The organism is Ruegeria sp. YTSC192 (assembly GCF_059609705.1).
On sequence record NZ_JBXWMG010000004.1, the window covers coordinates 228,726 to 328,006 of the forward strand.

The 99,281-nt window shown below is 59.6% G+C and carries 80 protein-coding genes, 3 pseudogenes and 1 riboswitch; of the genes and pseudogenes, 40 read left to right on the top strand and 43 right to left on the bottom strand.

Going from position 1 to position 99,281, the window contains the following annotated elements:
- Positions 1-36: 36 nt before the first annotated feature.
- The 3 genes from AC2FD8_RS08220 to nqrM all read left to right on the top strand — a co-directional run bounded on the left by AC2FD8_RS08220 (position 37) and on the right by nqrM (position 1,566).
- Entirely contained in the window at positions 37-222 is a 186-nt protein-coding gene (locus AC2FD8_RS08220; protein WP_496855032.1) for a hypothetical protein, read from the top strand.
- 66 nt (positions 223-288) lie between these two features.
- Positions 289-1,314, top strand: a complete 1,026-nt coding sequence (locus tag AC2FD8_RS08225; RefSeq protein WP_496855030.1) for an FAD:protein FMN transferase — start codon at positions 289-291, stop codon at positions 1,312-1,314.
- Positions 1,315-1,329: 15 nt separating this feature from the next.
- The gene (gene nqrM / locus AC2FD8_RS08230; RefSeq protein ID WP_170377292.1) at positions 1,330-1,566 is read left to right on the top strand and encodes a (Na+)-NQR maturation NqrM; all 237 of its coding nucleotides are present in this window, start codon (positions 1,330-1,332) and stop codon (positions 1,564-1,566) included.
- 440 nt (positions 1,567-2,006) lie between these two features.
- Here nqrM and AC2FD8_RS08235 read toward each other — a convergent pair whose 3' ends face one another.
- Positions 2,007-3,428: a pyridoxal phosphate-dependent decarboxylase family protein gene (locus tag AC2FD8_RS08235; RefSeq protein WP_496855028.1), complete on the bottom strand. Its 1,422-nt coding sequence runs from the start codon at positions 3,426-3,428 to the stop codon at positions 2,007-2,009.
- Positions 3,429-3,431: 3 nt separating this feature from the next.
- Complete coding sequence (locus AC2FD8_RS08240; protein WP_496855026.1) at positions 3,432-4,565, bottom strand: DUF819 family protein; 1,134 nt, start codon at positions 4,563-4,565, stop codon at positions 3,432-3,434.
- Between the two features lie 315 nt (positions 4,566-4,880).
- On the opposite strand from AC2FD8_RS08240, the gene gpmI reads away from it, so the two are divergent.
- Genes gpmI through AC2FD8_RS08255 form a run of 3 tightly spaced genes read left to right on the top strand, consistent with a single transcriptional unit; the run spans position 4,881 to position 8,866 of the window.
- A complete protein-coding gene (gpmI, locus tag AC2FD8_RS08245) occupies positions 4,881-6,395 on the top strand; it encodes a 2,3-bisphosphoglycerate-independent phosphoglycerate mutase (protein ID WP_496855024.1) in 1,515 nt (504 codons plus the stop codon).
- Entirely contained in the window at positions 6,392-7,522 is a 1,131-nt protein-coding gene (locus AC2FD8_RS08250) for a murein hydrolase activator EnvC family protein (protein ID WP_496855022.1), read from the top strand. Before gpmI ends, AC2FD8_RS08250 begins: the two co-directional genes overlap by 4 nt.
- A 6-nt stretch (positions 7,523-7,528) precedes the next feature.
- On the top strand, positions 7,529-8,866 hold the full coding sequence (locus tag AC2FD8_RS08255; RefSeq protein ID WP_496855020.1) for a S41 family peptidase: 1,338 nt from the start codon (positions 7,529-7,531) through the stop codon (positions 8,864-8,866).
- A gap of 47 nt (positions 8,867-8,913) precedes the next feature.
- On the opposite strand, the gene AC2FD8_RS08260 is transcribed toward AC2FD8_RS08255, so the two are convergent.
- The 3 genes from AC2FD8_RS08260 to AC2FD8_RS08270 all read right to left on the bottom strand — a co-directional run bounded on the left by AC2FD8_RS08260 (position 8,914) and on the right by AC2FD8_RS08270 (position 11,650).
- Positions 8,914-10,440 carry an MFS transporter gene (locus AC2FD8_RS08260; protein ID WP_496855018.1) on the bottom strand — a complete coding sequence of 509 codons (1,527 nt, stop codon included), beginning with the start codon at positions 10,438-10,440 and terminating at the stop codon, positions 8,914-8,916.
- Between the two features lie 77 nt (positions 10,441-10,517).
- The gene (locus AC2FD8_RS08265; protein WP_496855016.1) at positions 10,518-10,877 is read right to left on the bottom strand and encodes a hypothetical protein; all 360 of its coding nucleotides are present in this window, start codon (positions 10,875-10,877) and stop codon (positions 10,518-10,520) included.
- 11 nt (positions 10,878-10,888) lie between these two features.
- A complete protein-coding gene (locus tag AC2FD8_RS08270; protein WP_496855014.1) occupies positions 10,889-11,650 on the bottom strand; it encodes a DUF6478 family protein in 762 nt (253 codons plus the stop codon).
- A gap of 204 nt (positions 11,651-11,854) precedes the next feature.
- On the opposite strand from AC2FD8_RS08270, the gene AC2FD8_RS08275 reads away from it, so the two are divergent.
- From AC2FD8_RS08275 to AC2FD8_RS08290, 4 genes are read left to right on the top strand one after another with little or no spacing between them, the layout of a single operon-like run.
- A complete protein-coding gene (locus AC2FD8_RS08275; protein ID WP_496855012.1) occupies positions 11,855-14,962 on the top strand; it encodes an ABC transporter transmembrane domain-containing protein in 3,108 nt (1,035 codons plus the stop codon).
- On the top strand, positions 14,955-15,845 hold the full coding sequence (locus AC2FD8_RS08280) for a CPBP family intramembrane glutamic endopeptidase (protein ID WP_496855010.1): 891 nt from the start codon (positions 14,955-14,957) through the stop codon (positions 15,843-15,845). The genes AC2FD8_RS08275 and AC2FD8_RS08280 overlap by 8 nt, the downstream gene beginning before the upstream one ends.
- Before the next feature lie 60 nt (positions 15,846-15,905).
- Complete coding sequence (accD, locus tag AC2FD8_RS08285) at positions 15,906-16,829, top strand: acetyl-CoA carboxylase, carboxyltransferase subunit beta (protein ID WP_496855008.1); 924 nt, start codon at positions 15,906-15,908, stop codon at positions 16,827-16,829.
- Positions 16,829-18,103 (top strand): bifunctional folylpolyglutamate synthase/dihydrofolate synthase, encoded by a 1,275-nt coding sequence (locus AC2FD8_RS08290; RefSeq protein ID WP_496855006.1) that lies wholly within the window; start codon positions 16,829-16,831, stop codon positions 18,101-18,103. The genes accD and AC2FD8_RS08290 overlap by 1 nt, the downstream gene beginning before the upstream one ends.
- Before the next feature lie 75 nt (positions 18,104-18,178).
- On the opposite strand, the gene zapE is transcribed toward AC2FD8_RS08290, so the two are convergent.
- Entirely contained in the window at positions 18,179-19,237 is a 1,059-nt protein-coding gene (zapE, locus tag AC2FD8_RS08295; RefSeq protein ID WP_496855004.1) for a cell division protein ZapE, read from the bottom strand.
- A gap of 149 nt (positions 19,238-19,386) precedes the next feature.
- Here zapE and AC2FD8_RS08300 point away from each other — a divergent pair, with 149 nt between their 5' ends.
- Entirely contained in the window at positions 19,387-20,628 is a 1,242-nt protein-coding gene (locus AC2FD8_RS08300; protein WP_496855002.1) for an MFS transporter, read from the top strand.
- An 84-nt stretch (positions 20,629-20,712) separates the two neighbouring features.
- On the opposite strand, the gene AC2FD8_RS08305 is transcribed toward AC2FD8_RS08300, so the two are convergent.
- The 4 genes from AC2FD8_RS08305 to AC2FD8_RS08320 all read right to left on the bottom strand — a co-directional run bounded on the left by AC2FD8_RS08305 (position 20,713) and on the right by AC2FD8_RS08320 (position 24,492).
- Positions 20,713-21,168 (bottom strand): YaiI/YqxD family protein, encoded by a 456-nt coding sequence (locus AC2FD8_RS08305; RefSeq protein WP_496855001.1) that lies wholly within the window; start codon positions 21,166-21,168, stop codon positions 20,713-20,715.
- Entirely contained in the window at positions 21,165-22,622 is a 1,458-nt protein-coding gene (gene sthA / locus AC2FD8_RS08310; protein ID WP_496854999.1) for a Si-specific NAD(P)(+) transhydrogenase, read from the bottom strand. Before sthA ends, AC2FD8_RS08305 begins: the two co-directional genes overlap by 4 nt.
- Positions 22,623-22,625: 3 nt before the next feature.
- A complete protein-coding gene (fghA, locus tag AC2FD8_RS08315) occupies positions 22,626-23,459 on the bottom strand; it encodes an S-formylglutathione hydrolase (RefSeq protein ID WP_496854997.1) in 834 nt (277 codons plus the stop codon).
- A gap of 103 nt (positions 23,460-23,562) precedes the next feature.
- Positions 23,563-24,492, bottom strand: a complete 930-nt coding sequence (locus AC2FD8_RS08320; protein WP_496854995.1) for an AEC family transporter — start codon at positions 24,490-24,492, stop codon at positions 23,563-23,565.
- Positions 24,493-24,639: 147 nt separating this feature from the next.
- Between AC2FD8_RS08320 and AC2FD8_RS08325 the strand changes: the two genes are divergently transcribed.
- A complete protein-coding gene (locus AC2FD8_RS08325) occupies positions 24,640-25,257 on the top strand; it encodes a TetR/AcrR family transcriptional regulator (protein WP_496854994.1) in 618 nt (205 codons plus the stop codon).
- An 80-nt stretch (positions 25,258-25,337) separates the two neighbouring features.
- On the opposite strand, the gene AC2FD8_RS08330 is transcribed toward AC2FD8_RS08325, so the two are convergent.
- The 3 genes from AC2FD8_RS08330 to AC2FD8_RS08340 are packed head-to-tail and all read right to left on the bottom strand — an operon-like array spanning position 25,338 to position 32,254.
- Entirely contained in the window at positions 25,338-26,708 is a 1,371-nt protein-coding gene (locus tag AC2FD8_RS08330) for an HlyD family type I secretion periplasmic adaptor subunit (RefSeq protein ID WP_496854992.1), read from the bottom strand.
- Complete coding sequence (locus AC2FD8_RS08335; RefSeq protein ID WP_496854991.1) at positions 26,705-28,516, bottom strand: type I secretion system permease/ATPase; 1,812 nt, start codon at positions 28,514-28,516, stop codon at positions 26,705-26,707. The genes AC2FD8_RS08330 and AC2FD8_RS08335 overlap by 4 nt, the downstream gene beginning before the upstream one ends.
- Positions 28,517-32,254, bottom strand: a complete 3,738-nt coding sequence (locus AC2FD8_RS08340) for a beta strand repeat-containing protein (RefSeq protein WP_496854989.1) — start codon at positions 32,252-32,254, stop codon at positions 28,517-28,519.
- A 373-nt stretch (positions 32,255-32,627) separates the two neighbouring features.
- On the opposite strand from AC2FD8_RS08340, the gene AC2FD8_RS08345 reads away from it, so the two are divergent.
- Positions 32,628-33,569, top strand: coding sequence for a LysR family transcriptional regulator (locus AC2FD8_RS08345; RefSeq protein ID WP_496854987.1), 942 nt, complete (start codon positions 32,628-32,630; stop codon positions 33,567-33,569).
- 18 nt (positions 33,570-33,587) lie between these two features.
- Here the strand turns inward: AC2FD8_RS08345 and hutC are convergent, their stop codons facing one another.
- Both hutC and AC2FD8_RS08355 read right to left on the bottom strand, forming a co-directional pair.
- Positions 33,588-34,289 carry a histidine utilization transcriptional repressor HutC gene (hutC, locus tag AC2FD8_RS08350; protein WP_496854985.1) on the bottom strand — a complete coding sequence of 234 codons (702 nt, stop codon included), beginning with the start codon at positions 34,287-34,289 and terminating at the stop codon, positions 33,588-33,590.
- A gap of 78 nt (positions 34,290-34,367) precedes the next feature.
- On the bottom strand, positions 34,368-35,726 hold the full coding sequence (locus tag AC2FD8_RS08355) for a formimidoylglutamate deiminase (RefSeq protein ID WP_496854983.1): 1,359 nt from the start codon (positions 35,724-35,726) through the stop codon (positions 34,368-34,370).
- Between the two features lie 82 nt (positions 35,727-35,808).
- On the opposite strand from AC2FD8_RS08355, the gene hutI reads away from it, so the two are divergent.
- From hutI to AC2FD8_RS08420, 13 genes are all read left to right on the top strand, one after another.
- Positions 35,809-37,017, top strand: a complete 1,209-nt coding sequence (gene hutI / locus AC2FD8_RS08360) for an imidazolonepropionase (RefSeq protein ID WP_496854981.1) — start codon at positions 35,809-35,811, stop codon at positions 37,015-37,017.
- Positions 37,014-38,552, top strand: a complete 1,539-nt coding sequence (gene hutH, locus AC2FD8_RS08365) for a histidine ammonia-lyase (protein WP_496854979.1) — start codon at positions 37,014-37,016, stop codon at positions 38,550-38,552. The genes hutI and hutH overlap by 4 nt, the downstream gene beginning before the upstream one ends.
- Positions 38,552-39,343: an N-formylglutamate deformylase gene (gene hutG / locus AC2FD8_RS08370; protein WP_496855373.1), complete on the top strand. Its 792-nt coding sequence runs from the start codon at positions 38,552-38,554 to the stop codon at positions 39,341-39,343. The genes hutH and hutG overlap by 1 nt, the downstream gene beginning before the upstream one ends.
- Positions 39,340-41,022 carry a urocanate hydratase gene (gene hutU / locus AC2FD8_RS08375; protein ID WP_496854977.1) on the top strand — a complete coding sequence of 561 codons (1,683 nt, stop codon included), beginning with the start codon at positions 39,340-39,342 and terminating at the stop codon, positions 41,020-41,022. Before hutG ends, hutU begins: the two co-directional genes overlap by 4 nt.
- Positions 41,023-41,149: 127 nt before the next feature.
- Positions 41,150-42,130, top strand: a complete 981-nt coding sequence (gene bioB, locus AC2FD8_RS08380) for a biotin synthase BioB (RefSeq protein WP_496854975.1) — start codon at positions 41,150-41,152, stop codon at positions 42,128-42,130.
- Positions 42,127-43,260 carry an 8-amino-7-oxononanoate synthase gene (locus AC2FD8_RS08385; protein ID WP_496854973.1) on the top strand — a complete coding sequence of 378 codons (1,134 nt, stop codon included), beginning with the start codon at positions 42,127-42,129 and terminating at the stop codon, positions 43,258-43,260. Before bioB ends, AC2FD8_RS08385 begins: the two co-directional genes overlap by 4 nt.
- Complete coding sequence (gene bioD, locus AC2FD8_RS08390) at positions 43,257-43,877, top strand: dethiobiotin synthase (protein WP_496854971.1); 621 nt, start codon at positions 43,257-43,259, stop codon at positions 43,875-43,877. Before AC2FD8_RS08385 ends, bioD begins: the two co-directional genes overlap by 4 nt.
- Entirely contained in the window at positions 43,874-45,160 is a 1,287-nt protein-coding gene (bioA, locus tag AC2FD8_RS08395) for an adenosylmethionine--8-amino-7-oxononanoate transaminase (RefSeq protein WP_496854969.1), read from the top strand. Before bioD ends, bioA begins: the two co-directional genes overlap by 4 nt.
- Positions 45,157-45,777 (top strand): pimeloyl-ACP methyl esterase BioG family protein, encoded by a 621-nt coding sequence (locus AC2FD8_RS08400; RefSeq protein WP_496854968.1) that lies wholly within the window; start codon positions 45,157-45,159, stop codon positions 45,775-45,777. The genes bioA and AC2FD8_RS08400 overlap by 4 nt, the downstream gene beginning before the upstream one ends.
- On the top strand, positions 45,774-46,535 hold the full coding sequence (locus AC2FD8_RS08405) for a methyltransferase domain-containing protein (RefSeq protein ID WP_496854966.1): 762 nt from the start codon (positions 45,774-45,776) through the stop codon (positions 46,533-46,535). The genes AC2FD8_RS08400 and AC2FD8_RS08405 overlap by 4 nt, the downstream gene beginning before the upstream one ends.
- A gap of 186 nt (positions 46,536-46,721) precedes the next feature.
- Positions 46,722-48,083 (top strand): glutamine synthetase family protein, encoded by a 1,362-nt coding sequence (locus AC2FD8_RS08410; protein ID WP_496854964.1) that lies wholly within the window; start codon positions 46,722-46,724, stop codon positions 48,081-48,083.
- Between the two features lie 94 nt (positions 48,084-48,177).
- The gene (locus tag AC2FD8_RS08415) at positions 48,178-49,560 is read left to right on the top strand and encodes an aldehyde dehydrogenase family protein (RefSeq protein WP_496854962.1); all 1,383 of its coding nucleotides are present in this window, start codon (positions 48,178-48,180) and stop codon (positions 49,558-49,560) included.
- Positions 49,557-50,702, top strand: a complete 1,146-nt coding sequence (locus tag AC2FD8_RS08420) for an iron-containing alcohol dehydrogenase (RefSeq protein WP_496854960.1) — start codon at positions 49,557-49,559, stop codon at positions 50,700-50,702. The genes AC2FD8_RS08415 and AC2FD8_RS08420 overlap by 4 nt, the downstream gene beginning before the upstream one ends.
- 38 nt (positions 50,703-50,740) lie before the next feature.
- On the opposite strand, the gene AC2FD8_RS08425 is transcribed toward AC2FD8_RS08420, so the two are convergent.
- Together AC2FD8_RS08425 and AC2FD8_RS08430 are read right to left on the bottom strand one after the other, a co-directional pair.
- A complete protein-coding gene (locus AC2FD8_RS08425) occupies positions 50,741-53,146 on the bottom strand; it encodes a YbcC family protein (protein ID WP_496854958.1) in 2,406 nt (801 codons plus the stop codon).
- A 15-nt stretch (positions 53,147-53,161) separates the two neighbouring features.
- Complete coding sequence (locus AC2FD8_RS08430; protein WP_496854956.1) at positions 53,162-54,712, bottom strand: proton-conducting transporter transmembrane domain-containing protein; 1,551 nt, start codon at positions 54,710-54,712, stop codon at positions 53,162-53,164.
- A 116-nt stretch (positions 54,713-54,828) separates the two neighbouring features.
- Here AC2FD8_RS08430 and AC2FD8_RS08435 point away from each other — a divergent pair, with 116 nt between their 5' ends.
- Entirely contained in the window at positions 54,829-55,707 is an 879-nt protein-coding gene (locus tag AC2FD8_RS08435) for a LysR family transcriptional regulator (protein ID WP_496854954.1), read from the top strand.
- Here AC2FD8_RS08435 and AC2FD8_RS08440 read toward each other — a convergent pair.
- Positions 55,701-57,434: a thiamine pyrophosphate-binding protein gene (locus AC2FD8_RS08440; RefSeq protein ID WP_496854952.1), complete on the bottom strand. Its 1,734-nt coding sequence runs from the start codon at positions 57,432-57,434 to the stop codon at positions 55,701-55,703. The genes AC2FD8_RS08435 and AC2FD8_RS08440 overlap by 7 nt on opposite strands.
- 71 nt (positions 57,435-57,505) lie before the next feature.
- The gene (locus AC2FD8_RS08445; protein WP_496854951.1) at positions 57,506-57,727 is read right to left on the bottom strand and encodes a hypothetical protein; all 222 of its coding nucleotides are present in this window, start codon (positions 57,725-57,727) and stop codon (positions 57,506-57,508) included.
- A gap of 134 nt (positions 57,728-57,861) precedes the next feature.
- On the opposite strand from AC2FD8_RS08445, the gene AC2FD8_RS08450 reads away from it, so the two are divergent.
- On the top strand, positions 57,862-58,158 hold the full coding sequence (locus tag AC2FD8_RS08450) for a hypothetical protein (protein WP_496854949.1): 297 nt from the start codon (positions 57,862-57,864) through the stop codon (positions 58,156-58,158).
- Between the two features lie 20 nt (positions 58,159-58,178).
- Here the strand turns inward: AC2FD8_RS08450 and AC2FD8_RS08455 are convergent, their stop codons facing one another.
- From AC2FD8_RS08455 to AC2FD8_RS08500, 10 genes and pseudogenes are all read right to left on the bottom strand, one after another.
- Complete coding sequence (locus AC2FD8_RS08455; RefSeq protein WP_496854947.1) at positions 58,179-59,189, bottom strand: FecCD family ABC transporter permease; 1,011 nt, start codon at positions 59,187-59,189, stop codon at positions 58,179-58,181.
- A 1-nt stretch (position 59,190) separates the two neighbouring features.
- On the bottom strand, positions 59,191-60,141 hold the full coding sequence (locus tag AC2FD8_RS08460; RefSeq protein WP_496854945.1) for an ABC transporter substrate-binding protein: 951 nt from the start codon (positions 60,139-60,141) through the stop codon (positions 59,191-59,193).
- A 12-nt stretch (positions 60,142-60,153) separates the two neighbouring features.
- On the bottom strand, positions 60,154-60,930 hold the full coding sequence (locus AC2FD8_RS08465) for an ABC transporter ATP-binding protein (RefSeq protein ID WP_496854943.1): 777 nt from the start codon (positions 60,928-60,930) through the stop codon (positions 60,154-60,156).
- Positions 60,927-61,274 (bottom strand): DUF1636 family protein, encoded by a 348-nt coding sequence (locus AC2FD8_RS08470; protein WP_496854941.1) that lies wholly within the window; start codon positions 61,272-61,274, stop codon positions 60,927-60,929. Before AC2FD8_RS08470 ends, AC2FD8_RS08465 begins: the two co-directional genes overlap by 4 nt.
- Positions 61,275-61,380: 106 nt before the next feature.
- Positions 61,381-61,585: riboswitch (cobalamin riboswitch) on the bottom strand.
- A 34-nt stretch (positions 61,586-61,619) separates the two neighbouring features.
- Positions 61,620-62,108, bottom strand: a complete 489-nt coding sequence (locus AC2FD8_RS08475; RefSeq protein WP_496854939.1) for a hypothetical protein — start codon at positions 62,106-62,108, stop codon at positions 61,620-61,622.
- A complete protein-coding gene (locus AC2FD8_RS08480) occupies positions 62,105-62,326 on the bottom strand; it encodes a hypothetical protein (protein ID WP_496854937.1) in 222 nt (73 codons plus the stop codon). Before AC2FD8_RS08480 ends, AC2FD8_RS08475 begins: the two co-directional genes overlap by 4 nt.
- Positions 62,327-62,487: 161 nt before the next feature.
- Positions 62,488-63,414: a carbohydrate kinase family protein gene (locus AC2FD8_RS08485; protein ID WP_496854936.1), complete on the bottom strand. Its 927-nt coding sequence runs from the start codon at positions 63,412-63,414 to the stop codon at positions 62,488-62,490.
- Positions 63,415-63,442: 28 nt separating this feature from the next.
- On the bottom strand, positions 63,443-64,486 hold the full coding sequence (locus tag AC2FD8_RS08490) for a glucokinase (protein WP_496874300.1): 1,044 nt from the start codon (positions 64,484-64,486) through the stop codon (positions 63,443-63,445).
- Positions 64,469-65,770: pseudogene (locus AC2FD8_RS08495) on the bottom strand (GH1 family beta-glucosidase); the annotation flags it as partial. The gene AC2FD8_RS08490 and the pseudogene AC2FD8_RS08495, both read right to left, overlap by 18 nt.
- The gene (locus AC2FD8_RS08500; RefSeq protein ID WP_496854934.1) at positions 65,767-66,804 is read right to left on the bottom strand and encodes a LacI family DNA-binding transcriptional regulator; all 1,038 of its coding nucleotides are present in this window, start codon (positions 66,802-66,804) and stop codon (positions 65,767-65,769) included. The gene AC2FD8_RS08500 and the pseudogene AC2FD8_RS08495, both read right to left, overlap by 4 nt.
- 217 nt (positions 66,805-67,021) lie before the next feature.
- Here AC2FD8_RS08500 and AC2FD8_RS08505 point away from each other — a divergent pair.
- From AC2FD8_RS08505 to AC2FD8_RS08535, 7 genes and pseudogenes are all read left to right on the top strand, one after another.
- Positions 67,022-68,269: pseudogene (locus AC2FD8_RS08505) on the top strand (ABC transporter substrate-binding protein); the annotation flags it as partial.
- Positions 68,263-69,234 (top strand): annotated as a pseudogene (locus AC2FD8_RS08510) (ABC transporter ATP-binding protein); the annotation flags it as partial. The pseudogenes AC2FD8_RS08505 and AC2FD8_RS08510, both read left to right, overlap by 7 nt.
- A gap of 78 nt (positions 69,235-69,312) precedes the next feature.
- Entirely contained in the window at positions 69,313-70,059 is a 747-nt protein-coding gene (locus AC2FD8_RS08515) for a sugar phosphate isomerase/epimerase family protein (RefSeq protein WP_496854932.1), read from the top strand.
- Positions 70,060-71,100, top strand: a complete 1,041-nt coding sequence (locus AC2FD8_RS08520; protein WP_496854930.1) for a LacI family transcriptional regulator — start codon at positions 70,060-70,062, stop codon at positions 71,098-71,100.
- Positions 71,101-71,127: 27 nt separating this feature from the next.
- The gene (locus AC2FD8_RS08525) at positions 71,128-71,877 is read left to right on the top strand and encodes a basic amino acid ABC transporter substrate-binding protein (RefSeq protein WP_496854928.1); all 750 of its coding nucleotides are present in this window, start codon (positions 71,128-71,130) and stop codon (positions 71,875-71,877) included.
- Positions 71,878-71,942: 65 nt separating this feature from the next.
- On the top strand, positions 71,943-73,589 hold the full coding sequence (locus AC2FD8_RS08530) for an amino acid ABC transporter permease (RefSeq protein WP_496854926.1): 1,647 nt from the start codon (positions 71,943-71,945) through the stop codon (positions 73,587-73,589).
- The gene (locus AC2FD8_RS08535) at positions 73,586-75,547 is read left to right on the top strand and encodes a beta-galactosidase (RefSeq protein WP_496854924.1); all 1,962 of its coding nucleotides are present in this window, start codon (positions 73,586-73,588) and stop codon (positions 75,545-75,547) included. The genes AC2FD8_RS08530 and AC2FD8_RS08535 overlap by 4 nt, the downstream gene beginning before the upstream one ends.
- Before the next feature lie 10 nt (positions 75,548-75,557).
- Here the strand turns inward: AC2FD8_RS08535 and AC2FD8_RS08540 are convergent, their stop codons facing one another.
- The 10 genes from AC2FD8_RS08540 to AC2FD8_RS08585 all read right to left on the bottom strand — a co-directional run bounded on the left by AC2FD8_RS08540 (position 75,558) and on the right by AC2FD8_RS08585 (position 86,846).
- Positions 75,558-77,474, bottom strand: coding sequence for a beta-galactosidase (locus AC2FD8_RS08540; RefSeq protein WP_496854922.1), 1,917 nt, complete (start codon positions 77,472-77,474; stop codon positions 75,558-75,560).
- The gene (locus AC2FD8_RS08545; RefSeq protein WP_496854920.1) at positions 77,471-78,331 is read right to left on the bottom strand and encodes an SMP-30/gluconolactonase/LRE family protein; all 861 of its coding nucleotides are present in this window, start codon (positions 78,329-78,331) and stop codon (positions 77,471-77,473) included. The genes AC2FD8_RS08540 and AC2FD8_RS08545 overlap by 4 nt, the downstream gene beginning before the upstream one ends.
- Positions 78,328-78,933, bottom strand: coding sequence for a 2-dehydro-3-deoxy-6-phosphogalactonate aldolase (locus AC2FD8_RS08550; protein WP_496854918.1), 606 nt, complete (start codon positions 78,931-78,933; stop codon positions 78,328-78,330). The genes AC2FD8_RS08545 and AC2FD8_RS08550 overlap by 4 nt, the downstream gene beginning before the upstream one ends.
- Positions 78,930-79,823: a 2-dehydro-3-deoxygalactonokinase gene (locus tag AC2FD8_RS08555; RefSeq protein ID WP_496854916.1), complete on the bottom strand. Its 894-nt coding sequence runs from the start codon at positions 79,821-79,823 to the stop codon at positions 78,930-78,932. Before AC2FD8_RS08555 ends, AC2FD8_RS08550 begins: the two co-directional genes overlap by 4 nt.
- 4 nt (positions 79,824-79,827) lie before the next feature.
- Positions 79,828-80,592, bottom strand: coding sequence for an SDR family NAD(P)-dependent oxidoreductase (locus AC2FD8_RS08560; RefSeq protein WP_496854914.1), 765 nt, complete (start codon positions 80,590-80,592; stop codon positions 79,828-79,830).
- Positions 80,592-82,301, bottom strand: coding sequence for an IlvD/Edd family dehydratase (locus tag AC2FD8_RS08565; protein ID WP_496854912.1), 1,710 nt, complete (start codon positions 82,299-82,301; stop codon positions 80,592-80,594). The genes AC2FD8_RS08560 and AC2FD8_RS08565 overlap by 1 nt, the downstream gene beginning before the upstream one ends.
- Before the next feature lie 56 nt (positions 82,302-82,357).
- A complete protein-coding gene (locus AC2FD8_RS08570) occupies positions 82,358-83,698 on the bottom strand; it encodes an alpha-glucosidase/alpha-galactosidase (RefSeq protein ID WP_496854910.1) in 1,341 nt (446 codons plus the stop codon).
- A gap of 21 nt (positions 83,699-83,719) precedes the next feature.
- A complete protein-coding gene (locus AC2FD8_RS08575; protein ID WP_496854908.1) occupies positions 83,720-84,568 on the bottom strand; it encodes a carbohydrate ABC transporter permease in 849 nt (282 codons plus the stop codon).
- A gap of 1 nt (position 84,569) precedes the next feature.
- A complete protein-coding gene (locus AC2FD8_RS08580; RefSeq protein WP_496854906.1) occupies positions 84,570-85,493 on the bottom strand; it encodes a carbohydrate ABC transporter permease in 924 nt (307 codons plus the stop codon).
- 93 nt (positions 85,494-85,586) lie between these two features.
- A complete protein-coding gene (locus AC2FD8_RS08585; protein WP_480724708.1) occupies positions 85,587-86,846 on the bottom strand; it encodes an ABC transporter substrate-binding protein in 1,260 nt (419 codons plus the stop codon).
- A gap of 138 nt (positions 86,847-86,984) precedes the next feature.
- On the opposite strand from AC2FD8_RS08585, the gene AC2FD8_RS08590 reads away from it, so the two are divergent.
- The 4 genes from AC2FD8_RS08590 to AC2FD8_RS08605 all read left to right on the top strand — a co-directional run bounded on the left by AC2FD8_RS08590 (position 86,985) and on the right by AC2FD8_RS08605 (position 92,436).
- The gene (locus AC2FD8_RS08590) at positions 86,985-87,791 is read left to right on the top strand and encodes an IclR family transcriptional regulator (protein ID WP_496854904.1); all 807 of its coding nucleotides are present in this window, start codon (positions 86,985-86,987) and stop codon (positions 87,789-87,791) included.
- A complete protein-coding gene (locus AC2FD8_RS08595; RefSeq protein ID WP_496854902.1) occupies positions 87,788-88,846 on the top strand; it encodes an ABC transporter ATP-binding protein in 1,059 nt (352 codons plus the stop codon). Before AC2FD8_RS08590 ends, AC2FD8_RS08595 begins: the two co-directional genes overlap by 4 nt.
- Before the next feature lie 122 nt (positions 88,847-88,968).
- Positions 88,969-90,000, top strand: a complete 1,032-nt coding sequence (locus AC2FD8_RS08600; protein WP_496854900.1) for a trans-3-hydroxy-L-proline dehydratase — start codon at positions 88,969-88,971, stop codon at positions 89,998-90,000.
- A 222-nt stretch (positions 90,001-90,222) separates the two neighbouring features.
- Positions 90,223-92,436, top strand: coding sequence for an NADP-dependent isocitrate dehydrogenase (locus AC2FD8_RS08605; protein ID WP_496854898.1), 2,214 nt, complete (start codon positions 90,223-90,225; stop codon positions 92,434-92,436).
- Positions 92,437-92,807: 371 nt separating this feature from the next.
- Here the strand turns inward: AC2FD8_RS08605 and AC2FD8_RS08610 are convergent, their stop codons facing one another.
- The 4 genes from AC2FD8_RS08610 to AC2FD8_RS08625 form a co-directional block, all read right to left on the bottom strand.
- Positions 92,808-95,228 (bottom strand): GcvT family protein, encoded by a 2,421-nt coding sequence (locus AC2FD8_RS08610; protein WP_496854896.1) that lies wholly within the window; start codon positions 95,226-95,228, stop codon positions 92,808-92,810.
- Between the two features lie 193 nt (positions 95,229-95,421).
- Entirely contained in the window at positions 95,422-95,661 is a 240-nt protein-coding gene (locus AC2FD8_RS08615) for a hypothetical protein (RefSeq protein ID WP_496855370.1), read from the bottom strand.
- Between the two features lie 113 nt (positions 95,662-95,774).
- Positions 95,775-96,932: an aromatic ring-hydroxylating oxygenase subunit alpha gene (locus tag AC2FD8_RS08620; RefSeq protein WP_496854894.1), complete on the bottom strand. Its 1,158-nt coding sequence runs from the start codon at positions 96,930-96,932 to the stop codon at positions 95,775-95,777.
- A gap of 104 nt (positions 96,933-97,036) precedes the next feature.
- Positions 97,037-97,942 carry a LysR substrate-binding domain-containing protein gene (locus tag AC2FD8_RS08625; protein ID WP_496854892.1) on the bottom strand — a complete coding sequence of 302 codons (906 nt, stop codon included), beginning with the start codon at positions 97,940-97,942 and terminating at the stop codon, positions 97,037-97,039.
- A gap of 255 nt (positions 97,943-98,197) precedes the next feature.
- On the opposite strand from AC2FD8_RS08625, the gene AC2FD8_RS08630 reads away from it, so the two are divergent.
- Positions 98,198-99,142, top strand: a complete 945-nt coding sequence (locus tag AC2FD8_RS08630) for a PDR/VanB family oxidoreductase (protein WP_496854890.1) — start codon at positions 98,198-98,200, stop codon at positions 99,140-99,142.
- Positions 99,143-99,281 lie beyond the last annotated feature (139 nt).

Consider the following 99,281-nt stretch of genomic DNA (forward strand, 5'->3'; position numbering starts at 1 on the left):
AATGCCCGGATTGGCGAAAACCCGGAGGCCAAACCTGTGAGTGACATCTATCTGACACCGCCAATTGCCGTGCTGATTTTCTTTGTCGTGGTGGTCTGCGGCCATAATTTCCGCATGCTGTGGAAACAGCAGCCGGATGGGTGGCAGAAGCGGGCGTGGCTGTTCGGGCTTCCGGCCGGGATCGGCCTTTTGATGTTGGGCTTTTTGCCGCTGAAAATGTGATGCCAGTTTGACTCTGACTGGGGTGGCTGGCATATGCCGGGCACTGCTTTTCCCGGAGACCGATCCATGCGTCTATTGCCTGCGCTGGCCCTTGCCACCCTTCTGACTGGCTGCCTGTTCGACAAGGAACCCGATGTGGTGCGTCTGTCGGGTGAGACGATGGGCACGACCTTCAATGTCACCGCCATTGGCGAGGATCTGGACGAAACCGCGCTGGCTGCATCGGTCGAAGAGACTCTGGCTGCGGTCAACGCAAAGATGTCCAACTGGGACCCGAACTCCGAGGTGTCGACCTTTTCGGCGTCCGCCAGCACCGATCCTGTTGCAATATCCGAAGAATTCACGCTGGTTCTGGCTGCCGCAAATGACGTTCACGACAAAACCGGCGGGGCCTTTGACGTCACCCTCGGCCCGTTGATCGAGCTGTGGGGCTTTGGCCCACGCAAGCCCGAAGACCCTGTGCCGTCGGATGCTGAGATCGAGGCCGCTTTGGCAGGCGTTGGGCAACAGCGGCTTTTGACGCTGGACGCTGCGGCGGGTACGTTGGCGAAATCCGAGCCCGGCGTAGGGATCAACCTGTCGGCCATCGCCAAAGGCTATGGCATTGACGCCGTCGCCGAGACCCTGCGGGACGCAGGCGTCGAAAACTATCTGGTCGAGATCGGCGGCGATCTGGTCTCGAAAGGCCAGAATGACAAGGGCGAGGCGTGGCAGATCGGGATCGAAAAACCTCAGGCCGGGTCGCAGAGCCTGCAGTTGATCGTGTCGCTGGACGATCGCGGCATGGCCAGCTCGGGCGACTACAAGAATTACTTCGAACAGGACGGCGTGCGCTATTCGCATATCATCGACCCCACAACCGGGCGTCCGATCACGCACCGGACGACCTCGGTCACGGTTCTGGCGGAAAATGCCATGATGGCGGATGCCTGGGCAACTGCCCTGCTGGCGTTGGGTCAGGAAGAGGGTATGAAGTTGGCTGAAGAGCATAAACTTGCCGTGTATTTCATCTCGCGGGATGTGACAGGCGGCGATGATGCCTATATAACCACGCACAGCAACGCGTTCAAAGACGCCCTGGGCACCAACTGATTGGTAGGAACCGAGATGAGCACCTTCATTCTGGCCTTTATTCTTCTGTCTCTGGTCATGGTCGGCATGTCGCTGGGCGTGATGTTGATGGGTAAGACCATCAAAGGCAGCTGTGGCGGTCTGAACGCGATCTCGGGCGCGGATAAATGCGTGGTCTGCCAAAAGGACATCGACCCCGACAGCCCTCTGCGGGATCAGCTGCAATGCAAACGCGCCAAGAAGATGCTGGAGCAGATGGAGCGTCAGGCCTAATTGGCATTTGCACCGCTTGCCGGGAATTGGCCAGATAGGATCTGGACCAGACCAAAGGCGCATGTGGCCAAAATCAGGAAAAATCCGTTTATCCTGTTCGACCACCTGCGCGACAAAGACTATGAGAGCGACAGCCCCCGGCATGACGTCGCAGTTTCCGGGATGGGTGCCGATGGCAATGTTCTGTCTGGATGGTTCCTGAAGCGCTCCTCCGACGCTGTAAATATCGCTACCGCAAAGCCAAACCATGCCTGCGCTATCTGTAGGGCCAACGCAGTTCCGGCTTTGCCCGCATCATCGGGCGATGCCGATCTTGCTATAGCTTTTCGGGTGAAAGCTGTGACACGAATACCCTGCCACGCTTTCAGCGTTCTCGGGACATTCGTGTCACTTGGCGATTCAGGTAGAACCCGAAACGCTTTAGTCGAATTGCAAAAGCGCTAGCTGCGCCGGGCTTTCCATTGCACATATCGGGCCATGCCGCGTTCCAGCAGGTTTGGCGCTTTGCCATCTTCCAGATGTAAATCACCGCCACCGGCCCGGTACATCTCGGCAAACACATCCAATACCTTGGATTTCACCAGGCCGCGTAGCGGGACATGGGCCATCATGCCATAGGTCGCTGCCCCTCCGGTTTTGGCGAGGTCGGGGTTGGCGCGAACGGTCGCAACGGCCTGCGCGAGATCGGCCAGGTATTCATCGGTGACATGCCGGTGTTTGGCAGTGACCATGCAATGGATGCCGTCGGGATTCTGAACGCGGTTGATGCTCCAACCGGCGCGCTCTAGCTGATCTGCCACGGCATAAATGTTCAGCGTCGGATCGGTTGAGCCATAGGCCAGCAAGGGCCCCTGCGGTTTCCCCAGAATGCGCAGCCCGTCTATCGCCGCTATTCCAGCCTTCAACGTCTCAACCGCTTCGGTCGTGTCTTTCGCCAACCGGCAGTAACCGTCCTCGCCCAGTTTCTGCATCACAGCCCAGGCGGCGGCATAGGCCCCGCCCGGTCTTGTGCCCAGCAAGGCAGGTGAGGCAAAGACCCCTCCGGGCCAGTCCTGGCAGACGAACATCTGGTGCTTCAACAGGTCCAGATTGCGATAGAGGATGGTCGATGCCCCCTTGGCCGCATAGCCGTATTTGTGCAAATCGGCCGAGATGGACGTTACCCCCGGTACCCGGAAATCCCAATCGGGCAGGTCAACGCCGTTCCGCTCCATGAAGGGCAGGATCAGCCCGCCGACGCAGGCGTCGATATGCAAGGGGATGCCTTTGGACTGCGCGACTGCACCCATCTCGGCGATCGGATCAATGGTTCCATGCGGATATTCCGGCGCAGACCCGAGGATCATCACCGTGCCCGCGTCAATCATCCTTCCAAGCTTGGAGATATCGGTGGCATAGTCCGGGGTCATCGGCAATAGGCGCGCCTTGACGCCGAAATATTCTGCCGCCTTGAACCAGGCGACATGCGCGGTCTTGGGCAGGATCATGTTCGGACGTGTCACCTTGCGCTGTTTGCGCGCCATGTCCCGGTAGGTCTTGACCGCCATCAGGCAGCTCTCGGTGCCGCCCGCCGTGACCACGCCGCAGGTCTCCGGCCCGCCTTTAAGTAGCCCGGCCATGGTTGAGATGATCTGCGTCTCCATCCGTTTGAGGCTTTGGAACGCGGCCGGGTTCAACCCGTTGGCCGAAGAGAACGCGCCATAGGCCTTGGCTGTGAACGCGTCGTGGTCGTCGTCCAGATGATACACAAGGCTCCACGTCCGGCCCTCGCGGTAATTCGGGTCGTTTTCGGCAAAGGATTTTAACTGGTCCAGGATGTCGCCCTCGGGGCGGCCTGTCTCTGGCAATTTCTGATGATCCATATCCTATCCCTTCCCGGCCAGAAGCAGCGCCAGTGAAATGCCCAGATAGTTCCCGATGGCAAAGCCAAGAATGCCGGTTGCCATACCCGACATCAAGATCGCAGGGTTGCGCAAGCTGCGCGCGACCATGGGAACAAAGGCAGGCGACATTACCGCTGCGACCGAGGTGATCAGGAACGTATCCCGGTCGACCCCGGCGGCGCGAGCCAGCAAGGCATGCAGGCCGAAGCTGCCGAAGGTTGCGATCAGCACAAAGCCCAGAACGGACAGATCCAAATCGCGCAACGCGGCCAGATCCATCGACGCCGCAACGCTGAACGAAAACACATAGAGCAGGTACATGCCCATATGAGGGGCGGCCCGGTTCTTGCGCAAAGATGGCGTGACCGAGCCTAGCAGACCCAGCGATGTCAAAAGCACAACTGTCATGACCTGAGGTGGTGCAAAGTTGAATGCCGGGGTCAGAAGCACTGCCGCGGCCACACAAAATGTGCCAACCAAAAAGGCCACTATCCCTTGGTGGAGCATGTTCGGTGTGTTGGCCACAGCAGGGTCGGGCACCTGCCTGTCGCGTTCTTCCGAAAACGGCTTCAGAAAGCGGGCAAAAACCAACGGGGCCAGTGTCAGAACAAACAGCAGGTAGCCCGCACCAACAACCGTGTCGACGGTAGCAAAAAGCAAATATCGGTTTTCCGGGATATCCAGCGCCAGTTTGATCGCGCCCATATTCGCGAGGCCGCCCGTATACATGCCCACAGCCATGCCGGACAGCTGCTCGGTCTGCGCGGTGCCGCCGGACTGGAACGCAAAGAACAGGCCCGTCGCAACAAACGTGACCGAGATAACGGCCAACGCCATCGACAACAGCGCCGAACCCGCGATGCGCCGCCACGCCCCAAGATCGACGCCAAACAGCAGCAAAGGCAGGGCCAGTCCCAAACTGGCCTCCATGACTCCGTCGCGGACCTGACCCGCCACGTCGGGTTGCAGGCCGGACAGCCCAAGCGCCAACCCGGCCATGTAGCACAGCACAATTGGCCCAAGCCGCTCGGCCCAAGTCGAATGCCGCGCCAGCAGCATCATCACGGCAGGCGCCAAAAGGTAGATCAGTGCAAAGACTGCGATCTCTGGCTGCATAGGTTCCCTCTCCCGTTAAAGGTGAGACTAGGCGGCCCGTCGCGGTCGGCACAAGGTGGTTTGACGTAGGGTTCACGCCTCGTTGGGGTAAGGAAATCCGGGTGTCGGGGCCGGTTTTAGAAACGATTAGATCGCTTTGCGTTTGACTTGAATCGAAATACGCTGCCTCTCCCTGCGGTCGAACGCGCATTTCGATAGCTTTGCCTCTGATAAATCGCAAAACGCTTTAAATCTGCGCCGATGGGCGCAAAGGCGGTTCACCCCAAAGCGGTCAGGCGGTAGAAGGTTCGCCAAGAGCAGTAACCGGAGACCAAAATGGCCACGCCCAAACCCGTAGTCCTGTGCATTCTTGATGGTTGGGGATTGTCCGAAGACACTCAGGCCAACGCGCCGTATCTGGCCAATACACCGACCTTCGACGCGGTCATGCAGGGCCCGCATGCCACGCTGATTACGCATGGCCCGGATGTGGGTTTGCCCAGTGGGCAGATGGGCAATTCCGAGGTTGGGCACACCAATATCGGTGCAGGACGCGTGGTGGCGATGGATCTGGGCCAGATTGATCTGGCGATCGAGGATGGCTCGTTCTTTGAAAACGACGCGCTGCAGGCGTTCATTGCTAAGGTGAAAGCCACGGGCGGAACGGCGCATCTGATGGGGCTGGCCTCGGATGGCGGTGTCCATGGGCATGTGAACCACATCGTTGCGGCGGCCAAAGCGATCACGGATGCGGGCGTTCCGGTTGCTCTGCACGCAGTGACCGATGGGCGCGATGTCGCTCCGAAATCGGCTTTCACCTACATCTCCGAGCTTGAGAAACGTCTGCCCGAAGGCGCGCGTATCGTCACCGTTTGCGGGCGCTACTTTGCCATGGACCGCGACAACCGGTGGGAGCGTGTCAGCCAAGCCTACAACGCCATGATCAAAGGTCAGGGCCGTGCCGGTACCTCGGCGCATGGGGCGGTTGATCAAGCCTATACCCAATCCGAGACGGATGAGTTCATCGTGCCGACCGTGCTGGAAGGCTATGATGGCGTCAAAGATGGTGACGGGTTCCTCTGCCTGAATTTCCGCGCCGACCGTGCGCGGGAAATCCTGCGCGCGATTGCCGAGCCGGGCTTTGACGATTTCGACACCGGCGCGCGCCCGGTTCTATCCGCCTTGTTGGGCATGGTCGAATACTCCGACGGCCACAACGCCTATATGACGACGGTGTTCCCAAAACGGGCCATCGTGAACACTCTGGGCGAGTGGGTGGCCAAGCAGGGATTGCGCCAGTTCCGTCTGGCCGAAACCGAGAAATACCCCCATGTCACCTTCTTCCTGAACGGCGGCAAAGAGGTCCCCGAAGCTGGCGAAAATCGCTTCATGCCCAAATCGCCCAAGGTCGCTACCTATGATCTTCAGCCCGAGATGTCCTCGGCCGAGGTGACGGACAAATTCGTTGAGGCCATTGAGGCGGGCTATGATCTGATCGTAACCAACTATGCCAACCCCGATATGGTCGGCCATACCGGAGATCTGAGCGCCGCAATCAAAGCCTGCGAGGCCGTGGATCAAGGTCTGGCCCGCGTCGTTGCTGCGCTGGAAAAGGCCGGGGGTGCGATGATCGTCACCGCTGATCACGGCAATTGCGAAATGATGGTGGACCCGGAGACCGGAGGCCCACACACCGCACATACGCTGAATCCGGTGCCGGTGGCTTTGATTGGCGGGCCTGAGGGGGCGACGCTCCGCACCGGGCGACTGTCGGACCTTGCGCCCACTTTGCTGGCACTGATGAACCTGCCCAAACCGCCTGAAATGACTGGGGAAAGCCTGCTGTCATGAAGGGTCTGGCCGCAGCCTTGGCGGTGGTCCTGTGTGGCCCGGCGCTGGCGCAGAACACGCCGTCTCAGGCGGCGCTGGCGGCGGCCGAGATGTTGGAACAAGCGTCAATCTCGCTGTCGGAGGCTGAAAGCGCACGCGACCGGGTGCGCGCGCTGACCGAGACGATCCAAGCCTACGAGGCTGGGCTGTCCGCCATGCGGGACGGATTGCGCATGGCCGCCACGCGCGAGGCGCAGCTATCTGCCGAACTGCGCGCGCGCGAACAAGACGTAGCGCAGTTGCTCGGCGTATTGCAGACCATTGAAACAACCACGCCGCCGGTGCTGATGTTGCACCCTTCGGGCCCCTTGGGGGCTGCGCGGGCCGGGATGATGCTGTCCGAAGTGACACCGGGCCTGAATGCCAAAGCGCAGGCTTTGGCGCAGGACTTGCAAGAGGTTCAAACCCTGCGCTTGTTGCAGCAGGATGCAGCGGAAACCCTGACAGAAGGTCTGACCGGGGTGCAGTCCGCCCGCACCGGCCTGAGCGAGGCCATCGCGGATCGCACCGGGTTGCCGCAGCGCTTTGTCGAGGACCCGATCAAAACGGCGATCCTGATCTCTTCGACCGAAACACTGGATGGGTTTGCAACAGGCCTGTCCGAAATATCGGAAGGCGAGATCGCGCAAAGCGACGACTCTATTCAAAGCCGCAAGGGCGATGTGCCTCTGCCGGTACAGGGTGTCCTGCTGCACCGCGCCGGGGAAACAGACGCAGCGGGCGTAACGCGGCCGGGTTTGGTTCTGGGTGCGCGTCCGCGTGCCTTGGTGACAACGCCCACAGCGGCCACAATTCGCTATCGGGGGCCGCTTCTGGATCTGGGAAATTTGATCATTCTTGAGCCTCAGCCCGGCCTTCTATTTGTCTTTTCGGGCTTGCAGGAAGTCTACGGAGACATAGGTCAGGTGATACCCGAGGGCACTCCGGTCGGGTTAATGCCCGGTGAAACGCCGGAAATCGGCGCTATATTGTCAACTCGTGGTGATGGCACTGGAACTGATCGGTCAGAAACGCTCTATATAGAGGTAAGAGAAGATAACAGCCCCGTGGACCCCGAGTCGTGGTTTCGGACCAGCAAGGATGGATAAACGAGTATGAAGAAATTTGTGATGGCCGGACTGGCCGGAACGGTTGCAGGTATTATTGCGACCACTCAGATCGCAGGACCCCTGCTGGCGCAGGAGGCCGAGAGCAAGGCCGATGTCTACCAGCAACTTGATCTGTTCGGTGACATTTTCGAACGGATTCGCGCGCAATATGTCGAAGAGGTCGAGCCGGAAGAGCTGATCGAGGCTGCGATTGACGGCATGCTGACCTCGCTTGATCCGCATTCCAGCTATCTTTCGCCTGACGACGCCGAACAGATGCGTGTCCAGACCCGGGGTGAGTTTGGCGGGCTGGGCATCGAGGTCACGCAAGAGGAAGGCTTTGTCAAAGTCGTCTCTCCGATCGACGACACGCCCGCCGATGAGGCCGGGATCGAGGCCGGAGATTTCATCACCCATGTGGATGGCGAGAGCATTCTGGGCCTAACGCTGGATAAGGCGGTTGAACTGATGCGCGGCCCTGTCGGCTCGGAAATCGTGATCACAGTTGTGCGTGAGGGTGAGCCCGATCCGTTCGATGTCACCATCATTCGCGATACAATCAAACTGACCGCCGTACGCGCCCGGACCGAAGGCACCAGCGTTGTCATGCGTGTGACCACCTTCAACGATCAGACCTTCCCGAACCTGCAGGCCGGAATGGAAGAGCAGATCGAGGAAGCGGGCGGGATCGACAAGGTCAACGGCTTTGTGCTTGACCTGCGCAACAACCCCGGCGGCCTGCTGACACAGGCGATCAAGGTCTCGGACGCGTTCCTGAACGAAGGTGAGATCGTCTCGACCCGTGGACGTGACCCGCAGGACGGCGAGCGGTTCAACGCGACCTTGGGTGATCTGGCTGAAGGCAAGCCGATTGTGGTGCTGATCAATGGCGGTTCGGCCTCGGCCTCGGAAATCGTGGCCGGTGCACTGCAGGACCACCGTCGTGCGATTGTTGTCGGTACCAAGAGTTTTGGCAAGGGCTCGGTCCAGACGGTGATGCCGCTGCGTGGTGACGGGGCGATGCGTCTGACCACATCGCGTTACTACACGCCGTCTGGCCGCTCGATCCAGGCGTTGGGTGTCAGTCCGGACATCATCGTGGAACAACCGCGCCCGGCTCCAGCGACCGAAGAAGAGGATGATCGCCCGGCACGTTCTGAGGCGGATCTGCGCGGCAGTCTGAACAATGACAGCCTCAGCGAGGATGAAATCCGCCAAATCGAAGAAGATCGCGCCAAGGCCGAAGCCACGGCCGAGCTGCGGGAAGAGGATTATCAGCTGGCATATGCCATCGACATCCTAAAAGGTCTGTCGGCCTTCAATCCTGACGGCCCGTCTCAGTAAAATCGAGTCGCAATAAAATCCAAAGGGTCGCGCAAGTCGCGGCCCTTTCAACTTTCGATCTTGTGCAATTTGCTTTCGTCCAGCATCAGCGCCAGAAGAATACCCACAGAGACCGAGATCGTGGCAAAGATGAAGGCCATGCTCATGCCGCTGTCAAAGGCGGCCGTGAGGGCGGATTTGACCGCCTCGACCTGATCCGCGTTCAACTTTGCCATCACCGCATGCGCTGATTCCGTGTTGAGGGAGCCTCCGTTGATCGCCCGTTGCTCGGCGTCGGTCAGATTGATGCCAGCGGCGGCAAGCTTGTCCCGCAGGGTGGACAATGACACCGCATACATGATGGCCGTCGCGCAGGCGACCGAGATGGCCCCATAGACCAAATGCGTCATGAAGCTGAGGCCGCCCACCAGCCCGGCGCGTTCGGGTTTGACCGCGCAGACCGCAGCGGTTCCGGATGGCCCGACCGTCAGGGTCGCACCCAACCCGATCATCGCCATGCCCGGCAGGATGTGGAGATAGCCCAAACTGCTGGGCAGGATCACGATGCTGGCCGATCCGATAGTTGCCAGAACATAGCCCCAAAACAGCAGCCGCTTGGGTCCGAAATCATTGTAGAGTGTGCCAGAGACGACCGACCCCACTGCAAGCAGGATGGTCAGAGGGGCAAGCCCAAGCGCCGATTGGAAAGTCGACCAGCCCAGCACCTTTTGCATGTATTGCGGAAAGTACAACAACGCGACGAAGGCGGCTGAGACGTTGAACATATTCAGGCCAAGCGTGATCAGGAACTCTCGGTTCTGCATCAACTGCGGCAGCAGGAGCGGCTCTTTCACCCGCTTTTCAACGCGCGGAAACAGCAGGAACAGAACTGCGCTGACAAAGAACAGCAGCAAAAGCGGGATCGACGACCAGCCCCAATCAGCCCCCACATCCAGCCCATAGAGCAGAAGAAGAACGGCAAAGGACAAAATGCCCATTCCGGCAAAGTCGATATGTTCGCCCTTGTTGTGCTTGGTCTCCCGCTCCATCAAAATCAGCGCGGTCGCCATCGAGATGCAGGAGAACACGACGTTGGCAAGGAAAAAATACCGCCATTCGCCAAAACTGACGGCCAGCCCGCTGATCATGGGGCCAAACACATTGCCCGTGGTCACGCCCGCCAGGATCAACCCCATGACAAGTGCGCGGTGTTCCTGTTTCGAGACTTTGGTAGCCCCAAAGGCCAAGGTGCAGGGCCAGACGCATCCAGCGCCAATGCCTTGCAAAGCGCGCGCGCCGATCAGAAAATCCAGGCCTGGGGCGAAGAAGCACATCACCGAAGCGAACAGAAAGATCGACAAGCCGATGATCATCACCTTGCGGTGGCCGTACATGTCGCCCAAACGCCCTCCGGCGACCATGGTCATGGCGAAAAACAGCGCGTAAATGTTCAACACCCATTGGGTACTGGTGATATCGCTGTCAAAGCTGCTTTCGATGGACGGAACCAGCATCAGGGCCCCGGTAAAGTCGATGCCGATGCCAAAAGCGGTCACCATCAAGGCAATAACTTTGATGATACTATTGCGATCCATGGCGGCTTCCGGAATGTTGCGGCTGCCTCAATGATGCATGTAAATGGCGAAAAAGATAGGAAAACCCGGGTAGCGGCTCAGCTCGGGTCCTGGCAAATTCTGCGAAAAGCCCGCTTGAGCATGTCAAGCTCAGCGCGCAGCAACTCGACCTCGGTACGCAGATCATCGGCGGCAGGCTCGCCTGATATCACCGCGAAATCACCTAGTTTCCGGGTTGTTGTGCGCTCGGATATGACAAAGCTGTGGACCCCGTCCGACAGCGCCGCGATCGGCACCGGGATGGTCACGGTCCAACCGTCCCCGACATCCGAGAGGGTAACGCCATCGACGTCTTCGCCACGGTACAGCACCTGAATATCCGGCTGGGTTTGCGCGCGCAGATGCCCTTGCCAAATGCCGTTTTCAAACCGGGTCCGGGTCAATAGTGGCTCAGTCATTCCCTAGGACCTCACAAATCAGCGCGATGGTGGCGGCACAAGGTCAAATCACGCAGAGTGACGCAATTCATGCCGGGGTTTTCTAGGATCAGATCCAACCAGACCTTCTCGATCCGTTTTTCGTTCAGTGGTAGATGGGCCAGATCGAAATCGACGCTAGGCGACGGACCAGTCAGATCAAGCTTGCGCAATACCTGTTCGGTGTTTGGACCACTGAGGATGTTGAGCCGGGCAAAGAGGTCGATCTCCTGTTCGGTGTCAACCTGCGTGTCCAGACGGATAAGGTGCTGCAGGCTCAGGCCCTGAGAGGCGTCACTGGGCAGTTGGATCGACAGCGACAGAAAGCTGCCATCGAAGCCAAAAACCTCGACGCCCAAATTGAAAGGGGCCAAATCACTGGACAGCCGGTTGCGGTTCTGGCGCAGGGCGATCTCGGCCTGCGGGCAGTCGTGAAACACCTGCACCTGATCATTTAGGAACGCCTTGCGCGGGGGTGAGGCCAGACCGCGTGTCGCAAGAGGCCAGCGCCACAGATCGGGGCGCCAACTCCAATCGGTGCCGATCGGCTTGGGAAACTGGGTCGACCCGATCTGAGGATCACTCAGCCGCATATCCGCCGTATAGATCAGTTGCCTGAGCTGCGATTGCAGCGCGCGGGCGCTGTCGCGCTGGCGTCGCAGTTCGGCCTGAGGGGCATCAGCCGCCATCTGCGCGGCCCTGCGCCACCGGTCCAAAACCCTGCGGTGAAAATAGCGTTCGAGAATCCTGCCCATGGTCCCTTCGTCCGACGTAGGACCTCTTTAGTCAAGGACCGGGCGGGGGACAAACCCGGAATTTGGGTCTGTCGGTTTTCGATGGACCTGTGCACCGTCGGTTCTTGCATTACATCGGGTCTGTGCTTAGGGTCGGGCCTCTTGAAAAAGCGGGTCGCCAGCAACCACGCCACGCATCATTTTTTCTTTCGACAAGGCCCGGACATGGAACCCACCCTGTTTTCGTTCATCTGGAAACATTCAAAAAAACAACAGTTTGTGTTGTTGTTTCTGACGGTCCTTTCGTTTCCCTTCCTCTATATCTCGCTTGAGTTGCCCAAGCAGATCATCAACGACGCCATCGGTGCGCCCGCGGAAACGGTCACGATCTGGGGGATAACCGTCACGCAGATTCAGTATCTGTTGATCCTGTGTTTTGCCTTTCTGGCGACGGTGATCGCCAGCGGCCTGATGAAGATGCGTATCAATACGATGAAGGGCGTTTTGGCCGAGCGGATGCTGCGCCGCCTGCGGTTTACGCTGATCAACCGGTCGATGCGCTTTCCAAAATCGTATTTTGCCACCACCAGCCAGGGTGAGCTGGTATCGATGATCACCTCCGAGGCCGAGCCGATGGGCGGTCTGATGGGCGACGCCATTGCCCAGCCGGTGTTCCAGTTCGGTCAGATGATGACCATTGTCACCTTCCTGTTCATGCAGAGCGTCTGGTTCGGGCTGGCCAGTATCGCCCTGATCCCGTTGCAGGCGTGGCTGATCCCGAAACTGCAGCGCCAGATCAACCTGTTGAACAAAGACCGTATTCAAGAGGTTCGCCAGCTGAGCTCGGAAATCGGTGAAAGCGCTGCGGGGATCAGTGATCTGCGCACCAATGGCGGCTGGCGTTATCGGTTGGCGCAGTTCAGCTATCGTCTGGGGAATCTGTTCGAGATCCGTTTCAAGATCTACAACAAAAAGTTCTTCATGAAGTTCCTCAATAATCTGATCACTCAGATGACCCCGTTCCTGTTCTACTCGGTCGGCGGGTATCTGGCGATCACGGGTGAGGTGACGGTGGGCGCTCTGGTCGCCGCCTTGGGGGCGTACAAGGATCTCAGCGGCCCGTGGAAGGATTTGCTGACCTACTACAATCAGGTGCAGGACATGTCGCTGCGCTGGGAGATCGTGACCGAACGCTTTGCCCCGTCCAACATGATCCCCGAACATCTGTTCGAGGGCCGGCCCGAGGTCATCCCGCGCCTCAACGGCGATATCGAGCTGCGCAATGTCACCGTGCGCGATGATGACGGCAAGACCATTCTGGAAGATATCGACCTGAAAATTCCCAATGGCGCGCGGGTGGCGGTTCAATCGACCAACGCGGCCGAACGCACCGCTCTGGCGCAGCTTCTGACGCGCGAGGTGGTGCCTGTTCAGGGGGATGTTCTGCTGGCCGGGCACAATCTGAATGAACTGCATCAGGCCGTTATTGCTGCCCGGATCGGGTATGCGTATTCGCGGCCATATCTGTTTGACGGGACGCTGGGCGACAATTTGTTGATGCCACTACGGTCGTATCCCAAGCACGAAGATGAAGCCAGAAAGGTCCCGACCCGTCGTGAGATCGAGGCCGTCCGCTCTGGCAACCCGGTGGATTCGCTTGAGGTTGAATGGGTCGATCCGGGGTTGGCCGGACTGGACGATATCGACGATATCCGCGCCTGGTGGTTCCAGCTGGTCGAGGCGATGGGTATTGACGAATTCATGTTGAGGCGCACCCTGCGCACACAGTTCGATCCCAAACTGCATCCGGGTCTGGCGCAAGAGCTTGTCAAACTGCGCCAGACAGTGGCACGGAAATTGCAGGACAAGGGACTGGACCGCTATGTCTATCGGTTCGACCCTGATCAATTCAATCCGGCAGTGCCTTTGGGCGGCAATTTGCTGTTTGCGACGCCCGCGCGGGATATCACGCCCGAGTCGCTCGCCGGTGATCAGAGATTCCGCAACATGTTGCGCAGCAATGATCTGGCCGAAGAAGCAATGAACATGGCCAGCGCCGTGATCGAGACGCTGGACAGGGCCTTTGGACGCGATGGCACCGATCACCCGCTGTTCCTTCGACTTGGCATGTCCAAGGACATGTATCACCGGCTTTTGGACATCAAGGGTCGCCTGAAAACCAAAGGAGGCGATGCGGTTTCGGATTCAGATTGTGCGTTGATGCTGACGGTGCCGTTCCTGTTGACGGCCGAACAGATTGGTCCTGACTTCCCGGACGAATACAAAGACAAGATCCTTGCGATCCGAAAACAGCAATCCGTCCCCATGCATGAGGCGTTGGATGGGATGTTCGTTCCACTGTCGCCAGACGCCTATTTCCCGCGCCTGACCGTTATCGAGAACATCCTTTATGGGCGCGTTTCCCTCATGGCGGGTGCCCACGCCGAAGAGATCGAGGACCTGGTGGCGCAGGCTGTGAATGAGGCCGGGCTGCGTCGTCGGGCTGCGGCGACCATGTTCGACCTGCCCTCGGGCTTGGGGGGGAACAACCTGCCTACCGTGTTCCAGGAACGCGCGTCGTTCTCGCGCGCAGGGATCAAGCGGCCCGATATTCTGATCCTCGACAAGGCGCTGGCCAGCCACGATTCGGAAAGCCGCCTGCGCACCCGGCTGCGCCTGCGGGAATTGCTGCCCGAGTCGATCATGATCTTCATGGAAGATCACTTTGCCCATCCCGAAGCCTATGACCTGTTTGTCGAGATCAAGGATGGCCGCATCGACGGTGTTTCGCGCACACCTGTCCTGCATCAGGAGGGGGTCACCGCCGACCTCAGCAGAAAGCTCGAGATCATCTCGGCGACCGAGCTTTTCTCGGGTATCGACGCGCGGAACCAACGGCTGCTGGCGTTCTCGGCGCAATGGTATGAGGTTGCAGCGGGGCAGGTGATCTTTTCGCGGGGGCAGACGGCGGATGCGGCCTATCTGTGCATTCGCGGCCAGGCCCGGCTGGACTGGTCGGATGATGATGGCAACAAACGCTCCATTTCGATCGTCGAACCGGGCCGTCTGATCGGCGATCTGTCGATCATAACTGGTGATCGGCGGCAACTGGACCTTGTCGCCAAAACCGATTGCGCCTTTCTGCGCATCGGGGCTGAGGAATTGCGCGCCGTGATCGAAAGCGATGCCTCGGTTGCGACGCAATTGTTAAAGACTGTTGCGGGATACCTGAACACGGTTGCGACGCGGGTCAACACGGCGACCAACCCTGCAGATGTCTTTCCGGATGCGGTGCAGGAAACCGTTTCAGATGAGGCCCAGCGAGATGAATGAACCCGCGGCCTATTCCGCGCATGAACATCTTGTGCGCGACGCTCGGGCGCGCCCTGATCTGTGGCGGTTGCTGGTCGGGCTGGTGATCGTTTGCGCGCTCTACCTGGCTTTGAACTCCGTTCTTTTTGCGGTGATCGGAGCCTTCATCCCGCCCTCGCAAGCCGAAGGATTTTTGCGCGGCACGTCCGCCCTCGCAACGTTTGTCCTGCTGGCCAGCTTCGGATTTCTGACGATTGGCGTCGCTGTTGCGGCAAAACAGATGCAGAACAGATCGCTCGGGGCGGTAATCGGAGAGCGTCGTCTGGCGATCCGTCAATTCACGCGGGTGCTGGTGGCGCTGGTAATCCTTGGTCTGGCGCTCGCGGTCCTGCCGCCTTACGGCATGGGGGACCCGCTGACCCAAAATCTGGCGCTGTCGACGTGGATTGTGCTGTTGCCTTTTGCGGCGGGCGCGGTCCTGATTCAGACCAGTGCCGAAGAGATTCTGTTTCGTGGCTACCTGCAGCAATCTCTGGCTGCGCGGTTTCAATCGCCACTGATCTGGGTGGGGGTACCTTCGGCCTTGTTTGCGGCAGGCCACTATGCGCCGGGGATCGCTGGCGAGAACGCGCTGCTGGTGGCGGTCTGGTCCTGCGTGTTCGGCGTTCTGGCAGCTGACCTGACGGCCAGGTCCGGCACATTGGGCCCGGCTATCGCCTTGCATTTCTTCAATAATGTGATCTCTCTTCTGATTATCTCGCTGCCCGATACGCTTAGCGGGCTGGCCCTGTTTCTGCTGCCCTATGATATGTCGGACGGTGGAGTGCTGCGGCAGTGGCTGTGGGTGGATTTCGGCTCGATGATCATTTGCTGGCTGACAGCACGTCTTGCCATCAGGCGCTGATTGCATTTCTTTCCGTAGCGTCTTATTTGACGTCAACGCCGCACAATCCAAGGCTCTGATATGAACTGGATCACAAACTACGTCCGCCCCCGGATCAACTCGATCTTCTCGCGCCGAGAAGTGCCAGAAAATCTGTGGCATAAATGCGGTGAATGCGGGACGATGCTGTTCCATCGCGAATTGGCCGAAAACCAGAACGTCTGCACCCAGTGCGGTCACCACATGGCAATCACGCCGCGCGACCGGTTTGGCCACCTGTTCGATGGTGGGATTTTCACCGAAGTTGCTGTGCCCGCGCCAAAAGATGACCCGCTGCAGTTCCGCGATCAGAAGAAATACCCCGATCGCATGAAGGCGGCCCAGAAGAAAACCGGCGAGAAGGAAGCCATGCTGGTCGCCACCGGCGAAATCGGACGTACTCCGATCGTTGCGGCGGCGCAGGATTTCTCGTTCATGGGTGGGTCGATGGGCATGTATGTCGGCAACGCGATCATCGCAGCCGCGCAAGAGGCTGTGAAGCTGAAGCGTCCGCTGATCCTGTTCTCGGCCGCAGGCGGTGCCCGGATGCAGGAAGGCATCCTCAGTCTGATGCAGATGCCGCGCACGACCGTGGCCGTTGAGATGCTGAAAGAGGCAAACCTGCCTTATATCGTGGTTCTGACCCACCCGACCACCGGTGGCGTGACCGCGTCTTATGCGATGCTGGGCGATGTGCATATCTCGGAACCCAACGCGTTGATCTGCTTTGCAGGGCCGCGCGTGATCGAACAGACCATTCGTGAAAAACTGCCCGAAGGGTTCCAGCGCGCCGAATATCTGCTGGATCACGGTATGCTCGACCGTGTGACCAAACGGACCGAACTGCGTGAAGAGCTGATCACCATCACGCGCATGCTGATGAACCAGCCGCCGGCGATCAAGGGCGATTTGCCTGCGCCTGAACCCGAAGAGGCCGCGCCTGCTGAAGATGATACGGATCAGTAATGACCGCTCGGACATCTGACGCCATCCTCGACCGGATGATGGCGCTGCACCCCAAGATCATCGATCTGACCTTGGATCGCGTCTGGCGTTTGCTGGGTGCGTTGGACAACCCGCAAGACAAGCTGCCGCCAGTGATCCATATCGCTGGAACCAACGGCAAAGGCTCGACCCAAGCGATGATCCGAGCCGGGCTTGAGGGGGCAGGGCTGTTGGCCCACGCCTATACCTCACCGCATCTTGCCCGGTTCCATGAGCGCATCCGTCTGGCCGGAGAGTTGATCTCGGAACCCGACCTGACAGCCGTACTTGATGAGTGCTACGCAGCCAATGGCGGCGAGAACATCACCTATTTCGAGATCACGACCTGCGCGGCCCTGCTGGCCTTTGCACGGGCCAAAGCGGACTATACCCTGCTTGAGGTCGGACTCGGCGGGCGTCTGGACGCCACCAATGTGATCGAACAACCCGCCGTGACAGTGATCACCCCGATCTCGATCGACCATGAGCAGTTTCTGGGCAATACACTGGCCAAAATCGCCGGTGAAAAAGCCGGTATCATCAAACGCGGTGTGCCGTGCATCGTCGGCCCGCAATCTGATGAGGCGATGGAGGTGATTGAACAGACCGCCGCACGCCTCGGCGCGCCTCTCATTGCTTATGGCCAGCACTGGCACGTCACCAAAGAAAACGGCCGCCTGATCTATCAGGACGAAACCGGCCTGCGTGACCTGCCTCTGCCTAACCTCTTGGGTGCCCACCAAATCCAGAACGCAGGCGCGGCCCTGGCTGTTCTGCGCCACCTCAACCTTGGCGATGCCGCCTATGAGGCCGCCGTGACCAAGGCCGAATGGCCCGCACGGATGCAACGCCTCAAAACCGGCCCGCTTGTGCAAGCCGCAGGGCAGGCCGAGCTTTGGCTGGACGGAGGGCACAACGCCGCAGCCGGGATCGCTTTGGCCGAGGTGTTGTCAAATCTGCCAGAACGCCCGACCCACATGATCTGCGGTATGCTGAACACCAAAGACGTGACAGGCTACCTTGCGCCGCTTGCCAAGCAGGTCCAAAGCCTGACCGCCGTTTCCATCCCGGGCGAGGCCGCAACCCTCAGCGCCGAAGAAACAGCCGCTGCCGCTGCCAAGGTCAATCTGCCCGCATCAACCGCAAACAGCGTGGCCGAGGCGCTCGATACAATCGTCGCCAAAGACCCGCAGGCGCGCATCCTGATCTGCGGATCGCTCTACCTTGCGGGCAATATCCTGCGCGAAAATGGTTAAAATCCGCCCGCAGGGCTTCATCTGGCTAAAAATACCTCGGGGGAGCCGCGCAAAGCGCGGCGGGGGCAGAGCCCCCTATTTCCCCCAATCCTGATCCTGCATTTCCCGCAACCGAGACGCGGTGCGCTCAAACTCAAACGTGCCTTCGCCCTCGACATACAGCATCTCGGGCTCGGCCGCTGCAGAACAGATCAACCGAACTTTCGCCTCATACAGCGCGTCGATCAACGTCACGAAACGTTTGGCTTCATTGAAGTTGTTGCGTGACAGACGGGGAATATCCTCCAACACGAGAGCCTTGACCGTTTCGGCGATGGCCAGATAGTCCCCAGGCCCCAACATCCGTCCGCACAGATCATAGAACGAAGCCCGTGCAATCCCGTTGCGAAAGGCGGGCAGCTCAACAGCGCGGCCTTTGACCTGCAGGACCAATGGCTCGGCGCTGCCTCCGGACAAATCCTCCCACACGGCGCGTATCTTCTCTCGCGCTTCTGGCCCGATTGGCGAGAAATAGACGGGCGCGCCTTCAAGACGGTTTTGGCGGTGATCAGTCGGCGAGACCAGCTCCCACACCTGAAGCTGTTCTTTGATATGGGCGATGAAGGGTAAAAACAGCTGTCGGTTCAAACCGTCCTTGTACAGATCGTCCGGATGCCGGTTCGAGGTTGTGACAATGACCACGCCCCCCGCATGCAGCAAATCGAACAGGCGCCCGACGATCATGGCGTCGGTGATATCGGTGATCTGCATTTCGTCAAACGCCAGCAGCTTGACGGATTTCACCACCTCCTGCGCGACCGGGGCCAGCGCATCTTCGACGCCGTCCTTGCGTGCCTTGTGCATGCCTGCATGGATTTCCTGCATGAACGCGTGAAAATGCACCCGACGTGCGGGAATGTCCGCCAACGCATCCACGAACATATCCATCAGCATGGATTTCCCACGCCCAACGCCGCCCCACAGGTACAATCCCTTCGGCGGCGGAGGAGCCTTGCGGAACAAACCCCGCTTTACCGGTGCGCTCAGTTCAGCCCTGATGCGTTCGAAATGCGGCAGCACAGCTTCCTGCGCGTCATCCCGCGTCAGGGTTCCATCAAGGATACGTTCATTATACAGCGAAATCAGATCCGTCATGGGTTTGAGCCATAGCGCCCGCACTACGCGTTGAAAAGCGGACATTTTCAGGCATGCATCAATTTTCCTTATGTCGAACCGCAAATCTACTGAATTGACGGGCCGAAGAAAAACAGTAGCGTCGCAAAACTTGTTTGTTTGAGAGTCCCATGCCACACACCGCTCGTCTTCTGAATCCGATTTTGATCGTGGGCTGTATCATCATTACAGTCAGTTTCGCGGTGCGCGCTTCGTTCGGGGTGTTCCAGATCCCGATCGCAACCGAGTTCGGCTGGCTGAGAACGGATTTCTCACTGGCAATTGCGATCCAGAATCTGGCCTGGGGCATTGGTCAACCGATCTTTGCCGCCATCGCCGAGAAAGTCGGAGACCGCAAAGCAATCATTCTGGGCGCGTTGACCTACGCGGCGGGCATGGTGCTGTCCGCGTGGTCCGTCACGCCATTCGGCCACCAGATGTACGCCTGGCTGGTCGGTTTCGGCATCGCGGGCACTGGCTTCGGAGTGGTTCTGGCGGTGGTCGGGCGGGCCTCATCCGATAAAAACCGCTCAATGTCGCTGGCGATCGTTACGGCTGCGGGCAGCTTTGGTCAGGTGATCGGTGCCCCTACGGCGGAATGGTTGCTCAGCTTTCTGCCCTGGCAACAGGTTTTCGTTGTTTTCGCGGCTGCTGTCCTCGCGCTTGTGCTGACGCTGCCCTTCATGCGTGCGCCGCAACCGGTCAGCAAGGCCGAGTTGGAAGAGAGCATGAGCCAGATTCTCGGTCGCGCTTTCCGAGATCCGTCTTATGCGCTGATTTTCCTGGGCTTTTTCAGCTGCGGCTATCAGCTGGCCTTCATAACGGCCCATTTCCCGGCCTTCGTGACCGAGATGTGCGGTCCGATCCAACCCGGTGGTGTCCTGCATTCCCTCGGGATCACAACGACATCGGCCCTTGGTGCTGTGGCGATTTCGTTGGTTGGTCTGGCGAATATCGGTGGCACTCTGTTGGCTGGCTGGGCCGGGAACCACTTCCCCAAGAAATACCTGCTGGCCGCGATTTACACCGCGCGCACTGTGGCGGCTACGGTCTTCATCCTCATGCCGATCACACCTATGTCTGTTGTCGTCTTCTCGATTGTCATGGGGTCCCTTTGGCTGGCAACCGTTCCGCTGACCTCGGGCCTCGTCGCGCATCTCTATGGCCTGCGCTATATGGGTACGCTATATGGCTTCATCTTCCTCAGCCACCAGATCGGAGGGTTCCTCGGCGTTTGGCTGGGCGGTCGCATGTATGACATCTATGGCGACTATACGATGGTGTGGTGGATCGGGATCGCCGTGGGCGCGTTCAGCGCGATTGTCCACCTGCCCATTCGCGAGAACCGAAGCCCAACACCCGCCGCCGCATAGCAGAGCGCACCCGCAGCGCGGCACGCGCTGCCTGGCCCAACAGGCGAGGGCGCATCCTTGATGCGTCCTTAACTGGCGGGAGGGTCAGCCGCGTTGTGCCGCTCGCAATTCCCGTTCCAGCGCATCCAGAAACCGCGAGCGATCGGCCTTGCCAAACGGTTTGCCGCCACCTCCAGCACCCAGAGGGTTGGCCGCGCGCAAATCCGCCATCAGGTCGCGCATCGCCAGTTGCTGGCCGATATTGGCGGCTGTGAAAGACTCGCCATTGGGCCGCATTACGCGGGCACCGGCCTCGACACATTTGGCCGCCAGCGGGATGTCCGAGGTGACCACGACATCGCCGGAACCGCAGCGCTCGGCGATCCATTTGTCCGCCTCATCCGCACCCTCGGCCACAATGACGACCTGCACCAGAGGGTTTGCCGATGGCCGCAACCCGCCATTCGACACCAGCGCCATGGGCACTTTGTGTCGGGTCGCGACCCGCTCGGCCTCGGCTTTGACCGGGCAGGCGTCCCCATCGACATAGAGCGTTGTCACGCCTTCTTGGCCTCTTTCTTGGCGGGTTCAACGGGCTTTTTCTTGACCTTGAACTCCTCGGGGATCGGCATCCGGTTGAACGCATCAAGACCGGCGATCTTATAGGCCTCGGCCAGCGTCGGATAGTTGAACGTGTTCTGCACGAAATAGTCCACGGTGCCTTTCAGGTTCAGCACGGCCTGCGCGATATGGATCAGTTCCGTCGCGCCTTCGCCCACGATCTGCACACCAAGCACCCGGCGGGTTTTCAAGGAAAACAGCATTTTCAACATGCCATGTTCCAACCCCATGATATGCCCGCGCGAGGTTTCGCGGAATCGCGCCACGCCGACTTCATAGGGGATATCGCGCTCCTGCAATTCTTCCTCGGACATGCCGCAGGTCGAGATTTCGGGAACGGAATAGATGCCATACGGATACCAGGGGCTTTCCGGCAGGGTCGGGGTTTCAAGCGCATGACAAGCTGCCACGCGCCCCTGTTGCAGAGAGGTCGAGGCCAGCGAAGGGTGCCCGATCACGTCTCCCGTAGCGTAAACATGCGGCACTTCGGTCTGGTAGGTCTTGCGATCCACGCTGATCCGGTTGCGGTGATCGGTTTCCACGCCCACAGCCTTCAGATTCAGCGTCGAGGTCGCGCCCATCCGACCGGCGGCAAATAACAGCATCTCGGCCCGGACGTGACGGCCGTTCTCAAGGGTGACCTCGACGTGATCCCCCGCATCTTCGATCTTTTCGACCGCAGATCCCAACCGCAGGTCGACGCCGTTTTCGCGGATTTGATGGGTGAAATCGTGGATCAGGCGCTTGTCGATGAAATCCAGGAAGGTGTCGCGCGGCTCGATCAAGGTGACGCGGACATCCAAAGCCGAAAACATGGTGGCGTATTCAACACCGATCACCCCGGCACCGATGACGACCAAAGACCGAGGGATCTCGGCCATTTCAAGGAACTCGTCGCCATCCACAATGGTTTTGCCGTTGAAAGGCACATAGTCCGGGCGGTAGGTCTTGGTTCCGGTCGCAATCAGGAACTTCGCGGCCGTCAGGCGGGTTTTCTCACCGCTATCCGTCGCCACTTCGATCTCATGCGGGCCAGTGAACGAAGCCAGCCCGTTCAGAGTATCCACGTGATTTCGGTTGAACTGATGCTCCAGCACGTCAACTTCGTGGTCGAGTGTCATGTGCAGCCGGGCCTTCAGATCTTCGGCGCGGATCTGCTCCTTGACCCGGTAAGAGCGGCCGTAAAAGCTGCGCTCGCGCCAGCCCGAAAGGTTCAGCACGGTTTCACGCAGGGTTTTGGACGGGATCGTGCCGGTATGCACGGATACGCCTCCGAAACGATCGTGCCGGTCGATCACCAGCACCCGCCGCTTCAATTTGCCCGCCTGAATTGCCGCCGACCGGCCCGAGGGGCCAGACCCGATGATGATCAGGTCATAGTCATATTTGCTCATGCCTCAGTCCCCGTATAGTGCTTCGGCGTGGAAGGTGATGTGGTCTTCCATGAAGGTGGACACAAAGAAATAGGAATGGTCATAGCCCGGTTGCAAACGATAGGTCGCCTGCTGGCGGCGCGCGGCGATAGCTGATGCCAATGCTTCGGGGCGCAACAGGTCGATGAACTGGTCGCTGGCGCCGGTGTCGATCAGGACAGGGCCGTCAAACCCGACCTCTTTCATCAGCAGCGAGGCGTCATGCTTGGCCCAAACGGCCTCATCCTCGCCCAGATAGGCGCTCAGCTGTTTGCGTCCCCAATCTGCACCGGTCGGGTTCGAAATCGGTGCGAAGGCCGAGACCGAGCGATAGCGTCCCGACAGGTTCATCGCCAGTGTCAGCGCACCATGGCCGCCCATCGAATGGCCGGTGATGGCCTGACGGTCCATGTCGATGGCAAAATTCTCGGCGATCAGCGCGGGCAGTTCCTCGGCCACATAGTCCCACATGTTGAAATGTGGGGCCCAAGGGGTTTGCGTTGCGTTGACGTAGAAACCCGCGCCCTGACCCAGATCATAGTCGTCATGATCGGCGACACCTTCGCCGCGGGGCGACGTGTCGGGGAACACGATGGCGATGCCCTGTTCGGCGGCCCAGGCCTGCGCGCCGGCCTTGGTCATCGCGTTTTCATGGGTGCAGGTCAGGCCGGACAGGTACCACAAAACCGGAACGGGGCCGTCCTTGGCCTCTGCGGGCAGAAACAGGCCAAAGGTCATATCGCATTGGCAGGCGGTCGAGGCATGGCGGTAGACACCTTGCACACCACCGAAACAGGCATTTTCCGAAAGAGTTTCCATCTGGTTGGGTCCTTGATCTAGGGTTGCGATATGGCTAACGCCCCACGGGCGCGGCGTAAAGTGCGTGGTCACCAAGCGCCCGACTTTTTGGTGGGATTCACACTCAGAGCGCGGCAAGCCAGCCGATGATCAACGGAACCGTCAGAATGCTTGCGGCGGTGGAAAGCAGGATAGCAGCCGAGGCCCGATGCGGCGCGACCCCATAATGTGCCGCCAGCATGTAGACATTGCCCGCCACCGGTAGTGCGGCGGCGGCAATTGCAACAGTGGCCGAAAATGTATCGACAGGCACCAGCCACAACAGGGCGACGGCGACACAGGCGGGGTGGATGACCAACTTGCAAAAGCTCAGCCAGCCCGCGATTTCGATCCGCTCGGCTGATTTTCCGGCCAGCGAAGCACCGATGGCGAACAGTGCTCCGGGCGTTGCCGCTCCGCCCAGAATGGTCAGGAAGTCATTCATCGGACCGGGGACCGGGATCTGCAGCGCCGACCAGATCAATCCGGCCGAGATCGACACGATCATCGGGTTCCTGAGCAACCCAACCCCGATCAGGCGCAGCGTTTTGACCGTTAGCTTTCCGTCCCGGCCGCCATTGATCAGGATTACGATGAGCGAGGAAAACACCACCAGGTCCACCGCAAGGATCAGCATGACAGGCCCGATTGCAGCCTCGGACAGCAACAGGGCCAGCATGGGTAGACCAAGAAACCCGACATTGCCGATGGCGGCGCATTGGGCCTCAACCGCGGCGGTCGGGATGTCGAGGCCCCTTATCCACGCCACCAGCGACGCCAGAACATAGACCGCTAGAGTGCCGATCAGATAGCCAATGATCAGCCGCCCATTGAAGATCTCGGCAAAGGGCAGGGTGGCGGCAAAGCGGAACAACATGGCCGACAGGGCGAAGAAAAAGACGAATTTTGTCAGATAGGCGGTGGCTTCTTGTGTGAAGAACCGCGTGCGCCCGGCCCAGTAACCCAGGCCGATGATCACGAAAAAGGGGAGGGTGCGCAGAAAAATCTCGACCATGGGTACCCTCCTAACATGGATTGCGCGGCCTTCAAGCCACGGATCGAACGGTGTTTTGTTCAAAGGCCCGTCAGAAAACGCCGAGAATCCTTGTGTCTGAACAGATCGGTTTATAAATTCGGTCCATAACCCGACAAAGGAACCATCATGACCCAGTCCGCCACCATCCTGCGCACCGGCCGAAAATTCGACCAGGTTCTGCGCGGGGCCCGAGAAGTATTTCTCGCGGATGGGTTCGAAGGGGCCAGCGTGGACGACATCGCGCGGGCGGCGGGTGTCTCAAAAGCGACGCTGTACAGCTATTTCCCCGACAAGCGTCTTCTGTTTATCGAGGTCGCGCAGACCGAATGCAGCCGCATGGCCGAGCGTGTGATCTCGATGATCGACGAAACCAAACCCGTGCGCGAGGTTCTGACGATTACCGCGACGCAGTTGGTCAGCTTTTTCGTATCGGATTTCAACCGCCAGATTTTCCGTGTTTGCGTGGCTGAACGGGATCGGTTCCCGGAACTTGGACGGGTCTTTTACGAAGCCGGGCCTCAGAACGGTCAGCGCAAAATGGTCGAGTATCTGGAAAAGGCCGTCGCCAAGGGCGAATTGGTGATCGAGGACGTGACGATCGCAGCAGAACAATTCTCTGAGCTGTGCAAAGTGCGCCTATGGCTGCGCGCCGCCTTTGGCATCCAGGAAGAGTTCTCCCAGGCGGAGATAGACGAGGTTGCCCTGCAAGCTGTCGACATGTTCATGGCCCGCTACGGCGTTTGACAAAGTGAAATGGTCTGCAGCCACATCTGCAGACCATTCCCACTGGTTAAAATACAACTCGTTAACGGGTACCCACTCACTCACTCGATAAAGGTTTTGGCCAATCGGTCACTGATGGGTTGTGACAGATAGGCGATAACGGCCCGTTCGCCGGTATTGACGAACAGATCAGCTGGCATGCCCGGCACCAGATCCAACGCGGCCACCGCCTCGGGTTGCTGTGCGTCCAGTTTGACCCGCGCTTTGTAGTAGGGCTCGCCCGTGCGTTCGTCTTCCAGGGCGTCGGCCGAGATGTCGAAAATCTTGCCGCTGGCTTCGGGGACGTCTGCTTGTGCAAAAGCTGACAGACGGATGCGGGTGGACTGGCCGATGCGCAGCTTGTCGATGTCACCGGTCTTGACCCGCGCCTCGACGATCAGCGCCTGACCCGCCGGGACAATGTCCATGATGTGTTCACCCGGACGAATGACGCCGCCCGTGGTCGAGGCCGCCAGGTTGACCACCCGACCGCTGGTCGGGGCCAACAGTTCGATCCGCTTGCGGCGCTCGGCGGAGCCTGCATATTGCGGGCGCACCAGATCAAGCTGCGCTTCGACGACCGCCAGCTCGCCCGCGATTACCTCGTCGCGTAGTTTTTGCTGGCTGATCAGCGTCAGTTCCAGTTCTCTGACCTGATTTTCCGACTGCGCGATCTGCGTGCGCAACGCGGCATCGATGCCGTAGAGCCGCTGCAGCTCAATCTGGCGTGAGCTGACGCGGGTGGCCGCCACCAGCCCTTTTTCGAGCAGGGTTTGCAGATTGTCCAACTCGGTCAAAGTGATCTCGATCTGGTTTTGGGTTCTGACACGCTGTTCGGCCAGCCCCTGCGCCTCATCCTTCAGGCCCGAGATCCGTTGTTCGTTGATCCGGGTTTCTGTTTGGCGGGCGCGGGCTTCGGCGTCAAACAGCTGCTTCTGCGTCAGATAGGCTGACGCCCAGTGCAGCCGATTCATGCCTGTCTGGAAACCGGTCATGGCCGAGGCCTCATCAAACCGGTCCTGACCGCTCATCTGTGCCAGAAGGCGTGCGCGGCGTACCGAAAGCTCACCCAACTGACTGCCCAGCACGTTCAGGTCGACGTCGATGTCGGTGCTGTCCAGCCGGATCAGGGGCTGCCCGGCCTGAACAAAATCTCCGTCGGCAATCAGGATGTCGCGGATGATGCCGCCGTCCAGATGCTCGACCGTTTTGCGATCGCCTTCGACCACGAATGAGGCAGGGGCAACCACCGCCCCGTCCAGTTTCGAAGCGAAAGCCCAGTAGGCGCTGCCTCCGACAAAGGCCATCAGGGTGATCACGCCGACCCAGACATAGCGTCCGATACGGGGGGAGGCGTCCGAGATGTCGATGAACTCTGCCTCATTCAGCGACACCGCATTGCGAGAGGGGTTGTGCGGGACAATCTGTGTCATTGGGCTGCTCCTGTGATTTGCGTTTCCGGGACGGGCTGAGGGGTCGGGCGAGTGCCCTTGCCCGAGCTGTCCAGAACATTCCGGCGATTGACTTTCAGCACGTCATCCTTGTCGCCAAACTGGGTCTGGGATCCGTTGCGCATGACCATGACCTTGTTGGCGGCCTGCAAGGTTGCGGGGCGATGCGTCATGACAATGGCGATGGACCCACGAGCCTGAGTGGCCAGAATGGCATCGCGCAAGGCCTGTTCACCTTCGGCATCCAGATCCGAGTTCGGCTCATCCAGTACCAGCACAAACGGGTCACCATAGAGCGCGCGGGCCAGGGCCAGACGCTGCCGCTGACCGCCGGACAGAAAGAACCCCTGACCGATGCGCGTTTCATAGCCGTCGGGCAGGGCGCTGATCATCTCGTGAATGCCAGCCTCCTGCGCGACGCGGAACACCTCGGCGTCGTCGATGGCGACCGAGAAACGGGCGATGTTTTCGCGGATCGTGCCGTCGAACAGCTCGACATCCTGCGGCAGGTAGCCGATCTGTTTGCCCAGATCCTCGGCGTTCCATTTCGACATTGGGCTGCCGTCCAGCAAAACTTCGCCCCGTTGCGGGTGCCAGATCCCGGCCAGCATCTTGCCCAGCGTTGTCTTGCCGGAGCCGCTGTGGCCTATGACGGCCAGAACGTCGCCTGCGGCCAAATCGAAGTCGATACCCCGAATGGTAGCATTGATTGCGCGCGGCGGCCCGGCCTGAGCGATTTTGGCGTCCAGCGTCTTGAAGGCGCGTGGCAGGTGCAGATTGGGGGCGTCTTCGGCGAACTCGTCGGTCAGTGCCTTGATCTTGGCGTAGGAACCGCGCGCGGCCAGAAAGCCACGCCATTGACCGATGAGCTGATCAATTGGTGCCAGCGCGCGCGCCAACACGATGGTCGCGGCGATCATGACGCCTGCAGTGGATTCGCCGGTAATGGCAAGGGCGGCGCCCAGGCCCAGAATAGCCGATTGCAGGCCCATGCGGATGGTCTTGGACAGGACCGAAAAGCCAGCGATACGGTCGGCGGCGCGTGTTTTGTGCGCGTGTGCGTCGATTTGCAGGGCGGTCCAGCGGCGCACCAGGTCGGATTTCATGCCCAGCGCGTGGACAAGTTCGGCATTGCGATCCGAGGTCTTGAACAGCGCGTCCGAGCGCCCTCGGGCCTCGGCGGCGTTTCGCATCGGTTTCTGCGCACGGGCGTTGTTGATCAGCGCCATGACGGTCAGGGTGACGGCTCCGGCCAGTCCCAGCAGGCCCAACAACGGATGCAGGACATAGAGGACCAGCAGGTAAATTGGGATCCATGGTGCATCGAAAAAGGCGGTCAGGGTCGAGCCCGAGATGAACTCGCGAAACCCGTTGACATCGTCGACCAGATTCTCGGCGCTCTGCGCCTCGCCCTGAACTCGGCGGCGCATGGCGGCCCCCAGAACAGGCGCGCCGACGGACATCTCGAACCGGGCGGCCAGGCGGCCAAGGATACGCATCCGCATCAGGTCGAGACAGGCGATCACGACAAAGACGCCACCCAGCAGAAGGGTCAGCGCGATCAGCGTGTCGACATTCTGGCTGGTCAGGACCCGGTCATAGACCTGTAGCATGTAAAGCGGCCCGGCCAGCATCAGCAGGTTGAGAAACAGGCTGAAGAAAGCGACGGCAACAAACCCTTTGCGCAACGAGGCCCATGCGGTTTGTACGGGGTTGGATTTCTGAAACATCGTCTTGCCCTTTTCCGGTTTGGCAAACGGGGCAGCCTGAGCCGCCCCGTCCGTTTTCAATTAAGCGACGAAGTCGTCTTCGGTCAGGTCGGTGGTGTTTACGCCCGCCAGACGCACCGAGCCTTCGGTCCCGAACGAGATCACGGTGTCGTTGCCATCCTGAGCGACGTTGACTGCACCGCCGAAGTCGGGACCGAAATCGCCGAACTGGAGCTGGTCGAGGCCGACTTCGAAGTCCTGGATCACGTCGTTTCCGAAGTTCGCGCCGAAGGTGAAGGTGTCCGCACCTGCACCGCCGATCAGGATGTCATCGCCACCCTCACCCGAGATCAGGTCATCGCCGTCGCCACCGCTGATTTTGTTGTCCAGATCGCTGCCGATGAGGATGTCACCATCGTCGGACCCGATGACATTCTCGATCGACTGCAGAACATCGACCTCGATCTGGTTGTCGATGACGTCCTGACCGATGACACCCGTGCCGCTTGTGGCATTCACATCCAGCGTGGCACCCGCATCCACCAGCGTGTCCTGTACCACCGGACCATTTGCGCCAGCCGGCGCATTGTGCAGATGGATGGCCGAGACAACACCCGGGATCGGCGTGTTCAGGTCGGCCTCGTTCAGGCCCACAACGCTCAGTTCGCTGGAATAGGTCACCTCGCCCGTGTGCAGGTTCTGGGTGATGACCACAGTCGCGTCGCCAGTGGCTTCGCTGTCCGAGGTCGGCCCGGGTTCCTGCGCCGCGTCCAGACCGCCGCTCAGAGTGACGGTGCGGATGCCATGCTCGGTCTCGACACTGTCCACCAGCAGCTGCCCGCGGATTTCACCACCCGGGAAGTCTGATGTGTGGATGTTGTAGTACAGGTTGCCCTGAAGCGCCTGTTCCACAAAAGCCGCACCATTGGCGATGTTCGCTCCGAACTGACCGGGGGCAGAGACCACGGCGTCCTTGACCGAGACATTGAAGCCCGTATCGCGGGTTGCCGTACCATTGCCATTGGCGCCCAGTCGCACCTCGACCGCGACATCCAGATCCGAGAAGTCGGCCGTGTCGATGCCGTCGCCACCATCGATGAAGTCATTGCCCAGACCACCGGTCAGCACATTGTCTGCATCGCCAGCGATCAGAACGTCGTCACCGGCGCCACCATCGATATTGCCATTGGTGGTTCCCAGATCGACAAAGATGTCATCGCCAGCGCCCAGCAGGACATTGCCATTGATCACGCCTTCGTCGTCATTGACGATGGTCACGTCGCCCGCATCCGAGGCGTCAATCGCATTGACAGTTCCGCGGATCTCACCTTCGTTCAGGATCGCCCCCAGAAGGTTCAGGCCACCGTCCACGCGGATACCTGCGGCTGCGTCCGAGGTCTCGGACCCTGCGATCAGGCCCTCGTTGACGACCACTCCGGCAAATCCGGCCTCGGACTGGCTGGTGAACAAGCGCAAGCCATCGCCGACCTGATTGCCCTCAACCGCGTCGCCACGACCCTGCAGGGTGCCTTCGTTCAGAATCGCCGCCGACACGATATCGCCTTTGACATCACCGGTTTGCAGCGACACGGCCGAGCCGTTGTTGCCCAGACCCGCATCAACCAGACCGGTGTTGTTGAAGGTGTAGTTATCGGCAGTGCCATCGGCATAGACGGTGCCATTGCGCTGGTTGCCGGTGCCGAGGATTTCGCCTTCGTTGACGACCTCAAGCCCCTCGCCGTCGATATTCACCGCACGGCTATCCGACGTGACGGTTCCACGGTTCACAAACGAGCCACCGGTGTGATCGCCGGTCCCAAAGTAGACACCGTTTTGCACACCCGCAAATACGCCGTCTTCTTCGTTGACCAACTGGCCCTGGAAGTTGACGTTGTTCACCGCGCGGAACGCGCCGACGGTTCCGTTTGCACCTTCCGACAGGACGGTGCCTGTGTTGGTGATGGAGCCGCTGAACGTACCCGCGTTGCCGACATTGCCGATGCGGATTCCGTCGCCCGCGGCATTGGTGCCCGCCGCCGCGTTGCCGCGACCCTGGATCAGGCCGTCATTGTTCAGCGTGAACGCGTTCTCGCCCGCGATTTCGGCGCCAAAGCCCGAACCTTCGTTGCCTTCACCTGCATCGACGAGGCCGGTTTCCTTGTTGTTGAAGGTGAAGTCTTGCGCCGTACCATCAGCGTAGACAGTGCCGTTGCGCTGGCTGTCGGTGCCAACGATCTCACCGGCGTTGTTCACTTCCAACCCGATGCCGTCGATATTGAACGCGCGGCTGTCGGACAAGATCACCCCGCTTTCGAGGTTGTTGAACACACCGCCGGTGTGATCCGCACCCTCACCGGCGACCGGATTGCCGAAATAGACACCGTTTTGAACGCCCGAAATCTGGCCCGCGTTGTTGAACTCGCCCTGGAAGGACACACCGTTGACGAAACGCACACCCGCAACGGTGCCATTTGCGCCCTCGGAGTCGATAATGCCCGAGTTGTTGATGACCGCATCGGTGACGCCGATGTTGCCCACATTACCGACCCGGATACCGTCGCCTGCCGCGTTCGAGCCCGCCGCCGCATTGCCGCGACCCTGAATGGTGCCCGCATTGTCCAGCGTGAACGAGGATGCGCCATCCGCTGCCCCGCCGATTTCAACGCCAAAGCCCGACCCTTCATTGCCTTCGCCCGCGTCGATCGTGCCGGTGACCAGGTTATTGACGGCGAAATCATCCGCAGTGCCGTCGGCATAAACGGTGCCGTTGCGCTGGCTGTCCGTGCCAAGAATATCGCCGCCGTTCACAAGGTTCACACCTGTGCCGTCGATATTCACCGCGCGGCTGTCGGACTGGATCGTGCCGAAGTTCAGAACATCCAGATCATGCGCGCCCTGACCGATATAGAGGCCATTTGCAGCACCCTCGATCACCCCGGTCGAGGTGTTCAGGATCTCGCCCTCGGCGCTTGCACCGTCCGCAATGCGGATACCGGCTGCCGTGCCTTGCGTGCTTTCCGATGTGATCAGCCCGCTGTTGAGGATCTCGGTCTCGAGGATCGTGCCCTCGACACCGTTGTTGATCCGGATACCGTCACCGGCCAGACCGGTGTTCGACGCCGCCTGACCACGGCCCTGAATGGTGCCGCCAAAGCCGTTGAAGATATCGGTTTCCACACGGTCACCGACCTCATCCCCGACCTGAAGCGAGATACCGGCACCCTGATTGCCTTCACCGGCATCCACAGTTCCCCCCGTGAAGTTCGAGATCGAGATATCCTCGGCGGTGCTGTTGGTGTAGATCGTGCCGTTGCGCTGATCTGCGGTGCCAAGGATGTCGCCGAAGTTGCGCACATCGATGCCCTGGCCCTGAATATCCACGGCGCGGCTGTCGGATGAGATCACGCCACCCCGGAAATTGTCCAGGCCGCCCGAGCTGTCGGGTCCTGCAAATTGAACCCCGTTGAAGTCGCCCGATATTTCACCAAAATTGCGCACGGCGGCGCTGCCGGTGACTTGAACGCCGGTCGCCAGTGCATCGGGGCCGTTATTCGCCTCGATCACGCCCGAGCGGAAATTGAACACGTCGACATCCTCGCCCTGGGCCTGAACGGCGGCGACGGCGTTATTGGTGACGATCTCGCCAAAGTTCAGCAGGCGGGAAAAGTCATTGGCCAGAACAAAGGCGGGCGTGTCATCCACGATCGTGTTCTGGAAAAAGTTGTTGAAAAGGGTTTGGCCGTCACGTGTGGTCTCTTGCGCCAGTGTTGACGTGGTCAAGAGACGGGCGCGCAGGCTTTCTACGAATTGGGACAGCATGGGTCACTCCGTCTGGTTTGTTGCGTGGTGCAGGTGGCCCGTTCGATCGGGCAACCGACGCATCAAATCAGTAGGCCTGGCCCGAGGTCAGCGGAAATTCATGGTCCAAATCGGGGGTATAACCAGCGCGAATAGTCACGGATTTCGTGAAGTCTTCGCGGGCCGCAGCCTTGATTCAAACGGCGATGCGATGGGAAAACGCGGGTCGCTCACCTATTTGATGACGAAGTTTCACCTATTTGTGACGAATTGTGGGGGTCAAATTCACCTCAGATCGCTGTCCGGGCTTCTGAAACAAAGGGGCAGCGCGTAGTGTCACAGGTACCTTGACCTATTTGATTGTTTGAATTGCCTTGCCATGAACTTAAGAGACTTGGAATACGTCATTGCCATCGCGAAGCACGGCCAGTTCAGTCAGGCTGCCTCGGCCTGCAACGTGTCCCAGCCTGCGATGTCCAACCAGATCAAGAAGCTTGAACAGGAACTGGGGGCCGAACTGTTCCTGCGCCTGAACAATGAGGTCCGCCCAACCGCCTTCGGCACGCGGATCGTCGACATCGCAACCCGGATGTTGAATGACGCGCAAAAGATCCGCGACACCGCGACCGAGTTCCGCGACCCCGAGGCAGTGCCCTTCACCATTGGAATGACTCCCACGTTGGCCCCATATCTGACGCAGTATTTCTCAGAGCTGTTCAGCACTTTGTTCCCGCGCATGCGGGTGACGATGATCGAAGACCTACCGCAAAACATGTTGAAGATGGTCGAAGATCACACGCTGGATCTGGCGCTGGTGGCCAAGATCAACAACAGCGACGCGTTGGATTTCACCTCGATCTGGTCCGAGCCCCTGTTTCTGGCACTGCGCAAGGGGCATCCGCTGCATACTCTGCCCTCGATTTCTGCCGATGAGGTGCCGGTGCATGATTTCATCCGTTTGCCCCACAGTTTCGGCTATGCGCTGGAAGAACGTTTGCCAAAGCAGGATCCCTCCAGCCGGATGGGCAAGCGCTTTGATCTGACTGCTTTACGGTTCGAGACGATCTGCCGTCATATCTGCCACTCTGACGATTGCACGATTGTCTCCGCCTTGGCGGCTGAGCAATTCAAGCGGGACAACTGGCCGCTTTGCTTTATCCCGTTCGAGAGACCGGGCCATCTGCGCGATCTGGGGGCGGCGACGCGACCGAATTGTCCGCGCAAACCGATGTTGGCGCAGATCGGAGAATACATTCGCGAAAAACCCCCGATCGGAGTGATTCCGACTTACCAGCCCGAGCACGTTGATCCGCCGAAACAGCCTGCGACGGCCTGATTGTGTTCTGCCAAAGGGTTAGTAGGTCGTTCGCATTTGATAGCCCTGGTGGAAGGTCATTCTGACGAACGTGACCGGTTTGCCTTGGAACCATGTCGTGCGTTCCAGTTGGAACAGGGGCGTTCCCGGCGGCACTGACAGAAAATCCTGCAACTGCCCGGTGGCCGGAACCGCCGAGAAGGCGATCTCGGCATTTGAAAAGGGGACCTCGGACAGTAGCCATTCATTGGGGCCGGCGGTCAGAAAGCTCTCATTGACGACGTGGGGTACGGCATCGACGCAGATCCAGCGCTCTTCGAACTGAAAGGGGCGGTTGTCCGCGTGATGCATGCACTGCAAATGCAGGATTTGCGCGCCTTCCTGCAGGCTCAGCTTGGCTTGAAGCCACGCGGGGCAGTCGATCTGCGTGCGGCTGACAAGCGCATAGCGGTATTCGGCATTCATATCCTCAATCGTCTGGCGGACCACGGTGATCGGAAGTTTGGCCTGTTTGACCGGGGTCGTAACGACCCGGGTGCCGCCTTTTCGCTTGCGGGTGATGATGCCCTGTTCAGCCAGCTCTCGCAGAGCGCGGTTCACGGTGGCGCGGGCGCAGCCGAACTCGGCGGCCAGCTCCAGTTCGGTTGGAAGCAAACTGCCCTGAGGCCAGATGCGGCTTTGGATACGATTGATCACCTCGTCACGGATATCCTGAAAACCGATATTCTTTTGTTCCGCCACGGCCTGATCCTGTTTTTTTAATATACTTATTTATAATATGTATTGCACGCGCCGCTCACGTAAAGAAGGCGCGCAGCGTTACAGGTGAGGCAATATCTCAGCTATGGCTTTTCTGTACCGCGCCACGATCTGATCGTGTTCCACATGCTGCCTGTCTTTGACCCTGTGCCGCCCAGCCGACCAGAGGTCGGTCACCACCCGATCTTGTGCGGCAAACACAAGCCCGTCCAGCAACTGGTCAGGCTGTAGGGCGCACAGTGCTGGGTCGCTGCTGTCGATGGCAACAAGGTCCGCCAAAGCGCCCTCGGCGATCTGCCCCGCGTTTCGGTCCAGCGCTTGCGCTCCACCCGTCGCGGCGTCGCAATAGAGGGTTTGACCCACGGACCCTTCACCAACGACCAGCACATTGCGCGACAGATCGCGCAGACGTTGGGAATACTCTAGCGTCCGAAGCTCCTCGGTCAGTGAAATCCTCACGTTCGAATCCGATCCCACGCCGAACGCACCGCCTGCAGTTAGGAAAGTCGCACCGTTGAACGGGCCGTCCCCCAGATTGGCTTCGGTGATCGGGCAGAGGCCAGCGACGGCGCCTGACGCCGCAAATGCGCGCGTTTCTTCTTCCGTCATGTGGGTGGCGTGGATCAGACACCACTGCCTGTCCACCGGAGCGTTGTTCAGCAGCCATTCCACGGGACGCGCGCCGAGGCCAGCCTGCACCTGCGCAACCTCTTTGGGTTGTTCGGCTATATGGATATGGACCAAGCCGTGGTGATGGCGCAGCACTTCATCCAAATCAACGGGCGACGTCGCGCGCAGAGAATGCGGCGCAATTCCAACCCGGACATCATCGGGAAGTGCCGCGCTGGCCGCTTTGGCCTCGTCCACCAGTCGCATGAAACGGGTCACATCATTGCCGAACCGTTGTTGCCCGGGTTCCAACGGCACTTCTCCGACCCCTGCATAGGAATAGAGGACGGGCAGATGCGTCAGACCGATGCCCGTTTCGACAGCGGCGGCCATGATGCGGTCGGACAGCTCGGCCAGTCGATCATAGGGCGCGCCGCCGGGTTGATGGTGCAGATAGTGGAACTCTCCGACAGAGGCGAAACCGGCCTCCTGCATCTCCATATAGACAAGCGCGGCGATGGCCTGAATCTGATCGGGCGTTAGTTGTGCAGTGAAACGGTACATCACATCGCGCCACGTCCAGAAGCTGTCCCTCCCGGCGCGCCGGTATTCGGTCATCCCTGCCATGGCGCGTTGAAAGGCATGGCTGTGCAGGTTGGCGAGCGCAGGCAACAGGGTGTCGATTCTGGTATCCGTCTCCAGCGCCTGGGTGCCCGTGGTCACAGTGGCGATGTGCCCGTCTTTCAGATCCAGCCTGACATTTTCTGCCCAACCTGTTGGTAGCAATGCGCGGTTCGCAAAGATGGTCATCTGACTCTCCATTTTATGGATAGACATAAAACATATAGAAATGTACTAGAAAAGAGAGAATTGCATCCACTGCGAGAATCAAATGCCCACATCCCACATCCTGAAGGACCTGAGCGCCGCTACAATGACTGGGGCCGGTGCGCCTTATGGGATGATCGCTTCAGCGGCAATTGTGATCGAGGAGGGTAAAGTCGCCTGGGTTGGGCCGCAGGCCGCATTGCCCGAAAACTACGCCGGGTTGTCTGAGACGTCCTGCGCCGGGCGTCTGGTGACACCCGCTCTGATAGATTGCCACACACATGTCATCCATGGCGGCCACCGCGCGGTCGAGTTCGAGATGCGCTTGAATGGGGCGAGCTATGAAGAGGTCGCCCGCGCCGGAGGGGGGATCATCTCGACGGTAATGGCCACGCGTGCGGCCAGTCTGGATGACCTGATCGCTCAGGCGCTACCGCGTGTAGATGCGATGCTGGCCGAAGGTGTCTCGGTCATCGAAGTGAAATCCGGCTACGGTCTGGATCGCGAGACCGAATTGACCATGCTGCGCGCAGCGCGGGCTTTGCAAGACCACCGTCCGGTACGGGTCGCAACCAGTTTTTTGGGCGCCCATGCGGTGCCGGTAGAGTACAAGGACAATCCGGACGCTTATATAAGTGAAATTTGCATTCCAACTCTGCGGGCCGCCCATGCCGAGGGGCTGGTTGATGCAGTGGATGCCTTCTGTGAAGGGATTGCCTTTCTGCCCGACCAACTCGTGCCGTTGTTTGATGCGGCGCGTGAGCTTGGCTTGCCGATCAAACTGCACGCCGAACAGCTGTCCAGTCTCGGCGGTGCAAGGCTGGCGGCCAGCTATGGCGCACTGTCAGCGGATCATATCGAGTATCTTGACGATGACGGCGCAGCGGCGATGGCGCGCGCGGGCACGGTTGGTGTGATCTTGCCCGGTGCTTTCTATACCCTGCGCGAAACGCAATCTCCGCCCATTGACCTGTTGCGCAAGCACAATGTCCCGATGGCTTTGGCGACGGATTGTAATCCGGGTTCGGCCCCGATGACCTCTCTGCTTTTGGCGATGAACATGGGCTGCACCCTGTTCCGCATGACACCCGAAGAGGCGCTGAAAGGCGTGACCGTCAATGCGGCCCGCGCGTTGGGTCTGCGCGATTGCGGCCGGATTGCACCCGGCATGCGCGCTGATCTGGCGATCTGGAACGTCACTCACCCGGCCGAACTGCCCTATCGCATCGGCTTCAATCCGCTACACACTCGCATCGTCGGAGGCGCAGTTTGACCACCCTGACCCTTACACCCGGCGCTGTTTCTCTGGCGCAGTTGGAGCAGGTGTTCCGAGACGAATGTGCCGTGCAGCTGGACCCGGCCTGCCATCCCGGCATTCAGGCTGCCCACGCGCGCATCGCGGATGCCGCTGCGGGTGAGGTCGCAGTCTACGGCGTCAACACGGGCTTCGGCAAGCTTGCCAGTGTCAAGATCGCGGCCGAGGATACGGCGACCTTGCAGCGCAATCTGATCCTGTCGCATTGCTGCGGCGTCGGCCCCGCGATCCCGCGGGCACATGCACGGTTGATGATGGTCCTGAAACTGCTCAGCCTCGGACGCGGAGCCTCGGGCGTGCGGCTAGAGTTGATCACGCTTCTTGAGGCCATGCTGGCTAGGGGCGTCACCCCTGTGATCCCCGCGCAGGGCTCGGTCGGCGCCTCTGGTGATCTGGCGCCGCTATCCCATATGGCCGCCGTCATGATGGGCGCGGGCGAGGCCGAATATGGCGGCAAGGTCAAGCCGGGGGCTAAGGCGCTGGCGGCTGCTGGCCTGACGCCTATGGAGCTTGGCCCGAAAGAGGGTCTGGCGCTGATCAACGGCACCCAGTTTTCGACCGCGTTTGCTTTGGCGGGCCTGTTCGGGGCGTGGCAAGCGGCGCAGAGCGCGCTGGTCACATCGGCACTGACCACGGACGCTATCATGGGGTCCACCGCGCCGTTGCAGCCTGAAATCCACACCCTCCGCGGCCATCGCGGCCAGATTGAGGCCGCAGCCACCATGCGCGCCCTGTTAGCCGGATCGGTGATCCGTGAAAGCCACCGTGACGGCGATACACGCGTGCAGGACCCCTATTGTATCCGCTGCCAGCCTCAGGTCGTCGGCGCGGCAATGGACGTGATCCGACAGGCCGCCACGACGCTTGAGCTTGAGGCGAACGCCGCCACCGACAACCCTCTGGTCCTGTCCGAGGCCGGGTTGATCGTCTCGGGCGGTAACTTTCACGCCGAACCGGTTGGGTTCGCCGCCGACATGATCGCGCTGGCCGTGGCCGAGATCGGAGCCATCGCTCAACGCCGCATCGCGCTGATCGTCGATCCGGTCCTCAGCTTTGATCTGCCGCCCTTCCTGACACCTAATCCCGGGTTAAACTCGGGTCTGATGATTGCCGAGGTCACGACGGCGGCTTTGATGAGCGAGAACAAGCATCTCGCCAACCCCTGCGTGACGGATTCAACGCCGACCTCGGCCAATCAGGAGGACCATGTCTCAATGGCGGCCCATGGCGCGCGGCGTTTGGGCCAGATGGTTACCAACCTAGAGCGCATTCTGGGGGTGGAACTGCTCTGCGCCACGCAAGGGATCGAATTCCGCGCGCCGTTGCCCACCAGTGAAACCCTACAAGGCGTGATGGCCCGGTTGCGCGCAGTGGTCCCGCCTTTGGGAGACGACCGCTATACCGCGCCGGATATCGAGGCGGCCTCGACGCTGATTTCGACCGGTGAGATCGCGCACAACACTGGCGTTGCCATGCCGGAGCTGGGCGCGTGATAGATCCGGTTGAGGTCACTCGTGGCGACAGCCCCATCGTTCTGGGCCTGCCCCATACAGGCACTCACGTACCGCCCAAGGTTCAGGCCAAGCTGAATGCGCGGGGCAGGGCGCTGACGGATACGGATTGGCATATCCACAAGCTTTATGACGGGTTGCTGCCCGGGGTGACGACGGTCCGTGCGACCTTCCATCGTTATGCGATTGACGCCAACCGCGACCCGTCTGGCGTGTCTCTCTATCCCGGTCAGAACACGACGACACTGGTGCCATTGACCGATTTTGATGGGCAGGACATCTGGGATCAGGCGCCATCTGATGCGGAAATCGCCGAACGCCTCGCTGCGTTTCACACGCCCTACCATGCCGCGTTGATGGCCGAGATGGAACGGGTCCGGGCGATCCACGGCATTGCCGTCCTCTATGACTGCCACTCAATCCGCAGCACCATTCCGTTCCTGTTTGACGGAGTCTTGCCCGATATGAATCTGGGCACAAACAACGGGAGGGCCTGCGCGCCCGAGATCGAGGCAGCGGCCCATGAGTTTGCAGCCTCATCACCCTATAGCACCGTCTTGAACGGGCGGTTCAAAGGTGGCTGGACGACGCGCCACTATGGCCGCCCGGCCGAGGGGTTGCATGCCATTCAGATGGAACTGGCCCAATCAACCTACCTGACCACCGAGCGCCCGCCATGGTCCTATGACGACCGCAAAGCCGACCACCTGCGCCGCTGGTTATTCGACATTCTGGACGCCGTCCAAGACACAGCATTGGAGCTTGCATCATGACCGACCCTCGCAAGAACACCCGTGATATTTATCCGCCCACCGGCCCGGAGCTGAACACCAAAAGCTGGATGACCGAAGCGCCGTTGCGGATGCTGATGAACAACCTGCACCCGGACGTGGCCGAAAACCCGCATGAGTTGGTCGTTTACGGCGGCATCGGGCGCGCGGCGCGAACTTGGAACGACTTTGATACGATTGTGGCCAGCCTCAAGGATCTGGAAGAGGATGAGACACTGGTTGTGCAATCCGGCAAACCTGTGGCCATTGTGCGGACGCATACGGATGCGCCTCGGGTGCTGATCGCGAATTCGAACCTCGTGCCGCATTGGGCCAATTGGGACCATTTCAATGAGCTCGATAAGAAGGGGCTGATGATGTACGGCCAGATGACCGCTGGCTCGTGGATCTATATCGGTACACAAGGCATCGTGCAGGGCACCTATGAGACCTTTGCCGAGGCCGGGCGTCAGCACTATGGCGGCGACCTGACTGGAAAGTGGATTCTGACCGGAGGTCTGGGTGGCATGGGTGGCGCTCAGCCCTTGGCCGCAGTTTTTGCCGGGGCCTCCTGTCTGGCGGTCGAATGCAACCCGGACAGCATCGATTTTCGCTTGCGCACTAAATATCTGGACGAAAAGGCCGAAACGCTGGACGAAGCGCTTGAGATGATCGACCGCTGGACCAAGGCGGGTGAGGCGAAATCCGTCGGCCTGTTGGGCAATGCCGCCGAAATCTTCCCCGAGATATACCGCCGGATGCAAGCGGGTGGCATGCGGCCCGATATTGTCACCGACCAGACCAGCGCGCATGACCCGGTGAATGGGTATCTGCCGCTGGGCTGGACCATGGCACAGTGGAAAGACAAGCGCGAAAGCGATCCCAAGGCGGTTGAGAAAGCTGCGCGCGCCTCGATGAAGCAACATGTTGCTGCGATGGTCGATTTCTGGAACGCGGGCGTGCCAACGCTCGATTACGGCAACAACATTCGCCAGGTGGCGCAGGACGAAGGGCTCGAGAACGCCTTTGCTTTCCCCGGTTTCGTGCCCGCCTATATTCGCCCGCTGTTTTGCCGTGGGGTCGGCCCGTTCCGCTGGTGCGCCCTGTCTGGCGACCCGGAGGATATCTATAAAACCGACGCCAAGATGAAAGAGCTGTTCCCTGAGAACACCCATCTGCACAACTGGCTCGACATGGCGCAGGAGCGTATCGCCTTCCAAGGCCTGCCTGCGCGGATCTGCTGGATCGGTCTTGGGGATCGTCACAAGGCCGGGCTGGCCTTCAACGAAATGGTCCGCACCGGAGAGCTGAAGGCCCCGGTTGTTATTGGCCGAGATCACCTGGACAGCGGGTCCGTCGCCTCACCCAACCGCGAGACCGAAGCGATGAGGGATGGATCGGACGCTGTTTCCGACTGGCCGTTGCTGAATGCGCTGGTGAATACGGCCTCGGGTGCTACATGGGTGTCTTTGCACCATGGCGGTGGGGTCGGGATGGGCTTCAGCCAGCACGCGGGCGTTGTAATCTGTGCGGATGGCACTGATGCAGCGGCCAAACGGTTGGAGCGGGTTTTGTGGAACGATCCGGCCTCGGGCGTATGGCGCCACGCGGATGCGGGGTATGAGGATGCCAAGGCTTGCGCCCGCGAACACGGGCTGCGGCTGCCGGGTATTCTGGGATAGAGCCTCGGTCGGCGATCAGCGAATTGATGCGTCATATTGAACTTGTGATGCATGCCGGGTTGCGTCATGATATTTTGTAGATAATAAACTCGACGCAACGCAAGCTGCCGAGAGTTTTATAGATAAAATGATCATCCCACATTCCGGCTGGACTAAAAAATCCGCGCAAGCTGTCTATGATCTTCCGTTGATGGATCTGCTGTTCCGGGCGCAAACCGTCCATCGGGAGCATTTCGACCCGAACAAAATCCAGACCTCGAAACTGCTGTCGATCAAAACCGGAGGATGCGCCGAAGATTGCGCTTATTGCTCGCAATCGGCGCGCAATGGCTCGACCCTGCCTGCCTCTAAACTGATCGAGGTGCAGCGTGTTCTGGCCGAGGCGAAGAAAGCAAAGGATGGCGGCGCGACGCGGTTCTGCATGGGCGCTGCCTGGCGTGAGCCCAAGGCGCGGGACATGGCGGCTTTGGTCGCGATGGTCGAAGGCGTCAAGGCCATGGGGATGGAGACCTGCATGACGCTGGGCATGCTGGACGACACGCAGGTCGTGCAGCTGCGCGATGCGGGGCTGGACTACTACAACCACAATATCGACACGTCCGAGCGCTACTACTCCGAGGTCATCACAACCCGCACCTTCGCCGACCGTATCGACACGATGAACCGGGTGCAGGACGCGGGGATCAAGGTGTGTTCCGGCGGCATTCTGGGCATGGGTGAGCATACTGGCGACCGTATCGACATGCTGCTGACGCTGGCCAATATGCAGCCCGCTCCGGATTCGGTTCCGATCAACATGCTTATGCCGCAGGCCGACACACCCTTGGCTAATGCTGAGCCGATCGAACCGATCGACTTTGTCCGCATCATCGCGACGGCGCGTATCCTGATGCCAACCTCTTACGTTCGTTTGTCCGCTGGCCGCAGCGAAATGAGCGACGAGATGCAGGCGATGTGTTTCTTCGCCGGTGCGAATTCGATCTTCGTGGGCGAAACGCTGCTTACAGCGGAAAACCCGGAGGAGGACACTGATATGATCCTGTTCGCCAAACTTGGCCTGCAGGCCGAGAAAGCCGGGGATCAGGCTGGTCGGGAAGCCGCTGAATGAAGGCTGCTGCTCGGCTCGAATCTATGCTCGACACATTGCAGGCCCGGCATCGCCGCCGGGTCCTGACGCCTGCGTCGGGATTGGATTTCGCGTCGAATGACTATCTGGGCCTCGCCGGATCGCAGCTTTTGCAAGCGGCCGCACAAGAGGCTTTGGCGCGCGGCGTTCCGGTTGGATCTGGTGGCTCGCGTCTATTGCGCGGCAACCATGCCGAGCATGAAGCGCTGGAGGCTAAGGCCGCCGCGTTCTTTGGGGCCGAGGCCGCCTTGTTCATGGGCGGCGGGTTTCAGGCCAATCAGGCGATTTTCTCAACCCTTCCTGCGGCCGAGGATCTGGTTCTCTATGACGCTCTGATTCACGCCAGCGCGCATGAGGGCATGCGATCTTGCCGGGCCGATCAGCGGTCGTTTCGGCACAATGATGTCGGTGACGCGCGTGAAAAGGCGCAGCAGTGGCGGACCGAGGGCGGCGCGGGCCAAATCTGGATCGCGGTCGAGAGCGTCTATTCGATGGAAGGGGATCTTGCCCCTCTGAACGATTTGGCGGGCTTTGCGAGAGAACAGGGCGCTGTTCTGGTCGTCGACGAAGCCCATGCGACCGGCGTGTTCGGACCTCAGGGGCGGGGGCTGGCGCATGACCTCGACTGCCATCTGTTGACGCTGCACACCTGCGGCAAAGGTCTGGGCGTTGCCGGCGGGTTGATCTGCGGCCCAAAAGTCATGATCGACACGCTGATCAACCGCGCGCGGGCCTTTATCTTTGCCACCGCGCCGTCGCCCTTGAATGCTGCTTTGGTTCGTGCGGCCCTTGAGGCGCTGGCTACTCAGACAGGTCTGGTCGAGGCCGCCCAACAGCGCTTTGGCCATGCCCATGATGCGGCGCGCGCAATTGGGATCCCTGAAGCATCGCTCAACAGCCAGATCATTCCGGTTATTCTGGGCGACGAAGCGCGCACGATGGCGATGGCGAAGACGTTGCAAGCGCAAGGGTTCGACGTCAGGGGTATCCGTCCGCCAACCGTACCGCGTGGGACATCGCGGTTGCGGATTTCCATCACCGGCAATGTGGATCGCGCCGATATCTCGGCCCTGTTTAACGCTTTGGCGGCATATCAAACGGAGGCCGCATGAGCGCGCTGATCATTACCGGAACTGACACGGGCGTCGGCAAGACTGTATTCTCCGCCGGCCTGACCGCCGCCCTTGGAGCCACCTACTGGAAGCCGGTGCAATCCGGGCTTGAGGATGCAACCGACACCGACATCGTGCGCACCCTGTCCGGGGCCGAGGTTCTGCCCGAGGCGTATCGCCTGAACATGCCCGCCTCGCCGCATCTTTCCGCCGAGGATATGGGGGTCGAGATCGACCTTGCCCAACTGGCACTGCCGCAGGTCGATGGCCCTCTGGTTGTGGAAGGGGCAGGGGGGGTTATGGTCCCTTTGAACCGGCAGGTGTTTTATCTGGACCTCTTCGCGCAGTGGAATGCCCCTGTAGTTCTGGTTGCGCGTACGTCGCTTGGAACAATCAATCACACTGCGCTGTCCTTAATGGCATTGCGCAATGCGGGGTGCGACGTCATCGGCGTTGCCTTTGTCGGCGACCCAGAGCCGGATGTCGAACAGTCCATCGCACAGATGTGCAAGATCCGGCATCTGGGGCGTCTTCCCTATCTCTCGGATCTGACCCGTGAAAACCTGGCGGATGCGTTCCAGTCCATCGACGTTGATGCGATCCGGAGAGGTCTATGACCCCGCTGGAGTTTGACGCCCGCCACCTGTGGCACCCCTACACGCATGTGTTGGATCCCGGCCCGATGCATCTGATCACCGAATCCGAGGGCGTCTGGCTGACGCGTGAGGACGGCGGGCAGATGATCGATGCCATGTCGTCCTGGTGGTGCACCGTTCACGGCCATCGTCACCCGGCCATTGTCGAGGCGATGCAGGCCCAACTGGCGCAGCTGCCGCATGTCATGTTCGGAGGTCTGACCCACGCACCCGCCGTTGAGCTGGGCCGCAGGTTGATCGGAATGCTGCCCGACGGTCTGGATCGCATCTTCTACAGCGACAGCGGCTCGGTCGCCATCGAAGTCGCGCTGAAAATGGCGGTGCAGTATCAGATCGCCAAAGGCCGCGGCGCGCGGTCAGAGTTCGCCACCATCCGGGGCGGCTATCACGGCGACACGTGGAAAGCGATGAGCGTGTGTGACCCGGTGAACGGGATGCACGGGTTGTTCAGGGGTGCCCTGTCCATCCAGCATTTCCTGCCGCGCCCGACCATTCGGTTCGATCAGGACTGGTCGGAGGACCCCGCCGAAAATGGGCTGGTGGTGTTGGAGCAGTTGTTGGACGAAAAAGGCGACAGGATCGCTGGGCTGATCCTTGAACCCATCGTGCAAGGTGCGGGTGGCATGTATTTCTACCACCCGAACTGGCTGAAGGGGGCGCGGGCGCTGTGTGACGCGCATGACGTGCTGCTGATTTTCGATGAAATCGCCACGGGCTTTGGTCGCAGCGGTGAGCTTTTTGCCATGGATCATGCGGACGTGGTGCCTGACATCCTGTGCCTTGGTAAAGCCCTGACCGGAGGGCACATCACACTAGCCGCCACCATCGCGACCGAAGCGGTTGCGCAGGGCATCGGCGAAAGCGAGGCCGGGGTGCTGATGCATGGCCCGACCTATATGGCCAACCCTCTGGCCTGTGCGGCGGGTGTTGCCAGCCTAGATCAGTTGGTCCAACGCGACTGGCGGGCCGAGGTCACAGGGATTGCTGAGCAGATGCAGGCCGAACTCACCCCGGCTCGTGACTTGCCGGGTGTTGCGGATGTGCGGGTTCTGGGTGCTATCGGCGTGATCGAGATGAAGGACCGTGTCGATCCTGCCGTGGCCCATGGTCTTGCCCAAAAAACAGGCGTCTGGTTGCGTCCGTTTGGGCACAATATCTATTGCATGCCGCCCTACATCATCTCGCCAGATGAGCTGAGTCGCGTTACTGCCGCCATGGTCAGTCTCGCCGGAGGTGCCGGATGAGGCATCATTGGCTGGCACGCTCGGACAACCCCGATCTGATCCTCGTGTTCGGGGGGTGGGCGTTGGGTCCTGCGCCATTCACTGGCCTCTCAGGTGGGGAAAATGTGCTGTTTGTTGAAGGTTATGACCGGCTGGATGACCCGCTGCCGGAATTGGTCGGGTTTGATCGGATTGACCTGCTGGCCTTTTCTTTTGGTGTCGCCTCGGCCGCGCATTGGCTGAGCCAGACGGGGATGCGCCCGGACCGTATGGTTGGCGTCAGTGGAACGCTGAACCCTGCAAGCGCCGAGCTTGGCATCGCGCCCGACATGATCCGCGCAACGGCGGATCAATTGTCTCACTCCAGTTTTGCCAAGTTCTGCCGTCGCGCGGGCGTCAGCGGTGATGTTCCGGAACTGGATATCCCATCCGCTCGGGACGAGTTGCGTGCGGTGATCGACCGGGGCCCCGCTGAGGACCCGGGTTTTGATCGTATTTGGATTCCCACTCGCGACCGCATCGTGCCAACCAAAGCGCAACAGGCTGCATGGTCGCGACACGCCGATAGAGTTCGGACGGTCGAAGGCCCTCATGCCCCTTTCTGCAAAGGACAAAGCTGGGCGGAGTGGCTGGCATGACCGCGCAACTCTCGGACCGGGTTCAGCGCAGCTTCAGCCGGAGCTTTCAAAGCTATCACGACACCGCCTGTCAACAGGCCTGGGTGGCCGAGAAGCTGGTGGAAGAGATGCGCCGACACGGCGCTCCGGCCAAGTTTGAACACGGGTTTGAGCTGGGATGCGGAACCGGGCATTTCACGCGGCGTCTGTGTCAGGCCCACTGCTTTGACAGCCTCACCCTGAATGATATCGCACCCGAAGCCCGACAAACGGCACTTGAGGTGGACGCGCAGTTTATCTGTGGCGATGCGCGGCAGGTTTTCTGGCCCGAGAAGACCGATCTTTTTGCCTCGGCGTCGATGATCCAGTGGATGGAAGACCCGCAGGCACTTTTGGAACGGGCGGCGCGATCCCTCGCACCGGGCGGTTGGTTGGCAATTTCGGGCTTCGGCCCGCACCAATACCGGGAACTTGGCCAGATCGGCACCTCGGCCCGCGCGCCCGGATTGTGCGGTCCCGACCAGATGGCCAACGCCGTAGGAGTGCATATGGAGGTGCTGGCAACAGGCGAGGCGCTGCGACCTTCGTACTTTCCCACGCCGCGCCACGTTCTGCGCCACCTGCGCAAAACCGGCGTCAACGGGCGGGCGAAAAGCGTCTGGACCAAATCCACACTCGCCCGGTTCGAGGCAGAATACACGCGCCGATTCCAGACCAAGAAGGGCGTCATGCTCAGCTATCATCCCGTTTGGATTATCGCACGCAAGCCTCAGGTCTGAGCCTTTGCGACCGCTGAGCCACGACGATCTTTTCAGCTAACGCCTGCATTGAAACGCAGATATTCAAATTCCATACTGAAACGTCACAATGATATGTTGCGTTCGCGGCATCAGATCGCCACGGTAGCATTTGAGGTTTTGGCGTTGCTGTGGCCCGCCATCAGGAATTTGAAAGAGGGGGGCAGAATGACCGCGACACTTACATTCGAACATCTTAAGGCTCGGGTATCCGATGGTACTTTGGATACTGTTTTGGTGTGTTTTGTCGACATGCAGGGCCGTCTGATGGGCAAGCGCTTTCACGCGGGTCATTTTGTTGCCGGGGCATGGGAGGAGACGCATTGCTGCAACTACCTGCTGGCCACCGATCTTGAGATGGGCACACCGGATGGCTACGCGTCGACCAGTTGGGAGCGGGGCTATGGCGACTATGTCATGAAACCCGATCTTTCGACCTTGCGCCCGGTACCTTGGCTGGAAGGGACGGCGATGGTGATGTGCGATATTCTCGACCATCACACGCATGAGGAGGTGCCGCATGCGCCTCGGACGATGCTTAAGGCGCAGGTCAAACGCTTGAAGGCCATGGGCTATGACGCGATGTGTGCCACAGAGCTGGAGTTTTTCCTATTTGAGAAGAGCTTTGACGAAATCCGTAAAAACGGCTTTCGCGATCTTGAGCCGATTTCCGGCTATAACGAGGATTATCATATCCTCCAGACCACGAAGGAAGAGCATGTGATGCGTCCGATCCGCAACCATTTGTGGGATGCGGGGATACCGGTTGAGAACTCGAAAGGTGAGGCCGAAACCGGGCAGGAAGAGCTGAACATCAAATACGCGCCTGCGATGGACACGGCCGAGTACCACTCGATCGCCAAGAATGCGGTGAAGGAGATTGCCTGGCAGCATGGTCATGCAGCGACCTTCCTGCCGAAATGGCACCATGACAAGGTGGGCAGTTCCAGCCATGTGCATCAGTCGCTCTGGGCGGATGGGGTGCCGATCTTTTTCGACGAAAAAGATCCGCTTGGCATGTCGGATGTGATGAAAAGCTATATGGCGGGTCTTCTGAAATATGCCGCCGATTACACGTATTTCATGGCGCCTTACATCAACAGTTACAAACGGTTCATGAAGGGCACCTTTGCGCCGACACGGATCATCTGGTCGGTGGATAATCGTACAGCGGGTTTCCGTCTGTGTGGGGATGGTACCAAGTCGGTGCGTGTGGAGTGCCGCATTCCAGGTTCAGACATGAACCCTTATCTGGCGATGGCCGGGATGCTGGCGGCTGGGATCGCGGGCATCGAAGAGGGGCTGGAATTGCAGCCGCCGACCACGGGCGACGTCTATCAGGGTGACACCGGCATGATCCCCGGCACTCTGCGCGCGGCGCGGGATGCGCTGCATGGTTCGGTCATGTTGCGCGCGGCCATGGGGGATGAGGTGGTCGATCATTATGCGCGCGCGGCTGAGGTTGAGATCGAAGAGTTTGAGCGCGTGGTGACGGATTGGGAGATTGCCCGCGGGTTCGAGCGAGCTTGAGATCGGGTCAGGCTGGGGGCGCTGCCCCCAGACCCCCGGGATATTTTTGGCCAGATGAAGCAGGGATCCTGTTTATTCGGAAAATGGAGTGATTATGGGACAGATGTTGAAATGTGTCTCGCCGATTGATGGGTCGGTTTTTGCGGAGCGGGAGGTGTTGTCTCGGAATGCGGCGTTTGAGGCGGCGGCTCGGGCGCGCGCCGCGCAGGAGGCTTGGGCAGCGCGGCCGTTGCAGGAGCGGATTGATCTGGTGATGGCTGGTGTGGCGACGGTTGGTGCGATGAATGATGAGATCGTGCCTGAGCTTGCGCATATGATGGGCCGACCCGTGCGCTATGGTGGTGAGTTTGGTGGATTCAATGAACGCGCCAGCCATATGGCGGAGATTGCCGAAAGCGCGCTTGCCGATATTGCGGTGGGTGAGGATGAGACGTTTCGGCGGTACATCAAGCGTGTTCCGCATGGGGTGGTCTTTGTGGTGGCCCCCTGGAACTATCCCTATATGACGGCGATCAACACGGTGGCTCCGGCGCTGATTGCTGGCAATACCGTAATCCTGAAACATGCCACGCAGACGCTGTTGGTGGGCGAGAGGATGGCGCGGGCGTTTCATTCGGCTGGTGTGCCGGACGATGTGTTCCAGAACGTCTTTCTAAGCCATGAGGTGACCAATGAACTGATCGCGGGCAATGCGTTTGACTTCGTGAACTTCACCGGCTCCGTCGGTGGTGGTCAGGCGATGGAGCGCGCGGCGGCGGGCACCTTCACGGGCGTCGGAACCGAGCTTGGCGGCAAGGATCCGGGCTATGTCATGGAGGACGCCGATCTGGATGCCGCCGTGGACACTCTGATCGACGGGGCCATGTTCAACTCGGGCCAATGCTGCTGCGGGATCGAGCGGATCTATGTGCATGAAAGTCTTTTCGACGACTTCGTTGCGAAGGCAGTTGAGATCGTGAACGGCTACAAGCTGGGCAATCCTATGGACCCTGAGACGACGCTGGGCCCGATGGCCAATACACGCTTCGCCGACGAGGTGCGCGCTCAGATTGCCGAGGCTTTGGCGGATGGTGCGGTGGCCCATATCGAGACATTCGCTGAGGACGATGGTGGTGCATATCTGACGCCTCAGATTCTCACCAATGTTTCTCATGATATGCGGGTGATGCGGGATGAGAGTTTTGGGCCGGTAATTGGGATCATGAAAGTGACCTCGGATGACGAAGCTATCGCATTGATGAATGACAGCGAATTCGGCCTGACCGCCAGCCTGTGGACCCGCGATGTGGACCGGGCTGCGCGGGTGGGTGATCAGATTGAAACCGGCACTGTGTTCATGAACCGGGCTGACTATCTGGACCCGGGTCTGTGCTGGACCGGCTGCAAAAATACCGGGCGGGGGGGTGGCCTGTCGGTCATCGGGTATCACAACCTGACCCGTCCAAAATCCTATCATTTGAAGAAGGTGACATCATGAGCCTTGTTGGAAACTGGTCTTATCCGACCGCGATCAAATTCGGTGCTGGCCGCATCAAGGAACTGCCCGAAGCGTGCGCGGCGGCAGGGATGAAGCGCCCTTTGCTGGTGACGGACAAGGGGTTGGCGGATTTGCCGATCACGACGGCGACGTTGGATATTCTTGAGGCCGCCGGCCTGGGTCGCGGTCTGTTCAGCGATGTGGACCCGAACCCGAATGAAAAGAACCTCGAAGCTGGTGTGGCGGCCTACAATGATGGCGGGCATGACGGCGTGATTGCCTTCGGTGGCGGCTCGGGGCTGGATCTGGGCAAGATGGTTGCCTTCATGGCGGGCCAGACGCGGCCCGTTTGGGATTTTGAAGATATCGGGGATTGGTGGACCCGCGCGGATGCGGATGTGATTGCGCCGATCATTGCGGTGCCGACGACTGCCGGGACAGGCTCCGAGGTGGGACGTGCCAGTGTCATCACCAATTCCGAAACGCATGCCAAGAAGATCATCTTTCACCCGAAGGTGTTGCCGGCCGTGGTGATCTGCGACCCGGAACTGACTGTGGGCATGCCGAAATTCATCACCGCAGGCACCGGGCTGGACGCCTTTGCCCATTGTGTCGAGGCCTATTCCAGCCCGCACTACCACCCGATGAGCCAAGGCATCGCGCTTGAGGGGATGCGGTTGGTCAAGGACTACCTGCCGCGCGCCTACGCAGACGGCACTGATCTTGAGGCGCGTGCGCAGATGATGAGCGCGGCGGCCATGGGCGCGACGGCGTTTCAAAAGGGGCTTGGTGCGATCCACGCCATGAGCCATCCGATTGGTGCGGTGTTCAACACTCATCACGGCACGACCAACGCGGTCTGCATGCCCGCAGTGCTGGAGTTCAACGCACCCGCCATTGCGGATCGGTTCCAGCCGGCTGCTGCCTATCTGGGCATCGGCGGCGGCTTTGACGGGTTCCGCGCCTTCGTGCAGGAGTTCAACGATACGCTCGGCATCCCGCGTCAGTTGTCGGAACTGGGCGTGACCGAGGATCGGATTCCCGATTTGGTCGAAGGCGCGATCATCGATCCGTCCTGCGGGGGAAATCCGATTGAGTTGACGAAAGAGAACCTGACGCAGCTGTTCCACGCTGCGCTTTAGAAGCAGTGGCCCAGCGGGTTTTCTCGCCGGGCAAATTGTTACTCAGCGGCGATGGCGCAGATCTCGGCCCGTGCCATCGCGACCCATTCCAGATCCTTGGTGTAGCGCCAGGCTAGATCGCCGTTTTCATCCATGGCGATCAGGTGCAGCCAACGATTGTCGAACAGCTCTTTCACGGTTTCGTTGCGTTTGAGGATGTCGTTCATCGCCTCTCGTGGGGCCTCGATGATGACCGACAGGCGCAGCGGGTCGTGCTGGAACACCTCTCCGTCATGCACGGATTGCCAGGGCAGACCGGGGCGCAGCACGCCGCCATTGCCCTCGACCACGCCGATGCCACCGACCACGTTGTGCAGCAGTTTGTTGCCGCCGCCGAACAGGCCAGGTGCGACGGTCGAGCCGTAATATTGCAGGCTGATCCAGCTGGCGACCACGACCGGAGCGGTCATGATCAGTTCTAGCACGCCAAAGCCCTCATCCGCGCGCCAGTCATAGCTGTGCAGGAAGGCCTGGCCCGCAAGACCGGTTCCATCTGTCCGGGACCGCGGCGCCGCAATGAAGGCGCGGCATCCGGCCAGACCCCATTCGGGGCGCAGCTCAGCCCAGTCGGTGGCGCGGCGGGCGATGTCATTGGCCCCCTTGGCACGCGGTAGACGCGCGGCACGCTCGGACCGGGCCAGCTGTCCGGCCGATGTCAGCCAGGTTTTTAACTGTGCAATCTGCGCGGTCCAATGACCCGTCGCCTGATCCTGATCGAACAGAGAGACCTTGTCTGTTGTGGTGTGGTGCAGCGCGGCCAGAAACAGTGTGTCCGCCGGGATGTTGATCCCCTCGGCGCGCAGCCCTTCACGTACCGCATGATCGTTCAACAAACCGGCCAGAAGGCGGGCGCTGACGTCACCGGCATGACCGCCACATGCGCCACATTGCAGGGCGCTTTCATGGGGGTTGTTCGTCACATCCGCGCCATGACCGGCGAGCATCACGATACGAGCGAAGTTGCTGGTCAGAGACATCGCCCCAAGGATGGCTTTGGCCGAGGCAACACGTGCAGGCAGGTCGATCCCGTCGTCAAGCTTCGGCGCAGGGTCGAACTTCGCGGTCCCGTGGCCCTTGCCCAGGGCGTCACGCAACAATTTGCCCGCATAGACCGGGCCCGTTGCCTCGACAAAGGCAAATGAAGAGACTGCGGCCAGTTTGAAACGGCCCCAGGCCCGTTTGGCCCGTGCAGTGTAGCGGCGGTTCAGGTCGGCCTGTGCGCCCTCGGCCGCGTGGGAGCACACGTTCGGGTTCAACAGGACCGGCCCCCGTATCTCGGTCACGTCGGAACCGGCCGCCTTGTGGGCGCTGGCGAGGCCGAAGAAACCGGCAAAACCAATGGTCTCAATCCCGCTGTCCTGGGTTTCCAGCGCGCGACGGTAGACCTCGGACCGGACGTCGATGCAGAAGGCCGCTTGCACCTCAGGGCGACCTTCGACCTTGCGTGGCTGCCGCGCGCTGAGGGTTTGCGCCAGTTTGCGTTGTTGCGCGCGCTCCGAGGCGTCCTGCAGCACCGCGTCGATCACCAGATCGCGGGTTGGGGTGATAGGGGCCTCATGTTGGGCAATGGTTTCGGCCCAGCGATCGGCAATCTGATCGTGATAGAGACCGAACAGAGCTTCTTCGAATACCATGCGAATGGCCAGCAGTTCGGTGGTGCTCGTATCCGTCTGCCCTTCCAATTCGGCCTGCCACAGCAGATATCGGGCATATTGCGCCCAACCACCTAGCGTCATCAGCCAGCGATGGAAGGCGGCGCTGGCGGCCTCAGGGGTGACACCCAGTGCCTCAGAGGCGCGCCCAATCGCCCGCCATTGTGAGCGGTTGGTGCCAGCGACGAAGGCTCCGAACCCTTTCAGGCCGTGGATTTCCGGGGTCAGATCGCGTGAGGCAAACTCGCGCCACGCACTGTAGGCACCGCCTGTGCGGTTAGGTTGCCACAGGGCCTGACCCTGATCGAAATGGCTGGCGGCCCAGGCCCCGATCCGTTCGTCAATCAGACCGGGCCAGTCGATGCCGGAAACCTCGGCGGCCAGATCGGCAACCGTGGGCAGGGGGGACAAGTCTGCAGCCTCGGACCCGAGCGCGGTTTGCAGATCTTCGAAACTTGGTGTGTCAAAGCGGCTTTCGACGCTGGCGAGGGCATCCCTCAGATCGGCTTCAGTGATCTCTCCACTTGCCAGCCTCTGCGCAAATTCCGCCCGGTCTGGCGTGATCCGCGTACCAGCAACCCGTGCCAACCGGGCTGAGGTCACGGCCAGCGTATCTTGCGTTTGTCCCAGAAACGGGTTCACGGCGACGTTGGAGGCAAGCGGGAACAGCGGCGGGATTTGACGCACCGCGTCATTTGCCAGCGCGACCAGTTCCAGAAGGGCTGCGGGATAGCTTTCGTGTTTCATATACATCTTGAGAAACCCTTCTTACACGGTCCGGCGCTTGGACCATCCGTCCAGCAGCCGGTCAAAGATTGCGTTGGCATAGAGCCCGTTTGACAGATGCACCCGAATACCTGCCGCCGCTGGGTGCGATGCCCACAGCGGGAAGGTGGATTGAGCCAGGGCCACCGCGCCAAAGCTGATCAGGGCGAGAATGATCAACGTCCACTCCAACGGTCCGGGCGCAGGTGCTGCGGGCAGGGTGCCCTTGGTGAGATGCACGGCGATGATCTGCAGGACGAAGTAGCTGATTGAGGTCACGCCAGCATAGACAACGGTACGGCGGGTCAACGCGCCGGGTGCGGCATCGGCAAAGCCCTGCGCCAGCAGATAGGCGACGCCGAAGATCAGGATCACTCCAAGCGCAATCGCCTGAACGGATTTGCCGTCGACACCGAAGGACATGGCGACGATGCCGTAGATCAGGATGCCGGTTGCAAAGGCCAGCAGCACGTTCCGCGCGCTTGGCACAGCGACTGGGCCGGGCCTGAGGATGGCTGCCACGTTGCGCACGGCCTCGCCCGCGCTGAGAAACGCATGCGCCTTGTAGAGCGAATGAGCCACGATATGCAGCAACGCCAGCGGGAACAGGGCCAGCCCGCATTGCATGATCATGAAGGCCATCTGGGCAATGGTCGACCACGCCAGAGAGGTCTTCACCGCCGGTTGCGTCAGCATCACCAGACCGCCGAACAGCGCGGTGAATCCGCCCAGCATCACCAGCAGCGCCATGATGCCCGGTGCTGCCAGCATGACATCGGCAAAGCGGATCAGCAGGAACCCTCCGGCGTTGATGACGCCCGCATGCAGCAGGGCCGAGACGGGGGTCGGGGCCTCCATCACCTCGGTCAGCCAGCCGTGGACCGGGAACTGGGCCGAGGCCATGATGGCGGCCAGAGCGATCAGAAGGCCGGCAGCGATGGTCCGCCCGTTTGGTTCGGCCGATGACAGGATCGAGGCAATGTCCGTGGTGCCATAGGTCGCGACCAACAGGACCACCGCAAGGGCCAGCGCGCCTTCGCTGACGCGGGCCACAACGGCCTTTTTACGCGCTGCCCTTCGGGCGGTGGTTCGCTCGGGGTAGAACAGCAGCAATTGGTGCAGCAGTAGGCTGGTCGCAATCCAAGCGGCCAGCAATTGGATCAGGTTGCCCGACATCACCAGCAAAAGAACCGAGGCGAGCGTTGCCGACATCCAGCCAGTGAACGCGCCCTGACGGGTCTCGCCATCCATATAGGTGGCCGAGTAGCGCAAAACGATCCACCCGATAAAGCTGACCAGAACCAGCATAGTGGCGCTGACCGCATCAAGCCGCACGGAGAGGCCAACGCCCCAGAACCCGATCAACCCTGAGGTGCCGGACCCGTGAATAACCAGCATTACGGCTGACAGTACGGCGCCTCCGAAAGCTGCCAATGCCGCCCATTCCGACAGTTTCGAGGCGTGGGTTGGCCGCAGTCCCGGATGGCGGCTGGCATAGTAGGCCGATGCCAGCAGGATCAGTGGGCTGAGCAGGGGAAGAAACAGGGAGGTCATGAGGCGCGTTCCTTGTGAGTCCAGCCTGATTTGGCCGGTTGAGCAGGACATATTGCGCATTTATCAGTATGAAAAATACATTGTTATGGAGATTATGTTCTATTAATTAGAACGTTATGCCTCTGAACTATCATCATCTGCGCTACTTCTGGGCGGTCGCCCATGATGGCAACCTGACACGGACAGCCCAACGGCTGAACCTGTCGCAATCTGCGCTGTCTGTTCAGATCAAAGAGCTTGAAGAACGGCTGGGTCATTCCCTGTTTGATCGTCGCGGGCGCAAGCTGCATCTGACCGAGGCCGGACGTATTGCGCTGGACCATGCGGACGCAATTTTCGCGACAGGTCAAGAGCTTGTGGCTACTTTGCAGGATGAAGGCAACGCGCGCACGGCGCTTCGGGTTGGTGCGCAGGCGACCTTGTCGCGGAACTTTCAGATCGGCTTTCTGCGCCCGATGCTGGCGCGCACGGATGTCGAGGTGATCCTGCGATCAGGCAATCCCAGCGAGTTGCTTGAAGGACTGGAGACGCTGAATTTCGATCTGGTTCTCATGAATCATGAACCTGCCAGTGACAGCCTGACCAGTTTTGAAACGCATCATCTGGCGGAACAGCCCGTCAGCATCGTCGGCACACCGGCGCGACTGGATCCAAAGCGCCCGATCCGGGATCTGTTGGAAGAGCAGCCCTTTATCCTGCCAACCAGCAACAACAGCGTCCGCACGGCGTTTGATTCGATGGCCAGCCGCATGTCCGTCCGGCCTCAGATCGCGGCTGAAGTGGACGACATGGCGATGATGCGCCTGCTCGCGCGTGAGGATATCGGGCTTGCGTTGGTGGCCCCGATCGTGGTGCAGGATGAGCTGTCCTCGGGCCGTCTGGTCGAGGCCGAGGAGCATCCGCGCATCAAGGAAAGCTTTCACGCCGTTACCTTCAAACGCCGTTTTCCAAACCCGCTGGTGCAGGAGTTGCTGACCTATAGCCTGCCTCAGTAGAAATGGGGCAGATTCTTTGCGCGTGCGGCGCGAACCCAATTGGGCACGAAGGGGATGATCTTGTCTTGTGAGGGCACCATCATCTCGATGAAATTCGCGCCGGGATTGGCGATTGCATCGGAAAGGATGGGTTCGATATCGGCCTCAGAGGTGATCCGGGCGGTTTTGAAGCCAAACCCTTCGGCCACTTTGCAATAGTCGACGCGCCCGAAATCGGTGGTCCAAGGCTCATCCACATCGTCGAGTAGGATCGCCTCACCCCTGATCCAGCCGAACGTGTCATTGCGGGTCAGGATGACGGTAATGTTCTTGCCGCTGCGCTTGAGGGTCTCCATATCGCCGATGACGAACCCAAACGATCCGTCTCCGGTGAAGGAAATGACCGGGCCGTCATGGGCATAGATCGCGCCTACCCCGGCAGGCACCGAATACCCCAGTGCTCCCATCGAGTAGTTGGTGATATAGCGCCGCCCCGGTTTGCGGAATGTCAGCAGCGCCGAAGGGTAGATCGCGCTGACGCCGGGCTCAGACGTGACAATCGCATCATCGGGCATGATCCGGTCCAGCACCTGAGACAGCTTGACCGGTGAGATCGTGCCCTCGGGCATCGGGATGTTCGAGTTGAAGACCTTGTCCAGCGCGGTTTGTTTGATGGGGTTCAAATCCAGTGGCGTCCGCTGAAGGCCGGTATGCTCAGCCTTCAGAAGTTCGACCATATATTCTATGGTTGCGCGGGCATCGCCGACCAGGCCGACCTTCAGTGGGAAGGTGTTTCCGACATGCGCCTCGGCAATATCAAGGTGCAGGAAGTTTTTGGAATGGGGATCGCCATAAAGCTTCCAGTGATCTGTTCCGGCGCTGTCGGTGTTCGAGCCGATGAAAAAGATCGTGTCAGCCTCGAGCAGGTATTGGTTCGAATACTCCATCCCGCCGCGGCCACCGATGACGCGCAAGGCCAGCGGGTGATCCTCGGGGATGGTGCCCTTGCCGGGTGTGGTGGTGCCGACCGGGATTTGCAACCGCTCGGCCAGTTCAAGGATCGCGTCCGTGGCTTTTGAGATCAGCGCGCCTTGACCGCAGACAATCGCAGGTTTTTGCGCGGCCAACAGAACGTCGATCGCGGCGCGGATCTTGCTGTGATCCGCCACCGGTCGGTGTGCGGGATAGGTGCTGTAGTCGGGTTCGGCATATAGATCCCCGATTTCGGCCTCTTCGCCGAAAATGTTGATCGGCACGCGGATATGAACCGGCGCCGGACGGCCCGAGGTTGCCACGCGAAAGGCCCGCCGGATCAGGAACGGGATATCGCGCGCGTTGGTCAGCACAAAGCTTTCCTTGCAGATACTGTCATAGAGCCGGGTCTGATCGACCCCGGTCAGCCCGTGCTTTTTGTCCTGATTTATCGGGATGTCCGAGCTGAAATAGATCACCGGAACCGAGCTGAGGAACGCCTCGGTAATACCCGGAGTACAATGAGTCACACCGGGGCTGGGCGCTTCTAGCACCGCGGGGCGACCTGTGATCTTTGCATAGGCTTCGGCGGCGAAGGCCGCGGTGCGTTCATCGCGGGTCAAAACAAACTCGATCCCGCTATTGGCGCGCCATTCCTTGTACCAGCCAATCGTTGTTTCACCGGGCAGACCGAAAACATGGGAAACGCCGTGAAGCTCCAGCATTTTCAGGATGATCTGCGCGCCATTCATGCGCGTCGTTTGAGGCTGGTTCATCAGGCAGGCCCTTGTTGGTGGCGTATTGCGTGCAAAACCGTGGAAGGACCTTGCGCACATCGTCACCATGTCTAGGCGGGCTTCGGAAGTCTAGAATTTGCTTGGCCGAAAGTACCCATTGTGTTCACGTGAACCGCATAAACGCTGGTGATCGCTGTCATGAACAGCATATTGCCGCGCGGGCCGCCCAAACACAGGTTCGAAGCGGCCTCGGGCGTATTCGCTTTGGCAGCCGGGGCTGTCAGGGTGATGACCCCGGCCGCAATGCCGAGCAATATGGCCTTGAGTGTCATGTTTTCGGGCGAAAGTAGCCTAAGCACCGCACGTTTTGGCTGCCAACCTGACAGGGCCGGCGCGCCTGAAATTCCCAAAGGACGGGTGCAAATAAAGAGCAGGACACGCGCATTCCTTGCGGATTTCAAACCATATGGCGGGCAATCTGGATATCAAATCCGCATTACGGTCGGTCAAATCCAAGACCGCCCTTGGTCTGTCCGACAAGACCATCGCGCTGCGGCGTATGCTTGTCCTGCGGACGGTGCAGAACCGGCTGCTGTCGATCTATGAAAAGCTGGATGTGGGTGATCTGCCGGTGGACGGCGGCGATATCGAGATCAAAAAGCGTGTCCGGGCGGTTTCAAAGGCCATGACGTCCCAGATATTCCATCGCGAGAACATCTTCTCGGCGGAAAAAGAGCTGGGCAGCTGGCTTGAACGACGGTAAAACTTGGGATGAAGGGCGCGTTAGTCAGATCGTGACGATTTGAACAGGTAGAGAAACACAAACAGCGACCCGATCGAAGTTGTGACGATCCCTACCGGCAGCTCCTGCGGGGCTAAAAGTAGCCGGGACAGAATGTCTGAAAGCGTTAGCAGGATGGCCCCGACGACCGCGGATGTGATCAAAAGATTGCGGTGGAGCGTTCCAGCGATACCTCGGGCAATATGCGGGACCATAAGGCCGACAAACCCGATCACGCCCGCGACCGACACAAAGCTTGCCGTGGCCAAAGCGGCGACCAGAAACATCCGGAATCGCAGGCCTTGCACTGGAATTCCCAGCGTCGAGGCCGTGAAATCCCCAGTCAGAAGGGCGTCGAGCCATCGGCTGCGATAGAGGGAATAGCCCAGGATCAGGGCCAACCCAAAAACGACGATGGGGAAGGTCTCCCATCGGGCCAGACCAAGACCGCCGAGCATCCAGAAAATGACGGAATGCGCAGCGCGGCTGTCGCCCGCGAAAATCAGATAGTTGGTGATGGCCGAAAACAAGAATGATACAGCAAGGCCTGCGAGGATCAGTTTCTCTGGTGCGCTGGTGCGCAGGCTCTGGACCAGAGCCAGAACAATGCCGGATGCGATCAAGCCCCCGCAGAACGCCGCAAGCGGCAGGGTCCAGATACCCAGAACATCACCTGTCACCGTGATGACCAGAACGGCACCCGCAGCGGCCCCGGACGAGAGGCCAAACAAGAACGGGTCAGCCAGATCATTGCGCGTTGTCGTTTGCAAAACGACCCCGACAACCCCCAGCCCGGCCCCAATCACCGCGGCAAACAACGCGCGGGGCAGGCGCAGGTCAAAGACGATCCGGTGCAGAGGGGACATGTCGCCCTCGGTCACGCCAATACCCAGCCCAATCGCGGTGAAAACCTCGGCCAGGGGGATCGGGGTGGTGCCGTAGATCGTCGACAGCAGCAAAAGGGCGGTCAGAATGACCGCCCCCAGCAGGACCGCCTGGCCCGTTTTCGTCATATCAGCTGTTTCCCCGGTGCATCGCCGTTGCCATCTTCTCGATCGCTTCGATATTTGCCGGCCCCGGTGTCAGCTCTTCGTAGCGCAGGCCGATCCAGCGCTCGTTTTTGACCGCATCGGTCTGTGACATCACCGGGTGGTCTTGCAGAAACTTGAAAGTATCCGCCGCGCCATTGCCAGTCTGATAGTCTAGCAGAACAAGGAATTCGGGGTTCGAGGCGGCGACAGCCTCCCACGAGGTGCGGCCCCAGCTTGTGTCCATGTCATGGGTGACGTTGACGCCGCCCGCAGCTGCGATCATCGCGTCGGGAATGGCATATTTGCCTGCGGTAAAGGGCGCATCAGCCGGGCCGTCCAGCAGGAAGACACGGGGTTTGTCCAGCTCGGCGGTTTTCGCCTCGATCGCGGCCAGTTGGTCCTTCCAACCCGAGACCAGCGCGTTCGCTTTGTCCTCGACATGCATGACCGTGCCCAGACGCAGAACGTCGTCAAACAGCAGGTCCATGCTGGCTTTGGGGCGGTCCTTGTTCAGGTGAATGCAGCTTTCGGTCAACACCATGGTCTTGATGCCAAAGGGCTCCAGCGTGTCAGGGGTGACATCACCGCCGGGTTTCATGCCGTAATACCAACCGGCAAAGAACATGTCGGGCTCGACCGCGACAAGGTTCTCTACCGTCGGGTATTTGGGGGCGAGTTCGGGAATGTCACCGCGCTGCGCGTCGAAATCGGGGCTGGTCTTGTACCAGCCGGTGATGCCGGTCAGGCCAACGATGCTGTCCTGAAGGCCAAGTGCAAAGGCCATGTCGGTCATGTTCATGTCATGAACCACGATCCGCTCGGGCTTGGTGTCGAACACCAGCGGTTCGCCGCAATTGTCGATGGTGATCTCATGCGCAGCAGCGCTGCCTGCCAGTGCGCTTAGTACCGCAGCGGACAAGAGTTTCTGTTTCATCGTTTTCTCCTGCTAAGATGAAAGCTTACGTTTTCGGATGTCCAGCGCGGGGATCACGCGTCCTTCGTGCTGGAAACACAAATAGTCAACACCAAAAGTCTCGCGCACGCGGTCCGGTGTCAGAACCTCGGAGACGGGGCCGAAGGCCGTCAGCTTCGCGTTCTTCATCAGGGCCACGTGGCTGGCGAATTCCGGGATCATGACCAGATCGTGGACGATCATCACAACCGTCACGCCCAACTCGGCGACCAAGGACAGCATGTGTCCCTTGGCATCAGGGTCCAGATGGTTGGTTGGCTCATCCAGAAACAGCAGCGAGGGGTTCTGGGCCAAAGCCCTTGCGATATGGGCGCGCTGGCGCTCTCCGCCGGACAGTTTTGCCATCTGCTTGCCCGCCAGATGGGACAGTTCGGTTGTGTCGAGCACGCGCTGTAGGTCAGTCTGGAGAGCCTCGGCGGATTTGTCGGCCCTGATCGGGATTTGCCCCAGCGCCACATAGTCGCGCAGTTTCAGCCGCCCGTCGGGCATTTCCTGCTGGCCGACGACGGCAATCCGTCTGGCCCGTTCCAGCGACGACAAGCTCCGCAGGCTTTGCCCCTGTATGCGCACATCTCCCAGCGCCAGTTTTGCGATACCGCACAACAGATTGAGGAGCGTCGTCTTGCCGGCCCCGTTCGGGCCAGCGACGGCCAAAATCGCGCCTTCCTCAAGCGTGAACGAGGTGTCGCGCAGCAGAACATCCCCGTTCAGGGCGTAGTATTCCAGATTTTCGGCGACCAGAAAGCTCATTCCGTGCCCTCCGGTGGCAGGCTGGGCATGCGTGACAGGGTTTTGGTATAAAGCGCCAAAGGACGGGTCGAGGCGCTGGTCCAGCCATCCTGACTGTCGCGGAATTGATGGGCGAACTCTGCCAAAGCGCTCAGATCGGCGGTGGATTGGATGTCGCCAAACAGATACTGCGCCTTGCCTCTGGCTTGCAGCCCAACCGTCATCGGGCGGTCGCACCCGGCCATACAGTCGATCAGGCGTGTCGAGAACCCGTCAGGCAGTTGGCGGTCCAGTGTTTCTTTCGCCTCACGCGCGGGGATCGGGCCATTGCAGGTGCCGCATATCAGAACAACGTGATCAGCCATGGCACGCGTCGCCAACTTGAGCAAAAGCCAAGCTAAGGGAAAAGCCATGATTTGTGTAAGCACACATTTGTGCCATCGAGCCTCCTTCCAGGACGCCCCGCCCCGGGTTGGTTAATCTGCGATGGCAGGTCTCCTGACTTGCGGGTCGTCGCTTGGCCAACCTTCCCGACCTTGGGGGCCAGTGGTTCTGTGGCGTCGCTCTCCGCTTACAGTTGCGGGGGCAGTCACGGCATTGGCCCTGGGGCCGCACCGTATTCCCATTTTCATCCCCAAGGCACAGGCCGTCGGGAACCATCCAGAGCAGCTAGTCTGCTGGCGCTCATATTGTCAAGCGTCGGAATCGCGTTATTGCACCACGCGCAGGGCCGGTCTGCGGGTCGGTTGATTTGGCCGGGCGCCATCGGTCGGGAACTGGTTGGCCAATGTCAGACCGGCCTGTATCAGATGGGCATCCGGATAGCCTCCGGCCAGTTCGCTCACGGCATCGCGCGCGGCGGGGGTTTCATCGCGCCGCATGTGATGCAGCATCCGCAACAGGGCACGTTCGTCACATGTCAGCTCGTTCCGTGCTTCAACACAGAGCGGGTTGTTGAAAGCCAGACCCAGAGGGCGGGTGTGCAGCGTGGCCTTGATAACCTTGAAGGTCAGATGCGCCAGAACCAGCCCCCGATCGCGCCCCCAACGTTCAGTCGCGACCGTAAAGGCAATTTGCCACGCATGGGATTCCGGCTCGGCGAAGCTGAGGATGAAGTGCCGCATAACCGGTAGCAAACCGCGCTCGAAATCGTCAAATTCGTCGCGGATCACTGTTTCGTCGGATGCCGACCGGTTCATACACGTTCCCTTTCGGTTTCGGGGGTTTGGGTCATCAAGGGGCGGACGTTTTGCGGAAGGGTTTCGGGATCAACAGGCGTTTCAGGACGCGGCGATGCGGCGCAGGCGGGAAAGCTGAGGTCGGCCTGGATCGCCTGCCTCAGTTTCGGTTTCAACGCACAGCCATGGCGGCTGGCAATGGCATCCATGGCCAAAAGGTCGGCAAGGGATTGTCTCATGTCAGATCATCTTCCGGTCACAAAAATTAGACCGGGCGATGATTCCAGGGGGATCTGACTGGGTCAGCATTTAACTGACGAAAAGAGTCGGATAATACAAGCCCTAAGTTTCAGGCGACCTCAGTCAGCGGGCGCAGCAGAAAGTCAGAGGCATGATTGGCCTAAAGTTCGTGCGACCAGGGCGGGTTGGCCCCTGCGCGCGAGACGGTTACGGCGGCGACCTCTGTGCCCAGGGTCAAAGCATCGCGCAGCATGTCCGGGGACAGTGTTTTCAAACCAAGTTTTGTCAGTTGGCCAGCCCTGTCCAACGACGCCAATATCCCCGCGTTGAACGTATCCCCCGCCCCAACCGTATCCACAACCTGCACCGATTTGACAGGGACAGAGACCACAGCACCATTGCTCAGATAGCCCGAAGCGCCCTCGCTTCCACGAGTGACAATGACGGCGGAAGGACCCGCCTGAAGCAGCAGGGGCACCTTGTGGTCGTGGCTTTCAGGGCCGGGAACGATCCAGTCCAGATCCTCGTCCGAGACTTTGACGATATCCGCCTGTTCGATCATTCGGTTCAACCGCGTGCGGTAGCGGGTCTGATCCTGTATGAAACCGGGGCGAATGTTGGGGTCCAACATCACAGCACAGTTCGCACCATGACGCGCCAGCATCGCAGTATAGGCATCCGCGCAGGGCTCGCACGCTAGGCTGATGCCGCCAAAATACAGCGCCGAAACAGCGGGGAGTTGGTCGGGCATGTCGTCGGCCCGCAGCATCCGGCCTGCAGTGTTTTCATCAACAAATGTGTATGTGGCGTGGCCGTCTTTCAGTTGAACAAACGCCAGCGTGGTCGGCCTGTCTGACGCAATGCAGTGCGAGATATCCACATGGCTGGCCCGCAGGTCATCCGCCAGTTGCTGCCCGAACACATCCGAAGACAGACCGGTCAGCAGGCCAACGGGCGCGCCCAACCGGCCCAAAGCGATAGAGGTGTTGAATAAAGCTCCGCCAGAATGGGGAACGAAACCGTCCCGCCCGGACAGGGTCGGCTCGGCAATCATGTCGATCAGGGCTTCACCGCAACACAGGATCATCCCACATCCTTTTCTATTAAGCGTTCAGTTACCGCTGAAGTGCATTTTTACCGAAGTTGTTAGCGCCAACAATGCCAAATTCAGCCTGTTCCGAAACATAAAGGTTCATCGACTGGCGCAGCTCGCTGAAGCGACCGCCCGCGTTGAAGGCATTGCGGAAAGCCTCGCCAAACATCCAACGGTTCTTTTCGACCACGCCACCAACAAGAAAAACGCCACCGGCGGGCATCACGGTAACAGCCATGTCGCCCATCAGCGCGCCCAGATGGCTGATGAACAAATCTGCGGTGCGCACGGCGATCGGGTCATTGCCGTCCCGCGCATCCTGAAGAATGTCTCGGGCGGTGCGAACCGGGGGCCGGGTCTGCCCCGCAGCCATGCCCGTGGCCTGATACAGGATTGGCAGGCCGGTTCCACTGAGGAACATCTCAGCCTCAAGCACCAGGCTGTTGTCGAAAAAGCATTCGGGCGCCAGATGGCGTGCGGCGTCGAAGACATCGACCTCGTCCCGCGTGCGAGGGGACAGGCCCACATGGCCGCCTTCGCCCGAAACGGTGTGGAAATGCCCCTCGGAGTAGAGCAGCGCGCCGACGCCTAAACCGGTTCCAGGCCCGACGACCAATCGCGTGCCCATCGGCGGAGTGGCAGAGCCTTGCAGGACAGATACGTCCGACTCTGTCACTTCGGCCACGGACCAAGCTGCTGCAGTAAAGTCATTGATCACGTAGGTGTTGGTGGCACCTGTCGCCCGGGCAAGGGCGTCCTCGGACAGGTCCAAATTCGCGTTGGTCAGTTGGATACGGCCGTTGCGCACCGGTCCGGCCCCGGCTGCCACAACGGCTTGCGGCGCTGTGCCGACCTCATCCCGCAGATCATGCAGGGCGTCCAGCAGATTGGTCAGGGTGCCCGTCGGGTGCTTGTGCAATGAGATCAACTGACCATCGGCAACAACGCCCAGACGCGTATTGGTTCCGCCTATGTCGGCCACCAATGTCCAGTGCGGGCGCAAAGTCCCGGATGGCTGGCGATAGGCCTGCCGTTCCGCAGCGCCTTTGGAAAGTGCGGCCTTCACGGCTGCGAATGAGGCTTTGGGCCTGCGTTCCAGCGTCTCAAAATCCACGTCTACCAATCCAAACCGTTTTTCATAACCAAAGGCCCATTCGTAATTGTCCAGCAAAGACCAGATGAAATACCCTTTTACTGGCACGCCTGCGGCCAACGCCTGTTGAACCGCTGCCAAGTGACCATCCAGATATGCGATGCGATCATCATCCTGCTGGCGTTCGGCGCTCGCCATGCCGTTCTCTGTAACATAGATCGGAAGACCGCCGGTATAGTCTTCTACGGTTCTTTTCAGAAATCGGGTCAGGGCGGCGGGGTCGATTTCCCATCCCATCTGGGTTTTGGGCAGAGGGCCGGGCACTTCGGTCAGGCTGGGCCATGCACTGTCCGCCGAGGTGATCAGTTTGCGGGTGTAGTAGTTCAATCCGCACCAGTCGACAGGTGCCCCGATGGTGTCGAAATCATCTTGCCAACCCTCGGGCAAATGCGGCTCCAGACCCTTCAGCACGTTGTCAGGATAGGCTTTTTTGAACACGCCGCCCAAGAAAAACCGGTTGTAAATCCCGTCATAGAGGGCTGCAGCCTGTTGTGCAGCTGGGCTGTCGTCCGCTGGTTCAGCCCATTCGAGGTTGAAGACTGCGCCAAGATTGGACATGCCCAAGCTGCGCATTGCCTGAATGGCGCTGCCATGGGCCAGAAGAACGTGATGCATCGCACGTGCAGCCGCGCGAATATCACGCAAACCCGGTGCGTGGTGGCCTTCGAAATGGCTGAGCCAGCTGACGCACCAAGGCTCGTTGATTGGTGCGACCGAATACATGCGGTCTCCGATCCGACCCATGATCACCTGAGTGAAATCGGCGAACCACCCGGCGATATCCCGATTGCGCCAGCCCCCCAGATCTGCAAGTGCCGAAGGTAGCTCCCAATGGTAGAGCGTTGCACAGGGCCGGATGCCGCGTTCAAGCAGCGCGTCCGTCAGGCGGTCGTAATAATCCAGACCGGCTTGGTTGACCGGCCCCCGTCCTTCGGGCAACACGCGCGCCCAGCTGGTCGAAAACCGATAGCCGTCAAACCCAGCTTCCTTAACCAAATCAAAGTCTTGTTCGAACCGGTTAAAGTGATCGCAGGCAAGCGCGCCGTTTTCGCCCCGTACCACGTTGCCGGGGGCTGCAGCGAAGCTGTCCCAGTGGGTCTGGCCAGCGCCGCCCTGAGCATGGCCTTCGATCTGATAGGCGGATGTTGCGACCCCGAACAGAAAGTCGTTGGGAAAGTCGCTGCGTGTGTATTTCATAGCCGCACCTCATTGGGCGCAGGCCCGGTCGATCTTCCGACAACCAGCTCGGCCTCAAGCAATCGCGTTTGCACCACCGCATCCGGAGACTTGATCCGTTGGATCAGCATCTCGGCTGCCATTTCGCCGGCGTCCCGAACCGAAGATCGCGTTGCAGTGAAGATCGGCACATCCTGACCGTTTTTCAGATAGGAAAGGTCATCGTCATGGGCGATGACCGAAATGTCTCGTCCCATCTGTAGCCCGGCTTCCTCAAGCGCGCGACGCACACCGATCGCCGAAATCATTGACGCAGCCAAAATCGCAGTCGGAGGCTTCTTAAGCTGAAGCATCTGCTGGGTTTCCCTGTGACCATAGACTTCGGTCATTTCGGCGCTGCGCATCAAAGCGGGGTCTGGGATCAGCCCGGACTGTTGCAGGGCGTCCAGATAACCGGCGCGACGGCGTTGGGCAAAGTCCATATCCTCCAGCCCGTTGATCAGGGCGATACGGCGGTGGCCCAGATCAATCAAAAACTGCGTCGCACGCTGGAACGAGCTTTTGTTGTTCACATCAATCCAGTCATATTCAGCCTGCACCCCGGTCGAGCGGCCATGAACGATGAACGGCACCGCCATGCGCGTCAGAACTTCGATCCTTGGCTCATTGACTTTGGGACCCTGCAGTACGACACCATCGACTGCACCGCGTTGAAATAGATTGCGATAGGCCGCCTCGATCGAGGTGTCATCGGCATTGGTGAACATCATGTCATAGCCATGCTCGGCATAGGTTTTTGACGCTCCGGCGACGAAATCGCCGAAGATCGGGTTTACCATTTCATGCCGTGATGAGCTGGGGATAACGTGACCGATGACCATGGACCTGCCCGTCGCCAACCCTTTGGCGCGGCTGTTGGGGCGGTAGCCGTGCTTGGCTGCTGCAGCCTCGACCCGCAGGCGTGTTGCAGCGTTGACCTCAGGATAGCCGTTCAGCGCCCGACTGACCGTGGTTTGCGAAAGGCCCAGTAGTTCTGAGAGTTGCTTTAGGTTCATGGGTAGTCAAAGCGCCTTCAAACCGAAGGCTTGCGCTGGTTAGGTCCTGTTTTGTGTTCCCGCCAACCTGTTGTGACAACAGACAAGCTTGTTTTTCTGACTTATTCGAAAAATAGACTCATTGACAGACCAAAAATGTTAGCGGATAACAATTATCATTCAAAGCGCTTTGAATGAGATGCAACGAAGGCGCTGGGGAGTATTGGGAGGAGAATTCATGAAACGCACGCTGTATGCAGGTGTGGCCACGTTTGCCCTGACTGCCGGGGCTGTTCACGCACAGGGTCAAATGATCCATTCGGTTGGTGAGGGAAATTTTGACTGGGACGGTTTTCAGGCTTTTGCAGACGCTCATGACCTAAGCGGCCAGGACCTGACCATTTTCGGCCCCTGGCTTGCGGGCGAAGGGCAATCTTTCGAAAATCTGGTCGCCTATTTCGATGAGGCAACAGGCGCAAACTCAAGCTATGTCGGGTCAGACTCGCTGGAACAGCAGATTTTGATCGACGCGGCAGCCGGATCAGCGCCAAACCTGACGGTTTTCCCACAGCCCGGCCTTGCGGCGAACATGGCCAAGAACGGCTATCTGACGCCACTTGCCGAAGGATCGGCAGACTGGATCAAGGATAATTTCGCCGCTGGTCAATCCTGGGTCGATCTTGGAACCTTTGAGAACGCAGGCGGAGCCAAGGACTTTTACGGCTTCTTCTTCAACGTGAACGTCAAGTCTCTGGTCTGGTACGTCCCCGAAAACTTCGAGGATTTCGGCTATGAAGTGCCACAGACCATGGAAGAATTCAAAGCGCTTATGGACCAGATGGTCGAAGATGGTGAGACGCCGCTCTGCGTCGGCCTCGCATCCGGTGGCGCGACGGGTTGGCCCGCGACGGATTGGGTTGAGGATCTGATGCTGCGCACGCAACCGCCTGAGGATTACGACCAGTGGGTGTCGAACGAGATGAAGTTCGACGATCCCCGCGTGATCGCCGCGATCGAGGAATATGGCAGCTTTACCCGCAATGATGACTATGTGGTCGGGAATGCGGATGACACGGCGGCGATTGACTTCCGCGACAGCCCCAAGGGCCTGTTTGACAGCCCACCGGCTTGCATGATGCACCGTCAGGCCTCGTTCATTCCGGCGTATTTCCCGGAAGGGACCGAGCTGGGCGTGGATGCCGATTTCTTCTATTTCCCAGCCTATGCCGAAAAGGATCTGGGCACCCCTGTTCTGGGCGCAGGAACGCTGTTCACGATCACGAATCAAAGCCCGGCGACAGAGGTGTTCATGGAGTTCTTCTAAACCCCGTTCGCGCACGAGATCATGATGTCTCAGGACGGTTTCCTGACGCCGCATCTGGGGGCAAATCCTGCGAACTATGCCAATGACACGCAACGTGGACAGGGTGAAACTCTGACCAACGCCACCACGTTCCATTTTGACGGCTCTGACCTGATGCCGGGCGCGGAAAATCCACTCTGCTGCGTATGATTGCGGGGTTGGAAAAGATCACCGGAGGTACGCTTGAGATCGAGGGGCAGGTCATGAATGACGTGCCACCCGCGCAGCGCGGCATCGCCATGGTGTTCCAGTCCTATGCCCTCTATCCGCATTTGACAGTGCGCGAGAATATGTCCTTTGCGCTCAAGATCGCCAAACGGCCCACCGCCGAGATCGACGCCGCTGTTGATCGCGCCGCGCAAATTCTGCAACTGGACCCATATCTTGATCGTCTGCCTAAAGCCCTTTCCGGCGGTCAGCGCCAGCGCGTTGCGATCGGGCGGGCAATCGTGCGGGACCCCAAGGTCTATCTGTTTGATGAGCCTCTCTCGAACCTTGACGCCGCACTGCGCGTCGCCACCCGGATCGAGATCGCGCGCCTGAAAGAGGCGATGCCAGATAGCACCATGATCTACGTAACCCATGATCAGGTCGAGGCGATGACCTTGGCTAGCCGCATCGTTGTGCTGGCCAACACGGGCATTGCCCAGGTTGGAACCCCGCTTGAGCTGTATGAAACCCCCGACAATGAGTTCGTGGCCCAGTTCATCGGCTCGCCGTCGATGAACCTGTTGCCCGGAACAATCACCGGCACCGGGCAGATGACGACGATAGCGCTGGAGGGCGGAGGCATGGCGATGTCCGCGATCCCGACCGGGCCTGAAGATGAAGGCAAGCAGGTAAACATCGGCGTCCGGCCCGAAGATTTCACGATGACGGATAGCGATCCGATCCTAATCGGTGAGGTTGATTTCACCGAAGCTTTGGGTGAGGTGACTCTGCTCTATTTTGCAAAAATCAACGGCGCGGATCAGGTCATCGCCAAACTACCCGGTATCCAACGGAACCTGCGCGGGCAGAAGGTTTCGGTCACAGCACGGCCGGAAAAAGTGCATCTGTTCCATAACGGTCTGTCCATGCGCAAGTGATTTAGCGCGCGGCTTCAAGCCGCTTGACAACTCAATCAACCCTGTTCAACCATTATTGAAACGTTTCAATGGTGGTGAATGCGGGTTTCTGCGCAGCTATACACAGTTCGGAATTGTGGTGATCTAAGCGATCAACTGCAATTGGCAGCGGCCTGTGGCTATGCAGATGTCGAAACGACCGGGTTGCACGAGCTGACGGTGCCTCAGATGGCCGGGATCGTTGCGCAATCGGGTGTGCGGGTACGTTCGGCGCATTTCGACTGGGAAGAGTTCGAGGGGCGCTTACCCGAAATTCATGACCTTTTGGAACGATTGGAATGCCCGGTTGCCGTCATGCCATGGCTGGCACCAGAGGCGCGGCCCGACACGGCCGAGGGATGGAAGGCAGTGTCGGGCCAGTTGTCACAATGGGCGGCGCAATTGTCCGGCTCGGGTGTCAAGCTGGCCTATCACAACCACGATTTCGATCTGGTCGGATACCCCTCGCAAACACCGTTGGAGATGATCCTGGAGACGGGGAACGTCTTTTGGCAGCCCGATATCGGTTGGCTGGGGGCGGCCAATCTGGACCCGGCTGAAATGATAGGCCGATATGCCGATCGTGTGGTCTCGGTTCATGCAAAGGACGTGGACCCGGGCCAACAGGGCGATGCCCGGTGGCGGGATCTGGGGCAGGGCGACATAGACTGGAACGCGGTTCTTGACGCGCTGGATCGCACAGCCTGTTCCGATCTATTTGTCGAACATGACGAACCCACTTGCCCTGCGACCACGCTGACAACAGGCAGGTGCTTTCTGACCGACCTGATGAAAGGTCGCGTCTAGATGGCCCGCGCGACAATCAAATCTATCGCCAACCAGACAGGCTACTCCGTCGGGACCGTATCCAATGCCCTGCGCGGAGAGGACTCGGTCAAGCGGGAAACCCGTGAAGAGATACAGAAAGTGGCATTGGAGCAGGGCTACAAAGTGAACCTCGCCGGGCTGAAACTGCGCACCAACAAATCCTACCGGATTGCGGTACTGGTGGGTGTGTCCACCGACGCAACGGAGGAATGGGAGGGCGTAGAATTCACCCGAATTGTAGCCGGTATTTCAACCGCTTTGCAGGGATCACGCTATGAGCTGAGCGTATGCAGTGTGACTGATCTGGACGACGCGATGTCCGCCCTGCGCACGATCGTGCAGGAACGCTCGGCGGATGGGGTGATCTTTTCGGGCACCCGACGCAGCGACCCGCGGATTGCCTATCTGCAAGATCAGAAAATTCCCTTTGTGACCTATGGCATGAGCGACAGTCCTGAACCTCATCCTTATGTTGATTTCGATAGTGAAAGCGCGGCTCGTGACGCAACAGAGCGGTTGTTGCGTTTAGGCCATCGCAAGATCGCCCTGATCAACCCGCCTGCCGATCTCGTATATGCCGGGCAGCGTCAGGCGGGCTATGCCGCCGCACTACGGGCGGCGAGCGTCCCTGTTCAACCCGATCTGATCTACAACGGCCCGACAACGGCGCAAAGCGGCCACAACGCTTTTCGCAGCCTGATGCAACGTAAAGACCGCCCGACCGGCGTCATTTGCGCCAATGAGGCGATGACGCTGGGCGTTTTGTCGGCCGCCGCCGAAGATGGCATCAGGGTCGGACGCGATGTTACGGTCATTTCGACCGATGACCTCCTGCTCAGCAAGTATTTCGTGCCCGCACCCAGCGCGTATTACGTGCCGATTGACGAAACCAGCCGGTTGCTGGGCGCGTTCATGTTAAAATCACTAGACGGGGTCGATCCGTCCGAAATTCAAAAGAAGATCAGGGCCACGTTGATCGAGCGGCAACCTGACACGCCTCCGCCGAACCCGGCGATCTGACCTGACCCAACAAAGGAGAAACCAAACATGTTCAAACATCTACTTGCCGCCGCTGCCGTTGCCACGATGGCGGTCCCAGCCGCCTTCGCCGCCGATTTAGAAGGTCGCGTTCTGAAGATCGGAACGGATGCGACCTATCCTCCGATGGAAACCGTCGACGAAACGACGGGCGAGATCGTGGGCTTTGACGTCGACGTGATGAACGCCATTTGCGAGCGCGTGAACTGCGTGCCGAATTTCGTCAACACTGCGTGGGACGGCATCTTTGCAGCCCTGCAGCAAGGCGAGTTCGATCTGGTCATCTCGGGCGTTTCGATCACACCGGAACGGGAAGAGACAATGGATTTCTCGGAGCCGTATATCGTGGTCAGCCAGGCCATCCTGCTGCAAGTCGACAAGGGCGACACGACCTTGGACGACTTCAAGGCCGGAGGTTTGAAACTGGCTGCTCAAACCGGAACAACCAACGCGCAGCTGGCGGAAGAGCTGGTCGGGCGCCAGAATGTCAGCCTCTATGACAATTTTTCGGCCGCTATTCTGGCGCTGCAGAACGCGGACGTCGATGGCGTGATCATCGACGGAACCTCGGCCACTGCCTATGAGCAGGAGTTCGCGGGCGAACTGACCGTGGGGATCACGGGTCTGCAGTCCGACCCGCTGGGCATCGTGTTTCAGGAAGGCGATCCCACCGTTGATGCGATCAACGAAGGTCTGACGGCAATTCAACAAGACGGCACGTTGGATGGGCTGAAAGCCAAATACTGGGGCACCAACTGATCCTTTGAACGCCCTCCAACCCCGGCGGAACCTGCCGCCGGGGCTTTGACTTAGCGGAGAACCCCATGTCGCGCCTCAGCTCGATCCGCCCGAGCAACCTCGTGTTGCTCGCAGCCGCGCCGTTTATCATCTATCTGTTTGCCACCTCGTCCAAATATTTGCGATCTCTGATTGCCATTCTGGGGATCGGCAACAATGCGGGGCCGATATTCGTGGGGTTCGTGCTGGTTCTTGTGACGGCGATCCTCGGCTATCTTTGTGCGCGCCACACCCGGTTCGAAGCGCAAGCGCCCGCATGGCTTCGCCTGTCGGCTTTGGCGGCGTTTCCGGCGGCGGTTGGCCTGTCCATTCTGGCGTTTGTCGCCCCGCATGTCCTGATGCCCTTCGCCGAATCCGTCTTTTTTCATGCGCTCAGCGAGAATACCTCAACCCTCATTGACCGCTCCGACCAAACGTGGGTTCTGTTTCCCGAAGCGGTGGCACAGGTTCAAAGCGGCCTGCAGGGTCTTTTGGCTGTCTATGCCGTGATCATCGCGCTGTGCCTGATCTCGGGTCGTTTGACGAAACCTCTGCGCGGGCGCGTGCAGCTTGGGTTCGAAATTCTGACGGGCGCCGCGCTGTTCTACCTGATGTTCATGGCTCATTGGCAATTCGCAACAGGTGTGGCCATCACGTTTCGCGCGGCGATCTTTGCCTATATCTTCGCCGCGATCCTTGGTCTGATCTGGGTGGGGCTACAGTCTTTCAAGCCAAAGGCGCGGACAACGATGGTCTACGGCGCGATCAGCCTTGCCTTGCTTGCGGTGTCCACCTTTTTCTTCATGCAGCCCAAAGTCAGCTATGTCCTTGTCGGCGATACCGAGGGCCGAATTGCCATCGTACGCGGCACCCCTCAGGCTCAGGCCGATGTGATCCGCTTCGGCGAATTCGAAGGGGGCGGCGATCAGCAAGTCCGAATCCGGAGCGCCCCGGACGCTACGTCCGCGATTGAGCAGATTGAGACCGTCGAAAGCGTCTCGGGCGCCTTTGTTCCAGTTGAGGCCCACTCGCAGGGCTACCCTGTAATCTGGCAAACCAGCTTTCTGCCCGACAAATTTCGAAATCCGGGGTTGGCTTTCGCTGTCTTCGGTTTCCTTCTACTGACGCTTACGATCGGTGGCTCCCAACACAAACTGCACCCGCTTGCGGTCGGGGCCGAGTTTTTCGTGGACACGATCCGAGGCATACCGATGCTGGTGATCATCCTCTATATCGGCCTTCCTCTGGCGGGCGCGGTCAAGGATGCCACCGGTGGCGGGATCGACATGACCAACATGACCCGCGGGATCATCGCCATTTCGGTTGGGTATTCCGCCTATATGGCCGAGATCTTCCGATCCGGCATCGAAGCGATACCCAAAGGCCAGCTTGAGGCGGGCAGTTCACTAGGTTTGTCGCGCTGGCAAACTGCGCGGTTGATTGTGTTACCGCAGGCCCTGCGGATCGTGACACCGCCCCTGGGCAATGAGTTCATCGCGATGATCAAGGACACCTCGCTGCTGTCGATCCTGTCGGTCCGGGACATGACCCAACGCATGCGTGAATTTCAGGCCTCCAGCTTCCTGCCATTTGCGCCCTTCAATACAGCGGCGATCCTTTATGTCGTGATCACTTTGGGCTGCGCCAGCTTCCTGAAATGGATCGAACGGCGAACCGCGAAGGACACCAGATGAGCAAGCTTGAACTGGGGGTTTGCTATTACCCCGAACAATGGGACCCGTCCCAATGGCGGGACGATGCCGCGTGTATGGTCGACATGGGCCTCGATTGGGTGCGGATTGCCGAGTTCACCTGGGGCCTGATCGAACCCCGGCGCGGTCAGTTCGAATGGGGTTGGCTGGATGAGATCATCGGGATTCTGGGCGACGCTGGCCTGCAGGTCATGATGTCTACTCCAACGGCCTCGCCGCCGAAATGGCTGATCGACGAGTATCCAGAGATTTTGCCCGTCGGCCCTGACGGTCGCCTGCGCGGCTTTGGCTCGCGACGGCACTATTGCTTTTCCAGCAATGTCTACCTTGAGGAGTCCAAACGGATCGCCACCGAATATGCCCGGCGCTATGGGCAAAACCCGCATGTTCACGCGTGGCAAATCGACAATGAATACAATGACCACGACACTGTCCTCAGCTACTCGGATGTTGCCCGCAGCGGGTTTCGCCGGTGGCTGCAAGAGCGCTATGGTTCGATTGAAGAACTGAACCAGAGATGGGGTACCGTCTTCTGGGGCACGCAATACGCAAGCTTTGACCAGATCGAGCTACCAAACGGTTTAGTTGCGGCCCCGAACCCCACGCAATCATTGGATTTTGCGCGCTATTCGTCAGACCGGGTCCGGCTGTTCAACAAGGCGCAGGTGGAAATTCTGCGCACGCATTCGTCGGGCCGGGACATCACGCATAATTTCATGGCGGGCAGTTTTGAGTTTGATCACCACGCGGTAGCCGCCGATCTGGATATCGTAGGGTTCGACAGCTACCCACTGGGCAATCTGCTGGGATCATCCCTGTCGGATCAGGACAAGCATCGCTACTTGCGAACCGGGGCACCGGATTATCAGGGATTTCACTGCGATCTTTATCGCTCTCAAGGGCGTGGGCGCATGTGGGTGCTGGAACAACAACCCGGTCCTGTCGATTGGGCGGAAAAAAACCCGTCGCCCGCAGATGGTGCGGTCCGGTTGTGGACATGGGCAGCCTATGCTCATGGTGCGCAGGCGGTGATGTTCTTTCGCTGGCGGCAGGCGAGGTTCGCTCAGGAACAGTTCCACACCGCGCTTTTGCGGTCGGATGGCAGTCCGGATCAGGCAGCGGTTGAGCTGGCGCAGGTGGTGAAGGATCGCGGGACTTTGCCACCGGCCAAAAGGCAGAAGGCCCAAGTTGCAATGCTGATCGACTATACGTCGATCTGGGCCGCGGACATCCTGCCGCATGACGATGATTTTCCCAATACGAACATCCTGCGAGACTGGTACGCTGCCTTGCGCGGGTTCGGCGTCGATCTGGACTTTGTCGGGCCGGAGGATGACCTCGATGGCTATGCCTTGATCGTTTTGCCGCAGAGCATGATTGTCAGCGACGGGTTGGCCTCAAGACTTCAGGCGACATCAGGAAAACTGTTGATCGGGGCGCGATCGGGCAGCAAGACGCCGGATATGCACAGCCCGGACACCCTCGCGCCGGGAGTGTTGAGCGACTTGACAGGTGTTCGCGTTTTGCGGGTCGAATCCTTGCCGGATCTTGCGGACGAAGCCGTTCAATTGGGCGACCAAAACCCGCTTCCCTTCACGGGTTGGCGTGAAATTATCGATACAAGTGAAGAGGTTATCGGCCAATTCGTCAGTAGATATCAGAATGGCAGCCCGGCGGTCATACGCTCAGACAGGGCGACCTATCTTGCGATGGTCCCGAGCGGCGCGTTGCTACAAAACATCTTGCGCGACGTGTTGGATTGGGCTGGGGTGGAGGTCTTCGAAACGCATCAGGATTTGAGGCTGACCCAATGCGGGGACCTGCGCTTTGCCTTCAATTTCGGCGATCAAGACCAACTACTGCCGATGAACTCAAAACGCTCACTTCTGGTCGGAGAAGACCCGGTAGCCCCGCACAGCCTCGCAATTTGGATGGAATAGCGCGCCCGTATCAAACCTCCGAGGACGCGCTGTTTCCGAGGACTACAACGTCGCAGCCCGCAATGGTGTGCCCGTTCCAATCGACCGGATCGGCATTGTAGTTGATCACGAACGTATGCTCAGCCGTTTCCCGAAGCCTTAGGCCCTCGGGCATCGGCTGCAGGGTTAGACCGGTGTTGTGCGCCGCCAGTCCGATGAGACGATCCCAGAGCGCCTCGTCGGGAAAACCCGCCAGATACCAAACGCCGTCCCCCGTTTTCACGGCTGGAGCTCCATCTTCAAATCGCAAGAGGTCAGCACCGTCTCCGGACAGACGGTCGATCCAGTGCTGGGCTGCACCGCCCCCCTCGACCGGGCGTTTGACATTTGGCGGCAGGGTTTCAACCAGATCGACTTGGCAATCGACCCCATCAAGGCCGGGGCGGCCCGACGAGGGGATTTGGAAATCGCGGGTGATCGCGCCGCTGCGCGGGCCAAGGATGGCAAGGTCGCAGGCCTCAGATAAACGCGCTTCCAACGCAGCGTCGATTGTGGCCAGCCCTGGCGCAAGGATCACCGCGTACCCTTTCGGCAGGTCCTGAGGTGAAACGATGTCCACCGAAAGCCCGGCGCGACGCAGAGCGCGATAGGCCGAGAATACCAGCCGGAAATAGTCAAAACCTGCGCCCTGCGGCTGCGTGTTCCACGCCCAATCCGAGGCATAGTCGAACAGGATCGCAACCTGCGCCTGTTTCTGGTGAACCGGGCCGATGGCCTTCAATTCATCCGCCGTCTGGCGCGCCTCGGCCAGACCGGGGGCCGCGCGGCTGTCTGGTGTCAGCAATCCGGCGTGCATCTGTTCCTGCGCAAAGGGCGCCTGGCGCCAGCGGAAGTAGCTCACCACCTCGGCCCCGTGGGCCACGGCCTCAAGCGACCACAGCCGGACCATGCCGGGCAGGGGAGCAGGGTTGTACGGGGCCCAGTTCACTGGGCCGGGCTGTTGCTCCATCACCCACCAACGACCATGGCCAACCGCGCGGTAGAGGTCGTGGTGAAAGCCCTGCATGTCCGGATCACCCTGTTGCAGGAATTTCGCCTTGTGTTCGGCGTCGTCCTCCAACCGGTCCGACAGAAACCCGATCGGATAACTATCCCAGGTGGCAATATCGAGGTCCGCGCCGACGTCGAAATGGTCGAACTCAAGCACGCGTCCCATGTAGTTGTGCGACAGCGGCGCATCGGTCAGCGGGCGCAACACATCGGCCTGAGCCTTGTTGAACGCCACCACCTGATCCGAGCTGAAGCGTCGGAAGGCCAGAACATGGGCCGGGTTCGGTTCTGTCACGGTCAGGTTGGGTAGGTCGATCTGGTCGAAGTGATCGTATTCCATCGACCAGAACACATTGCCCCAAGCCTCGTTCAGGGCGTCGATACTGCCATATTGATCGGCCAGCCAAAGCCGAAACGCTGCGAGCGCCGGGGCGCTGAAGCTGATCGTGGTGTCGTGGCAGCCATATTCATTGTCGATTTGCCAGGCGGCAACATGCGGATTGCGGCCATAGCGTTCGCCAAAGATCCGGGCGATGCGGACGCACTCTTCGACATAGCCTGCATGGCTGAAGCAATAGTGCCGACGCGACCCGAATTTGCGCGGATGGCCTTGGGCGTCGACGGCCAGCATATCGGGGTGCTTGTCCAGCATCCAGCGCGGAGGTGTGGCCGTGGGCGTGCCCATCACCACCTTCAAACCCGCGGATCCCAGCACGTCGACCGCGCGATCCAGCCAGTCGAATTGCAGATCACTGGGCGAGGGTTCCAACCGGCTCCAGGCGAATTCGCCGATGCGCACCCAGCTCAGGCCCATTTCGACCATGCGCGCGGCATCTTCGGCCCAAACAGCCTCGGGCCAGTGTTCGGGGTAGTAGCAAACGCCAAGTTCGGGGGTCATAGAAGGACTCTGTGTTCCGGTTGGCCCTGGCCTGCATTCGGCTCGGCAAAGGTCATTCCGTTGGTGGGTTGTGTTTCAAGCGTCTGAGCGCTCAGCCCCTCGCGGGCGCTTGTACAGAACAGTGTTGTCAGGTCGTCCCCGCCAAAGGCTGGGCAAGATGCATGGGCGGCGTCGATGGTGACTGCGCGCAGGAACTGGCCTGCCGGATCATAGGCCGCGACCCGGCTCGCCCCCCATTGAGCGATCCAGACGTTCCCGGCGGTGTCAACCACCGCGCCATCCGGGTTCAAACCGTCGTCGTTCAGATCCAGAAAGACCGAAGGCTCCGCCTCCGGCCAGCCGGTCTCAGTGTTCAGACCCCACCGCATGACCTGTCGTGTCGCTGTGTCTGCGTAGTAAGCGCAGGACCGGTCCAGAGCGAAACAGATCGCGTTTGAGATGGTGACATCCGGCACCAAACGGCGCAACGCGCCCTTGTAGAACCGATAGATTGAACCAGCACCGGGTTCCGCGCTTTTGCCCATCGTCCCGATCCAGAACCCGCCCCACGGATCAGCGCGGCCGTCATTCGAGCGGGTGACAGGGTTGTCAGCCTCTAGCGGGACAACCAGTGATTTCTCACCCGTGACCAGCGAAAACCGCCACAACCCTGTTTCCGAGGCCATCAGCAGAGTATCGCGATCCACCCAGCCTGCGGCCGAGACATTTTCGTCGAAACCCCAGCTTTTCTGCGCTTCGCCCTCACGGGTCAGAAGGCGTTTTCCGAGGATGTCGAACCAGAACAACTGTTTCCGCTCGGGATGCCAGAGGGGACCTTCGCCCAGCATACATGGGCGGTCGTCGAAAGCGACGCTCATGCAACGGCCTCATCATAGGCGGCTACGATCCGGATGGCGCGTTCCGAGATTTCTGCGATCTCCATGTCCGGCTTGAACAGGGCCGAGCCGATGCCGAACCCGTCCGCGCTGGCTGCGATCCATTCGTCGAAGTTGTCTGTACCCGCGCCGCCAACTGCGAAGACCTGCGTGCCGGCAGGCAAGACCGCCCGCAACGCTGACAGACCTGCGGGGCCTGCCAAGGAGCCGGGGAACAGCTTCAAACCGGTTGCACCCGCTTTGAGGGCCGAAAAGGCCTCGGTCGGGGTGAAGATGCCCGGCCAGGATTGCAGCCCTAACTCACGGCTGCGCCGGATCACGTCAGGATCGGCATTGGGCGAGACGATCAGCTTGCCGCCCACATCCCGAACGGCCTCAACCTGTTCGGGCGTCAACACCGTGCCTGCGCCGATCAGGGCGCGATCGCCGAAAGCCTCGGCCAGAATGCCGATGCTCTCAAGAGGATCCGGAGAGTTCAGCGGCACCTCGATCCGGTCGATCCCGGTTTCGATCAGAAGTCGACCGACTTTCTCGGCGTTCGAGGGGGTCAATCCCCGCAAAATAGCAATGATAGGGCGGCTCATACGGTTTCTCTTGTCATGTTTCGGGCTTTGTTCAACCCGGCCAGAGTGGATGTAGTGGCGTCGGCCATTTCGATAAACGCGCCTTGCGGTTGCAGTGCTGTTGCGTAAGCGGTCGATAGCCCCTCGGCCCCGATGATTGCGATCTGCTGACCCAGCCAATAAGGGCGTGAGGCCGCAAGTTCGGCCCCGATCAATAGCCCGGACAATCGCGCTCGGGCCGTGCTGCCATCCTGCCCGTGCAGCAGATCTGCAGCACGCAGGCTGAACAGGCGGGCGGCAAGCTGTTCGGGTTTGGACAGAGTATCCTCGACGGCCTCGGCAAACGCGGCCTCGTCCCAGCCTTCACTAAGCGAGTGCCGAAGGACCGATTGACCGCGCAACAGGTCGAAAAGCTCTCCGGTCATGAAGGTGCGAAAGCTGACGACCTCATTCGCGCTGACCTGCACCCATTTCGTATGAGTGCCGGGCAAGCAGATCACGCCGTCCCAATTGGGATGTGTATCCAGAAACCCCGCGATCTGGGTTTCTTCACCGCGCATCACATCAGGCGGCGATACTTGTTTCAAACCGGGCACCACGAAGGCGCGGATCCGGGGATCGGTGGCGGGCACGCGGATCGGAACGCCCTGCACAGGCGCGGTTGGAACGGCGGCATAGGGCGCTTCGACCCATCCCTGACGGGCGCCGACCATGCCGCAGGCGACAACATCGACAGGGGCATTGGCCAACCAGCCCTCGATCAATGCCAACAGGGCGTCCTCAAACCCGCCCTTGGAGACGCGCGCCATGCCCATGTCTGACTGGGCGTGGTCAATAGGGGTCGCCCCCTCCATCGCCCACACGCGCAAGTGCGAGGTGCCCCAGTCCGCTGCGATCCATTCTGGTTTCATAGTTCTACCCCGTTACCACGACGCCACCATCGGCAACCACGCACTGTCCGGTCATGGCGCGGCTGGCGTCCGAGGCCAGAAACAAGGTGGGTCCGATCATGTCGTCGGGCTTTAGATGTTCTTTCAGGCATTGGCGATCCAAATGTGCTGCCAGATCTTCGGGTGTGGCCCACATGTCCATCTGCTTTTGCGTCAGCACCCAACCGGGGGCCAGTGCGTTGACGCGGATGCCTTTCGGCCCCAGCTCGCGCGCCAGCGACCGGGTCATGCCGGTGATGCCCGCATTCGAGGTCGTGTATATCGGATAGCCTGCATTGCCCATCATGTAGCTAATCGAGCTGAAATTGATGATCGAGCCGCCATTGTCCATCTGGCGCGCGGCTTCCTGACAGGCGAAATAATAGGCCTTGAGGTTGACCTCGATCATCCAGTCCCAGAATTCCGAGGTCGTCTCCTCCAGAGAATGGCGCTGATCGTTGGCGGCGTTGTTGACCAACACCTTGATCGGTCCATGTGCCTCGGCGGCCTGTCGCATGGTGGCGTGCAACAGTTCCGTGTCGGTCATATCGCCCTGCATGAACAAGGGCGCGCGACCGTGTTTGGCACGCATTTCTTCCACGAAGGCGCTTGCGTCTGATCGACCGATGAAGGCCACGTTGGCCCCTTGCGTCATGAACCCGTCGGTCAGCGAAGCGCCAACGCCCGAGCCGCCGCCAGTGATATAGACTGAGGCCCCATTCAGGTCCCGGAATACAGCAGGTTGGTCCATTAGTGGCTCTCTCTTGTAACGAGGCGTGTGTCTTTACCGACAAGGAAATCAAGGTCAGCGCCCTGATCGGCTTGCAGCACGTGGTCAATGTAAAGTCGGGCGTAGCCGCGTGTATAGTGCGGTGCCTCCGGCTGCCAGGCTGCGCGGCGGGTGTCGAGTTCCGCCTGATCGACTAGCAACTCAAGCTCTCCCTTACTGGCCGAGACGCGGATGCGGTCGCCGGTCTTGACCAGTGCCAGCGTGCCACCGGCCTGCGCCTCGGGGCTGACATGCAGGATGACGGTGCCGAAGGCGGTGCCGGACATACGGGCGTCCGAGATGCGGATCATGTCGCGCACGCCCTCTTTCACCAGTTTCGCGGGGATCGGCATGTTGCCGACCTCGGGCATGCCGGGATAGCCCTTGGGTCCGCATCCTTTGAGGACCAGAATGGTCTCGGGCGTCACCGGCAGGTTGTCTCGGTCGATATTTGCCTTCAGGTCTTCGATGCTTTCGAAAACAAAGGCTTCGGCCTCGGTTTCCAGCAACTCATCCGTCGCCGCCGAGGGCTTCACGATGGCCCCATTCGGCGCAAGGTTTCCGCGCAGAACGCGCAGGCCGGCCGCGGGTTTCACCGGGTCATCGAAGGGGCGGATTACGTCGCGATTGTAGCACTCGGCCCCGTCGTAGTGGGCCGAGATATCCTTGTTCAGAACCGTTTTCGCAGGGCGCAAGAAGGGCTTAAGTTCATTCAACACCACAGGCACACCACCTGCGTAACAGAAATCCTCCATCAGATATTTGCCGGACGGCATGCAGTTGACCAGCAGGGGAATCTCAGAGCCGATTTCAAAGTCTTTCAGCGTGAGATCGACGCCGACCCGACCTGCCAGCGCCAGCAGGTGGACCACGGCGTTGGTCGAGCCACCCACGGCGGCATTGGCCAGAATGGCGTTCTCAAACGCCTCCTTGGTCAGGATGTCCGAGGGTTTGAGGTCTTCGTCCACCATCTCGACAATCCGCTTGCCGGTCAGATGCGCAAGCGCCATGCGACGGGCGTCAACCGCAGGCAGGGCGGCGTTGGTGGGCAGGGACATGCCCATCGCTTCGACCAGGGAGGCCATGGTCGAGGCCGTGCCCATCGTCATGCAAACCCCGGCGCTGCGCGACATGCCGGATTCTGCGTTCATGAAATCCTGCAGGGTCATCTCACCTGCGCGGACGGCTTCCGAGAATTTCCAGACATCGGTGCCCGATCCGATATCTTTGCCCTTGAACTTGCCGTTCAGCATCGGCCCGGAACTGACCACGATCGAGGGCAGATCGACTGAGGCGGCGCCCATCAGCTGCCCTGGCGTCGTCTTGTCACATCCACCCAGAAGAACGACGCCATCAATGCCATAGGCGCGGATGGATTCCTCGACATCCATGGCCAGCAGATTGCGGAACAGCATGGCGGTGGGTTTCATCTGGGTCTCGCCCAGCGACATGACGGGGAATTCGACCGGGAAGCCTCCGGCCTCCCACACGCCGCGTTTCACGCCTTCGGCCAGATCGCGCAGGCCCGAGTTGCACGGCGTCAGTTCCGACCATGTATTGCAGATGCCAATAATGGGCCGCCCATCAAAGGCATGATCGGGAAAGCCCTGGTTTTTCATCCAGGAACGGTGGATGAACCCGTCTTTGTCGAGTTTTCCGTACCAATGCGATGAGCGGCGTTTCTTTGTCATTCTGGCTTCGCTTCTTTAGCTGAGGTTGGAATTGAGTATTTGTAAAAAGATGAAGATCACGCAGCGCGGAGCGGACGGCACCAGTCGGGCACCCAGTCCGAATGCGCGGTCAGAAGGTCAGTCACAAGGCTGCGGATTTGGCGCAGGTCCAGTTCTGCAGCGGTGTGGGGATCCATCATGGCGGCATGGTAGATGTGTTCAGGGTTTTGTTCCGTCAGCGCCCGGACGGTCAGCTCTTGCACGTTGATTTGGGTGCGCATCAGCGCCACCAGCTGCGGCGGGATGTCGGTGACGACCGAAGGTTGAACGCCGTTTGTGTCGACCAGACAGGGGGTTTCCACCGCAGCGCCCAAGGGCAATTGCGGGATCTGACCCGTGTTGGGCAGGTTTCCATAGGCCACATAAGGCGTATCTGAAACGATTGCATTCATCAGGTCCGCCGCGAATTCGTGGCTGCGCGTGACCGAGATATTGCGCCCGTCGGTCAGCGTTTTGGCCTGTTCTTTCCAATCCACGACCTGTTCGACACAGCGGGTTGGGTATTCGTCCAACGGGATCGAGAATTGCTCGATCAGGTCGGGCCGCCCGTCCTTGATGAACCACGGCACATATTCTGCCAGATGTTCTGAGCTTTCGGTGCAGAAATAGCCCAGATGGTCCATCACCTCATACCGCACCCTGTTGGCGCATCGTGGCATCATCAGAGGTGGTTTCGGCAAGGTCCCATGCGCATAGCCCTGACGCAAGGCGGGGTAGAGGTCGCGGCCCTGATGATCCAGCCGCAGGAAGAAGGCCACGTGGTTCACGCCTGCCACTTTGTAGCGGATTTCATCCTTGGGCAGGTCTAGGTCGTGAGCGAGTTCTTCGACCGTATTCTGTACCGAATGGCATAGGCCGACATGTTTCAGGTCCGGGAATTGCTCGGCCAGGGCCCAGGTGTTGATGGCCATCGGGTTTACATATTGCAACAGCGTCGCATCGGGGCAGAGCTGCATCATATCCTGTGCCACGCCCCACAGAACCGGCACGGTGCGCAACCCGCGCATGATCCCTCCGACCCCGAGCGTATCTGCGATGGTCTGGCGCAACCCGTATTGCTTGGGGATCTCGAAATCCGTCACCGTGCAGGGTTCATACCCGCCGACCTGAAAGGCGGTGATGACGAAATCGGCCCCCTCCAACGCCGCGCGGCGGTCGGTGTGGGTGGTCACCGTCGCGCCAGTGCCGACCGAACGGATCATGGCCCGCGCCACTGTTTCGCTTTCGGCCAGGCGTTGCGGGTCGATATCCATCAGGGCAAAGTGGCTGTCGGCGAGGGCAGGGGTCAGCAGCGCGTCGCCCACGATATTGCGCATGAAGATCGTGGAACCTGCGCCAATAAAGGTGATCTTGGTCATTTTGCAAACTCTCGTTTGGCGTTATTTTACTGCTCCAAGGGTCAAGCCCGCGATAAAGTGTTTCTGCATCAGGAAGAACATGGCCACGGGTGGTAAGGCGGCAACGAGGGAACCGGCGCTCATCAGTTGATAGGCCGCGCGGTACTGAGCGTTGAAGCTGGTGATCCCGGCCGTCACAGGTTGGCTTTCGGCCCCTTGGGTCAGGACTACGGCCCAGAAATAGTCGTTCCAGATGAAAGTGAAGATCAGCACGCTCAGCGCCGCGATGGCCGGTTTCATCAGGGGCAGGACAACGTACCAGAAGATACGGACCTCGCTGATGCCTTCGACCCTTGCGGCTTCGATCAGCTCAAAAGGCAGCGCGCGGATGAAGTTTCGCATGAACAGTGTGCAGAACCCGGTCTGGAACGCGATGTGGAACAGGACCAGACCGGTTTTGGTATTGTAGAGGCCAAGCTCCAAAGTCAGGTCGCGGACCGGAACCATGAGGATCTGGAATGGGACAAAGTTGCCCGCCACGAACATGAAGAAGATCCACAGGTTCGACTTGAATTTGTAGATCCCCAGCGCGAACCCGGTCATGCAGCTGAGCGCGACCGCCCCGATCACCGTTGGAATGGTGATCATGAATGAGTTCAGCAGATACCGCGGCATGTCCGAGTTGAAGAAGACTTGCCCGTAATTGACCGCGCCCTCGAACCGGGACGGCAGGCCCCAGTAATTTGCGCTGGTGAAATCCGCCTCGGGCTTGATTGAGAACAAGGCGACGGCAAGCAAGGGCCCGAGCCATAGCAGCAGGGCAATCGGCAGCATGGCCTGATAGGTGATCTGCGCCGCGCGGGGTTGTTTTTCGATAGGTTTGGGAAACATCTCAGTGCCCCTTTTCTTCGCGGTACATCGACCACAGGAAGTAGGCGATGAAGCACAGCATGATGAGGAACAGGATCACCGCGATGGCGGCGCCATATCCCATGCGGAAGCCGTATTCGGATAGCGCCACCTCGAACATGTAATAGGCCAGCACGCGGGACGACCCGAATGGCCCACCCTGCGTCATGATGGAGATCAGGTCGAAAGACCGCAGCGCGCCGATAATGGTCACGACAAAGGCGATAAACGTGGCCGGGCGCAGTTGCGGCAGGATGATGTGCCACAGCATTCGCGCGCCTTTTGCGCCATCCAGTCGCCCGGCTTCGATTTGTTCGGGGTCCACGGCGTTCAGGCCGGTCAGGTACAGGATCATGCAATAGGCCGTTTGCGGCCACAGGCCGGCGGCGATGATGCCGTATGTGACCAGTTTTTCATCCCCCAACACATTCAGCGGGCCAAGGCCGAAGAAGCCCAGGAATTCGTTCAGCAACCCGAATGTCGGGTCGTAGAACCATGTAAACACCAGCCCGACAACGACCTGAGAAATCACGAATGGGAAGAAAAACAGAGACTTGTAGAGTCGAATGCCCCAGACCGTCTGGTTCAGGAACAGGGCGATGAACAGGCCCGCCGGGATCGCTGCCAAATACAGGATCAACCAGATCAGGTTGTTCTTGAGTGAGATGTAGAACGCGTCGCGGTCAACCCACTCCCAATAAAGGTTCTCATAGTGGCGGAACCCTACGTATTCTGCGGCGCCCAGCCCATCCCATTCGTAGAGTGACAGGTTGAAGGACTGAAAGACCGGGATGATCACATAGACCATGAAGAACAACAGGCCCGGCGCAAGGAAGAGCCAGGGCGCGATGCGTTGTTGGTTGCGATGGAACCAGCTTTCCTGTTCCGGTGTGTCGACGGCTGACATGGGCTATCTCGGATCTGGGGGCGAAGGCGGGTTGAAGCCCGCCTTGCATTTGAGGAAGGCGTAGGCCGGGTATTTTACCCGGCCCCTGCCAGATCAGTTGTCGTAGATACGGCTACGAGCACGTTCTAGTTTGGCCAGGATTTTGTCCAGATTGTCGGGCTTGACCATGAATTCCTGGAAGCCTTCCATCGAGACCTTGGCCATTTCAGCCGGAGCGTCGCGGTCCCAGAACTGGGCGACACCACCTGGGCTGTTCGAGGACAGCATGGTGAACCCTTGCTGCAGGAACTTGTCGTCATCCACCGAGGATTGCGCGTTGACCGGAAGCTGGCCCAGGTTGGAACCGTTGTTGATTTCGGTCTGAACGTCCGGAGACACGACAAAACGCAGGAATTCGCGCGCGGCTTCCTTGTTCGAAGCGTTGGCCGGGATGTGGAACGTATCGGTTGGGGCATCCTCGGCCAGTTCAACATCGGGGTTGATCGCGACGAACTGATAGAAGTCCAGCTGATCGTCGCTCAGACCCGCTTCGCGCAGAGGTGCAACAGCGAAGTTGCCCATCAGATAGGCGGCTGCATCCCCGTTCACCATGAAGGGCAGGGCTTCCTGCCAGCTATAGGTCTGGTGGTTGTCGATGAAGGCACCCATGTCGACCAGCTGCTTCCAGTTGGCGAAGGTCTGCTTGACGCGGTCATCCTCCCAGCTGATTTCGCCATTGGCGAGCTGGTTGTGGAAGTCGAACCCGTTGGTGCGCATGTTCAGGTAGTCAAACCAGCCACCGGCGGTCCACAGAAACTTGGTCCCGATGGTATAGCAGGCCCGGCCCGAGTCGACGATCTTCTGGCAGTTCGCCAGTTCTTCTTCCCAGGTGGTCGGCTCGGTCAGGCCCAGCTCATCAAAGATGTCTTTGCGATAGTACACGCCCCACTGGTAGTAGGTATAGGGCACGCCCCACTGCTTGCCATCAAGGGTCATCGCGCCTTTGGTCGAGGCCAGGTTTTCGGCGATCTCAGGCTCTGCCCACAGGTCTGAAACGTCTTCGAAAAGACCCGCCTCGACATAAGGCTTCATCCGGTTTGCGGCATACCACGTTGCAACATCTGGCGTGTCAGCCGTCAAAAAGTTGCGGATCTGCGTCTTATACGCCTCGCGGTCGATAACTGTGGTTTCGATGGCCAGATCAGGGTGCTGGGCCTGAAACTGTTCAATCATCGCTTCCATCGTCGCACGTGGCGCCGGGTTCGAGGTGTCAAGAAAGATGCGCAGCTCGCCGGTTAGTTCGGCGGCAACGGGTGCAGCTAGTGCCACACTCGCTGCCAATGCGGCGGCGGTGCGCTTGAACATGGAATGCATGGTGTCCTCCCTTAGCTTCCATTTTAGTTCCAAATAATGAAACCATGTTTTATATATTGAAAACTACACATCGACTCGGCTAGTCTTGTCAAGACCCTCGTGGAAACACGGGCGTCAAACGGAGGAGAACACACACCCGTGGCTGGTGACGGAACAATAGGCAAAGCATGTGATGTGCTGGAGCACGTGGCCTCGTTCGAGCGCCCGGTGCGGTTCGCGGAATTGCTGGAGAGCAGCAGCTTTCCCAAAGCGACGCTTTATCGTTTTCTGCAATCGCTGACCAATCAGGGCATGCTGGCCTATGAGCCTGACAGGCAGACCTATTCGCCGGGTCTGCGGCTGGTCCGTCTGGCGCATACGGCGTGGACGCAAAGCTCTCTGGCCCCTATAGCGCGGCCGTTTCTGGATACGCTCAGCTCCGAGACTGGCGAAACGGTGCATCTGGCGCAGTTGGATTCCAATCAGGTGCTGTATGTCGACAAGCGCAACGCCGCCCAACCGGTCGAGATGTATTCGCAGGCTGGCAAGGTCGGCCCGGCCTATTGCACCGGTGTCGGTAAGGCGATGATGGCGTTTCTGGATGGGCCTGCATTGGATCGTGCCGTATCCCAGCAAAGCTATCACCGGTTCACGGAAAAGACACTGACCTCCGAGGCGGCTTTGCGGGCGGATCTGGATCGGATTCGGGCCCGTGGCTACGCTGTTGACGATGAAGAGCATGAGCCAGGCATTATCTGCATCGCCTGTCCGGTTCTGACCTCGGGCGGGCGCGTGCTGGGCGCGATTTCAGTAACCGGTTCAACCGGGCGGATGGATTTCAATCAACTAGAGGCCTGGGTCCCTCGGGTGCGTCGCGTTGCCGACCAGATCGCGACCGAGGCGCAGGCTTGGCGGTTCCCGGAAACCCGCCCGAACAGACAGAACGACAGGATGCAATCGACATGACAGGTGTAACGCTCAATCAGGCGATCAAACGCTACGGCCAGACCCAGGTGATCCACGGGATCGATTTGGAAATCGAAGATGGTGAGTTCTGCGTTTTCGTTGGCCCATCGGGCTGCGGCAAGTCCACGCTGCTGCGGATGATTGCGGGGCTTGAGGAAACCTCGGAAGGCCAAATTCATATCGGCGCGCGTGAAGTGACCCATATGGATCCGGCAAAGCGCGGCGTGGCAATGGTGTTCCAGACCTACGCTTTGTACCCGCATATGACGGTCGCCGAGAATATGGGTTTTGGCCTGCGCATGAACGGCGTTCCCAAAGCCGAGATCAACAAGAAGGTTCACGAGGCATCGGGCATTCTGAAACTGGACCAATACCTGAAACGCAAGCCCAAGGCCCTGTCCGGTGGTCAACGTCAGCGTGTTGCCATCGGGCGCGCGATCGTGCGCGGCCCCGAAGTGTTCCTGTTTGACGAACCTCTGTCCAACCTCGACGCCGAACTGCGGGTCGAAATGCGGGTCGAAATCGCGCGTCTGCATCAGGAAATTGGCGCCACCATGATCTATGTAACGCACGATCAGGTCGAAGCGATGACGATGGCCGACAAGATCGTCGTGCTGCGCGATGGCCGGATCGAACAGGTCGGTGCCCCGATGGACCTGTACCGCGATCCGGACAACCGGTTTGTGGCGGGCTTCATCGGCTCGCCCGCGATGAACTTTCTCGAATGCGACTATGCAGACGGTCACGTCACGCATCCCGCACTTGGACAGCCTATGCCGGTTTCGGCCCAGGTTCCGGCTGGTGTAAACAAGGTCACCCTTGGCATGCGGCCCGAACATATCCAAATCGACCGCAGCGCTGACACCTGCACTGTTGACTTGACCGAGGCGCTGGGGGGCGTGTCCTATTCCTATCTTCTGACCGCAAATGGCGACAAGCTGATCGTCGAAGAGCGGGAGGACCAACGCAGCACCACAGGCGAGAAGATCGGAATTACGGTCCAACCCGAGCGCGCCATGGTGTTCGACCCCGAAACAGGCGTTCGGTTTCGGTAGCGGCTTGCCGTTCAGTCGGGGCGCTCTGAGCGCAGGTTTAAGCTTGACCGAAACGGGGTCGTTCTCTGAACTGGTCCAAACGAGGCCAGTCGGCCCGACTCATTTCGAGCGAGAGAGGCCCCATGCGCAGCGTCAAAACCGTCCATGTGATTTCGGCCCATGCGGAAGGCGAGGTGGGCGACGTCATCGTTGGTGGCGTGCAGCCGCCACCCGGAGAAACCCTGTGGGACCAACGCACATTCATTGCGCAAGATCAGAGTTTGCGCAATTTCGTGCTGAATGAACCCCGAGGCGGTGTCTTTCGCCATGTCAACCTGCTGGTCCCTCCGAAACATCCGCAGGCGGATGCGGCTTTCATTATCATGGAACCAGAGGACACGCCGCCTATGTCTGGGTCGAACTCGATCTGTGTGTCCACTGTTCTTTTGGACAGTGGCATCATTCCCATGCAAGAGCCGGAAACGCATATGACGCTTGAGGCTCCGGGCGGCTTGGTGCGCGTCCGGGCGGAATGTCGGGACGGCAAAGCCCAGCGTATCTATGTGCAGAATCTGCCAAGCTTTGCCGACAAGATCGCGGTGCCGCTAGAGGTGCCGGGCGTGGGCACCCTCATCGTGGATACGGCCTATGGAGGGGATAGTTTCGTGGTGGTCGATGCCGAGGCTTTGGGGTTCGAAATTGTCGAGGCCGAGGCCCGCGATATCGCCCGTCTGGGCGTTGCGATCACCAATGCCGCCAATGATCAGCTTGGCTTTACCCACCCGCAAAACGCGGCTTGGGATCATATCTCTTTCTGCGCGTTTTGCGGACCGTTGAGGGCAACCGAAACCGGGCTGACAGGGAAATCCGCCGTTGCGATTCAGCCCGGCAAAGTTGACCGTTCGCCGACCGGAACGGCGGTCTCGGCCCGCATGGCCTTGATGGCCGCGAAAGGCCATATGAAAGCCGGGCAGGTTTTTGAGGCCGTTTCGATCATCGGATCGCGTTTTACTGGCCGGATAGTCGAGGACGTCAAGGTCGGGGACCGCAAGGCCATCATCCCCGAGATCAGCGGCCGAGGTTGGATTACCGGGGTTCATCAGCATCTGTTGGACCCGGATGACCCCTGGCCCGGTGGATATCGGTTAAGTGATACCTGGGGCGTTGGGCCCTGAAAACCGCGCAATCAAAGGTCCATTGGCCTGTTTTTCCCCAACCGTGGCAATTTGCGCCCCCTGTAGACGATTGATCCCGACGCAAACCTGATTTATGGGAAGCCCTGTCAAATCAGAGTCACTCAGGGGTGCTATGTCATACGCGCCCCTCCCGCGCCGCAATAAAGCGGCCCGAACTCTTGCAGCGATTGCCCCTTAAAGGCTTAAAAAAGGTGAAAGAATATGGCTGATAAATCGAACTTCGACATATTGTATACCATTGTAGACGAAGCGCCCGAGCTGGCCAGCGCCTCATTCCTGCCCATCATTCGCAAATTCGCCTCGGCGGCGGGTGTCAGCGTTGGCACCAAGGACATATCGCTTGCAGGCCGTATCATTTCGACCTTCCCAGAGAAGCTGACCGACGCGCAACGCATCACCGATGATTTGGCCGCATTGGGCGATCTGGTGAAAACGCCCGACGCCAACGTGATCAAACTGCCCAACATTTCGGCCTCGGTTCCTCAGCTTGTTGCCGCAATCGAAGAGCTGCAATCGCAGGGCTACGACATCCCGAACTACCCCGAAGAGCCTTCGAGCGACGAAGAAAAGGCAATCCGCGCCCGTTATGACGCGATCAAGGGCTCGGCGGTGAACCCAGTTCTGCGCGAAGGCAACAGTGACCGCCGCGCGGCGCGTGCAGTGAAGAACTACGCCCAGAAGAACCCGCATTCGATGGGGGAATGGGCGTCGGACAGCAAGACCAAGGTGTCTTCGATGTCCGGCAATGATTTCTATGCCAATGAAAAATCGGCGACGATCACTGCGGCACAAGCCGGTGATGCGAAGATCGAATTTGTCGGCAATGACGGCAGCGTGACGGTGCTGAAAGACGGCTGGCCGCTGGAAGAGGGAACCGTTGCCGACGCGACCTTCATGTCGGTCAAAGCGCTGTCCTCTTTCCTGGTCGATGCCATCGAGGACACAAAAAAAGACGGCACCATGTTCTCGCTTCACATGAAAGCGACGATGATGAAGGTCAGCGACCCGATCATCTTCGGCTATGCCGTACGCGCCTGGCTGGCCCCTGTGTTCGAAAAATTCGGCGCAGAGCTTGATGCGCTGGGTGTTAACCCGAACTCGGGTCTGGGGGATCTGCTGGACCGCGTGAAGGACAATGCCGACATCGTGGCTGCCATCGACGCGATCAAGGGTGACCGTCCGTCCATGTACATGGTCGACTCGGACCGTGGCATTACCAACCTGCATGTTCCGTCCGATGTAATTATCGACGCCTCGATGCCAGCTGTCATCCGTGCAGGCGGCAAAGGCTGGGACGAGACCGGAGCCAAAGGCGACACCAACTGCGTGATTCCTGATCGCTGCTACGCGTCGATTTATGACGAATCCATCAACTTCTTCAAAGCCAATGGCGCGCTGAACCCGGCCACTGCCGGTGCGGTTGCCAACGTTGGCCTGATGGCGCAAAAGGCCGAAGAGTACGGCTCGCACCCGACCACGTTCCAGGCACCTGCGGATGGCACAATCCGCGTTGTTCTGGCCAATGGCGAAACGTTGCATTCGCATGAGGTCGAGGCCGGAGACATCTGGCGGGCCTGCACAGTAAAGAAAGCGCCCATCGAGAACTGGATCCAACTGGCGATGGACCGTCAGCGCCTGACCGGATCCGAGGCGATCTTTTGGCTGGACGCAAACCGCGCGCATGATGCCGAGTTGATCCAATATGTTAAGCCCGCGCTGGAAGCTGCTGGTGTTTCTGACAATTTCCTGATCATGGCCCCACGTGAAGCGACCCGTCAGTCGCTGGAAACCATCACGGCCGGAAATGACAGCATTGCCATCACCGGCAACGTGTTGCGGGACTATCTGACCGACCTGTTCCCGATCCTCGAACTGGGCACCTCGGCCAAGATGCTGTCGATCGTCAAGCTGATGAACGGCGGTGGTCTGTTCGAGACCGGCGCAGGCGGGTCTGCTCCGAAACACGTGCAGCAGCTGGTCGAAGAAAACCACCTGCGGTGGGATTCGATGGGTGAGTTCTGTGCGCTGGGTGAATCGCTGAACTTCCTCGCCGACAGCAAGGGCAACGCCAAGGCGGGTGTTCTGGGTGCGGCGGCCGAGGCGGCAACGCAGGGCATTCTGGACAACAACCGGTCCCCCAGCCGCAAGGTCGGTCAACCGGACAACCGTGACAGCCACTACTGGTTCGCGCGCTACTGGGCCGAAGCGCTTGCCGCGCAGTCGGATGATGCTGAACTGGCAGCTGAATTTGCACCGCTTGCCAGCGCTCTGGCCGACAAGGAAGAGCAGATTCTGGGTGAGCTTGCCTCGGCCCAAGGCGGGGCGGCTGATCTGGGTGGCTATTACCATACCGATCCTGCCAAAACCGCGGCTGTGATGCGCCCAAGTGCGACGCTGAACGCGATCATTGGCTAAGAAAAAGACCCGCGCCATTGTGGCGCGGGTCTTTTTGCATGGCGCGGAAAGACTTTAATTTCACCTTTATTTTCAATCAGTTGATAGTCATGCCCGCAAGATTTCACAGAATCTGCAGGGCCTACGGGATTCCCCCAATACCCCGATGCCTCATCTCTTGCTACCGTATCCAAGACAGACGATTACCGGTGGGGCCTTCGGGCCTATCACTCACTCAAAAATGGCCAGCATTTGGGGTGCTGGCCATTTGGTTTTCTAAAAAGTGCTTCGATATTGCCGCCGAAATGGCGACCGAGCAGTGCCATGCAGCTTTAGCGCACATGAAATAGCCAGACCTGAAAAGGACTGGCTTTGCCGTGGTTGATTGACGATCAGCCCCGCAGGATTTTGCCCGCCGCGTCAAAAGGCGGTTCTTGCAGGATGGTGGCTTTGTGGGGTTGGCCCAGAACCATCACTTCAACCCCGTCTCCGGGTTGGGCGTTTTTGACGTAACCCAAGGCCAGCGACATGCCGACAGTGTAGCCATAGGTGCCCGAGGTGACTCGTCCGATGCCTTCGCCATCCTTGAAGATCGGCTCACCACCCGTGGCGTCCGCGTTGGAGGCCGTCACGTCGGCCTCATCCAGATGCAGCAGGACAAGCTGTTCGCGCGCGGGGTTTTCCAGCACTTTCTGCGCGGCGTTTTTGTTGAGGAAGTCCTTCTCGAACTTGCACAGACGATCCAGACCCACCTCATGCGGCCAGTATTCCGGGCTGTATTCGCGGCTCCACGAGCCGTAGCCTTTTTCCACGCGCATCGACATCAGGGCACGGCTGCCAACTGGGCCTGCGCCGAACTCTTTGCCCGCCTCAAGCAGAGCATCGTAGAGGCGCGCCTGATCTTCGGTCTTGCAGTGCAGCTCCCACCCCAGATCGCCGGTGAAAGAGACGCGCAGGGCCAGAAGTTCAACGCCTGCCACCTCAATCCTGGCCGAGCGCATAAAGGGGAAGTCCTCATTCGCCAGCGACGTGTTGGTCAACCGCTGCAGGATCTTGCGCGATTGCGGTCCAGCTACGTTGAAGCCACACATGGCCTCGGTGTGGCTTTCAAATGTGGTGCCTTCGGGCAGAGGGACCTGCTTGAAGAAGCGTTTGTGATAGCGTTCTGCCATGCCTGAGCCGATCACCCAGAACTCATCCTCGGCCACGCGGGTGACGGTGAAGTCCCCGGCAATGCCACCGCGTTTTGAGATCAGCGGCGTCAGGCAAGATCGGCCAATCGCTTTGGGCATGTTGTTGGCAAAGACCGCATTCAGCCAATCCGCGGCGCCGGGGCCTTTGCAGATGTATTTGGCAAAGTTCGAAATATCGATGATGCCCGCACGCTCGCGCAGCATCTTGCATTCTTCACCAACCGGGCCCCACCAGTTCTGACGTGTGAAGCCGTTTGTGTCCACGACGCCCGGCTTGTCTGCGAACCACAGCGGGTGTTCCCAGCCGACGTTCAGGCCAAAGACGGCACCCATGGCTTTTTGGGTCTCGTAGATCGGGCGCACGCGGGCAGGGCGGCCTGCGCTGCGTTCTTCGTTGGGGAAGTGAATGGCGAAACGGTGCGCGTATTGGTCTTGCACCTTGGCCTTGGTGAATTCCTTGGTGGCCCAGCTGTCAAAGCGCGCCATGTCCCAGGCGAACATGTCGTATTGGGTTTCACCTTCGATGATCCACTGCGCCGCCATCAGGCCCATGCCACCCGATTGCGAGAATCCGGGGATGATGCCGTTGCAGCAGAAATAGCCATCCACCTCGGGCACCGGCCCCATCAAAACGTTGGAGTCCGGCGACCAGATCATCGGGCCATTGATGACCCGCTTGATCCCGGCCTCACCCACGGCGGGCAGGCGTTCGATCGCGTTCATCATATTCTCTTCGATCCGCTCCAGATCGTCTGGGAACAGGTCATGAGCGAAATCCAGTGGGGTGCCTTCTTCGGCCCAGAACTTCATGTCCTTCTCATAGGCCCCGACCAGCAGGCCGTTGCCTTCCTGACGCAGATAGTACTCCCCATCGCGATCCGAGACCGAGGGCAGGCGGGTGCCGTGGGTTTCGACGTCAGACATCGCCTCGGTCACGAAGTACTGGTGTTCGGTGGGTTGCAGCGGCAGCTCGATGCCAGCCAGCTTGGCGACTTCGCGACCCCAAAGGCCTGCCGCGTTCACGACCCAAGGCGTCTTGATGTCACCTTTGGGCGTTTTGACGATCCAGGTGCCGTCTTCCTGCTGTTCGGTCGCGGTGACGGGGGTGAAGCGATGGATCTCGGCCCCGCGCTGGCGTGCGCCAACCGCATAGGCATTGGTCACGCCTGACGGGTCAACATTGCCGCCATCGGGCTCGAACATCACGCAACGGATGCCTTCGTAATTGACCAGCGGGTTCAGCTTTTGTGCTTCTTCAATGCTGATCTCGTAGAAGTTCATGCCATAAAGCTTGGCTTTGGCCGCCTGAAGCTTCAGCTGGTGTTCCCGCTCTTCGGTCTGGGCCAGATACAGCGAGCCGGGTTGGAAGACACCGCAGCTTTGGCCGGTTTCTTCCTCTAGCGCGTTATACAGGTTCATCGTGTAGTGCTGGATGCGGCTGATATTGGTGCTGTCGTGCAGACCGTGAATGTTGGCTGCTGCGTGCCAGGTTGAGCCAGAGGTCAACTCATCCCTTTCTAGCAGGACCACGTCGGACCATCCCAATTTGGCCAAATGGTAAAGGATCGAGCACCCGATCACCCCGCCGCCGATAACTACCGCCTGTGCTTCTTCGCGCATTTCGTATTCCTGATTTGCTGTGTCATGTCAGAACCGGTCTTTCTTTAAGAATATGGCGATTCAGACCCATAACTGTTCTAAACGCGTCAACTGAGACCCCTGTTTGACCAGAGGCACGATCTGCATTCATTTTTTGGGATACCGGCACCACCAGATGCCGCGCATGATTTCACGCATTCCTTGTCGCCATCGCTCAGAACTCCAGCCTGTGGGCGCGGCCATAGTCAGCCAGTCGTTTGTTCAGATTGCTCGCCTCTCGGTGGCCAGATTCCAGTGCAAAGACGAAGGCGTGAGTTAGATAGAAACAGGCGGCATCAACGTCCTGCGCCAGCTCCCGTTCGTCGGCAGCAATCGTATACAGGCGCACAAGCGCCTCTTGGTCGCAATCGGCATGTGCCTCTAGCAGTTCACGGTCCAAAGCTTCGCGATCCATGGCTATCCTGTTAGAGAAATGGCGATCTTCGACCGCGACGCAGGCGCTCTTGTCGCCCTCCACCCACGACCCGGCCAGGAAATTCCTGGCCAGACCGTCATTCAGAAAAGTGGTCATGCCTCGGCACGGGCCTTTTCGATCTGCGTTGCAACCCAATGGTGGAAGCAATGGGTAGGGCCGTCCATTGCGGGCGAGAAGCGTCCACCGTCGAATTTGATGCCATGGCGGCCTTTTTGCATGCCTTCGACCACAAATACGTCCTCTTCGAATACGGTTTTCCAAAGCGCTGCGTTCTGCGCGCGCAGGCCTTCGTGTTCGGGGCTGTCTTCGGGTTTCTGAGCATAGTACAGCTCAATCCGCTCATTCGACCGTTCCTGAGTGATCGGGTCGATGATGAAGGCAAAGCCATGGTCGCGCTGAACGCCCAGCAGGGTGTTGGGGTAGACAACGATATATTCGGCGCCTTCGTGCCACTTCTCGCTCAAGCTATCGAAATCAGCAAGTTTCGAGCCGTCTTCCCCTTCGAACTGACGATAAACAAGGGTGCCCTGACCCGAGTATTTGCCCAGCTCGTTGATGTTGTAGTGGTCTTCCAGACGCGAATAGCTGTTCAGACCCGGGTGAACCCAGGGCAGGTGGTAGCTTTCGCAGAAGTTTTCGACCGCCAGTTTCCAGTTCGAATCCAGCTCCAACCGGACCGACGCGCCTGCGCCGCCGTGATACATGGGCTGTTCGAACTCTTTCCAGCGCTCCATCAGCTCGCCGTGAACCTGTTCGAACTCGGGGGCGTTGCCGTCGACGTTGACGAAGATCACGTCGCGCCAGACGTAGGACCGGATGCGGAATAGACCTAGTTCCGAGAAATCCAGATCTTCATGGGTGTTCTGACCGGGGCCACCAACGTGGGGGGCGGTGCGCAGCTCGCCGTTCAGGCCGTAGCACCAGCTGTGATAGGGGCAGCGGATCGCGCCACGAATCTTCTGCGGCTTGTCGACCAGGATCATGCCGCGGTGGCGGCAGGTATTCTGGAACACGCCAATCTGACCGTCCCGGTCACGGACCATCAGCAGGGGCATGCCAAGGAAATCAATCGGATAGGCATCACCTGCCTGAGGGATATCCTTGCCGAATCCGATCCCGGACCAATTCGCAAACAGAACCGCGTCGCGTTCCTCGGCAAACACTTCAGGGTCGATATAATGCGCGTTCGGCAGCCCCTTTGCTGTGTTTACCGGGTTCAGAACAGACGAAAGCGGTGCATGCTTGTTCATCGGTCTCTCCTAAGACTTTTGAATTGGCGTTTTTCTGGGTCTCCATTGGCAGCGCAGAGGCCCTGCATTCAATACTAAAAATCCTAACCGCTAGATGAGGGGAGCTAAACCGAATTCTCCTCAAGCTCATTCAGCAGCCATTCTTTCAAGGCCAGCGCCCCTTCTGACAGGTTGTCGTTTTCTCGTTCTACAAGATAGAAATTATGCGGCGCAGGGATGCTGAAGACCTCTAACGCCACAAGTTTTCCGGAATCCAGCATGGGTTGAAGCAGACGCTTCCAGCCCAGGGCGACGCCAGCACCCTTTCTGGCAACCTGCAGAGCTAGCGCATAGCTGCTGACACGTGCCTGCGTCTGAATACTCTCCTTAAATCCAAGAGCCTGAAACCATTCCGCCCATGTGGTCCAATTGCTGTGTTGGGTCGCCAGATGAATCAGGCGGTGTTCGGTCAGATCCCTGAGACTGGCCCCTTTGAGCTCCTCTGCCAGTTCCGGGCTGCACACGGGTGTCAGGATATCCCGGTACAGTTTCGTATGAGGCAGAGAGGCATCCGGGTCCTTGCCGTATCGAATGAAAAAATCCACGTCAGGGCGATCCGCGAAATATGCATCCTCGGCCATTTGGTTCACTTTTACGTGCGGATAGTCCTGCCAAAACCGAATGACCGACGGGGAAAGCCACAAGGCGGCAACCGCTGTTGTGGACCCCACGGTGACATGATTGTCGGAATCCCCACTGCGAATCCGCTCAAGAACCTTCGAGATTTTCAGGAAAGAGCTTCCCAACGCCTCTTGCAGCGCCACGCCATCGTCGGTCAGTTCAACGCCGCGATGTTTGCGCATGAAAAGCGGGGCGGCCAACTCGGTCTCCAGCGCTTTGATTTGATGACTTACAGCGCCGGGCGTGACGGACAATTCGCTTGCAGCAACCTTGAAGCTGAGGTGCCGGGCGGCGGCCTCGAAGGCAGAGAGCGACGCAAGCGGAGGCAGATTGTAGTAGCGGCGTGACATATGGGCGTTGTTGCTCTAAGGCTTTTGATTGAGTTACTTTCACTTGAGTGCGAAAAATATTGCAATTGAAATCTATCTTTTTTTCTGCAGTTTTGCGCCCAATGATGTTTCGCCTTTCCTGAAGGGCGGTTTCGCTGTTCTTTGCCGTCCCTGCGACGCGCACCCCGACCAAGCCAGGTAGAAGTCAACACCAAGGCCGACACGACGACCGCCCTTTTGCGGTTCTTGTCGGCGCAAGATAAGTTGAGTACCCCGATGAACACTCAGAAAGCGCGTCTGATCCGGAAAACTGAACTCAGCCCGGACACTTCGGATTTCTGCTTTGAAATCGAGCGCGGGCGTTTCACCGGGCTTGAACCCGGCGCGCATGTGGATATCCATCTTGGCGACGATCTGGTGCGCCAATATTCTCTTTGGAGTTGGAGCCAGGACGGTCGCACCCTGAACGTCGCCGTCAAGCGCGAGGATGGTGGTCGCGGGGGATCATTGGCCATGCATGCGTTGGACGAAGGGGTCGAGGTCGCCATTGGTGGCCCGCGCAACCATTTCAAACTTGAAAGCCATGATCGCCACGTAACCCTGATCGCGGGGGGCATCGGTGCGACTCCAATGGTCGCAATGGCCCGCGAACTGTTGAACCGGGGTCAGGATTTCCGGGTCTACTATCTGGTCCGCTCTAAAGAACTGGCTGCGATGGACGACAAGTTCCGTGCTTTGGGTCTGGATGAGTGGTACCATCTGCATTGCGATGCGACAGATGGGCAGTTCGATTTGACAACCGTCATGCAGTCCGTGCCGATGGGTGCGGATGTTTATACCTGCGGTCCGGAACCAATGCTGAACGCGGTCCTCGAATCTGGCAGCGCTCTGCGCGGCGGGGCCATCCACTTTGAGCGTTTTGCGGCTGCTTCCGATATCGAACACGCGCCCAATGACAGTTTTGAAATCGAGGTCCAGTCGACGGGCGCCGTCTTCAAGGTGTCGAAGGATGAAACCATTCTCGACGTCCTCAGAACCAATGGGGTTCATGTGGATTTCGGTTGTTCCGAAGGTCTGTGCGGGTCGTGCATGGTGGATGTTGTCGACGGTGAGGTGGACCACCGGGACGGTATTCTGACGCCCGAGGAGCAAGCCTCGAACAGCTATCTGTGCACCTGCGTATCCAGGGCAAAATCCGACCGGTTGGTCCTGGCACTTTGAGAATATAGCCCGACAGCATGCTGGATGTCCCGGCACGCAACGGCTGCATGAAAAGAAAAATGGGAGGAATTTGATGTCGATTAAAGAACCGTTTACGGATTTGGACATTAAGACCGCGGATAGCGGTTTTTATGAGAAT

Coding starts and splice junctions, on each gene's coding strand:
- AC2FD8_RS08580 (WP_496854906.1), bottom strand. CDS start 85,493: ATGTCAGCCGTCGACACACCGGAACAGGAAAGCTGGTTCCATCGCAAC.
- AC2FD8_RS08455 (WP_496854947.1), bottom strand. CDS start 59,189: ATGACGAAAACGGGCCAGGCGGTCCTGCTGGGGGCGGTCATTCTGACC.
- AC2FD8_RS08270 (WP_496855014.1), bottom strand. CDS start 11,650: ATGGGCAGGATTCTCGAACGCTATTTTCACCGCAGGGTTTTGGACCGG.
- AC2FD8_RS08565 (WP_496854912.1), bottom strand. CDS start 82,301: ATGACAAAGAAACGCCGCTCATCGCATTGGTACGGAAAACTCGACAAA.
- AC2FD8_RS08440 (WP_496854952.1), bottom strand. CDS start 57,434: ATGAACCAGCCTCAAACGACGCGCATGAATGGCGCGCAGATCATCCTG.
- bioA (WP_496854969.1), top strand. CDS start 43,874: ATGACCCCGCTGGAGTTTGACGCCCGCCACCTGTGGCACCCCTACACG.
- gpmI (WP_496855024.1), top strand. CDS start 4,881: ATGGCCACGCCCAAACCCGTAGTCCTGTGCATTCTTGATGGTTGGGGA.
- AC2FD8_RS08275 (WP_496855012.1), top strand. CDS start 11,855: ATGGAACCCACCCTGTTTTCGTTCATCTGGAAACATTCAAAAAAACAA.
- AC2FD8_RS08610 (WP_496854896.1), bottom strand. CDS start 95,228: ATGCGCGAAGAAGCACAGGCGGTAGTTATCGGCGGCGGGGTGATCGGG.
- AC2FD8_RS08280 (WP_496855010.1), top strand. CDS start 14,955: ATGAATGAACCCGCGGCCTATTCCGCGCATGAACATCTTGTGCGCGAC.
- AC2FD8_RS08450 (WP_496854949.1), top strand. CDS start 57,862: ATGGCGGGCAATCTGGATATCAAATCCGCATTACGGTCGGTCAAATCC.
- AC2FD8_RS08540 (WP_496854922.1), bottom strand. CDS start 77,474: ATGACCCCCGAACTTGGCGTTTGCTACTACCCCGAACACTGGCCCGAG.
- AC2FD8_RS08225 (WP_496855030.1), top strand. CDS start 289: ATGCGTCTATTGCCTGCGCTGGCCCTTGCCACCCTTCTGACTGGCTGC.
- AC2FD8_RS08575 (WP_496854908.1), bottom strand. CDS start 84,568: ATGTTTCCCAAACCTATCGAAAAACAACCCCGCGCGGCGCAGATCACC.
- AC2FD8_RS08425 (WP_496854958.1), bottom strand. CDS start 53,146: ATGTATATGAAACACGAAAGCTATCCCGCAGCCCTTCTGGAACTGGTC.
- AC2FD8_RS08355 (WP_496854983.1), bottom strand. CDS start 35,726: ATGACCATCTTTGCGAACCGCGCATTGCTACCAACAGGTTGGGCAGAA.
- AC2FD8_RS08415 (WP_496854962.1), top strand. CDS start 48,178: ATGGGACAGATGTTGAAATGTGTCTCGCCGATTGATGGGTCGGTTTTT.
- sthA (WP_496854999.1), bottom strand. CDS start 22,622: ATGAGCAAATATGACTATGACCTGATCATCATCGGGTCTGGCCCCTCG.
- AC2FD8_RS08475 (WP_496854939.1), bottom strand. CDS start 62,108: ATGAACCGGTCGGCATCCGACGAAACAGTGATCCGCGACGAATTTGAC.
- bioD (WP_496854971.1), top strand. CDS start 43,257: ATGAGCGCGCTGATCATTACCGGAACTGACACGGGCGTCGGCAAGACT.
- AC2FD8_RS08385 (WP_496854973.1), top strand. CDS start 42,127: ATGAAGGCTGCTGCTCGGCTCGAATCTATGCTCGACACATTGCAGGCC.
- AC2FD8_RS08470 (WP_496854941.1), bottom strand. CDS start 61,274: ATGGCTGATCACGTTGTTCTGATATGCGGCACCTGCAATGGCCCGATC.
- AC2FD8_RS08260 (WP_496855018.1), bottom strand. CDS start 10,440: ATGGATCGCAATAGTATCATCAAAGTTATTGCCTTGATGGTGACCGCT.
- AC2FD8_RS08235 (WP_496855028.1), bottom strand. CDS start 3,428: ATGGATCATCAGAAATTGCCAGAGACAGGCCGCCCCGAGGGCGACATC.
- nqrM (WP_170377292.1), top strand. CDS start 1,330: ATGAGCACCTTCATTCTGGCCTTTATTCTTCTGTCTCTGGTCATGGTC.
- AC2FD8_RS08465 (WP_496854943.1), bottom strand. CDS start 60,930: ATGAGCTTTCTGGTCGCCGAAAATCTGGAATACTACGCCCTGAACGGG.
- hutI (WP_496854981.1), top strand. CDS start 35,809: ATGCCCACATCCCACATCCTGAAGGACCTGAGCGCCGCTACAATGACT.
- AC2FD8_RS08535 (WP_496854924.1), top strand. CDS start 73,586: ATGAGCAAGCTTGAACTGGGGGTTTGCTATTACCCCGAACAATGGGAC.
- AC2FD8_RS08520 (WP_496854930.1), top strand. CDS start 70,060: ATGGCCCGCGCGACAATCAAATCTATCGCCAACCAGACAGGCTACTCC.
- AC2FD8_RS08630 (WP_496854890.1), top strand. CDS start 98,198: ATGAACACTCAGAAAGCGCGTCTGATCCGGAAAACTGAACTCAGCCCG.
- AC2FD8_RS08460 (WP_496854945.1), bottom strand. CDS start 60,141: ATGAAACAGAAACTCTTGTCCGCTGCGGTACTAAGCGCACTGGCAGGC.
- AC2FD8_RS08480 (WP_496854937.1), bottom strand. CDS start 62,326: ATGAGACAATCCCTTGCCGACCTTTTGGCCATGGATGCCATTGCCAGC.
- AC2FD8_RS08615 (WP_496855370.1), bottom strand. CDS start 95,661: ATGGATCGCGAAGCTTTGGACCGTGAACTGCTAGAGGCACATGCCGAT.
- AC2FD8_RS08250 (WP_496855022.1), top strand. CDS start 6,392: ATGAAGGGTCTGGCCGCAGCCTTGGCGGTGGTCCTGTGTGGCCCGGCG.
- AC2FD8_RS08265 (WP_496855016.1), bottom strand. CDS start 10,877: ATGACTGAGCCACTATTGACCCGGACCCGGTTTGAAAACGGCATTTGG.
- AC2FD8_RS08570 (WP_496854910.1), bottom strand. CDS start 83,698: ATGACCAAGATCACCTTTATTGGCGCAGGTTCCACGATCTTCATGCGC.
- AC2FD8_RS08600 (WP_496854900.1), top strand. CDS start 88,969: ATGCGCAGCGTCAAAACCGTCCATGTGATTTCGGCCCATGCGGAAGGC.
- AC2FD8_RS08320 (WP_496854995.1), bottom strand. CDS start 24,492: ATGGTCGAGATTTTTCTGCGCACCCTCCCCTTTTTCGTGATCATCGGC.
- AC2FD8_RS08530 (WP_496854926.1), top strand. CDS start 71,943: ATGTCGCGCCTCAGCTCGATCCGCCCGAGCAACCTCGTGTTGCTCGCA.
- AC2FD8_RS08545 (WP_496854920.1), bottom strand. CDS start 78,331: ATGAGCGTCGCTTTCGACGACCGCCCATGTATGCTGGGCGAAGGTCCC.
- AC2FD8_RS08255 (WP_496855020.1), top strand. CDS start 7,529: ATGAAGAAATTTGTGATGGCCGGACTGGCCGGAACGGTTGCAGGTATT.
- AC2FD8_RS08340 (WP_496854989.1), bottom strand. CDS start 32,254: ATGCTGTCCCAATTCGTAGAAAGCCTGCGCGCCCGTCTCTTGACCACG.
- AC2FD8_RS08560 (WP_496854914.1), bottom strand. CDS start 80,592: ATGGACCAACCTGCTGTATTCCGGGACCTGAATGGGGCCTCAGTCTAT.
- AC2FD8_RS08605 (WP_496854898.1), top strand. CDS start 90,223: ATGGCTGATAAATCGAACTTCGACATATTGTATACCATTGTAGACGAA.
- AC2FD8_RS08430 (WP_496854956.1), bottom strand. CDS start 54,712: ATGACCTCCCTGTTTCTTCCCCTGCTCAGCCCACTGATCCTGCTGGCA.
- fghA (WP_496854997.1), bottom strand. CDS start 23,459: ATGGAAACTCTTTCGGAAAATGCCTGTTTCGGTGGTGTGCAAGGTGTC.
- AC2FD8_RS08420 (WP_496854960.1), top strand. CDS start 49,557: ATGAGCCTTGTTGGAAACTGGTCTTATCCGACCGCGATCAAATTCGGT.
- AC2FD8_RS08550 (WP_496854918.1), bottom strand. CDS start 78,933: ATGAGCCGCCCTATCATTGCTATTTTGCGGGGATTGACCCCCTCGAAC.
- bioB (WP_496854975.1), top strand. CDS start 41,150: ATGATCATCCCACATTCCGGCTGGACTAAAAAATCCGCGCAAGCTGTC.
- AC2FD8_RS08585 (WP_480724708.1), bottom strand. CDS start 86,846: ATGCATTCCATGTTCAAGCGCACCGCCGCCGCATTGGCAGCGAGTGTG.
- accD (WP_496855008.1), top strand. CDS start 15,906: ATGAACTGGATCACAAACTACGTCCGCCCCCGGATCAACTCGATCTTC.
- AC2FD8_RS08525 (WP_496854928.1), top strand. CDS start 71,128: ATGTTCAAACATCTACTTGCCGCCGCTGCCGTTGCCACGATGGCGGTC.
- AC2FD8_RS08595 (WP_496854902.1), top strand. CDS start 87,788: ATGACAGGTGTAACGCTCAATCAGGCGATCAAACGCTACGGCCAGACC.
- AC2FD8_RS08500 (WP_496854934.1), bottom strand. CDS start 66,804: ATGAACCTAAAGCAACTCTCAGAACTACTGGGCCTTTCGCAAACCACG.
- AC2FD8_RS08325 (WP_496854994.1), top strand. CDS start 24,640: ATGACCCAGTCCGCCACCATCCTGCGCACCGGCCGAAAATTCGACCAG.
- zapE (WP_496855004.1), bottom strand. CDS start 19,237: ATGACGGATCTGATTTCGCTGTATAATGAACGTATCCTTGATGGAACC.
- AC2FD8_RS08410 (WP_496854964.1), top strand. CDS start 46,722: ATGACCGCGACACTTACATTCGAACATCTTAAGGCTCGGGTATCCGAT.
- AC2FD8_RS08330 (WP_496854992.1), bottom strand. CDS start 26,708: ATGACACAGATTGTCCCGCACAACCCCTCTCGCAATGCGGTGTCGCTG.
- AC2FD8_RS08625 (WP_496854892.1), bottom strand. CDS start 97,942: ATGTCACGCCGCTACTACAATCTGCCTCCGCTTGCGTCGCTCTCTGCC.
- AC2FD8_RS08435 (WP_496854954.1), top strand. CDS start 54,829: ATGCCTCTGAACTATCATCATCTGCGCTACTTCTGGGCGGTCGCCCAT.
- AC2FD8_RS08445 (WP_496854951.1), bottom strand. CDS start 57,727: ATGACACTCAAGGCCATATTGCTCGGCATTGCGGCCGGGGTCATCACC.
- AC2FD8_RS08620 (WP_496854894.1), bottom strand. CDS start 96,932: ATGAACAAGCATGCACCGCTTTCGTCTGTTCTGAACCCGGTAAACACA.
- AC2FD8_RS08290 (WP_496855006.1), top strand. CDS start 16,829: ATGACCGCTCGGACATCTGACGCCATCCTCGACCGGATGATGGCGCTG.
- AC2FD8_RS08485 (WP_496854936.1), bottom strand. CDS start 63,414: ATGATCCTGTGTTGCGGTGAAGCCCTGATCGACATGATTGCCGAGCCG.
- AC2FD8_RS08240 (WP_496855026.1), bottom strand. CDS start 4,565: ATGCAGCCAGAGATCGCAGTCTTTGCACTGATCTACCTTTTGGCGCCT.
- AC2FD8_RS08400 (WP_496854968.1), top strand. CDS start 45,157: ATGAGGCATCATTGGCTGGCACGCTCGGACAACCCCGATCTGATCCTC.
- hutU (WP_496854977.1), top strand. CDS start 39,340: ATGACCGACCCTCGCAAGAACACCCGTGATATTTATCCGCCCACCGGC.
- AC2FD8_RS08515 (WP_496854932.1), top strand. CDS start 69,313: ATGCGGGTTTCTGCGCAGCTATACACAGTTCGGAATTGTGGTGATCTA.
- AC2FD8_RS08555 (WP_496854916.1), bottom strand. CDS start 79,823: ATGAAACCAGAATGGATCGCAGCGGACTGGGGCACCTCGCACTTGCGC.
- AC2FD8_RS08405 (WP_496854966.1), top strand. CDS start 45,774: ATGACCGCGCAACTCTCGGACCGGGTTCAGCGCAGCTTCAGCCGGAGC.
- AC2FD8_RS08300 (WP_496855002.1), top strand. CDS start 19,387: ATGCCACACACCGCTCGTCTTCTGAATCCGATTTTGATCGTGGGCTGT.